Origin of the sequence: Nonomuraea sp. NPDC050643 (assembly GCF_040654715.1) — a bacterium.
In the GTDB taxonomy this organism is placed as follows: Bacteria; Actinomycetota; Actinomycetes; order Streptosporangiales; family Streptosporangiaceae; genus Nonomuraea.
In genome coordinates this window covers 56,755-167,346 of record NZ_JBFAIM010000012.1, presented here as the reverse complement: position 1 = coordinate 167,346, position 110,592 = coordinate 56,755, and the positions used below count along the sequence as shown (strand labels likewise).

The following is a 110,592-nucleotide window of genomic DNA, read 5'->3' as shown; positions in this document are numbered from 1 at the left end:
CCGGGGGCTGCCGACGGCCTCGATCAGCGCCTGGTGCAGCGCCATGTGCTCGGCCACGGTCTCCGACCAGGGCGCGTCGTCGGGCAGCGCGGACATCCGGTGCAGCGCGGCCTCGGCCCCCGGCACCGTCCGCCCGGCCACGGCCTGCGCCATGAGGTCTTCGAGGGGGCGGCGGACGTACATGAGGTCTTCGAGGTCCGAAAGCGTCACCTCCGGGACATAGGCACTGCGGTTGCGTTCGCGTCTCAGCAGTCCCTCGTGGACCAGGGTCGCCAGTGCCTCGCGCACGGTGGGCCTGGCGACGCCGTACGATGCGGCGATCTCCTGCTCGGGGAGCGAGGTGCCGGGCGCGATCTCGCCGGAGAGCACCCTGCTGCGCAGGGAGTCGGCGAGCGCGCCGACGGTGGAGACGGGTCTGAGCGGCAACGTCACGGCTGCGACTCTAGCTCCCTTTCCGGGGTTCGTTCCGGTACGGCCACCGCCACGAGGCTGAGCGCGAGCAGGACCAGCCCGGCGATCGAGATCGGGGTCAGCCGTTCGTCCAGCACGACCAGGCCGAGCAGCGCGGCGACGGCCGGCTCGGCCAGGGCCAGCGTGGCGGCGGTGGCCACGGGGGTGGTGCGCAGGCCCCGGCCGTACAGGAAGTAGGACAGGGCGGTGGAGCCGAGCCCGAGGTAGAGGACGGCGATCAGCCCGCGCGGCTCGGCCAGCCAGCCGATCCCGCCGATGAGGAGCACCGGCAGCATGATCAGGGCCGCCCCGCCGAACATCACCCCCATGACCGCGTTCGACTCGGCCCCCTGGCCGATCGCCCTGGCCGCCATGACGGCGTAGAAGGCGTACAGCAGGCCGCCCAGCAGCGCGAGCAGGATGCCCGGCAGCACCTCCGCCCCGGCGTCGGCGCCCCCGCCGACGATCAGGGCCGCGCAGCCGCAGATGGCCGCCGTGGTGGCCATCGCCCAGCGGCTGGTCGGGCGGCGGCCGTGCAGCGCCCAGGAGAGCAGCCCGGTGAAGACGGGCCCGCTGCCGATCGCGACGACGGTCCCGATGGCGACACCGGTGCGGCCCACGGCGGCGAAGAAGCAGAGCTGGTACGCGGCCACCGCGACGGCCCCCAGCAGCAGGCCCGGCCGGACGGCCCGCCTGACGCCGGCGCCGGCGACGAGTGCCAGGGCGGCGCCCCCGATGACCAGCCGGGCGGCGGCCAGGGCGACGGAGTCGGCGGAGACGAGCAGCCCGGCCGTTCCCGCGGTGCCCCAGAGCACGGAAGCGCCGACAACGGCGAGCGGTCCATTCCTCATGGCACCATTGTCAGACAACCAGACACCATCTGTCTAGTTGTCAGACAATCTCTGCCAAAAGCTGGTCGATCAGCCGCGCCGCCGGAGCCGCCACCTCCCCCGCGTAGTCGTCCAGCACGGCGAGCCCGTCGTGAATGCCCGCCACGCTCTTGCGCGGCAGCTCGAGCAGGGACTCCTCCTCCGCCGTGACCGAGCCCTTCACGTGGAAGGCGCCGCCAGAAGCGCTGATGGACACTTCGAACCGGACCTCGCGGCCGTCGGGCAGGATGAACGCCGCACCCACGCGGGCCCCCGCGGGCGGCAGGAAATAGGAGAAGCGCTCACTTCTCACGAAGGGATGATGTAATTCCGCGAGAATCTCCGACGCCCGGCTGAGGGCCGCCAGCAGCCCGGCCGCGGCCAGACTCTCGCTGTCCACCTCAGCAGGGTAGATCAGCGGCCGGTGCGCTGACCAGCCGAGCTCGTCAGTCGGTGGCCAGCCGGGCATGCCGCTCCACGTCATAACGGACGCCCTCGTAGCAGAGCCGCCCCCGCTCGATGCCCTCGGGCAGGAATCCGGCCTTGGTGGCGACCCGGCACGACGCGGGATTGTTCGTACGGTGCCCCAGCTCGAGCCGGTAGAGCCCGCGCTCGTCGAACGCCCACCGCGCCAGCAGATCGGTCGCCGCCGCCGCGACCCCCTTCCCCCTGGCCTCGGGCACCACCCAGTAGGACACCCAGCCGTTGCCGTGGTCGTCGATCCTGGTCACCGCCACGTTCCCGACGACCCGCTCCCCGCCGTCGCCGTTTCCGCCGATCGTCACGGCGAAGGCGTGACCCACTCCCGACCAGGCGGCGATCCAGCCCATGGCGTCCTTCAGCGTGACGACGGGCCAGGGTGCCTGCAGGCGCAGATCGGGCGCCTGGAAGGCGCTGAGCACGGCTGGGGCGTCGTCGTCGCGCCACTCGCGCAGCCTGACGTTCACGGGGGTCACGATGCCCGAGATTACCCGGGACGCACCTCCTGGCCGATTCCGAGGACCGCCTCGAAGTCGGCCGCCATCTGCTGGGGCGCGGTCAGGCACCACGCCTCGGCCATCAGCTCGAACAGCTCATCGGCGGCGATCCGGTCGAGATGCACCACCACCCACCCGAACCGCCCCGCCGTGAACTGCACCTCGAACACCTCGGGCCGCTCGTTGACGAGCGCGAGCTGCTCTTCGATCGTGGCCTTGAGCCCGACGGTCTCGGTCGCCTCCCACAGATAGCCGAACCCCTTGCCGCGCACCTTGAGCGCGACCCATTCGGCGCTGTGGTGCATGCTGACCTCGGGCAGCTCGTCCAGCAGCTTGAGGAACTCATCGACGCTCACACCCATGCCGCCCTGTGTACCAGACCGCGCCGACACTCTCGAGACCCCCTGAGGGATCCGCGGCGGAGCACCGCGTGCGCAAACGCGGCTAGCGTGACCTCGTGGCCGACACACGTACCAAGCTGCTCGAGGCGGCGCTCGAGACGCTGAAGTCGCAGGGGATGGCGGGCGTCTCCGCCCGGACGATCGCCGCCGCGGCCGGCGTCAACCAGGCCCTCGTCTTCTACCATTTCGGCAGCGTCGACCAGCTCCTGGCCGCGGCCTGCGAGCAGGGCTCCCGGCAGCGCATCGCCCTCTACCGCGACCGCTTCGCCACCGTGACCACCCTGCGCGAGCTGCTCGACCTCGGCCGCGCGCTGCACGCCGAGGAGCGCGCCGAGGGCAGCGTCGCGGCGCTGGCGCAGCTCCTGGCCGGCAGCCAGACCGACGACAAGCTCATCCCGGCCACCACCACCGGGCTCAACCTGTGGATCGCGGAGGTGGAGCAGGCCCTCGGGAGGGTGCTGGCGAACTCGCCGCTGGCCGAGTTCGTGGACGTGTCCGGCCTGGCCAAGGCCACGGCGGCGGCGTTCGTGGGGCTGGAGCTCTACGAGGGCGTGGACAGCGAGGGGGCGAACCAGGCGCTGGACGCGCTGGAAGAGCTCGCGACGCTGGTGGCGGCGCTGGAGGACATGGGCCCGGTGGTCCGCCGGGCCGTACGCGCCCGCCTGCGCCGCCGCGCTCACTCGTAGTAGCGGACCTCCAGCACGTTGCCATCGGGGTCGGGGAAGTACATCGTCTCGGGGGCGATCCCCTGAGCCCCGAAGGAGTTGGTGCCGGTCCCGGTGATCTCCACACCGTGCTGCTTCAACCTGGTCTTCAGCGCGTCGAAGTCCTCTCCGCTCACCGCCAGGCAGAAATGATTGATGGGATGTCCGGCGCTGCCTCCCACTCCGGTGCCCTCGTCCACACCTCGCGTCGCCTCATAGGCCATCAGGTCGAGAATGGTCTCGCGTGAGACCCGCACACTGGGAAATGACGCCTTCCCCTCACGGAACTCCTTGGCCCGCACCCCGGGCAATCCGACGACCTCCTCATAGAAACGTAATGAGGCGAGCTGATCGGAAACCCAGCAGACGAGATGGTCAAGGCGTGCCTGCATGAAACACCTCCGCTTCCCTTCCAATATCTTCGGTACGAATCGCGCTGTCCACCTGCCGCCGGAAGACGCCGCCTTTTGGAAAGAGCCGGTTCACGCGAAGTTGGCCGGAAAAGGTCCGCCAGAATGGGGAGGTGACGGATCTCGCGAAAACCGACCGCATGCCGGGCAACGTCAGGGCGGCCCAATTCATCTTGACGGTCCAGGTGGCATTGGCCCTCGTGGCGCCGGCTGCGCTGGTCGGCCTCCTTGCTTCCAGCCGGGAGCCCTTGATACTCCTGCTCCTCGCCGCCCGCTGGTTCAACCGGCCCTCACGCGCTCAGTAGCCGTCACTCCCCCGATACCCGTGCCCTGGACGTGCTCGAACACCGAGGCCGCCGCATCGCGATCATAAGCGTCATTATCCTGACGAAAGCCCCGGCCAGGGCGTCTGGAGGTCGCGAATGGTTCTTGAAGGTCACCCGCGTGTCAGGTTCAGCGTGCTCGGACCGGTGGAGTGCCGGTCCGAGTCCGGACGTCTCGTCCTCACCGGCAAGCAGGGAGCGTTGCTGACGATCCTGCTCCTGAACGCCAACCGGGTCGTATCGACCCAGCGCCTGGCGGAGGCGCTGTGGGGCGAGCCGTTACCCAGCTCCCCCGCCTCCCGCGTCAGAACGCTGATCTCCGACCTCAGGAAGACGTGCGCGACGGCGGAGATCCACACCCAACGCCCCGGGTACGTCATCCGCCTGCCCTCCGACCGGCTCGACCTGACGGCGTTCCTCGACCACGTGACCCGGGCCCGCGAGGCGGGCGACCCCGAGACCGCCTTGGCCCACTACGACCGGGCGCTGAGCCTGTGGCGCGGGACACCGCTGACCGGCGTCGACGGCTCCTTCGTCCAGGCCGAGGCGGCCCGGCTCGAGGAGCTGCGCCTGGGAGCGGTGGAGGAACGAAGCTCCGCGATGCTCGCACTGGGCAGGTACGCCGAGGCCATCACCGACCTCACCGCGATCATCACCGATCATCCCCTGCGCGAACCGGCCCACGAGCGGCTCATGCTGGCCCTGTACCGCGGCGGGCGACGTACCGAAGCGCTGGCGATCTACCGGGGGCTGCGCGAGCGTACGATCGAGGAGCTCGGGCTGGAGCCCGAAGGCGAGCTACAGCGCCTCCACCAGCGCATCCTCACCGCGGACAACACCCTGAAGCCGGCCACCACCCCTCTGGACCCCGCCCGCACCGCCGCTCCGAACCCCACCCGCGCCACCCCGCCGAATTCCGCCCCCGGCCCCCTCGACCCGACGGCCTCCACCGCTCTGGAGCCGTCGGCCGGCGCCACCGCCGTCCCCCCTCTCAGGCCCGCCCACACGGCCCTCACCCTCGGGGAAGGTGCCCGCGCGCCCCACCCCGTCCCGATCCCCCGGCAGCTCCCGGCCCCGCCACCGCGCTTCGCCGGCCGGGGCCCCGAACGCGCCCGGCTGGACCACCTGCGCACCACCGCCGGCATGCCCATCGCCGCCGTCGGCGGTGCCGGCGGGATGGGGAAGACCTGGCTGGCGCTGTACTGGGCGCACGACAACATCGACCTCTTCCCCGACGGCCAGCTCTACGTCAACCTCCACGGCTTCGACCCGAACACCGGCCCCCTGCCGGCCCACGTGGCGCTGCGTCATTTCCTCGGTTCCCTCGGCGTCCCCGCCGCGGCGATCCCGGCCGGGCAGGAGGCCCAGGCCGGGCTCTTCCGGTCCCTGGTGGCGGACCTGCGCCTGCTCGTCGTCCTGGACAACGCCCGCGACGTGGCCCAGATCGAGCCGCTGCTGCCGGGCTCCGCCGGCTGCACGGTCCTGGTCACCAGCCGCAACAGCCTCGCCGGCCTGAACGCCACCCATGGCGCGACCCTGATCACCCTGGCCCCCCTCACCCCGGCGGAGACCCGCCACCTGCTGCGCAGCCATCTCGGCCCCGCCAGGCTCGACGAGGACCCCGGGAGCGTGGCCGTCCTCGTCGAGCACAGTGGTGGGCTGCCGCTCGCGATCGGCGTACTGACGGCCCGCGCCGCCATGCACCCCGACTTCCCCCTGTCGGTGCTGGCCGAGCAGCTACGCAGCCCTTCGACCCGCCTCGACGCCCTGACGACCGGCGGCGACCTGAACACGGACCTGCGGGCCGCGTTCACCTCCTCGTACGAGGCCCTCGACGCCCCCACCGCCCGGCTGTTCGCGCTCCTCGGCCTGGCCCCGTGGCCGGACTGCGGCCTGAGCTCGGCCGCCGCGCTCGCCGGTCTGCCGACCTCCCGTGCCCGGGTGCTGCTCCACGACCTCGAGACCGCCAACCTGGTCGGCCAGCACCGGCCGGGCCGCTACCGTACCCACGACCTGGTCCGCCTGTACGCGGCCGAACGCGCCCACGCCGACCTGCCCGTCCACGACCGCTCGGAGGCGCTCGCCCGGCTGTTCGACGCGTACGCGCGCACCGCCCGCGCCGGTGACCGCCTGCTGTTCCCGAGCCGCCCGTTCGCCGGCCGCATGTCCCCCGAGTCCGCGCGGAAGGAGTTCGAGGACGTCGAAGCGGTCTGGGCCTGGTTCGAGGCCGAGCAGCCCGCCCTCATCGCCGCCCAGCGGCTGGCCGTACAGCTCCACATGGACGCGGCCGCCTGGCGCCTGGCCTGGGCCATGGACACGTTCCACATGCGGCGCTGCCTGCACGCGCAGCGCCTGGAGATCTGGCGGACGGCGCTGGCCGCCGCCGAGCGCATGGGCGACCTGAACGCCCGCGCCTTCGCCCACTGGTACCTCGGCTACGCCCACGCGCAGGCCACCGGGCCCTGCGAGGACGACGAGGACCTCGAGCACCTGCACCGCGCCGCCGAGCTGTTCGAGCAGGACGGGGACCGCGCCGGTCAGGCGCACACCAGCCACACCCTCGGCTACGCCTGGCTCATGAGAGGCGCCGCCGACCGCGCGCTCCCCCACGTGGAGCACGCCCTGCGCCTCCAGCGCGAGCTGGGCGACGCCGCCTGGGAGGCCAACGCCCTCGGCGCGGCCGGCTGGTGCCACGTCCAGCTCGGCCACCACGCGAAGGCGCGACGATACTGCGAGCAGGCGCTGGCCCTGTTCCGTACGCACGAGGACGAGAACGGCGAATCCGCCACCCTCGACAGCCTCGGCTACATCGCCCACCTGGCCGGCCGCCACGACGAAGCCCTCCGCTACTACGCCCGCTGCCTCACTATCCGGGAGAAACTGGGCAACGTCTACCAGGGAGCCGACACCCTGACCCGCATCGGCGACGTGCACCACGACACGGGCGACAGCACGGCGGCCCGCGCCACCTGGCGGCAGGCCCGAGAGCTCTACCAGCGGCAACACCGCACCGCCGAGGCCGACGCCCTGTGGCGGAAGATCACGCGCTCTGCCGGACCACCTTCCGGCGCAACCGGACCCGCAGATCCCTCGGCACCAGCAGCCCGCTGAAATCGGGATCCGCCGCCCCGCCGGACGGGACGATCTCCATCGTCCGCACCAGCCAGAACGTGGCCAGCGTCAACTGCATCATGCCGAGCTGGGTCCCCACGCACACCCGCGGCCCCGCCCCGAAAGGCAGGTAGGTATGCCTGACGGGCGCCGCATGAGGCTCCAGCCACCGTTCCGGCACCAGCCGATCGGGTTCGGACCACCAGCGGGCGTCCCGGTGCAGCCGGTAGAGGCTGAACAGCACCTGGTCGCCCGCCTTGAGCCGCCACCCGTCCAGCTCGGTCTCCCGCCGTACGGTCCTGCCGATCAGCCAGGTCGGCGGCCACAGCCGCAGCACCTCCTTGACGAACGCCTCGGTGTACGGCAGGTCTCCGACGGCCGGCACTCCGTCGTCCTCACCCACCGAACCGGCCTCGTCCGCCAGCCGGCCCAGCACGTCGGGCCGGGCGCTGAGCTCGTACACGATCCAGGTGAGGGCGCTGGCCGGCACACCCAGCGCCGCCAACATGATCCCCCGCAGGAACCGCTCGATCTGCACGTCGGACAACTCGGCAGACGAGGCCAGCAGCACCCCGAGCAGATCCTGAACCGGCTCCCCGTCGCCCAGGAGCCGCCGCCGTCCTCGCACGATCTGCGACATGAGCCCCAGCAGCCGCTTACGCGACCTGGCGAACCGCCACACCTTGCGCGACGGCCACCACGGCGGCAACTGCAGCGAGTCACGCGACAGCGGATCGATCGCCGCCACGTTCTCGGCCAGCACCTCCGGCACACCGGCCGCATCCGCGCTGAGGCAGAAGTCGGCGGTCGCCCGGCCGAAGAACCTGGTCATGGTGGCGAGGACGTCCATCTCCCCGTCGGCCACGGTCTCCTCGAAGACCGCCCGCAACCGCCCGGCATGCGCCTCCGCCACCCGCCGGTGCAACCCCTGCCACCCGGCCCGCCGGGTCGTGGTCCACAACTCGGCGTCGGCCGCCATGCGCTCGGTGTCCATGGGCCCGGCCAACGGCGAGTTCTCGGCCAGAAAATCCTTGTTGGTCCTGGTGAGCAGCGCATGCACCTGCTCCGGCGACGACACCACGATCGTCCTGGCATCGAAGGAGAAGACGTCCCCGTATTCGCGGTGACACCGTTCCAGGAACCCGTTCCTGTCCCGGTCGTACTCCTCGGTGTTCCCGAACAGCCAGTGCCCTCGGGGCCCCGGAGGCCGCTCCGAACCAGATGCATGCGTCACTCGTCGGCCCTTCTTAGTTGAAGAAGTTCCAGTACGTGTACATACCTCCCATGCGGATCCGGCCCAAGACCCGTACGGCTGCGTGTCGGACGTGCTTCATGCGTTACCTCCGTGGCGTCTGAAGACACTGACCACTGACAACACTGTCCACGATCGATCACGGGCCGCATGATCCGCGCATGAAAACCGCATGCCCTGGCCGGGAGGCGGCTCCTAGGGTGGGGCGATGACTGCTCAGGTGATCGTGCTGAACGGCGGCTCAAGCTCGGGGAAGTCGGGAATCGCCCGCTGTCTGCAGGCCGTCCTGCCGGATCCATGGCTGACCGCCGCCGTCGACTCGCTGATCGACATGATGCCCGCGTCCATGGAGGGATCGGCGGCGGGGATCGAGGTCGCCCCCGACGGCGGGGTGCTCATCGGCCCGGAGTTCAGGAGGCTGGAGAGGGCCTGGATGGAGGGCGTCGCCGCGATGGCCCGCGCGGGCGCTCCGGTGATCGTGGACGACGTCTTCCTCGGTGGCGCGGCGTCCCAGCGGCGCTGGCGGCAGGTTCTCGACGGGCTGGACGTGCTGTGGGTCGGCGTACGCTGCGAGGGCTCGGTGGCGGCCGCCCGTGAGATCGCCCGGGGGGACCGGGCCGGCGGGATGGCCGGGTCGCAGGCGGAGGTGGCCCACCAGGGCGTGGTCTACGACCTGGAAGTGGACACCACCCATACCGAGGCCCTGGTGTGCGCGCGGACCATCGCGGCTCGCCTGGGCGCGACAGCCGAAACGTGATCACCTCCGCCCGATGACGTACGCGGCCGCCACAACCTGCCCCGGAGAACGTCATCCGCATTCCCGTTCACCTCGACCGAGACCTCGCTCCCACGCGCGGCGGCGTAGAGGTAGTGGTACTTGAGAAGGTCGACCAGCAGGCCGTCTCCGGATACGACCTCCACACTCCCGCAGTCGATCTCGAAGCCGCTTCCCGACGCTCAAGCACTCAACCGCGTGGCACCAGCGTTCTGCCAGAAGATTGACAGCAGGCCCAGGCAGGTTGGCCGTACGCGCCGGCGGTCGGGCCGGCGCGTACGGCCTCGGAGGGTTGAGTCTTGGGTGAACGCGACCGGTTCGTTTCCGCAGACGGCACGGTGATCACGTACGAGGTGCACGGAAGCGGCGGCCCCGCGCTCGTGGTGGTCCCCGGCGGCACCCGCGCCGCGCACCACTACACCGCCATGGCAACGAGCCTCGGCGGCAAGCTCACCGTCTATGCCCTCAACAGGCGCGGCCGGTGCGGCAGCGGTCCGCAGCGCGACGGGCACACCGTCGAGGACGACTGCGCCGACGTGGCCGCGCTCATGAAGCTCTCCGGAGCCCGCTTTCTGTTCGGTCACAGCTACGGCGGCCTGGTCGCCCTGGAGACCGTGCTGCGCCATCACGGCGCCGCCGCCAAGCTCGCCCTGTACGAACCGGCGATCGCGGCTCGCGAGCCACTGCCTCTGGAGTGGGTCCCGGACTACGAACGGGCGCTCTCCCGAGGGCGGCATGGCGAGGCGATGATCCGGATGATCAAGGGTTTGCGCGTGGGCGGCCCGCTGAACCACGTACCGACGCCGCTGCTGACGCCCCTGATCGGGCTGATGATGCGGGGCGAGGACGGCCGCGAATGGCGCGAGCTCGCCGGCACCCTCCCCGCTGAGATCCGAGCCGTCCAGCGCCTCGACGCCACCGTGGCCCGTTACCGCGAAACGGAGACCGAGACGCTGCTCATGAAGGGCGACCGAAGCCCCGGCTACCTCCGCGAGGCGGTGGACGCCCTCGCCGTCACCCTGCCGCACGCACGTGCCGAGACACTGACCGGCGTGGGCCACAACGCCCCCGACCAGGACGCCCCCGCCAAGGTGGCCGACCTCTTGGCCACGTTCTTCTGAACAGGTGCCGAACCGGACACGCGACTTGACGAGAGCGAGAACCAAGCCGTTCCCCCCGGCATCCAAGTCTCTATGATCACCGTGACGCTCTCCTTGGTGCTGGCCCTCTCCCCGGCGGCCGTGACCGAGATTCCGAAGAACTTCCTGCTCACCGAACACGACGCGCGCAAGGTCCTGAGCTCGCACGAGGCCGAGGAACAGGGCTACGAGATCAGCGACAGGCGCACCGAGCCGTTGCAACTGAACCCGTGCAACCTCAAGCGCGCCGCCGACCGCGACCGGGTGGCGGCCCGTACGATCACGCGCTGGACCAGCGCCCCCAGCGGCTCCTCCGAACAGCTCGTCATCTACAAGAGCCCCCGCGCCGCCCACGCCGCGCTCGCCGGCCTGCGTACCGAGGTCAAGCGCTGCGCCCGCAGGAGCGACCCGTCGGCCCCCGAGCTCAGGATCCAGTGGCGTACGAGCAAGGCCACTGCGGGAGACGAGTCGCTGGGCATGGGCTACCAGACCCGGCAGGACGGCAGCGTGAACCAGACGGTCACCGGCATCGTCGCGCGCAAGGGCAGCGCACTGATGATCTACACGACCGACGAGGGAGCCTACGGCCCCGGCCTCCTGACCAAGAGCGCCAGGAAGATGGCCGCCAAGGTGTGCGAGCTGCCCGGCGTCTGCTGATCGGCCCGTCCTGTGCCGAGAACGGCTCTGGCCCATGACCGATACGGGGCCGAGCCGGGCGTTCGAGGACCAGGGTCCGGCGATCTACGCCTCGCCGCCGGTTCGCCGGCCCTCAGATCGGGCGCTGTAGCCGCTGACGGACACGTCGGATGCGCGCCGCCCCCTGCGCCGCACCCTCGATCCCCAGACGCATTCGACGCTCAAGGCGATACTGGACGCTCTCTCCAAGAGGAGCGTCGCGCCACTTCCGCCACGACTTGGGACGCCTGACAAGGAGGCGTTCCTCGGCGGCCTCCTCAGCGACCCGGTCAACCGCGCCCACAGCCGCTTCGAGCACCTGGTGGGCGCGCCTGCGGTTGGCACGATGCGGCGCCCTCTTGCTCCGGGGGATGTTCTTCCGGGAGCTCTTGTCGTTCTCGCCATAGTCGTTGCGGCGATCCTTGGCGTAGCTCAGCCACTTCTTCTCCTGTGGACTCCTACGCTTCACGAGCTCACCCTCCACGAACCTGCTCACTTGCCCCCAAAATAGCCAGCTCGGGACCGTAGAGCGAGCGAGATTTCGGGCCACGCCATCGAAGGCCCCGCCACCCCGGCCCAGGTCAGCGAGAGATCACTACTGCTGCCCGCCGCTCCGGGCGGCCACACCCTGCTCCCACTGCTCCATGACCTGCCGGAAGGCCTCACTCACGAGGCGAAGAAGCTCGGCGGAGGACGCGAAGCGGGCGCCCGCCGGGGTCCTGCCCCCGAGAATCTCGGCTCCGCGCCGCGATGCGGCCGCCAGGGCCTCGTTCATCTGCACAGCCGCACGCATGGACGAGAGCCAGATCTCATCGTCGATGACATAGCGTTCGCGCCGCGCACCGGGGACCCGTTCCCGGTGGAGCATTCCCTGCTGTTCGAGGAAGGCGATGGCGTGCGAGATCGACGCCGGGCTGACGCGAAGCCGCTGGACCAGGTCGGCGGCGGTGAGAGTGCCGGAGTCGGTGATGTACAGGCAGGCCAGCACCCTGGCCTCCATGCGGGGCAACCCCTGCTGGACGAGGAGATCGGTGAAGGACTCGGTGAAGTCCTGCACCGCGCGGGGATCACGCCCGTGGCCGCCGTCGGTGATCGGCGGGGCCGGAGTCTGGGCCTGCTTGTGCCGGCGCGCACGATGGCGGGTGGCCTCCTGCGCCTGCTCCGCCCCGTAGTCGTCGGGTCCGCCGTTCCGCGTGACCTCGCGCATGACGGTCGAGGCGGGGCGCCCCAGACGCCGGCCGATCTCGGCGTATCCGAGCCCCTCGGCCAGCCACGCGGCGATGTGCTGACGGTCCTCGTTGGTGAGTCTGCCTCCGGGCATCGGTGCTCGGCCCCCCTCTGTCGACATGCGCGAAGCTCGGCGCCCCGGCACACTCCGCTGCAAGTATGCGTTCACCGGCAGCCCATTGCAATTCTCATCGTGATCTCCCATTGCGTTCAGCATCACAGTCATTGCAAAGCAGGTCCTGTAGGCCGAATTTAGCAGGCCAGATGCACCAAAGTCTCTGTTGACGAATATCTGAACGCAATGTACTGTCGCAGACGTTCAGCGATTCCCGAACACATACCGGCGCCACTGGCACCGCTGGGGGTCCTGTGACCGAGCTCCGACTCGCCGAGGCCACGAGCGCCACGCCGGGACAGGGCTCGCTGGAATCGACCACTGTGCGCAAGGAGATTGATCATGGAACACGGCAATCGCGGCTTCTCCGAAGCCGGACTGCGCAGACTGCACGACGTGCTGGCCCGGCACGTCGAATCCGGGAAGATCCCCGGACTGGTCGCCCTGGTCGGCCGGGACGGCCACACCCACGTCGAGGCGATCGGGACGATGCGCCACGACGGCGGCGCGCCGATGCGCCGGGACACCATCTTCCGGATGGCCTCCACCACCAAGCCGGTGGCGATGGCGGCGGCGATGGTGCTGCTGGACGAATGCCGGCTACGCCTGGACGACCCGGTCCAGCAGTGGCTGCCGGAACTGGCCGACCGGCAGGTGCTGCGGCGGCTCGACGGCCCGCTGGACGACACCGTGCCGGCCCGCCGCCCGATCACCGTACGCGACCTGCTGACCTCCACCTTCGGACTCGGCATGGACATGACCGCACTCGGCACCCCGATCATGGCCGCGATCTTCGAACAGGGCCTCACCCCCGACCTGCCGACCCCGATGCCCGGACCGGACGAATGGATACGCCGCCTGGGCACCCTCCCCCTCATGCACCAGCCCGGCGCACGCTGGCAGTACCAGATCAGCCACGACGTCCTCAGCGTGCTCATCGCCCGCGTCACCGACCGGCCCTTCGAGGACTTCCTGCGCGACCGCATCCTCGACCCCCTCGGCATGAAGGACACCGGCTTCCACGTCCCCGCCGACCAGATCGACCGCCTGCCCACCCTCTACGCCCCCGACCCCCAGACCGGCGAATTCCACATCTGGGACGAAGCCGCGGACGGCCGCTGGAGCCGGCCCCCCGCCTTCCCCGGCAGCGGCGGCGGCCTGGTCTCCACCGCCGACGACTACCACACCTACTTCCAGATGCTGCTCAACGGCGGCGAACACGGCGACCACCGCATCCTGTCCCGCCCCGCCGTCGACCTGATGACCACCAACCGCCTCACCCCCGACCAGCAAGCCGCCCGCCACACCATGGCCACCGACAACGTCCACCTCTCCTTCGGCCAAGGCCAGCACGGCGGCTGGGGCTACGGCATGGCGGTGCGCACCCACCGCGGCGACTACGCCCCCCTCGGCCAATTCGGCTGGGACGGCGGCAGCGGCACCTCCACCTACGCCGACCCCGCCAACCGCCTCACCGGCATCCTGCTCACCCAGGTCGGCATGTCCGTCCCCAACTCCGCCCACCTCATCCACGACTTCTGGACCACCCTCTACCAGGCCCTCGACAACTGACGCACCACGTCCCCAACAGCTTGTGAAGGAGCACCACACCATGTCTCTCACCCTCACCGACCAGGACAAGGCCACCCTGCGCACCGCCGCCTACGGCGCCGTCTCCCTGCTGGCCGCCGCCGACGCCACCGGCAAGCCCCACAAGGTCGCCACCAACGGCAGCATCGCCCTGGCCTCCGCCACCGGCCCGATCGGACACGTCCTCGCCGCCAAGACCAAGGACATCGACCTGAACGGCAAGTCCGTCGCCGAACTCGCCGACCACGTCCTGCCCGCCCTCACCGCAGCCATGACCCTGCTCAAGCAGCAGGACCCGGCCGAGGCCGACAACTTCCGCAACACCGTCATCATCGCCATCGAAGCAGCGACCCAGACCCACGAGGGCCGGCCCAGCCCCACCCTCGCCGACATGACCCGCAAGATCACCGAAGCCCTGGACGCCGCCTGACCGCCGGAGAACCGCTGCAGCAGATTCAGCAGAGCCGTCGGGCAAGACGCACGCCACTCACCGATCCATATCCGTGGATGCGCCCGCGTCTTGCCACAGCCCCTTGAGATCCGAGCACGGGCCATAGACCGGGCAAGCCACTCCAGTCCAGCAGTATCCATTGGGCACTTTATGAAAAGGTTGACGGCTACGTACTAACGACTACCAGCCCGGGGGTAGATCGTTCGGCCTTCGAGTCCACCACCATCGGGTCTCTTTCCCCTCTGCGAGGGGCCGCCAGTACCGTGCAAGCTCAGCGCCGCCGTCCTCGTGCGTCACGGCGCGATAGCGCTCGTCGAGGCGACTCAGCGTGCTGGTGAGCTTCGTGCGGGCCGTCCCTTGCAGAGCCTCGCAGTACTCCTCCAGACCATCCCGAATGGTCAGCTCATTGAGGTACTCGTAGACCGGGTAAAAGTCCTGGCCAGGCCACTCCTCCATGTCGTGGATCAAGTCCGCCCACCACTTGAGTGAGGAAAGAAGGCCATAGATCGGTTCCTCGTACTGCGCCGCACGTTCGGGCGGCATGCTCTCCTTCTCCAGGGCGAGGCGCTGACGGTCGAGAACACGAATCGGCTGACGTTCGTCGGAAGTGAGGCTTCCGGCAAACGCCTCCGTCTCACTCCCACGCCGCGTACCGATAATCATCTGAGCTTCCCCTGATCACACGCTCGGGAGAGCAGCCAGATGGTGCCGTGAACTTCCAGGCCATGCGCCCGCCCCACGGCCACGGCTTCTCGATCATCCGTGATAGCGACTCCGGGTGTCAGTTCGGCCGCGGAGAATACACTGGCCTCGCCCAGATTCCGCTCGGAAGAGCCGATGCGCCGGGTCCACTTGACGAAACACTTGATCTCATCCATCGGGTACAGCCTCGCCACGCCAAGCCACTCCGCCTCCAGAACCGCTGCAAGAGCGGAATGCATCCGAGCGCTGGTCCTCACCTCCTCCCTCACTACATGAGTGGTGAGGCATGTGTCATCCACAAGGAGGTCCCGCAGCACATCCAAGCGTTCCGCTCGAGCGAAATGATTGAGGCACATCGCATCGAAGACGAGGACATGGCCGGGTCCCGAGTCGCTCAAGGCTCCAGCTCCGCTTCATCCCGCACGGGCAGATCGGCTGCCACAAGTTGCCCCCGCATGAGCTCGACAGCGCGCGACGTCGTTATGAGCGCCTTCTTGTACGCCTCCACCACCGCATGTGCATAGCTTGGCGGTACCCGAACGCGTTCGAGGTCGGGCTGGGGTGCCCAGCCGACCGCTTCCATCAACTCCGCCTTCGTGGGATTGCGCTGTCGCATCTCTCTGGCAGTGGCCTTGTCAACGGCACCCGCCGCGACCGCTTGGCGGATCGTCAAAGTCCAGGAAGTCCGATACCGGGCGGCGAGAACGACCAGATCCTCTCTTCGCAGCGCCGCTCCATCCGCTGCCGCAATCGCTCGTATCGGAAGGAGAAGCTCTGCCGCGAAGGCATCAACAATCGCTTCTCTTCCATCACGGGAAACATGGACTCCCATGTCAGTCGAGTACTCGTCACCGATGATCAGATGTCCGAGCTCATGAGCAGCGGTTGCCCGGCGGCGCCCGGGTTCGCCCCGCTTGCTGACGACGGCGACGGCGAGGTCGTCTTCGATCAGCGATGCTCCCTCGCCTGGCACATCCACAACCGCGATCAGTTGTCCCAAACGCTCACACACCCTCATGAGCGAGTCGATCGGCTCGTTGTTCAAATCAACTTGCGCTCTCACCCACCAGGCCGCACGGCGGGCGCCCAGCACGTCCTGAATCGGTTCCTCGTAGCGTTGGGTGGCAGGCGCGGAGAGTGTCCCGATCTCAATGAGTTGCCTGACGTCGTTCAGCCATGCGGCCAGAGCCACTTCCAACGAGTAGGACTGCCGAGCTGCTTCGGTATCCCCATCGTCCACCATTTCGGTACGCCTCGACACGACAAGAGGCGGTGGACTGAGGAAATAGGCCAGCGGAACATCCAGCGCTGCCGAGAGTTTCGAGAGTTCCAGCGCGTCTATCCGGCGACTGCCTCGCTCGATCTTCGCGATCATCGTCCGATCGAGATTCAGGACCGCAGCAAGCTGCTCTTGCGACATATCGGCCGCGATGCGACACTCACGCACACGCTCGCCGACGTCTGCCCACTCCGTACGGTCGCCCATGTTGCGATAATCGCACACCTCGCCAGTCAACGCGAGGCGGTACGGCCAGCCTCAGGCAATTGTTACCCCATTAGCCTTTTGCGGGTTATGCACCTCGGGCTATGCGATGCGACGATGGCGCGACCAGCAAATACTTACACCAGTTCGGATCGGTTCACTCTCTTCGACACCGTGAACGCGCGCCACCCCGACAGCCCGGCGCAGGCGATCGTGCGGCCTCACCGAAGAAGAACGCTCCCAGCCTGCACACCCGCCTGCGGGCGGCTTGGCCGCACGCGTGGCGGGGAGAGCGGTCGTTCTGTCCGGCGGCGCACAGCGCCGACGCCTTGAACCTGTAATGAAGGTTGCCGCCGAAACGGCTCTGGCCCATGATCGACGCCGAACGGGCCAGGCGGCCATAAGCCAGGATCTAGCCATCTCCGCAGGTCTAAGCCTCGCCGGAGGTCAGGCCGACCGGGCAGGCCACGCCGGCCCCGCCGATGCCGCAGTACCCATTTGGGCACTTTGTACAGATACTGCTCGTGGTAGCGCTTCGCCTCGCGCAATAGTTCCGGAGACTCCCACTCGCCCTCAAGCAGTCTCAGACAGGGACCACCTGCACTGCCTTCCCGCACAGTTTGCCCATGTCGTCCTCATCGGACGTCAGAACGATGGCAGGGCGCACCGAACGCAGTGCGGTGGCCGCGACCACAGCGTCGATGGCGTACTTGTGACCGTGCAGGCAGGCATCTCGAAGAAGCTCGACCGCTCGCGACGAGATGTCCTCGGTCACCGGCTCGATCTTCAGCCGGGACAGATACCACCTGAGACGATCGCCTTTGACGCGGACGTCTTGCGCCTCGATCGGTGTCATGGCGCTGACCACAACCCGGAAGTCGTTGTCCTGCGCCTCCCGTACGAACGCTGTCACCCTCTGGTCGGCCTCGCACCACTTCACGAGCCCTTCGCAATCAAGCACGAGAGTGCCCGCGCTCAACCGGCTTCGTGCCCGCGCCATCCGTCCTCCTCTTGGAGTTCGGGCGCGGACTTGACGCGGCGGAAGAGCTCCGCCGCCTCATCCCGCAAAGACTGTGGGATCGGCGCAGAAGCGGCCTCATTCGCCTGCAGGGCCTCCTCCAAGAGATCCCGTTCGATCTGGCGCTCCACAGCGGCATCAACGTAGGCGGAAAACCCGCGGGCTCCGACTCGCTCTCGGACAGCGCGGATGTTGCCCGTTCTCAGAGACACACTGACTTTGGCGGCCGGGCCGTCTCCCGGGGCGAAGTCTCGCTCTGGCATGCTCATAGGCTCAGTTTACTACTCGAAGTAGCAAAATGCCGATCCTCGCTCTGCGCAAGGACCGGCCGCTACGTGCGCCTACGCGTCGCCGGATGTCAGGCCGACCGGACAGGTTACGCCTGTCCCGCCGATGCCGCAGTACCCATTTGGGCACTTTGTACAGATGCTGCTCGTGGTAGAACTTAACTCTCCGCAACAATTCATGCGAGGAGGGTTACATGAGCAATGTCCCAGTCGTCTCTTACGCTCGCATTTCCGCCGACATCAGGCGAGACGAGCACGGGGTGCAAGACCAGCACCGCCTCAACCGGGAGACGGCGGAACGGCACGGATGGACGGTGGTCCACGAGTACACGGACAACGACAAGTCAGCCGCAAAGGCCGACGTCGTACGCGATGAGTTCGAGGCCATGCTACGGGTTCTCCGGGCCGGCGAACTGCCCGACGGTACGGCTGTGCAAGGCGTCGTGATCGTCGCCGAAGACCGCCTCGCCCGACGTCCCGGCGACTACGAACGCTTCGTCGAGGCGATCACGTACCAGGACGGCCGCGTGTTCGCCGACGCTCGCGGTACGAAGGACCTCTACAGCGAAGACACCGAGAGCATGGGCCTCTTCGGTGCGGTGATCTCCAAGATGGAGGTCCGCAAGATGCAACGCCGCATGCGCCGCTCGCACCGCATGCGCGCCGAGCAAGGTCTTCCAGTCGGCGGTACGCGCCCCTTCGGCTGGAAACCTGACCGTCTCACCCTCGACCCCGAGGAGGCATCTCTCGTACGAAAGGCGGTCCTGGATCTCATCGCTGGCCGCTCGCTCCACTCCATCACGAACCAGTGGCGTCGGGAGGGCGCGAAGACCTCGCTGGGCAACGAGTGGACGACCCCCTCGCTCAAGCTCAACGTGCAGAACCCCCGCATCTGCGGCTGGCGGGAGATCAACGGCGAACTCGTCCGAGACTCTGCGGGCAACCCCGTGGTCGGCCAATGGGAGCCGATCGTGACGCCCGAACAGTGGATGGCGGTCAAGAACATCTTCGACGCCCGCAGGGGCCACTTCGTCTACAGGGACGGACGCGTCGGCCACATCCTCACACCGGACTTCCGCGAGCCGAACTACCTACTCACTGGCTTCCTCCGCTGCGGTCGCGCCAAGCCGGACAGTTCTCTCTGCAACACCTCACTGCGTGTCACCCACAGCAAGGACTGTGTCCAGCACATCTACATCTGCCCCGGCAAGACCGTCGGGGGCTGCGGCGGTCTCGGGCGGCGCGGAGACATGGTCGATCTCTTCATCTCGGAGGCGGTCCTCGCCAAGCTGGAGCAGGTCCAACTCGCCGCGTCCGCTGCTTCTGCCGAGTGGGCGGGCCAGGCGGAGTACGAGGGCGCGAAGACCCGCCTGGAAGAGCTGCGCATGCAATGGACGGCGGGCAACATCACGAACGAGCTGTTCTTCTCGACCGCTCCGGATCTTGAGAAGCGGATCGCTCGACTTCGTACCGAGGCCCAGGGCTTCACTGCTGCCGCACAGCGCCGCCAAAGCCGCTCCGATACCGACGTCACGGAGATCCGACGGCGCTGGTACCTGCCGGAGGAGGACAACGGATTGCCCCTCACCATCAAGCGGTCCTACATTCGCGAGGCCCTCCTGGCAGTGATCATTTATCCCTCCGGCAAGGGACGCAGGAAGTTCAACCCCGACCTGCTTGAGCCGATCTGGCGAGAAGGCTGAGCTGTCAGACGTCCAAGACGTCCCGAGAAGGCTGTCCCCTTACCCGAGGGCGACAGCCTTCTTACTTTGTCCCCGAACTACCGGTGACGGCCGGACTTCCACGGACGCAACCGGACACACACGGTACTGGCCGGACGTCTGCGCACTGGCGGCCAAAGGAACTCTGACCTGCATGAACACGTTGATCAGGTGGTACAACGTACTCACGTCCAAGAGCCCACCGTCCCCTCACAGCACGACCGCAGCGATCATCTCGGCGAATCACCTCGCGGCGCATACACGAATCCGGGCAAACACTTCCCACGACCACCGATGACCTGTCGGATAGACCCGGCCCGACGGCAGGTGTCCACATAGAGCGCGCCATCCACCTTCTCGCCGCACTCCATTCCTGTTCTCTCGCTGCTGGCACCACCGCCGTAGGCCGTCTTCCGGCTGCTCTGGCGCTGGTGCCTGGTCGTACTCGTCAGGTACGGCGGTGGCTCCCGCTCCCGAGCTGAGGAGGCCACCTGAACCAACCGAATGAGCTGTCTGCCCAGGAGTGGGGCAAGCAGCAAGCCGCCCGATCCCCCCGCTGGTCAGAAGAGAAATGGCAGCGCATCGCGACCGTCCTCGGCGTATGCGTCGCCCGCGAGACCCCGCCCGATGGCACCTCCGGGAAGGGTGCCGCGTGAACGAGGTTCGCCACCTGTCGCCCGAAATGCTGGCCGTGATGCAGCGAGCGGCCATGCCCGACTTCGCCCGCTGGCACCAGATGGTGTACGCCACGGGCGGCTGTGCCCAACCGGTCCGGCTGCACGGTGAGAGGTACACGCTGGACAGCCGGACGGGCGAAGTCCTCGACGTGTATCGGACCGCCGACGAGCCGACCGGCTTCCTGCTCACAGCGTGCGGCAACCGGCGCGCGTCCAGGTGCCCGGCCTGCTCGGCGGTCTACAAGGACGACACGTATCACCTGATCATCACTGGCCTACGCGGTGGCAAGGGCGTCCCAGAAGAGGTCAGCCAGCATCCCCGCGCATTCGTCACTTTCACCGCCCCATCCTTCGGTGCCGTTCACGCCCACCGCGAGCAGACAGGCAAGACACTCCCATGCCGTCCAGGCCGGGACCGTCCCGTCTGCGAGCATGGCCGGCCGAAGGGGTGCGGCTTGCATCATGAGCGCGATGACGTCCGGGTCGGACACCCCTTGTGCGTGGACTGCTACGACTACATCGGAGCTGTCCTCTGGAACGCTCACGCTGGCATGCTCTGGCGGGAGTTCACCAAGACCATGCCGAGCGTTCTGGCCCGCCTGCTCGGGATCACGCGAGTGGAGCTACGCCGGACGGTCCGCCTTTCGTATGCCAAGGTCGCCGAATATCAGGCTCGCGGCCTGGTCCACTTCCATGCCGTCGTCAGACTGGACGGTCCGGAGGGACCGACCGACCGGCCGCCGGGCCACATCACAATCGCAGTGCTCGACCGGGCCCTACGCCGGACCGCCGGTCAGGTCGCGGTCCGAATAGAGGACGGACCGCCCTCGCCCGTCCGGTGGGGCGACCAACTCGACGTACGACCGGTCTACGTGTCAGCCGAGTTGGGTGAACTAAGCGATCAGCGAGTCGCCGCGTACGTGGCCAAGTACGCCACCAAGGGGCGCTGAGTCAGCAGGCACCGTTGAGCGTCCGATCCGCCATGCCGGGGAGATCGCCAGTCTGAAGGTCTCCGAGCACGCCCGCCGCATGATCTACACCTGTTTCAGCCTCGCCGAACTCCAGCCCTACCGAACGCTGCTCCTGCGGCAGTGGGCGCACATGCTCGGCTACTGCGGGCACTTCTCCACCAAGTCCCGCCACTACTCGATCAGGCTCGGAGACCTGCGACAGGCCCGCGCCGACTTCCGTGCCGAGCAAGCCCGGCTGATCACTGATACTCCGCCTCCCGATCCGGAGAGGACCGTGACGGTGGGCGAATGGCACTATGCCGGAAGCGGCCATCGCCACGGAGAGGCTTTCTGGGCCGAGGTAGCTCGGCAACGGATCGCCACCGCCCGCAAGATCGCACGAGAACAAGCAGGCGAGGACCGGTAGAGCCACTGCCTCTAGACCTAGAGAGACCGACTCTAGGTCTAGAGGCTTGACTAGAGCGTCATTAGCCGCCCGACCAGGCATCTTGCGCCTAGAGGCCCCTAATCTCGCCGGGCTCCTTCGGGCCAGATCACCCGGACGGGGACCTCCCGCCGTCGGGCCTCGGCCACCACATCAGCAGTACCGCCATAGCCTCGGGCGGGCTGCCCGTCCCACACGGCGAACAACACATCAGCGTCGTCCAGCATCCGTGCACTGGCCGTCATGTGCGACTCCGAGGTCGACTCCACAAACTCCAGCCGGTGAGTCCGGACCGCCCGGCCCAGCAACTCGTCATACGCAGCATGGCATTCACTCGGCAACCCGTCTCGGTACTCCTTGGCCGGTATGACTGCCTCCAGCACCCCACCGACATTCAGCACTCCACGCGCGAAGATTTGATCGGCTCCGTCTGCCAGACAGGACAACCCGCAGACGTCAGGTAGGTAGTCCGAGAGCGCCTTACGTACTGCCCGATCGATCAGTACGGCAGTCTCTTCCGGAAGACCCCGGTGGCCGGAGACAGCGATGCGGACCATGATCTCCCTACAGCAGAGTGGCGTAAAGACGTTCGTCGAACGAGCGCAGGGCGCCGGACGACGGCCCGGAATACGCTCGGCGGAAGCTCTTGACCCGGTACAGGACGCGCTCAGAGCCATACGTCGTCCCCACAGTGAGCGCGTTGGACGCCAGATACAGCGCCTCGTCGTAGTGCCCCGACATGGCCTCAGCAGCCGCTACCTCAGTCATGAGCACGCCCCGCTGCTTCGCGCCGGGCTGAGCCGACGAGAGCGACTCGTTGAAGGCGGCAACGGCTTCGGCCGGCCGCCTGAGCCGTACCATCACCAGCGCGCGATAGCCCGCCAGCTTCGCTTGATCGAAGGGAAACACCCAGGGCCAAGGCGGCGCAACGGCCCGCTCACCAGCCCGTACCGCTGACTCAGCCGCCTTCAGCGCCTGAAGCGCTGCCGCCTCGTCTCGTGCGGTCGCATGACCAAGCGCTTCAAGACTCGATAGCCAAGCATGGGCGATGGCCGGTGGCCGATCGCCGATCTCTCGCCGCGCCCTCGCCAAAAGATTCAGTCCGATCAGCGGATCGTCGGCGTCGATCTCGAACGCGGCCAGACTGCCGATCATGTATGCCGCCAGCAACACGTTGTCGGCCTGCCGCGCACTGTCGATTGCCCGACGGTAGTAGAAGCGCGCCGTACCGGTGTCCTGCATGTCGGCATGCACCCAGGCCGCGAAGCCCGCCGCCTCGCTCAGACCGGCCCGGATCTCGTCAGCATGCGGAGACCGCGACGCGCGGCCGAGAACGCGGCTCGCGAGATCGACCTGCGCCACCGCCGGACGAGCAAGCTCACGCGCAGGCGTGACAGCCTCCAACCGACGCTGGGCACCGGTGATACTGGTCAGCGTGGCGGCCGTCGTCTCGTCCACATCCGGACGCTTGGGCAGGGCCACCCCCGCCAGCGCGGTCAACGCCACCGCCTTGCCGAACTCTCTGCGCTTCGTCGGATCGTCATCCCCTCGGGCTCCGAATCGGAGCAAGTGAAGCGGCACCCCGATCTGGATGGATATCTCCCGAACCTGGTCCACAGTGAGCGGCTGACGGCCACGCAGCACCTTGGACACCCAGCTCTGGGAGTAGCCGACCGCCTCAGCAAGCTGGCCCTGCGTCCAACCGTGCACCCGCCGCACCTCTTCGAGGATGGTTGGTAGATCGCACTCGGCGAGAGCGGCGGCCACGACTGGCCCGGACCAGAACTGCGGCGGTATCTGGGTCACAACGCTAGGTTAAGCCGCCGACCTCGGCCGTACCGATATTCGTGACGGGAATAGCCGTACCGCCAGCAGTGCTAGGCCGTTCACCTGTGGTTTCATGACGGCGACGCTCAGTACATGGACGCGCTAACGCCTCCCCTTGCCGCCGCACAACGTCTGGCCGCTGCACTTGCGCAGATGGGAATCACTACCGACGTCCACCACGACTACGGCACGCCCATGGTGTCGGTCTGGGTCGGCCTGATCGTATGGTGCGAGAACGGAACGTACTGGTGGCGCACAGGCTGGAACCCACGCAGACGTCGAGCGATCTACGCAGGGCACCCCTTCGCTCAGCCGACCCGCGCCGCCCACCGAGTCGCCCTTCGCTACGCGGAATTGCGCATGACACACCCGCTCTCGTCGCTGATCGCCGGAGCACAGCCGTGCCTCTGACCGTGCAGCAACTGCTCAGCAGATTCCCCGGCTGGCAGATCACCGACATGTCTGGAGGCTGGGTGGCCATGCGAGTCAACTACGTGCCCAAGAGCAGCGGCCTGTCCAACGTGCGTTGCGGGGAGACCTTGGAGGAGTTGGCCGGGAATCTACACGCCGAGATCAGGCACCAGTAGTCATGGCAACCCTGCGGCAGGCAGGCAATTCGATGGCAACCCGACCCGGAGCGCAGGGCCTCCAGGCCCGAGCACCGGAAGCGGGGCGGCAGGCTTCTTGTCGGCGATTCCTACGCGTCGCGCGATTGCACCAAAAGCCCGTATGGCAAACTTGTCACTTATTCTGCCAAGCCATGCCTAATCAGGCTAATCGTTCGTCCAGCCCATACAGCGCGCATAATTACGAAGTTTGTTCAAGATATACGTAGCAATGTCGGACCGATTAGTCGCCCGCAGATGATCTCCAGCCCTCCAGGCAAACTCTAGACAGTGGGCGATGCCGTCGTCTTCAAAGGTCACGTCAGGGATGAGTTCTGCGAAAGTCAGCTTCTTTTCTGCTTGCATCTCCATACCCAAAGAGCGCTCAGCGAACAGTTGATGAAGACCTTCAGCGACAGCCTTATTAAGCGCCTTATCCTTGCCGTTGTGAATATAACCCTGACCTACAATCAGATTATAGGCGATGCGAGAGTTCTCGCCAGGATTCCCTCGCGTCTCGTAAGCCGATCGCCGCTCTCCGAGAAGATGACGCCCCACGTCACTACGCGCCATAATTGCGACCAGCTCGTTAGGAGACTTCTTGGAGGTTCCTAGACTAAGCAGATCGCTTACGACAGCCTCTGAGCCATGGGAGCGCAGAATGGGAATGAAGAGCGCAGGCGGTGCTACAAAAGCATGCGCATCCAGCTGCACAATCGCTTGTGTTAGAAGCCCTCGCCTGGATGACCACCACCGCCCTAGCTCACTATTTTGCGTAACATGCACAAGCGCACTTGCATCCAGAAGCCCAAACCTCGCGCTCGATGTCAGTTGTGAAAGAACCCCAGGCTCAGCCGATTCGCAAGCGAAGAGTACTGTCAACTTCAGAGGCTTCTTGGTGCTCCGCAGTAGGGCTAGGCGCCTGGTACGGAAGTCCGTAGATATCTGACGAAGAAATTCTCCGATCGAGACAAATTCTGCCGGATCATAATCCGACGGGTTCGCCAATAGTTCGATAGAGTCGACGCGATTGACTAGTGTCACTGTATTTTTGGCTATATCGACCCACGAGTCACGAAGCGGACCCTCCACCACGAGCGGCAAAGCTATCGACTGCTTTCCTGCGATAGCCTCATATGCAGATACCATCTCTGAGGCGATTATCTGATCCGTTGTGGGCCAGAAAACGAGAGCCCGACTGCCATTATTTGTGCGCAGAAAGCGCTTTATTTCCGCCATTTCTCGAGTGGAGGCGGGCGCTGCCTCACGACTATCGATGTTGATCGGTATAACCTTGGAGTCGTTAGCCGCATTATGCTGGGCGGCATGACGCTCTACGGCTTTACTCAGCGCGTCTGATGTTAGCTCGCTATCATAGGTCAAGGTATGACCATACAGATCTCGATGGAAAGTCGCGACGTTAGATGCCAACGTAGTCTTTCCTGTGCCAGACGGAGCGTAAAGAGGACAGAACAGACCAGTATCGCTGTACCGAATAGAGTAAGCAATCTCCTCTAGGACGTCCGTGGTACTAGTCGCAGGGGCCACAAGGATCCGTACAACTTCCTCGCCAAGATGGTCCACGAGGCGTTCATAACGGTCAGGGAAGACCAACTCGGCAAGAAGGTGGTCCGACAAAAGTCCCCCCGCGTTCGAGATCCGCTCTACCAGAGCACTTCATGTGTGCGACGAAGCCCATCCTGGATTTTACTCCGCCTGGCCTGTCCTCTGACCCCCATTCCAGCGACGGGCCTGCTCGTCTTGCCGTACTTCACACGCCCGCCTGGCGCGCGTGGCGGTGCTGGCCGCGACCGGCCCCCAGGCCGCAGCGCGGTCCAGCGACCGCCCGACGCGCGGCGGGCCGCCGCAGGCGGCATGCCCTTGAACCTGTAGTGAAGGTTGTCGCCGAAAACAGCTCCGGCCCAAGATCGACACCGGACAAGGCCGGGCGATCAAGGGCCAGGATCTGGCTATCTCCGCAGGTCTACGCCTCGCCGGACGCCAGCCCGACCGGACAGGCGACGCCCGTCCCGCCGATTCCGCAGTAGCCGTTTTTGTTGCGGTGGAGATATTGCTGGTGATAGTCCTCGGCGAAGTGGAAAGGCCCGGCGGGGGCGATCTCTGTGGTGATCTCGCCGTACCCGGCCTGCTTCAGCACCTGCTGGTACGCCTCCCGCGCCCCCTCGGCAGCCTTCTGCTGCTCGGGCGAGTGGTAGTAGATCGCCGACCGGTACTGGGTGCCGACGTCGTTGCCCTGGCGCATGCCCTGGGTAGGGTCGTGGGCCTCCCAGAAGACCCTCAGGAGCTGCTCGTACGACACCTTCGCCGGGTCGAACACCACCCGTACGGCCTCCGTGTGCCCCGTCTGCCCGCTGCAGACCTCCTCGTACGTCGGGTTGGCCGTGTAGCCGCCCTGATACCCGACCGCGGTCGTGTAGACCCCGGGGGTCTGCCAGAACTTGCGCTCCGCCCCCCAGAAGCAGCCGAGGCCGAAGTCCGCGACCTCCAGGCCCTCCGGGTACGGCGGCGCGAGCGGGGCGTCCAGGACCGCGTGGCGGGCCGGGACGGGGATGGTCTCCTCCCGGCCCGGGAGCGCGTCCTCGGGTCGGACCATCGAAGTCTTGTTACCGCCGAACAGCCAGCCCATCGCTACCTCCGTAGGTCACCTCTCCAGATTACATAGGCAGCAACACTTAAGGAGGTCTACACATTTCCGGACAGCCACCGAAATTTGTGTTTAAAGGTGGTAATGCCCGAAACTGGGCTTCATGCCTGACCTTCGGCGCGGTGTGCTCTACGGGATCGCCGCCTACACCATGTGGGGCCTGTTCCCCCTCTACTGGCCCCTGCTCAAGCCCTCCGGCGCCGTCGAGATCCTCGCCCACCGGATGGTCTGGTCCCTCGTCGCCGTCGCCGTCGCGCTCGCCGTGCGCCGGCACTGGTCCTGGTTCCGCACGCTGGCGAAGCAGCCCGCCAAGCTCGGCCTCCTGACCCTCGCCGCCATCATCGTCACGCTCAACTGGGGCGTCTACATCTACGCGGTCAACACCGGCCACATCGTCGAAAGCGCCCTCGGCTACTTCATCAACCCGCTGGTCAGCGTGCTGTTCGGCGTCGTGCTGCTGCGTGAGCGGCTGCGGCCGCTGCAGTGGGCCGCCGTCGGGTTCGGGGCGCTGGCGGTGCTCGTGCTGACGCTCGACTACGGCCGCCTGCCCTGGATCGCGCTCACGCTGGCCGTCAGCTTCGGCCTGTACGGGCTGATCAAGAAGCACGCCAACGTCGCGGCCACCGAGGGCCTGGCCATCGAGACGCTGGTCCTGCTGCTGCCCGCCCTCGGCTACCTGGTCTTTCTGCAGGCGACGGGCGCCGCCACGTTCGCGCAGGAGGGCGCCTGGCACGCGGTGCTGCTGGTGGGCGCGGGGCTCATCACGGCCGTCCCGCTCATCTGCTTCGGGGCGGCGGCCATCCGGGTGCCGCTGAGCACCATGGGGCTGCTGCAGTACATCGCGCCGATCCTGCAGTTCGCCTGCGGGGTGCTGGTCGCCAAGGAGGTCATGCCGTCCAGCCGCTGGATCGGGTTCTCGATCGTCTGGCTGGCGCTGGCGTTGTTCACCTACGACAGCATCCGGGCGGCCCGTGCGGCCGCCCGGAGCAGGAGGTCAGCCCGAGCGCTCGACCACGTAGTCACATAGCGCCAGGAACGCCTCCTTGGCCGGGATGTCCGGGAGGCCGGAGATGTCAGCGCGGGCGCGGTCGACCCAGGCCGTCAGCTCCGCGCGCGCCCGGGCCATGCCGGGGTGGGCGCGGAGCAGGGTCAGGGTCTCCTCTACGTCCTCCTCGGCCACCGGGCCCGACAGCAGCGCCGTCAGGCGCGGGGAGTCGCCGGCGGCGAGCGCGTACAGGACCGGGAGGGTCTTGACGCCCTCCCGCAGGTCCGTGCCCTGGGTCTTGCCCGACTGGGCGCCCGTGGAGGCCACGTCCAGCAGGTCGTCCCCGAGCTGCCAGGCCACGCCGATGGCCTCGCACGCGCGGCTGAGGCGCTCCTCTACGTCCGCCGGAGAGCCCGACAGCAGCGCGCCGAAGCGGCCGGAGGCGGCGATCAGGGAGCCCGTCTTGTCCGACAGGACGCTCAGGTAGTGCGCGACCAGGTCCTCGTCCTCGCGGGGGCCGATGGTCTCGCGGATCTGACCCTGTACGAGGCGCGAGAACGTCTGCGCCTGGATGCGGATCAGCTCGGGACCGAGGTCGGCCAGGATGTCCGAGGCCTGGGCGAACAGGTAGTCGCCGGTGAGGATCGCCACGGTGTTGTCCCACCGGGCGTTCGCGGACGGCGAGCCCCGGCGCACCGGGGCCTCGTCCATGACGTCGTCGTGGTAGAGCGAGCCGAGATGGGTCAGTTCGATGACCACGGCGCCGGGCACCACACCCGGCGCCGACGGGTCGCCGAACTGGGCGGCGAGCAGGACCATCAGCGTACGGAACCGCTTGCCGCCGGCCTCGATGAGGTGCTTGGACGCCTCCGTGACGAAGGCGTCCTCGCTCTCCACGGACGAGCGCAGGAGCTTCTCGACCGCGGCCAGTCCGTTGGCCACGTCCTGCGCCAACCGCTCGTCCTCAATGGGAAGGTCAACCACGGGAGGCGCAGACATACGAGATCCCCTTATCTGATGAACAGGCTGCTAGCAGCGTCGTTGGCAACACCGAGCACGGACTCCGGATAGAGCCCCACTCCTACGGTAACCAGCAGCGAAACGGCGATGACGGCCACGGTCCCCATACTGGGCACCGCGATCGCCGGGCCGTCGGCCGCGGGCTCGCTGAAGAACATCAGCACGATCACGCGGACGTAGAAGAACGCCGCGATGGCGGAGGCGACCACACCCACGACGACCAGGCCGGCCATCCAGCCGCCCATCGAGTCGCCGGGCTGCGTGCCGCTGTTCAGGGCGGCGGCGAAGACGGCGTACTTGCCGAAGAAGCCGCTCGTCAGCGGGATGCCGGCGAAGGCCAGCAGGAAGAAGGCGAACACGCCCGCCAGCACCGGAGCACGCTTGCCGAGCCCGGCCCAGCGCGACAGGTGTCCCGCCTCGCCGCCCGGGTCGCGGATGAGCGTGACGATCGCGAACGCGCCGACCGTGGTGATGCCGTAGACCGCCAGGTAGAACAGGATCGCCTTGAGCGAGACGACGTTCTGCTCGGCGCTGCCGAACGTGGCCATCACACCCACCAGCAGGAAGCCGGCGTGCGCGATGGACGAGTAGGCCAGCATCCGCTTGATCTCGGTCTGGGTGATCGCCAGGATCGAGCCGACGATCATCGTCAGGGCGGCGACGCCCCAGATGATCGGCCGCCAGTTCCAGTCGAGGTTGCCCAGCCCCACCCAGAACACCCGCAGCACGGCGCCCACGGCCGCGACCAGCGTCCCGGAGGCCATCAGAGCGGTGATCGGGGTCGGAGCGCCCTGGTAGACGTCCGGCTTCCAGGCCTGGAACGGCGCCGCGCCGATCTTGAACAGCAGGCCCACGCCGAGCAGCGCGAACCCGATCAGCAGCAGCGGGTCGAGCGCGCCGCTCCCGGCCAGGGCCTGGTTGATCCCCGGCAGCGAGACGGTGCCCGCGAAGCCGTAGATCATCGCGGTGCCGTACAGGAAGAACGCCGAGGAGAACGCGCCCAGCAGGAAGTACTTCATCGACGCCTCCTGCGACAGCAGGCGGCGACGGCGGGCCAGGCCGCACAGGAGGTAGAGCGGCAGCGACATGACCTCGAGGGCCACGAACATCATCAGCAGGTCGTGCGCGGCCGGGAACAGCAGCATGCCGCCCACGGCGAACAGGACCAGCGGGTAGACCTCGGTGTGGCCGGTGCCGTTGTCCTCGGCCTCGGCCTCCTCCTCGTCGGCGCTGCCCGGCACGGCCGCGGCGGAGGCCACGAAGTGACCCTCGTCGTTGATCAGCAGCACACAGACGAACGACAAGATGAGGATGACGCCCCAGATGAACAGCGAGGGCCCGTCCACCGCGACCGCGCCCATGGCGGAGGCCGTGGTGGACACCTGGCCGCGCAGCACCTGCACGAGGACCAGCGCGAACGCGCCGGCCAGGCTCAGCAGGGTGAGCGGCACATGGATGGACTTGCGCAGGTAGCGCGGCGCGAACGCCTCGACGAGCACGCCGATGATGGCGGCGCCGAAGACGACCAGCAACGGCGCCAGCGTGCCGTACTCGATCGTCGGCGCTTCGATGGCGGGGTTCACTGGCCTGTCCCCTTCTCAGCGATGGTGGAGGTGGGTACCTTCACGTTGGTCAGCGTCTGCTGCACAGACGGGTTGATCACATCGAGCAGCGGCTTGGGGAAGAAGCCGAAGCCGATGATCAGGGCGACCAGCGGGGCCAGCACCCAGATCTCGCGGGCGTTCAGGTCCTTGAAGGCCTTGACCGGCTCGGCCGTCGGCCCGTTCAGCGCCCGCTGGACCATCCACAGGATGTAGACGGCCGCGAGGATCACGGCCACCGCGGAGATGATCGCGGCCACCGTCAGCGCGCCGGAGCCGTGAGCCTGGCTCGAGTACGTGCCGATCATGACCATGAACTCGCTGACGAACGACGACAGGCCCGGCAGCGACAGCCCGGCCAGGCCGGCGATCAGGAAGAAGCCCGCCAGCATCGGGGCGACGCTCTGCACGCCTCCGTAGTCGCCGATGAACGGCGAGCCGCGGCGGGCGATCAGGAACCCGGCGGCCAGGAACAGCGCACCGGTGGCGAAGCCGTGGTTGACCATGTAGAGGGCCGCGCCGGACGACGCGATGTCCGACATGGCGAACACGCCGAGCACGATGAAACCGAAGTGCGAGATCGACGTGTACGCGATGAGCCGCTTCATGTCGGTCTGCCCGATGGCCACGATGGCGCCGTAGACGATGCTGATGACCGCCAGCACGACGATCGGCATCGTGAACGCCTTGGCCGCGTCGGGGAAGAGCTCCAGGCAGAAGCGCAGCATCCCGAACGTGCCGACCTTGTCCAGCACACCCACCAGCAGCACCGCGGCGCCGGCCGGAGCCTGCGCGGCCGCGTCGGGCAGCCAGGTGTGCACCGGCCACAGCGGCGCCTTGATGGCGAAGGCGATGAAGAAGCCGCCGAACAGCCACTTCTGCATCGTCGGGTCCTGGATGACCCCGACCAGCTCGGGGAACATGAACGTCTTGCTACCGGCGACCACGTAGAGCCCGATGACCGCGACCAGCATGAGCAGGCCGCCGAACAGCGAGTACAGCAGGAACTTGACGGCCGCGTAGGACCGCTGGGCGCCGCCGTACGACCCGATCATGAAGTACATCGGGATCAGCATGGCCTCGAAGAACACGTAGAACAGGAAGATGTCGGTCGCCGCGAAGACGCCGATCATCATCGTCTCGAGCACCAGCAGCAGCGAGAAGTACGTCTTCACCGAGCGCTTGGGCGCGATCACCGTGCCGTCGGCGGTCTTGACGCCGTCGGCGTCGTGCCAGGAGGCCAGCACCACGATCGGCACCAGCACCACCGACAGGGCGATCAGCACGAGCGCCACGCCGTCCACGCCGACCCCGAACTTCACGCCGAAGCTCGGGATCCAGTCGTACTCGGCCTTGAACTGGAAGCGCTCGCCGTTCGGCTTGAACCCGGCGGCCATGACGCCCGTCAGGACCAGCACCAGCAGCGAGACCAGCAGGGTGGCCTGCTTGGCCAGCTTGTCACTGCCCTTGGGAAGCAGGGCCACCACGATGGCGCCCACCACGGGCACCGCCATGAGTATCGGAAGCCAGGGTGACATCAGATGTTCCCAACGAGGAGCAGGGCGCCGGTCAGCAGGGCGGCACCGATCAGGATGGACAGCGCGTACGTTCTGGCGAAGCCCGTCTGGATCCGCCGAAGGCGCCCGGAGCTGCCGCCGATACCCGCCGCCAGACCGTTGACCAGCCCGTCGATGCCGCGGTTGTCGAAGAACACCGCGATGCGGGTCAGCCACTGGCCGGGACGCATGAAGAGCGACTCGTTGAGCGCGTCACCGTACAGGTCGCGCCGGGCGAACGTGGTGATGAAGGAGCCGCGCGGCTGCACCGCCGGCACCTCGGCCCGCCCGTACCTCACCCAGGCGAAGGCCGCGCCCACCGCGACGAGCGCCAGGGTGGCGAGACCGGGGGCGCTGACGAAGTGGAAGGCGGGCGGGGTCGGCTCGCCGCCCACGGCCGGGCGCAGGAACGTGTACAGCGTCCCGCCCAGGACCAGGTAGGCGCCCAGGCCGAGCGCTCCGAGCGAGAGGATCATCAGCGGCACCGTCATGACGGCCAGCGACTCGTGCGGGTGCGCGTCCTCGGCCCAGCGCGGCTTGCCGAAGAAGGTCAGGAAGACCATCCGCGACATGTAGAAGCCGGTGAGACCCGCGCCCAGCACCGCCAGCCAGCCGAGCACCTGGTTGTGCTCCATGGCGGTCTCGATGATGCCGTCCTTGGTGAAGTAGCCGGACAGCAGCGGGAACCCGATGATCGCCAGGTAGCCGATGAAGAACGTGATGAAGGTGACCGGCATGTGCTTGCGGAGGCCGCCGTACTTGCGCATGTCCACTTCGTCGTTCATGCCGTGCATCACGGAGCCGGCGCCGAGGAACATGTCGGCCTTGAAGAAGCCGTGCGTGATCAGGTGGCCGATCGCGAAGACGTAGCCCACGGGGCCGAGGCCCGCGCCGAGCATCATGTAGCCGATCTGCGACATCGTCGAGCCGGCCAGGCCCTTCTTGATGTCGTCCTTCGCGCAACCGATGATCGCACCGGCGAGCAGCGTGGCCGCACCGACGATGGACACGGCGAGCGCCGCGGTCGAGCCCTCCTGGAAGAAGAACGCGCCGGAGCGGACCACCAGGTAGACACCGGCGGTGACCATCGTCGCGGCGTGGATCAGGGCCGAGACCGGGGTCGGGCCCTCCATCGCGTCGAGCAACCAGGACTGCAGCGGGAGCTGGGCCGACTTGCCGCAGGCGCCGAGGAGCAGCAGCAGGCCGATGGCGAGCATCGTGCCGTTCGCCTGACCCGGCGTGATCTGCGTGCCCAGCTCCTTGAAGGTGAGCGTGCCGAACGTGGTCCAGATGATGAACATGCCGACCAGCAGGCCGAGATCGCCGACGCGGTTGACGACGAACGCCTTCTTCGCCGCGACCGCCGCCGACGGCTTGAACTGCCAGAACCCGATCAGCAGGTACGAGGCCAGGCCCACGCCCTCCCAGCCGATGAACAGGCCCACGTAGTTGTCGGCCAGCACCAGCAGGAGCATCGCGGCCACGAACAGGTTCAGGTAGGCGAAGAACCTGCGCCGGTGGTCGTCGTGCGACATGTAGCCGACCGAGTAGATGTGGATCAGCGAGCCCACACCGGTGATCAGCAACGCGAAGCTGATCGACAAGGGGTCGATGAGGAGCCCCATGTCGACCATCTTGGGAATGAACTCATAGAGATGGACGGCCCGCCGGCGCTCCTCCTCTCCGAACCCGATCAGCTCGAAGAACGCCAGCACCGCCACGACGAACGAGGCGAGCGACATGGCCACGCCCAGCAGATGGCCCCAGCGGTTCGTGATCCGGCCGAACGCCAGCAGGACGAACGCCCCCACCAAGGGGAAAGCGATCATCAGCCAGGCGTTGCCGATCATTCCGCCGCTGGTGTGCTGGAAGATCTCAACAGGAGATTCCACCAGTCACCTCTTAGTACTTCAGCAGGTTGGCGTCGTCTACCGACGCGGACCTGCGGGTTCGGAAGATCGTCACGATGATGGCCAGGCCGACGACGACCTCGGCCGCGGCCACCACCATCACGAAGAACGCGATGATCTGGCCCTCCAGGTTGCCGACCTGCCTGGAGAAGGTGACGAACGCGAGGTTGCAGGCGTTGAGCATGAGCTCCACGCACATGAACACCACGATCGCGTTACGTCTGATGAGCACTCCGATCGCGCCGATGGCGAACAGCAGGCCCGACAGTACGAGGTAGTGCGTGGTCATTTCGTCACCTCGTTGGGGGTGCTCTCTTCGTCCGCCTCAGCCCTGTGCTTGATGGCGTCGGCGAGCTTGGGGTCCTCGGGCAGGTGGCCGTGCTCGACGTCGTAGCGCGCGATGTAGCGGTTGACCGAGGACTCCGCGACCGACCCGTCGGGCAGCAGCGCCGGCATGTCGATGGCGTTGCTCCTGGCGTACGTGCCGGGGCCCGGCAGCGGCGACGGGTGGTCGCCGAGGAACCGGGCGCGGGACAGGTCCTTCTGCGTGACCTTGTCGGTGAGCTTCTCGCGGTGCGCCAGCACCATCGCGCCCAGCGCGGCGGTGATCAGCAGCGCCGAGGTGATCTCGAACGCGAACACGTACTTGGTGAACAGCAGGAGCGCGATCGAGCGGATGTAGCCGCCCTGCGCCGTGGCCTGCGCGAGCCCTGTCTGGCTCCCGAAGACCGCGTTGCCGACGGCCAGGACGATCAGCGCCAGGAAGCCGAGACCCGCGATGATGGCCCAGAAGCGCTGGCCCTTGAGCGTCTCGACGAAGGAGTCGGAGGAGTCGACGCCGACGAGCATGAGCACGAACAGGAACAGCATCATGATCGCGCCGGTGTAGACGATGATCTGCACCGCGGCCAGGAAGGGCGCGTCCTGCACGGCGTACAGGACGGCCAGGCAGAGCATCACGGTGCCGAGCATCAGCGCGGAGTACACGGCCTTGCGGTTGAAGACCATGCCGAGCGCCGCGCCGACGGAGACGACGGCGAGCACCCAGAACGTGATGGTCTCACCCATTGGTCCGCCCCAGCCGGTAGTAGTCCTCTTCGGTCTCACCGAGCCGCATGGGGTGCGGCGGCTGCTCCATGCCCTGGGTCAGGGGGGCGAGGAGCATCTCCTTGGTGTAGATCAGGCTCTCGCGGTTGGTGTCGGCGAGCTCGTACTCGTTCGTCATGGTGAGCGCCCGGGTCGGGCAGGCCTCGATGCACAGGCCGCACAGGATGCACCGCAGATAGTTGATCTGGTACGTGCGCCCGTAACGCTCGCCCGGCGAGAAACGCCCCTCGTCGGTGTTGTCCGCGCCCTCGACGTAGATCGCGTCGGCCGGACACGCCCAGGCGCACAGCTCGCACCCGACGCACTTCTCCAGCCCGTCAGGCCAGCGGTTGAGCTGGTGACGCCCGTGGAAGCGAGGAGCCGTCGGCTTCTTCTCCTCCGGGTAGTTCGTCGTGACGGGCTTCTTGAACATCGTGTGGAAGGTGACCCCGAAGCCCTTGACGGGGTTCAGCCAATCAGTTAGTCCCACTGGGAATCTCCTTGTGCTGCACCCCGTGGTAGTGCGGCAGGTCGAGCGGCGGCACAGGGAACCCGCCGGCCGTCGGCTCTTCGGACAGTTCCTCGAACTCGGCCTCCACCTGTGCCTTCCTGGCCTCCTTGCGGCGCTGGTTGACAGTGTCGAACCGCATCCAGATGGCCAGCGCGCCGATCACGATGAGCACGCCGAGCCCGATACCGAGCGTCCTGTTGCCCTCGTTGACCACGATGTTGCGCACGGCGGCGACGAGCAGGATCCAGGCCAGGTTGACCGGGATGAGCACCTTCCAGCCGAGCGACATGAGCTGGTCGTAGCGCACGCGCGGCAGTGAGGCCCGCACCCAGATGATGAAGGCGAAGCACAGGACGAACTTGATGAAGAACCACAGCACCGGCATCCAGCCGACGTTGGCGCCGTCCCACTCCGAGATCGGCCATGGAGCCCGCCAGCCGCCGAGGAACAGCGTCACGGCGATGCCCGTAGCGGTGAAGGTGTGCAGGTATTCGCCCATCATGATCAGGGCGAACTTCAGCGACGAGGAGTATTCGGTCTGGAAGCCGCCGACCAGCTCGCCCTCGCCCTCGGGCAGGTCGAACGGGATGCGGGCGGCCTCGCCGAACATGCAGATCACGTAGATCAGGAACGACGGGATCAGCAGCACGGCGAACCAGGTCTGCTCCTGCGCCTTGACGATCTCCGAGGTGGACAGCGTCCCGGCGAACAGGAAGATGGCCACGAACGACAGACCCATGGCGATCTCGTACGAGACCACCTGCGCCGCCGACCGCAGACCACCGAGCAGCGCGTACGGCGAGCGCGACGACCATCCGGCCAGCACCACGCCGTAGACCGACACGGCGCCCATGGCCAGCATGAACAGCACCGCCACCGGCAGGTCCACGAGCTGCAGCGGCGTCTGCACGCCGAAAAGGTTGACCATCGGCGCGAACGGCACGATCGAGAAGGCCAGGAACGCGGGCACGACCATGATCACGGGCGCCAGCAGGTAGAGCACCTTGTCCACGGTCCGCGGGAAGAGGTCCTCCTTCAGGCCCATCTTGATGCCGTCGGCCACGGACTGCAGCAGACCGAACTTGCCGGCCCGGTTGGGGCCGTAGCGGTGCTGCATCCGCGAGATCAGCTTGCGCTCGAACCAGACGCCGAACAGGATGCCCAGCATCAGGAAGGCGAAGAGCATCACGGCCTTGATGATGGTGATCCACAGCGGGTCCTTGCCGAAGTCGGCGAGGGTGGGATCGGCCGCGAGAACGAGGGTCATGAAGCGCTCCCGATGGTGACGATGTCGCCGGCCACCGCGCGCAGGTCACGCGTGACCGAGCAGCCGCCGGAGTTCGCCGGCAGCCAGACCACGCGGTCGGGCAGGTCGGCGACACGCACCGGCAGCGTGACGGCGTCACCGACGACGAGCTTGTCGCCGTCGGCCACGCCCAGCTCGGCCGCGGTGCTCTCGGAGACCAGGGCTTCGGCGGCGCGGGCGGTGCCCGCGAGGTACGGCTCGCCGTCCTGCAGCCTGCCCTCGTCGAGCAGCAGGTGCCAGGTGGCCAGCAGCGCCTGGCCCGGCTCCGGCACCTCCTGGGTGCGGGTCAGGGCGTTCGGCGCGTTGACGCGGCTGCCGCGCCAGGAGCCCAGGCTGGACAGCTCGCGCCGGGCGGCCTTGGCGTCCGGCAGGCCCAGGTGGACGTCCATGCGGTCGGCCAGGTTGCCGATCACCGCCAGGTCCGGGAGCAGGCCGGGCACCTTGAGCGGCGCCTCGAAGGAGCGGCCCCGGCCCTCCCAGTTGACGAACGTGCCGCCCTTCTCCTGGACGGAGGCGACGGGCAGGACCACGTCGGCGCGGTCGGTGACGGCGCTGGCGCGGATCTCCAGGCTGACGATGAACGGCGTGTGCTCGAGCGCGTCGAGCGCCGCCGCCGGGTCGAGCAGGTCGTAGGGGTCAACGCCGGCCACGACCAGCGCTTCCAGCTCGCCGTCGCGGGCGGCGGCGAGGATGCCGGCGGTGTCGCGGCCCGGGGCGGCGGGCAGCGAGCCCACGTTCCAGACCCTGGCGACCTCGGCCCTGGCGCTCTCGTCGTCGACCGGGCGGCCGATCGGCAGCAGGTTGGGCAGCGCGCCGGCCTCGACGGCGCCCCGCTCACCGGCCCGGCGCGGGATCCAGGCGATCCGGGCGTCGGAGGCGGCGGCCAGGCGTACGAGGGCGGACAGCGCACCGGGCACGGTGGCCAGCCGCTCGCCGGCCAGCACGATCGTGCCCGCGGCCAGCGTGCCGACCAGGTCGCCGATCGCGTCGGCCTCGGCTCCGGGGGCGGTGCGGATGAGCGTGCCGCCCATCTTGGCCAGCCCGGCGGAGGCGAGCGGCGCGATCGCGCTGACCTTGAGGCCCTTCTTCATCCACGCCTTGCGCAGGCGCAGGAAGACGATCGGCGACTCCTCCTCGGGCTCGAACCCGACGAGCAGCACGTGCGGGGCGTTCTCGAGGTCGGTGTAGCTGATGTCGATGCCCTTGCCGGCCACCGAGTGGGCCAGGAACTGCGCCTCCTCGGCGGAGTGCGGCCTGGCGCGGAAGTCGACGTCGTTGGTGCCGAGCGCGATCCGGGCGAACTTGGCGTAGGCGTAGGCGTCCTCGACCGTGACCCGGCCGCCGACCAGCACGCCGGCCTTGCCGCGGGCCCTGGCCAGGCCCTCGGCGGCCACCATCAGCGCCTCCGGCCACGAGGCGGGCACGAGCACGCCCTCCTCGTTGCGGACCAGCGGCTGCTTGAGGCGGTCGGGCTGCGTGGCGTAGGCGAACGCCCAGCGGCCCTTGTCGCAGTTCCACTCCTCGTTCACCTGCGGGTCGTTGCCCGCCAGGCGGCGGGTGACCCGGCCGCGCCGGTGGTCGGTGCGCAGGGCGCAGCCGCCCGCGCAGTGCTCGCACGAGCTCGGCGTGGAGACCAGGTCGAACGGGCGGGCCCGGAACCGGTAGGCGGCGCCGGTGAGCGCGCCGACCGGGCAGATCTGCACCGTGTTGCCGGAGAAGTAGGAGTTGAACGGCTTGCCCTCGGCCGTACGCACCTGCTCCTTGGCCCCGCGCTCGAAGAACTCGATGAGCGGGTCGCCGGCGATCTGGTCGGAGAAGCGGATGCAGCGCGCGCACTGGACGCAGCGCTCACGGTCGAGCAGCACCTGCGTGGACAGCGGCAGCGGCTTGGGGAAGGTCCGCTTCTGCTCCTGGAACCTGGACTCACCCTGCCCGTTGGACATGGCCTGGTTCTGCAGGGGGCACTCGCCGCCCTTGTCGCAGACCGGGCAGTCCAGCGGGTGGTTCATCAGCAGCAGCTCCATGGCCCCGCGCTGCGCCTTCTCGGCGACCGGCGAGGTGAGCTGGGTCTGCACGACCATGCCCTCGGCGACCTCGATCGCGCACGACGGCTGCGGCTTGGGGAAGCCGCGGCCGTTGCCCGCGTCGGGGATGTCGACCAGGCACTGGCGGCAGTTGGCCGCCGGGTCGAGCAGCGGGTGGTCGCAGAACCTGGGGATCTGGATGCCCAGCAGCTCGGCGGCCCTGATGATCAGCGTGCCCTTGGGGACACTGACCTGGAACCCGTCGATCGACAGGGTCACCAGGTTCACTTCTGTCTCTACGACTGTCACTGCTCACCCCAGAGAGTGGACTTCTTCGGGTCGAACGGACAGCCGCCGATCTCGAAGTGCTTGAGGTACTCCTCCCGGAAGTACTTCACCGAGGAGTGGATGGGGCTCGTCGCGCCGTCGCCCAGGGCGCAGAACGAACGGCCCAGGATGTTGTCCGCGATGTCGGTGATCGTGGACAGGTCCTCTTCCGTCCCCTGGCCCTTCTCCAGGCGCTTGAGCACCTGCTTGAGCCAGTACGTGCCCTCGCGGCAGGGCGTGCACTTGCCGCAGGACTCGTGGGCGTAGAACTCCGTCCACCGCAGCACCGTGCGGACCACGCAGGTGGTCTCGTCGAAGATCTGCAGTGCCCGGGTGCCGAGCATGGACCCCTTGGCGCCGACCGCCTCGAAGTCGAGCGGCACGTCGAGGTGCTCGTCGGTGAAGATCGGCGTGGAGGAGCCGCCCGGGGTCCAGAACTTGATCCGGTGCCCCTCGCGGATGCCGCCCGCCATGTCGAGCAGCTCGCGCAGCGTGATGCCGAGCGGGGCCTCGTACTGGCCGGGCCTGGTGACGTGGCCGCTCAGGGAGAAGATGCCGAAGCCCTTGGACTTCTCGGTGCCCATCCCGGCGAACCACTCGGCGCCGTTCGCGATGATCGAGGGAACACTCGCGATCGACTCCACGTTGTTCACGACAGTAGGCGAGGCGTAGAGACCCGCCACGGCCGGGAACGGGGGCTTGAGCCGCGGTTGACCTCTGAAGCCTTCCAGCGAGTCCAGCAGCGCCGTCTCCTCGCCGCAGATGTACGCGCCGGCGCCGCTGTGCACGACCAGTTCGAGGTCGTAGCCGGAGCCGAAGACGTCGGTGCCGAGGTAACCCTTCTCGTACGCCTCCCGCACGGCCGCGTGCAGCCGCCGGATGACGTGCAGCACCTCGCCGCGCACGTAGATGAAGGCGTGGTTGGCCCGGATCGCATAGGCCGTGATGATGACGCCCTCGACCAGCGAGTGCGGGTTGGCCATCATCAGCGGGATGTCCTTGCAGGTCCCCGGCTCCGACTCGTCGGCGTTGACGACGAGATAGTGCGGCTTGCCGTCGCCCTGCGGGATGAAGCCCCACTTCATGCCGGTCGGGAAGCCGGCGCCGCCGCGGCCGCGCAGGCCCGAGTCCTTGACGGCCTGGATGACGGCGTCGGGGTCCATGCCCAGCGCCTTCTTGGCCGCCTCATACTCGCCGTACACGTCGAGCGTGAAGGAGTTGGGCTGGTCCCAGTTCGCGGTCAGGACCGGTGTCAAAGTCGTGCTCATGCCTCCGGTGCCTTCCATCCCTTGGCCTTGGCGACCTTCAGGCCCTCCAGCGAGGGGCCGGCGGCCGACGGGCCGTCGCCCGCGAGGTCGTCGGGCAGGCCGGCGAGCACGCGCGAGGCCTCCTTGAAGGTGCACAGCTTCTTCGGGCCGCGCGTGGGCCGCACGTCCTTGCCGTCACGCAGGTCGTCGACGAGCTGCTTGGCCGACTCGGGGGTCTGGTTGTCGAAGAACTCCCAGTTGACCATCATCACGGGGGCGAAGTCGCAGGCCGCGTTGCACTCCAGGCGCTCCAGCGAGATCTTGCCGTCCGGGGTCGCCTCCTCGTGACCGACGCCGACGTGCTCCGACAGCTCGTCCCAGATCTCGTCGCCGCCCATGACCGCGCACAGCGCGTTGATGCACACGCCGACGTGGAAGTCGCCCGCGGGCCTGCGCTTGTACATGGTGTAGAAGGTGGCCACGCCCGTGACCTCGGCCTTGCTGAGGCCGAGCAGCTCCGCGCAGAGCTCCTGCCCGTCGTCGGAGACGTAGCCGTCTTCGGACTGCACGAGGTGGAGCAGCGGCAGCAGCGCCGACCGCGTCTTCGGATAACGCCCGATGATCTCCTTGGCGTCCCGCTCGAGACGCTCACGGATTTCCGGTGAGTATGTCACCGGTCCACACCTCCCATGACGGGGTCGATAGAAGCCACCGCGGCGATCACGTCGGCGACCTGGCCGCCCTCCGCCATCGCGGGGAAGCTCTGCAGGTTGCAGAAGGACGGCTCGCGGAAGTGCACGCGGTAGGGCCGGGTGCCGCCGTCGCTGACCACGTGGGCGCCGAGCTCGCCCTTGGGCGACTCGATGCTCGCGTACGCCTGCCCGGCCGGCACCCTGAAGCCCTCGGTCACCAGCTTGAAATGGTGGATGAGGGCCTCCATCGAGGAGCCCATGATGTGGGCGATGTGGTCGGGCGAGTTGCCGAACCCGTCGGGGCCGAGCGCGAGCTGCGCGGGCCAGCCGATCTTCTTGTCCTCGATCATCACCGGGTCGCCCTTGAGCGGGCCGGCGATGCGGTCGAGCGCCTGCTCGACGATCTTGAGGGACTCCTCCATCTCCTTCATGCGGACGAGGTAGCGCGAGTAGACGTCGCAGCCGCGCTCGGTGGCGACGTCGAACTCGTAGGTCTCGTAACCGCAGTAGGGCTGCGACTTGCGCAGGTCCCACGGGAGGCCGGCGGCGCGCAGGAGCGGCCCGGTGACACCGAGCGCCATGCAGCCGGTCAGGTCGAGGTAGGCCACGTCCTTCGTGCGGCGCACATAGACGGGGTTCTCGTCGAGGAGCTTGCGGATGTCCTTGATCCGCTTGGGCATCTCCTTGAGGAACTCGCCGACCTTGTCGACCGCGCCCGCGGGCAGGTCGACGCTCACGCCGCCCGGCCTGATGTAGGCGTGGTTCATGCGCAGGCCGGTGATGTACTCGAACAGGTCCATGATCATTTCACGATCGCGGTACCCGAAGAGGAACGGCGTGGTCGCGCCCAGCTCCATGCCGAACGTGCCCATCGCGACCAGGTGCGAGGCGATGCGGTTGAGCTCCATCATCATCACGCGGATGGCCTGGGCCCGGTCGGGGATGCGGTCCTCGACGCCGAGCAGCTTCTCCACACCGAGGCAGTAGGCCGTCTCGTTGAAGATCGGCGAGAGATAGTCCATGCGGGTCACGAACGTGGTCCCCTGGGTCCACGTCCGATATTCCATGTTCTTCTCGATGCCGGTGTGCAGATAGCCGATGACGCCGCGCGCCTCGGTCACCGTCTCACCGTCGAGGGTCAGGACCAGCCGGAGCACGCCGTGGGTGGACGGGTGCTGCGGGCCCATGTTGACGACCAGGCGCTCGTCCTCGGAGTCGCGTACGCCGGTGACGACCTCGTCCCAGTCGGCGCCGGAGACCGAGTAGACCTTGCCTTCGGTCGCCTCGTCATAGGCGGTGCTCATGAGTAGCTCCTCCTCTGGTCCGGCGCGGGGATGGTGGCGCCGCGATATTCGACCGGGATGCCGCCAAGGGGGTAGTCCTTGCGCTGCGGGTGACCGTCCCAGTCGTCCGGCATCATGATCCGCGTGAGGCCGGGGTGGCCGTCGAAGATGATGCCGAAGAAGTCGTACGTCTCCCGCTCATGCCAGTCGTGACCAGGGTAAACGCCCACGGTTGATGGAATGTGCGGGTCGGCGTCGGGTGCGCTGGCCTCGACGCGCACACGCCGGTTGTGGGTGATCGAGCACAGGTGGATGACCGCGTGCAGCTCCTCACCCGCCAGGTGCGGATAGTGCACGCCGGACACGCCGAGCGAGAGCTCGAAGCGCAGGGCGGGGTCGTCGCGCAGCTTCTGGCAGACCTCGACCAGGCGCTCGCGCCTGACGTGCAGGGTCAGCTCGCCGCGGTCCACGACCACGCGCTCGACGGCGTCGTCGAGGCCGAGGGCGTCGACGAGCTCGTCGAAGTAGCCGCCGTACGGGCGGGGCGTCGAGAGCTGCGGCGCCCGGCGTACGACGAGGCCGCCGTAGCCGGAGGTGTCACCGGAGTCCTGGGCCCCGAACATGCCGCGCCGGGCGACGGGCGCCTCGGGCACCGCGGGGACCGCGGCCTCGGGGGCCGCTCCGCTGTCCGGGCTCCCGGGGAGGTTGTCGGGCGAGGTCACTTCGCGGCCCCCTGGTCGATCAGCGGCAGCGTGCGCAGCGCCTGCAGTTCGAGCTCCTCGATCTGCTTGGCACGGTGAGCGCCGAACTTCATGTTCTGGATCTTGTCGTGCAGCTTCACGATCGCGTCGATCAGCATCTCGGGCCGCGGCGGGCAGCCGGGCAGGTAGATGTCGACGGGTACGACGTGGTCGACGCCCTGCACGATCGCGTAGTTGTTGAACATGCCGCCGCTGGAGGCGCACACGCCCATGGAGATGACCCACTTGGGCTCGGCCATCTGGTCGTAGATCTGCCGCAGGACGGGAGCCATCTTCTGCGACACGCGGCCGGCCACGATCATCAGGTCGGCCTGGCGAGGAGACGCCGAAGCGCGCTCCATACCGAAGCGCGCCAGGTCGTAGTGGGGGCCACCGGTGGCCATCAGCTCGATGGCGCAACACGCGAGGCCGAACGTGGCCGGCCATACGGAGTTCTTACGCGCCCATCCGGCGGCCGCTTCGACCGTGCTGAGGATGAACCCGCTGGGGAGTTTCTCTTCAAGTCCCATTTTCAGTCCCAGTCCAGACCCTTGCGGCGCCACACGTACGCGTAGGCGACGAGCACGGTGACGATGAACAGCAGCATCTCGACGAGCGCGAACAGGCCGAGGCCCGAGGAGAGCACGCGGCCGAGGTCGTCCGTCTGCGGCGCGAACGAGACGGCCCACGGGTAAAGGAAGATGATCTCGATGTCGAAGACGATGAAGAGCATCGCCGTGATCATGTATTTGAGCGGGAACCGTCCACCACCGACAGGCTGGGGCGTCGGCTCGATGCCGCATTCGTAGGCGTCAAGCTTCGCGCGGTTCCAGCGCTTGGGACCGGTGAAGGGAGCGATGGCGACCGAGAAGATCGCGAAGCCCCCCGCGAGAACGGCGAGCACCAGGATGGGCACGTAAAGGTCCATCGCTACGCCTCCTCTGGAGTCGCCGCGCGCGCGGGCGCGCAGCCGGATCTGTGAGTTCTGAGATTCATGCTGGTGGGGCGACCTTTGAGAGTGCGTTGATGATCATGTCTGACGCATCGCCTCGCCGGTCGGTGAGATTACCAAGGAGTTTGAGCGCGAAGCGCATCAGCCTAGGGTGAGGCAGCCCGTGCCTGGTCCCGAAGCTCATCACTCCCGGCTTCCCGATCGCCTCGACGAACAGTCTCCCGAGCGTGAAGTATCCGCCGTAGGCGTCCTTCAGTACTTGAGGATAGGTCCGCAGGATCCGCTCGCGCTGCGCGGGAGTGGTGTCCTTGAGGGCCTTGGCGATGATCTCGGCGGCGATTTCGCCGGTTTCCATGGCGTAGGCGATGCCCTCGCCGTTGAAGGGGTTGATCGAGCCGCCGGAGTCGCCCACGAGCATCAGGCCCCGCGTGTAGTGCGGCTGCCTGTTGAAGGCCATGGGGAGCGCGGCGCCACGGATCGGGCCCGTCATGTTCTCCTCGGTGAAGCCCCACTCGGGCGGCATCGCGCGGCACCAGCGGCGCAGCAGGTCGCGGTAGTCGATGTTGCCGAACTGGGCGCTGGTGTTGAGCAGCCCGAGGCCCACGTTGGAGGTCCCGTCGCCGACGCCGAACACCCAGCCGTAGCCGGGCAGCAGCGTGTCGCCGTCCCAGAGCTCCAGCCAGGTCTCGAGGTAGTCGTCGTCGTGGCGGGGGCTTTCGAAGTATGTCCGCACGGCCACACCCATCGGGCGGTCTTCGCGCTTGTGCAGGCCCATGCCCAGGGCCAGGCGGGTGCTGTTGCCGTCGGCGGCCACGACCAGGCGGCCGCGGTATTCGTCGCCGCCCTTGGTCGTCACGCCGACGATGTGCCCGCTGCGGTCGTCGAGGACGGGACCGGTGACGGTGACGCCCTCCATGAGGCGTACGCCGTTCTTGACGGCGTTGGCGGCGAGGATCTGGTCGAAGTCCTGGCGGGTGCGTACGAGCCCGAAGTCGGGAAAGCGCTCGAGCTGCGGCCAGTCGAGCTCGAACCGCAGGCCGCCACCGACGACGCGCAGACCCTTGTTCCTGATCCAGCCCGGGGCGTCGATGTCGACGCTCATGTTCTGGAGCTGCTTGACCGCACGCGGGGTCAGGCCGTCGCCGCAGACCTTCTCGCGGGGGAACCTGGTCTTCTCCAGGAGCAGCACGTCGAGCCCGGACTGGGCGAGGTACCAGGCGGTCGCGGAACCGGCGGGACCGGCGCCGACGACGATGACGTCGGCGTCATGTGTGCTCATGGTCGCGCCCGCTTCGCCACTCGTCGGCACCTACGTCGCTTTCTCGCGTCGAGCTCCTGCGCTTGGCGGGCGGCTGTTGGCACGGTCACTGGACTCGTCCTGTCCTACACGCTCGAAGGCCTCGGGGTGTCGCGCCTTCGTTCCTTTGTGAACCCCTTCACAAACTTGTCGGCCCGCAGTCTACTGCTTTTCCTGTACATAGTGGCAGTCGGGGTGCTGTTCTGTGATCGAAGAGGACGGTGTGTCGCCTGTGGCCGCAGCGTCATGATCGTCACGCTAGCAGCAGGGCCCCAGGCGCTCAGAGTCCTGCCAGCGAGGCGATGCGATCTCGAGATGCTTCTTCGTCGAGCGCGGCCTCCCGCAGGAGATCGAATAACACCGAATATCGATAGACCCGATCTTCGGCCTCGATCAACTCCAGCGCCGGATAATCCTCCGTGTAGACCACGTCACCGGAAATCGGGCCGAGCAGCGGCATCGCGGGAAACTGCAGATGCACGAAACTCGATAAGTCGATCGGATGCGCCTGCTCCAGCAGCATGACGTGAATGGTGATATTCGGCAGGTCCGAAAGTTTCAGCAGATGGCGTAACTGCTCGCGCATCATCGCCGTGTCGGCCTCACCGAACCGGCGGCGCAGGGCCGCCTCCTCCACCACCGCGGTGTAGGTCAGCCGGTCGCCCGTCAGCAGTTGCTGGCGGCGCATGCGGGCCCGGGTCCTGCGTTCGATCGTCCTGGGTGTGGCCAGCTCCACCGCGCGGTAGAGCCGGGCCAGCTCGTTGGCGTACGCGCGGGTCTGCAGCAGCCCCGGCAGCACGTTGTTGTTCCAGGCCTTGACCGCCCGGGCGCCGTCCTCGAGGCCGATGTACTCCAGCGAGACCTCGGTCAGGACGTCGGAGTAGGACTCCCACCAGCCCTTGGCGACGTGGTTGGCGGCCAGCTCCAGCAGCAGGCCGGCCTCGTCGTCGGCGGCGGCGTAATGCTTGAGCAGCCGGGCCACGTCCTTGGCGGAGGGGGCGACCTGTCCGGTCTCGAGGCGGGAGAGCTTCGACGTCGACCAGTGCAGCGCCTGCGACACCTGCACGCCGTTGAGCCCTCGGTCTTCGCGAAGCCGCCGCAGCTCAGTGGCGAGTTTCCGGCGGCGGAGTATCGGATTGATCTCCCCGATCACTCAGGCTCCTCTCGGACATTCCGCCTTATATGCCCGTGGTGGCGCGCACGCAATCGTCGCCGGGAAGGATGATTTGTGTTTCACAAGGAGTCCCCGGCGTATTCTCGGCGGGAATTGCACGGGGCCGCCCTGCGGCACACCCTGAGGGTAGCCCGCAGGCAGGAAAGCGGGCCAGATGGAAACGAGGTTTTCGCCAGACGCGTGCGGGCGGATGGTGGGACCCCATCCGCCCATACCGCGTAGCACCCCGACTCTGACCGAAGAGCGGAATTTGGAGCCGCGGACATGACCGACGCTACAGGTGACAGCGGAGATCGCAGGGGCGGATGGTCGCGATTGACCATCGCCGCCAATCGCTGGTTCTGGCGCAGGCCCAACGACTACGCGAGGGAGCAAGGCTGGGAGATCGACAGGTCCGGCTGGGGCGGGCGACGCTACCACGACCCCAGGTTCGAGGCGCGCAAGAAGGAGATCCTGGAGTCGCCGCCCCAGGACGAGCCGGTCAGCGAACCGCCTCCGCGCAAGTTCAGCCCCGGGGACGGATTCCCCAGGAAGCACCCGAAGATAGCCAGGGCACACGACCTCGTCGCCACCACGGGCCTGGTCTGGCGATGGAGGACCGAGATCGCCCTGGCCGTCGCCGTTCCGATGGTCGCCGTCCCGCTGTTCCAGTGGCTCGGGCCGGTGGCGGCGGCACTGCTCGCGGGGGCGGTGCTCGCCGGCGGCACGATCCCACCCGTACGCAGGGCGGCCGGACGCGTGGCGCTACGCCACCGCTTCCAGGGGCTCTGCCTGCGTACGTCGATGCGCACCCCCGAGGGACGCCTGCCCCTCATCGTCCGCATGCGGTCGACGCCGGACGGCACGGCGCTGCTGATCTGGTGCAGGTCGGGCATGAGCCCGGAACTGTTCGAGGACTACATCCCCGAGATCCGGGTGGCCTGCTTCACCAAGGAGGTGACCTTCTCCCGCCACCCCCGCTGGGCCCATCTGCTCACGATCGAGCTGAAGCGGGCTTGAACCCTCGGTGCATGGCGACGATCCCCATCGTGAGATTGCGCCAGGCCACCCGTTCCCAGCCGGCGCCCTGGATCGTCCGGGCCAGCGTCGGCTGGTCGGGCCAGTCTCTGATCGACTCGGCCAGGTATTCGTAGGAGTCGTCGTTGGACCCGAACACCCTGGCCATCTTCGGCAGCAGCCGCATCAGGTATTCGCGGTAGACCCGGTCGAACGCGCCGACCGTCACGTGCGAGAACTCCAGGACCACCAGACGCCCGCCCGGCTTGGTGACCCGCAGCATCTCCCGCAGCGCCTGAGAGGTGTCGTGCACGTTGCGCAGCGCGACCGAGATCGTCACCGCGTCGAACACCCCGTCGGCGAACGGCAGCCGCAGCGCGTCACCCGCGATGAACGGCACCCCCGGCCCCGACAGCGCGTTGCCACCGTGGCGCCGTACGCCGGTGCTCAGCATGCCGAACGAGAAGTCGGAGGCGATGGCCCGCGCGCCCAGCGTGGTGAACGCGTCGGTGGACGTGCCGGTGCCGGCTCCCAGATCGAGGACGATCTCACCGGGCCCCGCGTCGACGGCGGCGGCCACCGCCTTGCGCCACAGCCTGACCTGCCCGAGGGAGATCACGTCATTGACCAGGTCGTAGCGCCGGGCCGTGCGATCGAACATCGCGGCGACCTCGCCCGGCTGTTTGTCCAATTGAGCGCGCGTCATACGCACAGCCTATGGGGACGACGCCCCAATCTCTCTGAGAGGGGCTATCGGGACAATCAACGGAAAGTAGCCGCGAGACTACCGAACGTCTGCTAGAACTTGGCGAATGCTTGCCCGTGTCGCCCTTGCGGCGATCATCGCCTCGGCTCCCGTCGCGCATTCGAGCGTCGTGTCGGCCGACCCGATCGACAGCACCCCTCATGTGCTCGACGGCATCGTCAACGCCATCGCCGTCGTCGGCGGCACCGTCATCGTCGGCGGCTCGTTCAGTGAGGTGAGCGACGCCGCCCGCGCCACCACCTACCCGCGCGACAACCTCTTCGCCTACGACCTGGCCACCGGCCGCGTGCTGCCGCACTTCGCGCCGAGCGTCTCGGGCCCGGTGTACGGCCTGGCCGCGGGCGAGGGCGGCACCGTCTACGTGGGAGGCGAGTTCCACGGTGTCGACCACGGGCGCTCCAGGGCGCTGGCCCGGCTCAGCCTGGCCGACGGCTCGCTCGTGCCCGGCTTCGCGCCGCGCATCGGCGGCGGGATGGTGACCTCGCTGGTCAGGCAGGGCGCCAAGCTCTATGTGGGGGGCGACTTCAGCAGCCCGCGCACCGCGCTGGCCAGGCTCGACGCGGCCACGGGCGCGCCCGACCCGGCGTTCGCCATCATCCCGGACGGGCCGCTGACCTCACAGGTGAAGGTCTACGCGCTGGCCGTCTCGGGCGGCCGGCTGGCGGTGGACGGCTCGTTCACCACGCTCGACGGCCATTCCCGGCCCCAGCTCGGGCTGATCGACGTCAGCGGCGCCACGGCGAAAGTCGCCCCCTGGCGCACCGAGGCGTACGCGCGCCGCTGCGCGAGCGCGTTCCCCTCATACGTCCGCGGCCTCGATTTCTCACCGGACGGAAAGTATTTCGTGGTCGTCACCACCGGCGGCCCCAAGGGCGGGATGTGCGACACCGCCGCCCGGTACGAGACCTACGCGCGAGGCTCCGCCATCAGGCCGACCTGGGTCAACGCCACAGGGGGCGATTCGCTCTACGCGGTGGCGGTGACCGGCTCGGCGGTGTACGTCGGCGGGCATCAGCGCTGGCTGGACAATCCGCAGGGGCGGGACTCGCGGGGCCCGGGAGCGGTGTCACGGCCGGGGATCGGCGCCATTCATCCGCGTACCGGAAAGGCGCTGAGTTGGAATCCCGGGCGGGAGCGCGGCATCGGCGTGAAGGCGTTTTACACGCATAGCAGAGGACTACTTGTCGGTAGCGACACAACGAGACTCGGACGGGAGTACCATGCCCGGATTGGCATGTTCCCCCTGCCCTAGTCGCCTTGCGGCTTCGGCCGGTCGACCCTGTCGCTGATACGCGTGCTCAACGCGTCGCGCTGCCTGGACAGCAGGACGTAGCTCGCAATGCCGCTGATCAAGAAAGAAACCAGGATCAGCGCCAGCGGGTTTGTCAGGCCGAGCAGGGGGCCGATCAGGTACAGCACACCCAGGGTCACAACAAACAGGCCGATCCGCGACGCGGTGTAAACGAGAACGGTACGCACAGGTCGAGGTTACTCGGACCTGCCCTGCGGTCGCTCTTCGCATCGGACGCGGGCGCTGCTACTGTTCCAGTTAGGGAGTTTCGTAAAGAAACACCCACGAGAGCCCCAAAGAGGCTCTATCATATAACAATCGGGCAGTCAGCTGATAACAACCCGTGATCTTTGTCGAAAACCACGGATAAATCAGGCTTCGCTCGACACACTTGTTACCTGTCCGCCCGCTGGCAGGAAGCGGGATGCGAGGGGGAGAGATTGGTGGAGAGTAGCAGCGAGCGTCTGCTGACCCCAGGAGAGGTTGCCGCCCTCTTCCGGGTAGACCCAAAGACGGTTACGCGCTGGGCTGCGGCAGGCCGCATCAGCAGTATCCGCACCCCCGGAGGGCACCGGCGCTTCCGCGAGTCGGAAGTTCACGCCCTTCTCCGAGGCGAGGACGTTCTTACGGCCGACAGGCCAGCAGGTGAGTCCCCGCGCGTCTGACGTTCCGTCTAGCCGGTGATCCGGCACGGTGGGCCGAGTAACAGCGGTCCGCCGCAGGTGGCACCCTCTGCACCTATGCCAGGATCACCGTCGGGCGGAACCCACTGTTCGCGTGCTTCCGGCCACACTTCCGTACGGCAAGCACAGGGCGGCGCCATCCGCCGACCGTGGCTGGCGCCTGTCCGTTCGCCTGATCAGGCGTCCTCCTGCTCCGCCTTGAAGGCCAGGAACTCGCGTTCGAGATCGTCGTTCTCCTCTTCCCAGCGCCGGCGGCGCGAGTCCGCCTCCTCTTCGGTCAGCGACTCCGGCAGCCACTGGTCGTAGTCGGGGTCACCGGGCTGTACCTCCACGTACGCGTTGCCGATCAGGTGCCCGTCCGCGCTGGTCAGGCTCTGCGGTACGCGCAACGTCCCGTCCGCGAGCCGGATGACGTACATGGCCGATCACCTAGATTCCGTAGCGCCTGTTGAAGAACAGCATGATGTCGAGCGCCATCCTCGTGTCACCCCCGAGCATGTCGACGAGGGCGGGGCGCTGACGAGAGGCGATGGCGGCGAAGGCGTCGGCGAAGAACTCCTTGCGGCCGAGCCCTCCTCCCTGACGGTGGAAGGTCGAGGCCAGCAGCGGCAGGGCCGTGTCATAGAGCCGGACGAACTCGGGCGAATCCGAGACCCAGTCGCCGTACGCCGAGTCGACGTCGTCGATCGCGTGACCGACCTCGTGCATCATCACGTCCGGCGTGGGAGAGGGACGGTCGCCCACCACGATCTTGCGGTCGCCGTACGCGCCGGCGCAGATGTCCCAGGTCGCGCGCCCCGACGGCAACGGGGCGCCGCGTAAGTAACTCATGTCGTCGAGGTCGGGGACGCCGCCGGGGCCGACGTAGATGCCTTCGAGGCCGGTCGCGAGCTTCTCCTTCAGCCGCTCGGGCAGCCGGGCCAGGCTCTCCACGGCGCGTACGACGTCGATGGGCGGCGGGCCCAGTCTGACGTCCCACTGGCGGTGCAGGATGCGCTCCAGCCTTCCGCAGTGGCGCAGGCCGTCGCCCAGCGAGGGCGCCTCGGGGCGGTTGGGCTGGGCCCTGGGGGGCTGGTCGTCAAGCTCGAAGTCGTACCAGGTGTAGCGGGGGCGCTCTTCGACGACGGCGGCGGGCAGGCGTTCGCCGCGTTCGCGTAGGGCGAAGCCGTCCCAGCTCGCCTCCCGGCGTTCGGTGTCCTGGACCGGCCACACCACGCGCTCGGGTTGCCCACCGCCCGGCCAGGAGATGCGTTCCCGGCCGCCGCCACCGCCACCGCTGCCGCCCCCTCCGCCTGCGCCGCTCAGCTCGCCGGTGCCCATCCGATTGCGCCGATCGGCCCCGTTGCGTCCCCTTGCGGCCAAGCGGGCCTCCTGATGCTTCTCGCGAGCGTAGGACCAGAACGAGCGGTCGGCGTTGGGAGGCGCCTCCCTACGGCGCGAGAAGAGGTAGGAACCGCGCCGCCACCAGCGGCCGCGCCTATGACGGCCCTTGTCACCGGTGAAGGCCATCGCACCTCTCAACGCCCGAGGAGCCCCGTGGACACCGCCCCATCGGGTTCCACCGTACGACGCGGATCTTCCCCTAGTCACCCGAAATGGGACATCGGGAAGCACGATCACGTCGCGGATGGCTTACAGTTCGGGCATGGCAGGTGTTCTGATCGGCCTGGCGCTGCTGGCCTTCTGGTTCTTCTCACTGTTCGACGTGGTCACTTCGCCCGAAGATGAGGTTAGGAACGTACCAAAAGCCCTCTGGATCCTGATCGTCGTATTGATCCCGATTCTTGGCGGCTTGGTGTGGATGGCGCGCGGCCGTCCACGGGCGCCGCGCACGCCGTGGCCCGTTCCCCCGGGTCCGGGCATGCCGAAGGGGCCGGACGACGACCCCGACTTCCTTCGTGACCTCGATCGCCGCATGCGCGGCGACGACTGACCTGACCCCGAGGTCCCCTTGAGAAAGGGGACCACCGGTTCTCCTGCGACTCCTGCGGCGAGAACGCGCTGTGCGCGGCTAGTCGACGTCGGCGTAGCTGTGCAGGCCGTCGATGAAGATGTTGACGCCGATCAGGTTGAACAGCAGGCAGCCGAACGCGACGAGCTGCACGATCGTCGCGTTCCTGCCCCGCCAGCCCGCCGTCGCCTTGGCGTGCAGGTAGGCGGCGTAGGCCACCCAGGTGATGAACGACCAGACCTCCTTGGGGTCCCAGCCCCAGTAGCGGCCCCAGGCGCGGTCCGCCCAGAGCGCGCCGGCGATGACGGCGAACGTCCACAGCGGGAAGGCGAAGACGATCGCCCGGTGGGCCACCCGCTCAAGGTCGGCGCGCGCCGGCAGGCGGGACACCCCGTCGCCGCGCAGCAGGTAGAGGACGCCCGCGACCCCCGCCAGCGTCAGCAGGCCGCTGGCGACGATGGCGGCGCTGACGTGGATGGCGATCCAGTAGGAGTCGAGCGCGGGCACGACCGGCCCGGCGGCCGTGTAGAACACCTTGACGGCCAGGCCGAGGCCGAGCGCGGCGGTGACCATGACGAAGGCGCCGAGGAAGCGGACGTTGTGGCGGAGCTGGGTGGCGAGGAACGCGGTCACGGCGGCGAAGCAGATCGCCACCACGAACTCGTACATGTTGCCCCAGGGCCACCGGTCCACGGACAGGCCGCGCGTGAGGATGGCGCCGAAGTTGGCGGCCCAGCCGAGCCAGGCCAGCACGAGAGCCGCCGTCCCCGCCCGGACGGCTCCGCGCGACGGCCCCTTCCCCGCAGGGGCATCGGTCACCGGCGCGTCGGCCGCCGGTTCGCCGGCTTCCGTCGCGGCGCCGGACGCGCCGACCGTGACCGGCTGTTTGGCGCCGACCGCCGCGGCGGCCTTGTCGGAACGGGCCCTGCCGAAGGCGAGTTCGATCGCGAACCCGACCATGGCGACGACATAGAGCAGGACGGCGGCGACGACGAACAGGTCGCTTAGCTCGGCGAGTTGCTCAGCGGACATCCTTTGCTCCTGCTGATAGAACCTTCACGATGTCGGCGAACTCCTCGGTGAAGCCCGCCGCGGAGCCCTCTGTACGGGTCAGACCGCCCACCTCGGCCCTGCCCTCGGTGATCCGCACGAACACCCGGCGACGGCGGATCATGAGCGAGGCCGCGATGGCGACGACCGCCAGGCCCCCGGCGATCAGGGCGGGAACGCGCCCAGGGTCGTAGGCCGTCTGGAGCGTGATCCACTCCTTGACCCCGGTGAACTCGAGCTTGCCCACTCCCCCGGGCAGGTCCACCGACTGCCCCACGGCCAGCGGCTTGGGCACCGCGGAGCCCATCACCAGCGGCTTGAGCTTCTTCATGACCTCCGGCTCGGCCAGCTCGTAGACCGACTGGGGTTTGCCGGAGCGTACGCCCAGGTCGCCGGAGAAGGCGCCCAGGAGTTGCACCTCGGGGTTGAGCTCGCCGGGGAAGGCGGAGGCGTGGGTGCCGTCGGTCAGCGGCACGCTGGTGGGCAGGAACCGCAGCAGGAACCCGAGCTGCTCCGGCTGCGCGTCGGGCGCCTTGAGCACGCACCCGGAGGTCATCGTGCCCTTCTCCTCGATCAGGCAGGGCACGGCCCCCTCGAAGGCGACCTGCCCCTTGCCGTCGGTGACCCGGAACACGGGCGCGTAGCCGTTGCCGATCAGGTAGGTCTGCGTGCCGTCGATCTCGAGTGGCTCGTTGACCTTGAGCACGTAGTCGCGGGCGGGCGCCTGCGGCGAGTCGTTGACCTTGAGGTAGGCCGAGTAGTCGAGCGCCTGCCCCCGCTTGTCGCCGGCGACCTGGTAGGCGACCTTGAACTCGGAGAGCTGGAAGGAGAACGGCTCCAGCGACTCGGCCGACACCTGGTTGCCCGGCATGAACCGGTCGTAGGCGGCCACGGTGTTGGCGAACCCGTCGCCCTCGACCACCAGGACGTTGCCCCGGTAGCCGAACAGGGAGCCGGCGCCGATCGCGAGCAGGATGCCGATCAGCGCGACGTGGAAGACCAGGTTGCCGGTCTCGCGCAGATAGCCCTTCTCCGCAGCCACCCAGCCGTCGCCGGTCACGACGCGGAAGCGCCGCCCGCGCAGCCGCCGGGCGGCCTCCTCGACGTCGAGGTCGCCCTCGACCGAGGCGTGGTGGGGCAGGCGGGACAGGTTCTTCGGCGCGGCGGGCGGCTTGCGGCGCAGCTCACGCAGGTAGACCGAGGTGCGCGGGATGATGCAGCCGATCAGCGAGGTGAACAGCAGCAGGTAGACGGCCGCGAACCAGGCCGAGGTGAACACCTCGAAGAGCTGGAACCTGTCGTACCACTCGGCCAGCGCCGGGTTCTGCTCGTAGAGCCGCGCGACCTTGTCGGGATCGACGCCGCGTTGCGGCACCAGCGAGCCGGGCACCGAGCCGAGCGCGAGCAGGAACAGCAGGATCAGCGCCGTCTTCATCGAGGTGAGCGTGCGCCAGCCCCAGCGCAGCCAGCCCACCAGCCCGAACGAGGCCCGGTTGGGGGACTGCTCCTTCTCCAACTCCTGGACGCTCATCAGATCACCGGCTCGAAGGAGCCGATCATTCCCTGCATGGCCGCGATCATTTGTCCCCAGAGTCCGCTCACCAGCAGCACGCCGACGGCCACCATCATGCCGCCGCCGATCCTGGTGATCAGGCGCGAGTGCTTACGGATGGCCCTGAACGTCCGCAGGGCCCTGCTGTACGCCAGCGCCGCCACCACGAAGGGCAGGCCGAGACCCAGGGCGTACGCGACGGCGAGGAGGGCGCCGCGGGTGGCGCTGCCCTCGTTGAGCCCGAGCGTCAGCACGACGGCCAGCGTGGGCCCGATGCACGGCGTCCACCCCAGCCCGAACACCACCCCGAGCAGCGGCGCGCCGGCCAGGCCCGCCGCCGGGAGCCGGTGGATGCGCACGTCGCGCATCAGCCCGGGCAGCAGGCCCAGGAAGGCCAGCCCGAGCAGGATGGTCAGCACGCCGAGCACCCGCGTGATGATCTCGGCGTTGCCCAGCATGGCCGCGCCGAGCCCGCCGAACAGCGCCCCGCTGAGCACGAACACGACCGCGAACCCGGCCACGAACAGCAGCGCCCCGAGCACCAGCCGCCCCCGTTTGGGGTCGGCGCTCATGCCGGTGACGTAGGACAGGTAGCCGGGCACCAGCGGCAGCACGCACGGCGACAGGAACGACACCACCCCGGCGAGCACCGCGATCGGCACCGCGAGCAGCAGCGAGCCCGAGGCGACGACGTCACTCATCGCGCACCTTGGTCACCGCGTTCATCAGGTCGGTGTATTTGACCGCGCCGAGCGCCCTGGCCGCGATCCTGCCCTGCGCGTCGATGATCAGCGTGGACGGGATGGCCGCGGGCGGCACCGTGCCCTGGAAGGCCAGCGCCACCTTGCCCGGCTGGTCGAAGATGTGGGGGTAACCGGTCTGCTCGGTCCGCTCGAACGCCTTCGCGTCGGCCTGGCGGTCCTTGAAGTCGACGCCGAGGAACTCCACGCCGCTGGCCTTGGTCTTGGCCGCGACCTCCTTGAGCACCGGCGCCTCGGCCCGGCACGGGCCGCACCACGAGGCCCAGAAGTTGAGCACGACGACCTTGCCCTTGTGCGCGGCCAGCGAGGCGGTGGCGCCGTCGAGGGTCGGCCCTTCGATCGCGGGGGCGGGCTTGCGCTCGCTCGCGGCGAACACCTGCAACTTCCCGTCACCCGCGACGAAGCGGGTGTCACCCGCCTGCGGCTGACCGCCCTGGTTGCCGGCGCAGCCCGCGGCCAGCACGGCCAGGAGAATGAGGGAGAGGGACTTGGCGCGCACGGAGGAAGATCTCCTTGTACTACAACCGGTAGAGCTTGCAACTCTACCGGGGTGCCCCCATGGCCCGGACATCAGGCCCCGGGGATGGACGGTCCCGTGTCCAGTGAGCCCGCCGGCTCGCTGTAGCCGATGCTGATCAGGCGATCGCCGTCGAACGTCAGCGTGGTGAGGCTGGCCAGCGCGCACTGCCTGCGCCGCGGGTCGTGCCAGAGCCTGCGGCCCTCGGCGGCCGACCTGATCGCCCAGATCGGGAGCTGGTGACTGACGAGGACCGTCTCGTGCCCCCGGGCCGCCGCCCTGGCCTCGTCGATCATCGACTTCATGCGCGCCACGATTGCCGGGTAGGCCTCGCCCCAGGACGGGCGCAGCGGGTTCCAGAAATAGCGGTAGTTGCGCGGGTTGCGCAGCACCGCCATGCCCTGGCCCAGCCTGCGGCCCTCAAGGAGGTTGCCCGCCTCGATCAGGCGCTCGTCCTGGACGATCTCGAGGCCGAGCTTGTCGGCCAGCGGTGTGGCCGTCTCGACCGCGCGCTCCATCGGCGAGCTGTAGAGCACGGCGATGTCACGGCCGCCGATCGCCTTGGCGACCGTCTCGGCCATGAGCTGACCGGTCTCCGACAGGTGGAAACCGGGCAGCCTGCCGTAGAGGATGCCCCCGGGGTTGTGCACCTCACCGTGGCGCAAAAGGTGAACGACGGTGGTTTCAGCCATGGTGCGCACAGCCTATCCGGTCGGCCGGGCCACACGGCCGTGCCGGATCCGGCGAAGGTAAAGTCGGGGCTTCGGAAGGAGCCGCCGAGTGAGTCCATGGGCACTCGCCCTCATCCTCGTCGCCGCGGTCGCCCACGCCGGCTGGAACCTGCTGAGCAAGCGGGCCTCGCAGGCCGACGGACTCGTCTTCGTCTGGCTGGCCGCCGTCGCCTCGACCGTGCTCTGGAGCCCGCTGTTCGCCGGGTTCCTCCTGGTCACGGGCACTGCCGTCACGTGGCGGGACCTCGCCGTGATCGGCGGCAGCACGGCCCTGCACCTCGGCTACTTCGTGCTGCTCCAGCGCGGCTACGGCAAGGGCGACCTGTCCGTCGTCTACCCCGTGGCGCGCGGCACGGGGCCGGTGCTGGCCAGCCTGGTGGCGGTGCTGTTCCTGGACGAGCGCCCGTCGCCCGCGGGTGTCGCGGGGATCGCGCTGGTCGGGATCGGGGTGTTCCTGATGGGCAGCGGAGGGCTTCGGGGGGTGGGCCCCGGGCTGGTGGTGGGGCTGTTCATCGCCGGCTACACGGTCTGGGACTCGCAGGTGGTGAGCGCGTTCGCCGTGGCGCCCGTGGTGCTCAACTACCTGACGGACACCGGCCGCGCCCTCGTGCTCACGCCCTTCGTGCTGGGGACGCGGCGGCGCCTGGTGGCGCCGGTCTGGCGGGAGCATCGGTACCGGGTGGTGGGGGCGGCCGTCCTGATCTTCCTGTCGTACCTGCTGGTGCTGGTCGCGTTCACGATGGCACCGGTCAGCGTGGTGGCGCCGGCGCGCGAGATCAGCGTGCTGATCGCGGTGGTGCTCGGCGGGCGCCTGCTGGCGGAGGGCGACCTGCGGCGCCGCCTCCTGGCGGCGGCCGTGATCCTGGGCGGCGTCGTGGCGATCGCCCTGAGCTGACGGGCTGAGCGGACGGGGCCCTTAGGTGACCGCCCAGGCGTTCTCCTGTTTCCTGCTCGATTCGGCCAGTGCCTCCACCGCGGCCCTGATCGCGGGGCGGCGGGCCGCGTCCGTGCGCCAGACCGCGTAGATGCGCCGCGTCTGGCGCGGCCGGATCGGTACGAGGCTCACCCCGTCGGGCACGCAGTCCCGGCCGAGCCGCGGCACGATCGCGCAGCCCAGCCCGGCCGCCACCAGGGCGAGCTGGGTCGGGTATTCGTCGGCCATGCAGGCGATCACCGGCTCCAGCGAGGCGCTGCGCAGCGTGAAGACCAGCCAGTCGTGGCAGACCGTGCCGGGCGTGGAGCTGATCCACCGCTCGCCGTGCAGCGCGGCCAGCTCCAGTTCCTTGCCGCCGGCCAGCGGATGACCGGCGGGCACGGCCACGTCGGCGATGTCGTCGAGCAGCGTGGCCTTGGACAGGCCGTCGGGCAGCGCCATCGGCCGGTTCAGCCAGTCCTGGATCACGCCGAGGTCCAGCTCTCCCCTGGCCACCTCGCGCACCACGCGCTCGGGCTCGCGCTCGTTGAGCTGCACCCACAGGTCGGGGTGACGCTCCTTGAGCGCGGCGAGGGCCCCCGGCATGAGGCCGCGGACGGCGGTGGGGAAGGCGGCGACGTTCAGCCGGCCGACGACCTCGCCGCGCAGCGCCTCGAAGTCCGCCTCGGCGGTCTCGACCAGGGCGAGGATGCGTTCGGCGTGATCGGCGAGCAGGCCGGCCGCGTCCGTCAGGCGCACGCCGCGCCCGTTGCGCTCCATGAGCCGGGCGCCGGTCTCGCGCTCCAGCTTGGCGATCTGCTGGGAGACGGCCGACGGGGTGACCATGAGCGCGTCGGCCGCCGCACCGACCGACCCGTAGACGTGCACGGCGTGAAGAGCCTTGAGCCGGTTCAAGTCCAACATGTAAGCCAGCCTAAACGGTTTAGCGTAGAAAGTCTCGCTTGTCATTGAATGTGTAGCAGATGAAAATAGATGCATGAGAATCCTGAAGACGAACAAGCAGCGCTCCGGCTCCGTGTCGTACCTCAAGGTGCTTGCCGAGCAGGCCCGCGACCAGCGCATCCGCTACCAGAAGCCCGCTCGCTGAGTGAGCCCCCGTCACCTCGCCCTCGCCGTCGGCCTCGCGGCCGTCTGGGGCTTCAACTTCGTGGTCATGCAGGTGGGCCTGCGCCACTTCCCGCCCCTGCTGTACGCGGGAGTCAGGTTCGCCATGGCCGCGTTCCCCGCCCTGCTCTTCGCGGGCCGGCCGGGAGTCCCATGGCGCTGGGTCGCGGGGGTGGCGGCCACCATCGGAGTGGGCCAGTTCGGTCTGCTGCTCGTCGGTATGCGAGCGGGCATGCCGGCCGGGCTGACCTCTCTCGTCCTGCAGATGCAGGCACTGTTCACCGTGCTCTTCGCGGTGACGCTGCTCGGGGAGCGGCTCACCGCCCGGCGTGTGCTCGGACTGACCGTCGCGTTCGGCGGCCTGGCCCTGGTCGCGTTCGACTTCGGCGTGTCGGGCCCGCTGGGGGCCTTCGCCCTGTGCGTGGCCGCCGCGGCCGCCTGGGGCCTGGGCAACGTCGTCCAGCGCCGCGCCGCCCCGCCCGACTCCCTGCGTTTCATGGTCTGGGTCAGCGCCTTCTCGGCGCCCCCACTCCTGCTCATGTCGCTGGTGCTGGAGGGCCCCCCCGTGCTGAGCTCGCCGCCTGAGGGCTGGCTGTCGCTCGTGTACGTGGCCTTCATCTCCACGCTCGGCGGCTTCGGCGTCTGGGGCTGGCTGCTGCGCCGCTACGACGCCTCGACCGTGGCGCCGTACACGCTGCTCGTGCCGGTCTTCGGCATGTCGTCGGCCGCCCTCGTCACCGGCGAGCCGCTGTCCTGGCCGAAACTTCTGGCGGCGGCGCTCATCGTCTCCGGCGTTCTCTACGCCGGCACCAAGCCCCGCCGCGCGCTCGTCGCGACCGGTTAGAGGACCGCCGCGGCCGCCTTCGCCGCGGCCGGAAGGGCGTCGGCGACACGGCCGAGAGCCTCGTCGTCGTGCGAGGCCGACAGGAACCACGCCTCGTAGGCCGACGGCGGCAGATAGACGCCCTGGTCGAGCATCGCGTGGAAGAACGCGGTGAACGCGGCCGTGTTCTGGGTCTTGGCCGTCTCGAAGTTCGTCACCTCGGCGTCGGTGAAGAAGATCGAGAACAGGCTGCCCGCCCGCTGCAGCCGATGCGGCACCCCCGCCGCCGCCAGCGCCTCGGAGGCGGCCCGGCCGACCGTCAGAGCGGCGGCGTCGACCCGCGCGTAGGCCCCGGCGTCGAGCGCCCGCAGCGTGGCCAGCCCGGCCGCGCACGCGAGCGGGTTACCCGACAGCGTGCCCGCCTGGTAGACCGGCCCCTCCGGCGCCAGGCAGGCCATCACGTCGGCCCGGCCGCCGAACGCCGCCGCCGGCAGGCCGCCGCCCATGACCTTGCCGAACGTCATCAGGTCGGCCCGCACGGGGTCGAGGCCGTACCAGCCGGAGGGCGAGACGCGGAAGCCCGTCAGCACCTCGTCGACGATCAGCAGCGCCCCGTTGGCCGTGCACAGCTCGCGCAGGCGCGCGTTGAAGCCGTCGCCGGGCGGGACGACGCCCATGTTGGCCGGGCACGCCTCGGTGATCACGCACGCGATGTCGGCCGTCGTGAAGGCCTGCTCGACGGCCTCGATCGCGTTGTACGGCAGCACGATCGTGTCCGCCGCCGACGCCCCCGTCACACCGGGCGTGTCGGGCAGCCCGAACGTCACCACCCCGGACCCCGCCGCGGCCAGCAGCGCGTCGACGTGCCCGTGGTAGCACCCGGCGAACTTGATCACCTTGGACCGCCCGGTGAACCCGCGGGCCAGCCGCACCGCGCTCATCGTCGCCTCGGTGCCCGAGCTGACCAGGCGCACCTTCTCGACGGGGGCGACCCTGGCGACGATCTCCTCGGCCAGCTCGACCTCGCCCTGGGTGGCGGTGCCGTAGGAGAACCCGCCGGCCACGGCCTCGGAGACGGCCTCGACGACGGCGGGGTGGCGGTGCCCGAGGATCATCGGGCCCCAGGAGCAGACCAGGTCGACGTAGCGGTTGCCGTCGACGTCGGTGATGTAGGGGCCCTGCCCGGCGGCCATGAAGCGCGGCGTGCCGCCCACCGCGCCGAACGCGCGCACCGGAGAGTTGACGCCTCCGGGCACGATCTCGCGGGCACGGGCGAACAGGGCGTCGGAGTTCTGTGTACGGCTCACGCGCTCCAGGTTATCCGCGCACCACGCCGGTCTCGTACGGCACCTGGAGCGGGACGCTCAGTCCGCCAGCCACTCCAGGACGCGCAGCGGGTCGGGCAGCGGACGCCCGTCCGGAGGGCGGAGCCAGGTGACGGGCTGACCCGTCGGGAGGGCCGAGGGCGGCGCGAGGACGTAGCTGTCGCGGCAGTGCCAGCGCAGCCCCGGTGTGTCGTCGATCGTGGCCGGGTCGCAGTCGAGCTGGCACGACCACCACTCGTCCTCGTCCTCCGGATTGCCCCGCGTGGCCACATAAAACAGAACCCGGTCGCCGTTGGCGGCGACCGGGCCTGAGTGGGCTTCGGCCCTGTCGATCCGGGTGAGGGCCGACAGGCCGGTGGCGAGCGGTACGTCGAAGACGTCGAACACGCGCCCCGTGGGCAGGATGACGTTGGCCTCGGGCTCTGCCTGCCACCAGCGCGTGAGCAGGGCGGCGTCCGTCGTGGCCTGCACGTGCCAGGCGGGCGAGAGCGGATGCGCGCCCGGGTCCGGACAGCCGAGGCGGTCACAGGAGCAGGCGCGCGACCCGTGACGAAGTGGATAGGCACCCGGCACCACGGGCCAGCCCAAGGCGGCGTATTCGAGCACAGTGCCGATCCGAGTCGGCCGCGACCGTTTTTTGGTACGCCGAACCAGTGGTACCCCCACCATTGGTGTCTCCCGTCGAGTCCAAGTGCCTGAGGTGGTCCCGGCTCCGGGCGTCAGCGGAATCTGCGCCTACGCACCCGCGGGACACACCAGCACTTGTTATGGCACTCTAACGCACAGGCCCCAGGACTTGACGGGAAACCCCTTGGTTACAGCCCGCGTGCCACTTCCGTGGCCCAGTACGTCAAGATCAGATCCGCTCCGGCCCGCTTGATCGCGACCAGGGACTCCATGATCATCCGGTCTCGGTCGACCCAGCCGTTGGCCGCGGCGGCCTCGATCATGGCGTATTCGCCGCTGACCTGGTAGGCGGCCACCGGCACGTCCACCTCATCGCGGACGCGCGTGATCACGTCGAGATAGGCCAGCGCGGGCTTGACCATGACCGCGTCGGCGCCCTCCGCCAGGTCGAGCCGCACCTCGCGCAGCGCCTCCCCCAGCGGCCCGGCGGGGTCCTGCTGGTGGGAGCCGCGGTCGCCGAACTGCGGCGCGCACTCGGCGGCCTCGCGGAACGGGCCGTAGAAGGCCGAGGCGTATTTGACGGAGTAGGCGAGGATCGGCACGTTCGCGTGACCGGCGGCGTCGAGTGCCGCGCGGATCGCGCCCACCTGGCCGTCCATCATCCCGCTCGGTGCCACCATCTGCGACCCGGCCTCGGCCTGGGCCACCGCGACCGAGGCGTACCGCTCCAGCGTGGCGTCGTTGTCGACGTCACCGGACGGGGTCAGGATCCCGCAGTGCCCGTTGTCGGTGAACTCGTCGAGGCAGGTGTCGGCCATCACCACGATGGCGTCGCCGACCTCGGCGTTCACGTCGCGCAGGGCCTTCTGCAGGATGCCGTCGGGGTCGTCGGCGGCCGAGCCGCGCGCGTCCTTCACCTGGGGGATGCCGAACAGGATGAGCCCGCCCACGCCGGCCTCCGCGGCCTCGTGGGCGGCCTTGCGCAGGGAGTCGCGGGTGTGCTGCACCACGCCGGGCATCGAGGCCACGGGCTGCGGCTCGGTGATGCCCTCCTTGACGAACATGGGCAGGATCAGGTCGGCCGGGTGCAGCCGGGTGCCCGACACCATGCGACGCAGGGCCGGGCTGCGCCGCAGCCGCCGGGGGCGGGCGACGGGGTATTGGGCGCTCACTTGGCTCTCCTCCTGGCGCCACGGCGGTTCTGCGAGGGCCTGCGCGGGGTGTCACCCGCGGCCACGGCCGCCTGGCGCTGCTTGGCTCCGTACTCGGCCACCGCGGCGGCCAGGGCGGAGGCTGACGGTTTGTCGGCCATGACGTCGACCCGGAGCCCGAACTCCTCGGCCGTCTTGGCCGTCTGCGGCCCGATGACCGCGATCACGGTGACGTTGTGCGGCTTGCCCGCGATGCCCACGAGGTTGCGCACGGTGGACGAGGACGTGAAGAGCACGGCGTCGAAGCCGCCGCCCTTGATGGCCTCGCGGATGGGCGCGGGCGGCGGGGCGGCCCGCACGGTCCGGTACGCGGTGACGTCGTCGCACTCCCAACCCAGCTCGGTGAGCCCGGCGACGAGCGTGTCGGTGGAGATGTCGGCTCTGGGCAGCAGCACCCGGTTGATCGGGTCGAGCATCGAGTCGTAGGGCGGCCACTCGGCCACCAGCCCCTCGGACGACTGCTCGCCGGAGGGCAGCAGGTCGGGCTTGACCCCGAACTCCACCAGAGCCCGCGCGGTGGCGTCGCCCACGGCGGCCACCTTGAGCCCGGCGAAGGCACGGGCGTCGAGGCCGTATTCCTCGAACTTCTCGCGTACGGCCTTGACCGCGTTGGAGCTGGTGAAGGCCACCCACTCGTAGCGGCCCGTGACCAGGCCCTTGATCGCGCGGTCCATCTGCTGCGGGGTGCGGGGCGGCTCGACCGAGATGGTCGGCACCTCCTCGGGCACCGCGCCGTAGGCGACGAGCTGGTCGGACAGGCTGCGCGACTGCTCTTTCGTACGGGGCACCAGCACCCGCCACCCGAACAGCGGCTTGGTCTCGAACCACGACAGCTTGTCGCGCAGCCCCACGGCCTCGCCGACCACGATCAGCGCCGGCTCGGTGATCCCGGCGTGCTTGAGGTCGGCCTGGAGACGGCCGAGCGAGGACACGACGGTGTACTGCTCGGTGGTGGTGCCGGCGCTGCTGACCGCGACGGGCGTGGTGTCGGGTTTGCCGCCGGCGACGAGGGCCTTGCCGATGGCCACGGCGTCGCCGATGCCGTTGTAGACGACCAGCGTGCCGCGGCTGGCGGCGTGGGAGGCCCAGTCTTGCTCCTGGGCGGCGTCGACGACCCTGAACTCGGGCACGGCCGTGGCCGCCGGGATGCCGGCGTAGGTCAGCACCGCGGTCGCGGGCGGCACGCCGGGCACGATCTCGAAGTCCACCTCCGCCGCGACGCAGGCCGCGACCTCCTCGGTGATCGAGGAGAACAGCATCGGGTCGCCCTCGCACAGGCGGACCACGAGCTGCCCCCGGGCGGCGCGCCGGACGAAGTCGCCCTCGACGACCTCGACGCCTTCACGGCAGTGGCGCAGCAACGGGGCTTGTGTTTCGGCGTCGAGCACCACCGCGTCGGCTTTGGCGAGCAGTTCGGCGGCGCGGAGCGTGAGCAGGTTGGGATCGCCGGGACCCGCGCCCACGAACGCGACGAAACCGGAGGTCGGACTATCGGAGCTCAATGGGAATGCTCCCCCATCAATCTGTCGGCCCCTTCGGCGATCATCTCGGCCGCGAGGAGGCGGCCCAGGTTAGCTGCCTCCGAAGGAGAGCCGGCGGCGGACTTGCGGACCGATTCGCGGCCGTCGATGGAGACGACCACGGCGGTCAGGTTCAGAGTTTGCCCGTCATCGGCCGCGAAAGCACCCACCGGAGCGGAGCACCCGGCCTCGAGGGCGTTCAGTACGGCACGCTCGGCGATCACCGCGGAGCGCGTGGACGGGTCGTCGAGCACGCTCAGGAACTCGATCAGGTCGGTGCGCTCGGAGAGGCACTCGACGGCCAGCGCGCCCTGGCCGGGGGCCGGCAGCAGCTCCTCGACCTCGAAGATCTGGGAGATCTCGCCGCTGCGGCCGATGCGGGTCAGGCCGGCCGCGGCCAGCACGACCGCGTCGAGCTCGCCCGAGGTGACCTTGCCGATGCGCGTGTCGGCGTTGCCGCGGATCGGCACGTATTCCAGGTCGGGGCGCAGCGCGTTGAGCATGGCGACCCGGCGCGGCGAGCCGGTGCCGACCCTGGCGCCGGTCGCGAGGTCGGCGAACTTGTGCGCGCCGACCAGCGCGTCGCGGTGGTCGTGCCGGGCGGGGATCGCGGCCAGCGTGAAGCGCGGGTCCTGCTTGGTCGGCAGGTCCTTGAGCGAGTGGACGGCGAAGTCGATCTCGTCCTCGATCAGCTTGTCGCGCAGCGCGCTGACGAACACGCCGGTGCCGCCGAGCTGCGCCAGGTGCGCCTTGGTCACGTCGCCGAACGTCGTGACGCCGACCAGCTCCACCCCGCGCCCGGTGCGCTCGGTGTAGGCGTCGGCCACCATTCCGGACTGCGTGGTCGCCATGAGACTGCGGCGGGTGCCCAGACGTAGAGTGCCGGACATCACAGCTCCACCTCCCTCACGGCCTCGGGCATCTTCGGATCCAGGTTGAACAACTCACGCAGGGCTTCCGCATAATGATCGCCTCCTGGGCAGGTGGCGAGCTGCTTGACACGCACAGTCGGCTCGTGCAGCAGTTTGTCAACGACCCGCCGCACGGTCATCGCGACCTCGTCCTTCGCGCGTTCGTCAAGGTCGGGCACGCGCATCAGCAGGCGCCCCAGCTCCGACTCGACCACGCTCGCCGCCTTGCTGCGCAGCGCGACCACGGTCGGGGTGACCTTGGCCGCCCGCTCGGCGTCGAGGAAGGCCCGCAGCTCTTCCTTGACGAGGGTGCGTACGGACTGGACGGCGTCGCCCTCGCGCGAGCCGATGCCTGATTCCTGGATCGTCTCCAGGTCGACCAGCGTGACGCCGGGGACGGCGCGCACGGCGGGGTCGATGTCGTGCGGCAGCGCCAGGTCCAGCAGGAACGCCGGCCCGGTCAGCATGCCGGGCGTGACGATGTGGCGGCCCGCGCCGGTGCAGGTGATGACGATGTCGGCCGCGGCCAGCTCGGCGGCCACGTCGGAGAACTCCACCGCCCGCCCGCCGACGGACTCGGCCAGCCGGGCGCCCCGCTCGTAGGTGCGGTTGGCCACGACGATGTCGGTGACCCCGGAGCGCGCCAGCGTGACGGCGGCCAGCGAGCTCATGGAGCCCGCGCCGATCACCAGGGCGCGCCGCCCGGCCAGGTCGCCCGCGAGGCCGAGGCCGGCGGAGACGAGGGAGGCGCCGGCCTGGTCGATGCCGGTGTCGTGGTGCGCCCGCTTGCCGACCCGCAGCGCCTGCTGGACCAGCTCGTTGAGGGTGGCGCCCACGGTGCCCTGGCGCTGCGCCAGCTTGAGGGCCTGGCGGACCTGGCCGAGGATCTGGCCCTCGCCGACGACCATGGAGTCGAGGCCGCACACCACGGAGAACAGGTGCTCGACCGCGCGCTCCTCGTAGTGCACGTAGAAGTGCGGCGCCAGCTCCTCGACCGGGACGCCCGAGTGGACGCCCAGCAGGCCGCTGATCGCCGTGACGGCGGCGTGGAAACGGTCGACCGTGACGTAGACCTCGACCCGGTTGCAGGTCGAGACCACCATGGCCTCCGCGACGCAGGGGTCGTCCTGCACGTCGTGCAGGAGCTTGACGAGCGCGTCACCCGTCATCGAGACGCGCTCGAGCAGCGCCACCGGTGCGGTCCGGTGGCTGAGTCCGATAGCCAGAACACTCATTGACTGTCCACCGCCATGAGTGGCCCCCCAGCCTTGCGTTGCTCGTGGAACGCGAGAATCTGCAGTTCGATTGATAGGTCGACTTTACGGACATCGACACTGTCCGGCACGGAAAGCACGACTGGGGCGAAGTTCAGGATGCTGGTTACGCCCACGGCGACCACACGATCGCACACTTCCTGCGCCGCTGCCGCCGGTGTCGCCAGAACCACGATCGAAACTCCACGCCGCGTGATCACGGCTTCCAGCCCGTCGATGTGCTCCACATTCAACCCCGCGATGCTGTCGCCCACGACTTCGGGGTCCGCGTCCACGAGCGCCGCGACCCGGAAGCCCCGGGAGACGAAACCGCCGTAGTTGGCGAGCGCGCGGCCGAGGTTGCCGACTCCGACGATCGCGACCGCCCAGTCCTGAGTCAGCCCGAGTTCGCGGGAGATCTGGTAGACGAGGTACTCGACGTCATAGCCTACGCCGCGAGTGCCATAAGAGCCCAGATGCGACAGATCTTTGCGCAGTTTGGCCGAGTTCACTCCGGCGGCCACGGCCAGATCCTCAGAGCTGACGGTCGCGATGCCCCGCTCGGCCATCCCGTGCAGCGCCCGAAGGTACAACGGAAGCCTGGCGACCGTCGCCTCGGGTATACCGCGGTCACGGGGCTGGGACGGGCTCTTCACGTGCCGGTGCTCCAGGGAACGGGCGGCTTGGGGACCGCGTGACGGAATCGAACCGTCTTTCAGGTTAATCCCTTTGTGAACCGATGCACAAAGTCAGCGGGGTACGGTTGCGTCATGCATCGCATCACCTTGCTCGGCAAGCCCGGCTGTCACTTGTGTGACGACGCCCGCGAGGTCATCTCCAGGGTCGCGGGCGAGCTCGGCGTGCCGTGGGAGGAGGTCAGCATCGAGACCTCCGACGAGCTCAGGGAGAAATACTGGGAGATGATCCCGGTCACGCTGATCGACGGCGTGCAGCACGACTTCTGGCGGGTGGACGAGAGCAGGCTGAGGGCCGCGCTCAGTAGTTGACCGTCGGCAGCGGCACCACCTTCGCCGCGTTGACGTTGAGCTCGATGACGTTGGTGGCCAGCACCATCGACTGCCGCTCGTTGACGAACCGCTCCACGTGCGGCTGGCGCTGGTGGTCGCGGTAGGCGACCTCGTCGCGGTAGAGCTCGTAGACGATGCGCTGCAGCGGTGCCGACTTCACCGCGTGGCAGGCGTAGACGAGCGTGTCGGGCTCGCCCCGGCGCACGGCCTCGACGGTCGCCTCGGCCAGCCGGTCGAACGCGTCGCCGGCGCCGTCCATGATCGTGAAGACCGTGAGCAGGCCGTAGATGGTGGGCAGGGGCTTGCCGCCCCCGGGCTGCGGCTGCGCGGGGGCGAACAGCTCCGCGCCGGGGAAGATCGCGCCGGTGCCCGGCGCGGCGAAGTCGGGGCGCTGCTGGGCCGGGGCGCCGTTCATGATGTAGCCGGTCGAGGGGCCCGCGTCGGGCGGTGGCGACATGCGCGCGGCGTAGTCGATCTCCTGGTCGCCCGCCCGGTATTCGGCCACCAGGTCGCCCAGCCCCGGGGACCGGCGCGGCGGCGCGGGCGGCAGGTCGGCGGCCGGCACCGGCTCGGGCATGCCCCTGCGGCCCGGCTGAGGCACCTCGTCGCGGAACATCGGCCGCTCCCCCTGGGGCATGCCCGGAGGCATGCCGTGCGGCCCCCCTGGAGGCATCTGACGCTCGTCGAGGGCCATCGGCCGCTCCTCGCGGTGCTGCGCACGCTCGTCGCGGCGCTGAGAGCGCTCGTCACGCCTTGAGGAGCGCTCGTCGCGGTCCGGCTCGAAGTCGTCCTCGTCGTCGTCCTCGTACGGCGCCAGCGGCCGCAGCACGGTGTACCAGACCGCGGCCCCCGCCACCGCCAGCAGCGCCGTGGTGAACAACGGCGCCACCGCGAACCTCATCGCGCCCACGAGCGCGATCCCCGAGGGGACGATGACCGCGGTCGCGTGCAGGTTGTCGGTGTCGTACTCGTCGCCGTTGCGCCACTTGAGCCCGGCCACCACCAGCATCGCCAGCATGATCACCACGTCGATGGCGTGCACGCCGACCAGCAGCTTGTCGGGGACGAGGTTCCAGTGCTTCGCCGCGGTGGGCAGCACCTTGGCCATGTCGTCGGTCTTCAGCGGATCCCAGACCATGATCACGAGGGCCACGATGGTCAGCGCGATGCCGAACAGCCACGCCAGGAACCTGGGCGGCGCCTTCTCCGACAGCAGTTGCACCAGCCCGACGGCCAGCCAGAGCGGCGCCAGCAACGATCCTGTCACCTGGTAGATCCGGAACGTGACGGAGCCGAACCCCATGAGGTAGCCGACGCCGATCACACCCAGTGAGACGCACACTGCCGCCACTGCAACGGTCCAGGCGACCAGCCACCCCTCGGGGTCGTCGCGCAGGCGTTGGATCAGGGCACCGGCGGCGACTGCGGCCAGGACCGCACCGGCGAATGCGAGGACAGCAACGAGGATCTCCATGGTGACTCCAATGCTGCCGGACTATGCCTCCCAGCCGGTAGCCGAAGAGGGAACAGGTCGGTCCAAACGGTATCTGCCGATTACGCCAAGTCATGCCAGCAAGCTGTGGATTGTGGAATTTCCGGTTGATTTCTAGAGTGTTCGAGCACGCCGCACCCCTTACCCCTAGGGATACCGGATGCCTGACTCGTCACCGTTCGCCGGGCTACTTGCTCCAGCGGTCGCTGGACCTGCCCGGACGGGCGAGCTTGCCGTGCGCGAAGAAGTCCCCGACGACGTCCGTGCGCTGGTGCTGCATGCCAAGAACGGCTGCACGGAATCCTTTGGCACGCTCTATGACCGCTACGTGGACCTGGTCTACCGCTACATCTATTTCCGGGTGGGCTCCCACCCGCTCGCCGAGGACCTCACGAGCGAGACCTTCCTGCGCGCCCTGCGCCGGATCGGTGACTTCACCTGGCAGGGCCGCGACTTCGGGGCCTGGCTCGTGACCATCGCCAGAAACCTCGTGACCGACCACTTCAAGTCCGGCCGCTACCGCCTGGAGATCCCGACGGGAGAGGTGATCGACGTACCTCTCGACGGCTCCCACATCCCTGAGAACGCGGTGGTCACGGCCATCATCAACGACCGGGTGCTGCGGGCCGTCCGAGATCTCAATCCCGAACAGCAGGAATGCGTGGTCCTGCGCTTCCTGCACGGCCTCTCGCTCGCGGAAACCGCGCTGATCATGGGGAAGAAGAGTGGAGCGATCAAAGCGCTGCAGTTCCGTGCCATCAGAGCGCTGGCCAGGGCGCTCAAGCACGATCTGGCGTAACCTCCACCATCCGCCCCTCGTTAGGACAGGTGTCACGGCCGAACGTGTCAGGGAGCTCCCATGAGTAGCGCGCGCCAGCGGCGGGACCGCGTGCTCGAGCAGCTCACGGAGCTCCAGAGCCTGCCTCTCGGCGGCACCCCCGAACAGGCCTTCAAGGACCGGCTGCGCGCCGAGCTCCTCTCCGGCGCGCTCGTCGAGGAGCCGGAGCCGACCCCCTCCAGGCGCGTCCACCGGCGCCGGCCGCTGCTGTCCCAGCTCGCCGCCGTGGGGCTGGCGGGCGCGATGATGGTCTCGTCCTTCGCCACCTACCAGGCCGTGCCCGGCGACTCCCTCTACCCGCTCAAGCGCGCCGCCGAGACCACGCTCGTCCGCCTCAGCACGGACGACGCCGAACGCGGCCGGCGCGAGCTCGACTCGGCCAAGGCCAGGGCCAAGGAGGTCGCCAGCCTGCTCGGCTCCTCCATCGACGGCCCGCTGATCGACAGGACGCTGAAGGACATGGAGGAATCGACCCGGGCCGGCATCAGCCGGCTCGAACGCACCGAGCCCCGCTCGCCGAAGATCAAGAAGTTCGCCAAAGATCAGAAAGAGGCCGTCAAGCCGATGCTCCAGCAGCTCGACGAGGCCCAACTGGCCCAGGCCGAGGGCTACCTCGACTACATCGAGGGTCTGGTTGAGCCCAAGTAAGCTGAAGCCCATGTGGCGGCTTATGCGACGACGACAGGAAATGCAGCCCCAGGCCGCCGGCGAGGCCGCGGCGCAGGCGGCGGTCACCGTCGCGCCGATCGAACCGGTCAAACCGGATGCGCAGGCCGCGGCCTTCTTCGACGTGGACAACACGATGATGCGCGGCGCCTCGATCTACCACTTCGCCAGGGGGCTGGCCACGCGCGGCCTGTTCACGACGTCCGACCTGTTCAAGTTCGCCGTGGGGCAGGCGGTGTTCAGGCTGCGCGGCAACGAGAACCCCGAGCACATCGCGGTGGCCAGGGAGACGGCGCTGGCGTTCGTGGCGGGGGCCAAGGTCGACGACGTCGTACGCCTCGGCGAGGAGATCTACGACGAGGTCATGGCCGACCGCATCTGGAGCGGCACCCGGGCGCTCGCGCAGAGCCACCTGGACGCCGGCCAGCGGGTCTGGCTGGTCACCGCCACGCCCGTCGAGCTGGCCCGGGTCATCGCGCAGCGGCTCGGCCTGACCGGCGCGCTCGGCACGGTCTCCGAGACCAGCAACGGCATCTACACCGGGCGGCTGGTCGGCGACCTGCTCCACGGCCCGGCCAAGGCCGAGGCGGTGCGCGCGCTCGCGCGAAGAGAGGGCCTCGACCTCAGCCGGTGCACCGCCTACAGCGACTCGGCCAACGACCTGCCCATGTTGTCGCTGGTGGGGCAGGCCGTGGCCATCAACCCGGACAGCGAGCTGCGCGAGCACGCCAAGAAGCTCGAGTGGCCGATCAAGGACTTCCGCACGGGGCGCAAGGCCACGATGACGGCGCTGCCCATCGCGGCCGGCGTGGGCGCGGTGGCGGGCGGGGTGGCCGCCGGCATCGCCCTGCGCAGGCACTACCGCGGCCGGACCTGACGTCCGGCCGCGGCGCCCTGACCGGCCGGCCCGCTCGACGCTCTATCGCAGCGCCTTGAAGAGCCGGCCGGCCTCCGGCTGTTTCCACTGGATCCGGTTGTTGTCCTCCGCGTACGGCACCCACGGGACCGCGACGAAGTTCAGCTTGGTGTCCGACAACTGGTTGGCCAGTTCGTACATGGACTCGAGGTCGAGATCCGTCTTCACCGACTCGCTCACCTCGCCGAGGAAGGACTTGAGCCTGCCGGGATCGCCGGCCAGCCCCCGTGACTTCTTCACCAGCGCCATCACGACCTGCTGCTGGCGCTTCATGCGGGCGATGTCCGAGCCGTCACCGTAGCGGCGCAGGCGGGCGTAGCCGAGCGCCGCCTCCCCGCCGAGCACGTTCTTGCCCGCGGGCAGCTTCAGCTTCGAGGCCCGGTCGTCCACCGGCTCCGGCAGGTCGACCTCGACGCCCCCGACCGCGTCCACCAGATCCTTGAACCCGGCGAAGTCCACCTCGACCGTGTGGTGCAGGGTCAGCCCGGTGAGCTTCTCCAGCGTCCTGCGCAGGCACGCGGCCCCGCCGTCCTGGTAGGCCGCGTTGACCATGTCCGTCCTGGCCGGACGGGACCCGCAGCTCACGATCCGCACCATCGTGTCGCGCGACACACTGACCGCGGTGGCCTTGGCCCGGTCCGCGGGCATGTGGACGATGATGATGGTGTCGGACCGCGCACCGGCGTTCCGCCTGGCCGATTCCGGCCCATACTGGGCGTTGCCCTCGCCCTGGCGCGTGTCCGAGCCGATCACCAGCACGTTCCTGGTGCCACTGACGTCCACGGACTCGCCCCCGGCCGCGGGCCCGGCCGCGTTGCGCCCACCGATGATCACGGTGGGCACCGCGACGGCGACGGCGGTGGCCGCGGCCACGAGGCCGGCCGTCCACCAGGCCGTCCACCGGCGTCTCGGACGGCTTCTGAGCAGGCGTTCCCGCTGGCGTACGAGCGTCAGGGGCGGTTCGTGCTCGAGCTCCCCGCCAAGGTCCCGGAGCAGCCTCAGGTCGTCCATCGTCACTCCTCCTCCATCGGGTTGCTGTCGCCGAGAGCGGCACGTACCTTCCGCCTGCCCCTGTTGAGGCGGGAGCGCACGGTGCCGACGGGGATGCCGAGCGCCCGCGCGACCTCCTCGTACGTGAGATCGCCCCAGGCGATCAGCAGCAGGACGTCACGGTCCTTGGCCGGCAGCGCGGCCAGGGCGCCGGCCAGCTCCGCGCGGGCGGCCTGGGCGGTCACCCCGGCCGCCACCCGGTCGGCGGGCGACTCCACCTCGAAGTCGACAGGGGCGCGCAGGAGGGCCCGGTAGCGGGCCGCCTCCTTGCGGTGGTGCCGGGAGATGAGCTTGGTGAGGATGCCGAAGAGCCACGGCCGGGCGTCGGGGTAGGCCAGGTCGTAGCTCCGCCTGCGGGAAAAGGCGACCAGGAACGTCTCTCCGACGAGGTCCTCGGCGGGCTCTGGGCCGAGGCGTTTGGAGACGTACCGGTAGAGCATGGCGGAGTAGCGGTCGAACAGCTCCGCGAACGCCTCTGGTTCCGTCCAGGAGGCGCTCACGAGCTCCGAGTCCGCGCCCCTGATGGCGGGTTGCGTGATCATCTCCGCCCTTCATGTGGGAGATCGGTCACGGATGTCTTGCCACAACCCGCCGTTCGGGTTCAGATCTCCTTGAGCTGGCCGCCGTCGATCACGAACTCGGCGCCGGTCGTGCTGCCCGAACGCGGCGAGGCGAGCAGGACGATCGCGTCGGCGACCTCCTGCGGACGCACGAGCCGCCCGGTGGCGAGCTTCATCATCGCAGGGGCGACCTCGGAGATCACGCTGTCCCGATCGGATCCCGCCAAGGTCGCGAAGACCTCGGCGGCGCCGCCCGGCTTGGTCCACCAGTCGGTGAGCGTCGCGCCGGGCGTGACCGTGTTGACCCTGATGCCCTGCGGGCCGTACTCCTCGGACAGGGACTTGCCGAGGGCGAGCAGGGCCGTCTTGGCGGCGCCGTAGTCCACGTTGATGGCGCCGGGCTGCTTGGCCAGGGTCGAGGAGACGTTCACGATCGCGCCGCCGCCCCGCTCGAGCAGGAGGGGAACGGCGGCGCGGATCATGCGCACGGGCGAGAACAGGTTGAACTCGAACATCGCGCGCCAGTCCGCGTCGCCGGGCGTCATGAACCCGGCCCGCGGCAGCGTCGCCCCGGGCGGCGGGCCGCCGGCGTTGTTGACCAGGACGTCCACCCCGCCGAACTCCTCCACGGCCCGCGCCATCACGCGCGCGGGCGCCTCGGGGTCCATCAGGTCGGCGGCCACGTGCACGACCTTGTCGGGCAGATCGCCCGTACGGCTCCGTGACACGGCCACGACATGGGCGCCCTCCTCGGCCAGCGTGTGGGTGACGGCCAGGCCGATGCCCTTCGTCGCGCCGGTGACGACGGCGACGCGGCCGGAAAGCTGCAGATCCATGGGGTTCCCTTCGGTGTTCGATCGAATCACCGGATGAACACCGCGGGCCCTCTGCCGGTTGCACCCGTCAGAGGAACGGCGGGAAGGCGTGCCCCCTGCGCAGCCGCAGCTCGTTGAGGAGCTGCTGGATGACCTCGCGCACGTGGTCGGTGAGGTTGAAGACCAGCATGGGGTCGTCGGCCGCCGACGGGTCGTAGTCGTCGGTGCGGATCGGCTCGCCGAACTCGATCATCCACTTCGACGGCAGCGGCACCAGGCCGAGCGGCCCGAGCAGCGGGAAGAACGGCGTGATCGGCAGGTAGGGCAGGCCCAGCAGCCTGGCCAGGGACTTCAGGTCGCCGATCTTGGGGTAGATCTCCTCGGCGCCGACGATCGCGGTGGGCACGATCGGCACCCCGGCGCGGATGGCCGAGGCCACGAACCCGCCGCGGCCGAAGCGCTGCAGCTTGTAGCGCTCGGAGAACGGCTTGCCCACGCCCTTGAAGCCCTCGGGGAACACCCCGACGAGCTCGCCCTTGCGCAGCAGCCGGTCGGCGTCCTCGCGGCAGGCCAGGGTGTGGCCGGTCTTGCGGGACAGGTGGCTGAGCAGCGGAAGCTGGTAGACCAGGTCGGCGCCGAGCAGCCGCAGCGGCCGGCCCACCTCGTCGTGCGTGGCCACCTGGAGCATCAGCGCGTCCATCGGCAGCGTGCCCGAGTGGTTGGCGACGATCAGCGCGCCGCTGTCGCCGGGGACGTTCTTCAGCTCGAGCGCCTCCACCCGGAACCAGTGGGTGTAGAGGGGCCGGATCAGCTCGAGCACGACCTTGTCGGTCAGCTCGGCGTCGTAGCCGAACTCGTCGACCTCGTAGTCGCCGGTGACGCGACGGCGGACGAAGGCCAGCAGCCGGGCGACGGGGTCGGGCTCCGGCTCCTCGAACGACGGCGCCGCGCTGATCGGGATCACCCGCGCGTCGTCGTCCTCGTGGGGAGCGGTCACGTTCGCATACCTCCGAGCGGCCGCAGGCCGTGAGAGCGCAGGAAGTCGTCGAAGGCCGCGCCGGTGGTGAACTTGGGCTTCCAGCCGAGCGTGGCCTCCAGCCTGGAGGTGTCGACCGCACGGCCATGGCTCATCAGCCTGAGCTGCTCGGGCGAGTATTCGACCAGCCCCACCCTGCGTACGGCGTTGCCCAGCACCTTGAAGGCGGGCGAGAGCAGCGGCAGCGACGGCCGCCCCGCCCTCCTGGCGCACTGCGACAGCAGCAACACGCCTGCCCCGGCCACGTTGAACGTGCCGGGGTGATCTTCGGTCGCCATCCGGCGCAGCACCTCGACCGCGTCGTCCTCATGGACGAACTGCAGCCGCGGGTCGAAGCCGAGCACGCTCGGCAGCACCGGCTGGGTGAAGTAACGAGTCAGCGGCGAGTCGACGCCCGGACCCATGAAGTTGGCGAAGCGCAGCAGCGACACCGTCACGTCGGGACGACGCCGGGCGAAACCCCGCACGTAGCCCTCGACCTCGGCCGCGTCTTTGGCGTAGCCGTGGCTGGGGCCCTCGTGCGGCTCCAGATCCTCGGTGAACACCGCGGGATCCCGCGGCGAGGAGCCGTAGACGGCGGTGGTGGAGCGCACCACCACGCGCCGCACGGTCGCCGACCGTTGGCAGGCGCCGAGCAGCTGCATGGTGCCGATGACGTTGTGCTCTTTCATGGCGACCCTGCCCCCGCTCCTTGAGGGAGCGCTGACGAGGCTCATGTGCACAACGGTGTCGATGTCCGCGGCCGCGATCACCTGGGCGATGTCGGGGCTGCGCAGATCCACCCGGACGAACTCCGTCCGGCCGAGAGAGATGCCGCCGTCCCGCATGAGCGAGGGGGGCGGCACGGTGTCCACTCCGATGACACGGCTGATGTCCGGGTCTTGCGCCAGAACGCTCGCCACCCGGGCGCCTATGTGGCGCGAGACCCCGGTGACGAGCACGGTGTGGGTCATCAGCGCCTCGCAGCTGCGTCGTCTACTTCTTGTTACGCCGCTGGATGCGCGTCTTCTTGAGCAGCTTGCGGTGCTTCTTCTTAGCCATCCGCTTGCGGCGCTTTTTGATCACAGAGCCCACGGGACCCCCAGGTAACTGATAGCAAGTCTGAACCGGAGTGCGAGCGCACACCGGCTCACAGACTACCGGCGATCTGCGGTAGATCGCCCCTCGGGGGGTGAGAGCCCGGTCGCAAACATCGGCGACCAGGCTTCTCCCGCGACAGCACTCACGACACGATCTGGCGTGTCGCTACGTCAACCTGCCTCGATGTAGGCCTCCCGAAGATAATCGTGTACCGCCTGCTCAGGCACCCTGAACGATCGGCCGACTCGGATCGCCGGCAACTCGCCAGAGTGGACGAGCCGGTACACGGTCATCTTGGACACCCTCATGACCGTCGCCACTTCAGCCACGGTCAGGAACTTCACCTCGCTGAGAGGTCTTTCGCCTGCACCCATCGGACGCCTCTTCCGCACGTGTTTCCGGGTTATCCCCACTGGTGCCATTGCTCACGCACGTGTACTGCCGTCAGCGTAAGTCGGGACTCCGGGTGCGCAAACCCCCTATTTTCTCAGTCGCCGGAGCCGCCTGTCAGCCGAACCAACGAAATCGCTGGCCAGCAGCCGGGCCGAGCACCTCACCTGGACGTTGGAACTGTCCAAGTTGCCATACATAAGAGTCGCTGGAGCCGCATCACAAGTTGGCAAAGGGGCGGCGAGCCTCTTGGAATGCAGGCGCGAAAAGACGGTATGGGGATGACCGAATTAAACTCAAAGGGCGCGTGAGACTTCTGTGACTAGTCTCTCGGTCAGCGGAGCGTAATAGCGCGGTAGCACATTGTCATCAAGTGGCACGACCACCTCAATTTTGCCTTCCGCCTCCCCGAGGAAGAGCCCGGGGTCGTTGCTGTCGGCGAACGCCACCGTCGGCACTCCGGCCTCACCCGCCGCTCCCGCCCACCCGTGGTCGGCGATCACGAGGTCGGGAAGGCCGCCGGCGAGCTCGCCGAGCATGTGCCGCATCGGGGCCGCGTCGTGGGTGTGCACGAAGCCGCCGCGGTCGTCGAGCATGGCGATGTCCTGGAGGTAGCGGATTCTTCTGGGGCGGCCGAAACCCGTCCCCGCGTAGGTCCAGCCCTCGGCGGGCGTCAGCAGCCGCGCGCCGCGGGCGACGCACAGGGCGGCCAGCGGCAGGTGGATGGCCAGCAGGCCGGTGGGGTGCCCGGTGGCGAACAGGACGCGGGGCTCCGGCCGCGACAGCACCCCGGCGACGCGCTCGGCCATGGCGTCGATGGCGTCGATCGTCAGGTCGGGGTCGATGGTGTCCTGGCCCCAGCGGTGGCCGGGGTCGGAGACCACGCCGGCCGACTTGGCCATCAGCGCCAGGATGTCGCGGTAGGGCCACGGCTGCTCGAACGTCAGGCCCAGCGCGTAGTACGGGTCACCGTTGGCCAGCGAACTGTAGTGGTCAAGGTTGTTCTCGCGGGGGGTCGCGACGTCGCCGGCGATGCGGCTGTGGACTAGGTGCTCTCGGAGTTGGTCGCGGCTCAGCACAGCTTCTTTCCTCGTTAGGGCATCGGATCGAGGCCGTGCAGGGGGAACACCGCGTGCCGGGTCGCCATGACCGCACGGTCAATGGGGTCCGCTGGGTCATAACCACCGGACAAGTCCTGAAATTCCGGATTGCGGCCGTCCGTCATGGTGAGCGGCGGGGTCTCGCCCGTGCGCTCCATCACGAAATGCCGCCAGCCCTCGGGCGTCGGCGTGGCGGGATCGACGGGGTGGCCCGCCGCCTCGGCGATGAGGTGGGTCCACGCCCGCGGCACCACCTGGACCAGCTCGTAGCCGCCCCCGCCGGTCGCGATCCACCGGCCGCCGGCCGTCTGGTGGGCCAGGCGGTGCAGGGCGGCGTAGGCGGCCCGCTGGCCGTCGAGGCTGAGCATCAGGTTGGCCAGGGGGTCGAGCGCGTGGCTGTCGCAGCCGTGCTGGGTCACCAGGATCTCCGGCCCGAACTCGCGCAGCAGCGGCGGCACGACCGCGTGGAAGGCCCGCAGCCAGCCCGCGTCGCCGCAGCCGGCCGGGAGGGCGACGTTGACGGCCGAGCCGTCGGCGCCGGTCTCCTCGGGGAAGCCCGTGCCCGGGAACAGCGTGCGCGGGCTCTCGTGCAGGCTGATCGTCAGGACCCTGGGGTCGTCGTAGAACATCGCCTGCACGCCGTCGCCGTGGTGGACGTCCACGTCCACGTACGCGACGCGCCCCACGCCCTGCTCGAGCAGCCACGCGATGGCCAGCGCCGGATCGTTGTAGACGCAGAACCCGCTGGCCGTGGCGGGCATCGCGTGGTGCAGCCCGCCCGCGACGTTGAGCGCGTGCTCGGCCGAGCCCTCCCACACCGAGCGGGCGGCGGCCAGCGAGGCGCCGGCGATGAGCGCGGAGGCCTCGTGGACGCCGCTGAACGCGGGGTTGTCCACCGTGCCGAGCCCCGCGCCGAGATCGGGCCGCCCGCTGGCCGACACGCGTTTGACGGCCTCGATGTAGTCGCGCTTGTGGACCATGGCCAGCTCGTCGTCGGTCGCGGGCGCGCAGGCCGCGATCTCCACCTTGTCGAGGACGCCGAGCTCGCGGGCGAGCGCCATCGTGAGCTCCACACGCACGGGCGCCAGTGGATGGCTCGGGCCGAAATTGTAGGAGGTGAGAGCGTCGTCCCAGATCACCCGTGCCGACCGGCTCATGCCAACCCCTTCACTGCCTCGCCTGCGCCGACGTTACCGCAGCGCGGACCCCTCGTTGTAGCCCGGGTTCAGGGAGGCAAGCAAGACGGAAAACCTACCGGCAATACCGACATTTCTTGACTTAGGGTTTCAGCGTGCGCCCGGGGCCAGCCCTTCTCAGACTCGCGCGATTCTTCCGGCGTCCCAAGGTCTTCGACCGGACGCTGCTGATCGTGCTCGCCTTCCCCGCACTCGTCGGCGGGATCGCCGTGTACCTCTCGGGCCACCCGGAGACGACGGTCGGCGCGGCACACTACCTGGCGGGCCTCGTGTGCCTGCTGACGCGGCGCACCCGCCCGGTCCTTACGGTCGCGCTGGTGACGGCCCTCGACGTCTTGGGCCTGGCGACGGGGCTCGTCCAGTCCACCAACGTGCCCATGGTGATCGCCCTCTACAGCGTGGGCCGCTACACCGCCGGCCGCACGACCGCGATCACCACGGCGGCCGTCGCCGTCGTCTACGCCACCACCATGCGGCTGACCATGGAGGGCCCGTTCGCCTGGGTCTCGGGCCTGATCTTCATCGGTGTCACGGTCGGCGTGGGCCAGCTCTTCCGCCTCAGGAGCGAGCTGGCCGAGCGCAGCAGGCGCGACGCCACCGACGCCGCGGTCCGCGCCGAGCGGCGGCGCATCGCGCGGGAGCTGCACGACGTGGTGGCGCACCACATCACCGTGATCAACGCGCTGGTCGGCGGCGCTCGGGCCACCCTCCAGCCGGAGCAGGACGTCACGAGGAGCGCGCTGGAGAGCGCCGAGCAGACCGCCAGGCAGGCCATGTCGGAGATGCGCCGCCTGCTCGACGTGCTCAGGGCCGACGGCAACGAGGGGCCCGACGCCGCGACCGGCGTGGGCGCGGAGCGGCTGCCCGCGCTCATCAAGGAGGCCAGGTCCGCGGGGCTGCCCACCAGCCTGACGGTGACGGGTGAGCCCGTCGAGCTGCCCACCGCCGTGAACCACGCCGTCTACCGCATCGTGCAGGAGGCGCTCACCAACACGCGCAAACACGCGGCCAGCGCCAGGGCCAGCGTGCGGCTGGCCTACGAACCGGCCGCCGTGGAGGTCGAGGTGATCGACAATGGCCTGACGAAACAGACGGGGACGCCCGGATTCGGGCTCGGCGGGATGGCCGAGCGGGTCGCGCTGTGCGGCGGCCGGCTCTCCACCGGCCCGCGCCCGGAAGGCGGCTTCCGCGTCCACGCCCGCATCCCCCTGGAGAAGGCATGATCAGGATTCTCCTCGCCGACGACCACAAGCTGGTGCGCACGGGCTTCAAGCTGATGCTCGACGTGCAGCCCGACATGAAGGTGGTCGGCGAGGCGGCCGACGGCGACGAGGCGGTGGACCTGAGCCGGCGGCTGCGGCCCGACGTGGTGCTGATGGACCTGCACATGCCGGGCCTCGACGGGGTGGGCGCGACCGAGCGGATCACCGCCGAGCTGCCGGAGGTGCGGGTGCTCGCGCTGAGCACGTTCGACCTGGACGAGAACGTGGTGGCGGCGCTGCGGGCGGGCGCGGACGGGTTCCTGCCCAAGGACGTCTCCCCCGAGGAGCTGATCGAGGGCGTACGCGTGGTGCACCGCGGCGACGCGGCCGTCGCGCCGCGCCTGCTGACCCGCCTGATCGGCACGTTCGTACGAGCCGGGACCCGCCCGCGCCAGGCGCCCGCCGCGCTGACCGGGCTCACGGACCGGGAGCGGGAGATCCTCGTGCTGATCGCCCGCGGCAGGTCCAACCCGGAGATCGCCACCGAGCTGTCGGTCTCCCCCTCCACCGTGAAGAACCACGTGACGAGCCTGTTCGCCAAGATCGGCGCCAGGGACCGGGCGCAGGCCGTGATCGTCGCCTACGAGGCGGCCCTGATCCACCCAGGAGAGTAGGACCAGGGTCCTACCGCCCCTCGCCGGAAACGGTTCCCCAGCAGGAAGAAACCGCGGGCCGGCGACGCCACGCTGGGATCATGACCGCGATCCGAGCTGCGAACCTGAGCAAGCGCTACGGCGGCACCGTCGCCGTGGCGGACCTGTCGTTCGATGTCGAACCCGGTCAGGTGACCGGGTTCCTGGGCCCGAACGGCGCCGGCAAGTCGACCACCATGCGCATGATCCTCGGGCTCGACCGGCCGTCGGGGGGCTCGGTGCTCGTGGACGGGCGGCCGTACGAGGAGTTGCGGCATCCGCTGCGCAAGGTGGGCGCGTTGCTGGACGCCAAGGCCGTGCACGGGGGCCGCAACGCGCGCAACCACCTGCTGGCCATCGCGCAGAGCAACGGCATCCCCGCCGCCCGCGTGGGCGAGGTGCTGGAGCTGGTGGGCCTGCGGGAGGTGGCCGGGCGGCGGGTCGGCGGGTTCTCGCTGGGCATGTCGCAGCGGCTGGGCATCGCCGCCGCGCTGCTGGGCGACCCGGAGATCCTGCTGTTCGACGAGCCGGTCAACGGGCTCGACCCCGACGGCATCCTGTGGATCCGCACGCTCATGCGCAAGCTGGCGGCCGAAGGGCGCACGGTGTTCGTCTCCAGCCACCTGATGAGCGAGATGGCGCAGACCGCCGACCATCTGATCGTGATCGGCAAGGGCCGGCTCATCGCCGACACGAGCGTGCAGGAGTTCATCGGGCGCAGCTCGCAGGGCTACGTACGCGTCCGCTCGCCCCGGCTGGCCGAGGTCGCCGACCTGGTCAAGGTGGGCGAGCTGCACCCCGACCACCTGCGCGTGACCGCGATGAACACCCTCGAGATCGGCACCATCACCGCGCGGGCCGGGATCCCGCTGGAGGAGCTGACGTTCGTGCGGCCCTCGCTCGAAGCGGCCTACATGGAGCTCACCAAGGACAGCCTGGAGTTCTCATCATGATCGACATTTTCCGGTCCGAATGGACCAAGCTGCGCTCGGTCCGCTCGACACTGTGGACCCTGGGCGTCACCGCGCTGCTCATGATCGGCATCAGCGCGCTCCTGACGGCCTCGGCCACGAACTCGGCCGACGGGCCCGTCCCCGCGGACCAGGGCATCATGCTGAGCCTGATGGGGGTCAAGTTCGCGTCCCTGTCCATGGCCACGCTGGGCGTGCTGGTGATCTCCAGCGAATACCGCACGGGCGGCATCCGCACGTCGCTGATGGCCGTGCCCAGGCGGATCAACCTGCTGACCGGCAAGGCCGTGGTGTTCACGGGGGTGTCCCTGGTCGTCTCCACGCTCGCGGCGGCGGCCTCGGTCGCGACCGGCCTGATGATCATGAAGCCCACGTCGATCGGGTGGGCCGAGACCGCGCAGGTGGTGGCCGGGGCCGGGCTCTACCTGACCGTCTGCGGCCTGTTCGGGCTGGGCCTGGGCACGCTGATCCGGCACACGCCCGGCGCGATCGTCACCGCCATCGCCCTGATGATGGTGCTGCCCCAGCTCACGAGCGCGCTGCCGGGTCAGTGGGGCAAGACCGTCTCCGACTACTTCACCACCAACGCGGGAGAGCTGGTGGTGATCCCCAGAGACTCCAGTTCCCTGGGGCCCTGGGACGGGCTGGCCGTCTACTTCGCCTGGGTCGCCGTCGCCCTCATCGCGGGGGCGGTGCTCCTGAAACGGCGCGACGCCTGACAGCGGGGCCGCGCCTTCGAAGCGGCGCGACGTCTGACAGCAGGGGCCGCGCCGCTGAGGCGGGCGCGGGCGCGCTCACTCGGCGCGGAGGGCGATCACGGGGTCCAGCCGGCCCGCCCTCCGCGCCGGCGCCACGCCGAAGAACACCCCGACCGCCGCCGACACCCCGAAGGCCAGCGCGATCGACCACCAGGTGATCGACGCGGGCACCTCGGTGAGCGCCTCGATGGCCAGCGAGCCGCCGACGCCGAGCACGATCCCGATGAGCCCGCCGATCGTGGTCAGCAGCACCGCCTCGATGAGGAACTGCGCCAGGATGTCGCGCTGCCTGGCCCCCAGCGCCTTGCGCAGCCCGATCTCGCGGGTGCGCTCGCGCACGCTGACCAGCATGATGTTCGACACGCCCACGCCGCCGACCAGCAGCGAGATGCCGGCGATGGCCGCCAGTACGCCGGTCAGCATGCCCAGCACGCTGCCGATCGTGCCGAGCAGCGCGGTCTGCGTGACGGCCGAGAACTGCTCGCCCGGATATCTGGCCCGCAGCGCCGCCGTCACCCTGTCCGACAGCGGCTCGATCTCGTCGGGTCCCGAGGCGCCGACCGCCAGCCCGTTGACCCGCTCGATCCCGAACAGCCGCTGCGCCGTCGTCACCGGGATGTGGATCTCCTGGTCGCGGGAGAGCCCGAACGTCTGCCCGACGGTGGCGTACTCGCCCACCACCCGGAACCGCGCCCCCGACACCGTCACCTGCCGCCCGATCGGGTCCACGTCGCCGAACAGCCGGTCGGCCACCTCGGAGCCCAGCACGGCCACCCTGCGCCGGGTGTCCACGTCGGTCTCGCTCAGCGGGCGGCCCTTGGCGACGGGCCGCTCGAAGATGTTGACCAGGTTCTGGTCGGTGCCGATCACGGTGACGAACGCCTCGGTCCTGCCCACGCGTACGGTCTCCCCCGACTGCAGCGAGACCGTCACCTTCGCCGGGTCGCCGACCACGCGCCGCACGTACGCCACGTCGGCCAGGCCGAGCTTGCTCTGCGTGGGGGCCGCGCCCAGGCTGATGCGGCCGGGCACGACGAGGATGATGTTCGTGCCGAGGCCGGAGATCTGCTTCTCGATCTCGTCCTTGGCCCCCGTGCCGATCGCCACCAGGATCACCACGGCCAGCACGCCGATGATGACGCCCAGCATGGTGAGCACGCTGCGCAGCCGGTTGACGCGCAGCGCTTCCAGCGCCATGAGCAGCGCCTCGTTGCCTCTCACGACGAGTCCCGCTCGATCAGGCCGTCGCGTACGTGGATCTGCCGCCGGGCGTGGGCGGCGACCTCGGCCTCGTGCGTGACGAGCACCACCGCCACGCCGCCGTCGCCGTTGAGCCGGTCGAGGATGGCCATGACCTCGGCCCCGTTGCTGGTGTCGAGGTTGCCGGTGGGCTCGTCGGCCAGCAGCACCTTCGGCTCGCCGACCAGCGCCCTGGCGATCGCCACCCGCTGCTGCTCGCCGCCGGACATCTGGGAGGGCCGGTGCTCCATGCGGTGCCCGAGCCCCACGGACTCCAGCGCCGCGCGGGCCCTGGCGCGCCGCTCGCCGCGGCCGAGCCCCCGGTAGACCAGCGGCAGCGCCACGTTGTCCAGCGCCGTCGTCCTGGCCAGCAGGTGGAAGGACTGGAAGACGAACCCGATCGTCTTGTTCCGCAGCTCGGCCAGGTCCGTGTCGGTCAGCCGGGTGATGTCGACCCCGCCCACCCGCAGCACGCCGGACGTCGGGCGGTCGAGACAGCCGAGCAGGTGCATGAGCGTGGACTTGCCCGACCCGGACGGGCCCACGATGGCGGCGAACTCGCCCTGGTCGATCCGCAGGGACACGCCGCGCAGCGCCTCGACGGCCACGCCGTCGAGCTGGTAGCGGCGGGTGAGGTCCACCGCCTCGATGGCGGGGTTCATGGGAGTCGCTGCCCTTCCCGTACGGAGTCCGCGCCCTTGACCACGATCCGGTCGCCCACGGACAGCCCGCTCAGCACCTCCACCACCGCATCGCCTTGGGCGCCGAGCTTGACCACCCGGCGCTCGGCGACGCCGTTCCTGATCGCCCAGACGACGCTCTCGCGCCCGCTGGAGACGATGGCCGAGGCGGGGGTGGAGACGGCCGACGGGGACTCGCGCACGGTCAGGCGCGTCACGGCGCTCATGCCGGGCTTGGGAGTGGGCGCCTTGGAGCCGTCGTCGAAGGTGCCGGGGCCGAGCGTGAGCCGTACCGGGTAGCTGACGCCGCCCGTGGTGCCCTCCATGGGGGTGACGCCGATGCCGGTGACCGCGGCCGTGTACGTGGCGCCGGGGACCGCGTCCAGCTCGACGGCGGCCTTGACGCCCTTCCGCACCAGCAGCACGTCCGTCTCGTCCACGTCGGCGTCCAGGGTGAGCTTGGAGACGTCGGTGACGGTGACGATCGAGTCGCCGGCCGACACGGGCACGCCGGTGGCCACGGGAGCACCCGACGAGGAGCCGCCCGAGGGCATGGACGGAAGTTGCGCACCGGCGCCGCCCGGGAGCCGGCCGAGCAGGCCCTCGACGCCGCCGGACGCGCCGCCGCCGGACACGCGGCCCAGCGTGACGACGCCGGAGAACGGCGCCTTGATCGTCAGTGACCTCACCGTGCTCTCGGCGGCCTTGACCGCGGCCCTGGCCTGCGACTTCGAGGCGGCCTGCAGCGAGGCCATCGAGGCGGACAGGCCGCTGGTCACGCCGGACAGCACCCCGCTGATCGAGCGGTTGAGCTGGGCGGTGATCGAGGCCAGGGCCCTGGTCTGCGCCCTGTGCTGGGTCTGGGCCAGGTCGATGGCGTTCAGGAGCTGCTTTTGGACCTTGCGGTCGTCGACCTTCCTGGCCTCCCTGCGGGCCTTGGCGAAGTGCGCGGCGACCCTGCGGTCGAACCCGCTGGTGTCGAGCGCCGGGAGCCGCACGTTCGGGCTGGAGACGGCGGGGGTGGTCATCTTGGAGGCCTGGCGGGCCTGGCGGAGCTGGTCCTGGGCCTGGGGGGAGCGGATCTTGACGAGGAGTTCGCCCTTGCGCACCTGGTCGCCCTCGCGAACGTATAGCTTGGCGATCGTGCCCTGGGCGGGAGAGCGCAGTGTCGCGGAGGCGCGCGCGCCGATCGTGGCGGGGGCCTCGACGACCTCGGTGACCGGTGCGCGGCGGACCTCGGCGAGCTGGACGGTCGCCGGTTCGTCGGACGTGCAGCCGGTCAGTGTTAACAGGACGAGCAGCGGGGCGACCCCGCGACGGACCGTCACCCGACCCATCGTAGGAGCACCACCACCCGCCCCTCCAAGCAACCGCCGAGCCCCTGCCGGGGGTCAGCCGGAGGCGAGCTCGCGGCCGCGGTCGCGAGCGGCCTCGATGGCGGCCAGGAAGGCGGCGCGTACGCTGTGCCGCTCCAGCTCGGCGATCGCGGCGATCGTGGTGCCGCCCGGCGAGGTGACGGCCTCGCGCAGGATCACCGGATGCTCGCCCGAATCGCGCAGCATCACGGCGGCCCCCACGATCGACTGGGTGACCATGTCGAGCGCGGCCGCCCGCGGCATGCCGAGCAGGATGCCCGCGTCGACCATGGCCTCGACCAGGTAGAAGAAGTAGGCGGGACCGCTGCCGGACAGCGCGGTGGCGGCGTCTTGCTGCGACTCGGGGATGCGCAGCACCTTGCCGACCGGCTTGAGCAGGCCCTCGGTGAGCTTGAGGTGCTCCTCGCCCGCGTGCGCGCCCGCCGAGATCACGCTCATCGCCTCGTCGAACCTGATCGGCGTGTTGGACATCACCCTGACCACGGGCACCTCGACGCCGAGCCGCTGCTCGACGAACGCCGTCGTGATGCCGGCCGCGGCGCTGATGACCAGGCGGTCGGCGGGCACGTAGGGGGCGATCTCGGCCAGCAGCGTGGCCATGTCCTGCGGCTTGACGGCCAGGATCAGGGTGTCGGCCGCCTTGGCCGCCTCGGCGTTGGACACCGTGCGCACGCCGTAGGTCTCGCGCAGCGCCTGCGCCCGTTCGGCCCGGCGGGTGGTCGCCATGATGTCGCCCGGCTTGAACCCGGCGCGCAGCAGCCCGGACAGCAGGGCCTCGCCCATCTTGCCCGTGCCCAAAATCGCGATCATTTCGGCCCCTCAAGGAAAGTAGACGCTGGTCTGGCAGCCTATCGGCTAGCGTCTCGACGCCAGTGACCGCAGGAAGAAGGCCAGGTTCCTGGGGCGTTCGGCCAGGCGGCGCATGAGGTAGGCGTACCAGTCGGAGCCGTAGGGGACGTAGACGCGCACGCGGGCGCCCAGGCCGGCCAGGCGGGTCTGCTCTTCGGGGCGCACGCCGTAGAGCATCTGGTATTCGAAGCCGGTCAGGTCGCGGCCGTCGAGCACGGCGAGCGTGGAGGCGATGCGCACGAGCCTGGGGTCGTGGGTGGCGACCATGGGGTAGCCGGTGCCCGCCATCAGGACCTTCAGGCAGCGTACGTACGAGCGGTCGATGTCGGCCTGCCGCGTGTACGCGCCGGGCGCGGTGTAGGCCCCCTTGCACAGCCGCACCCGTACCCCGCCGAGCTTCTCGCAGCGGTCGAGCGAGTCCGGCAGGTAGGCCTGCACCACCACGCCCACGTCGGGATGGTCCCGGCGCAGGGCGGCGTGCACGGCGTGCAGGCCGGGGATCGTGTCGTGCTCCTCGGCGTCGAGCGTCACCGTGATGCCCCGGCTCTCGGCGGCGGCGCAGATCGCGGCGGCGTGGTCGAGCGCGAGCCCCCGCGACAGCCGCAGCCCCAGCGCGGTGAGCTTGACCGACACGTCGGCGCCGGTCGGCAGCAGGTTGAGCAGCGAGAGCTGGTCTCCGACTGCGGCCTCGGCCTGCGCCCGGTCCGTGACCTCCTCGCCGAGATGGTCGGCGGTGACGAGCAGGCCCTTGCGGGTCAGCTCGCCGACCACGGCGCCGATGTCGTCGGCGACGTAACGCCTGACCACGTCGGAGGTCAGCGGCGAGGTGGTGACGAGCCGCTCGGCGCGTCGGCTCTTGGAAATGGCGAGCATGGCCTGACGGAGCACGTCCACCACACTATTGACTGAACCGCGGGCCCGCGTGATCCGTCGTATGGATATGCGGACAATGACAGCGACTCTTCTGGCCGGATGTCTGGTGCTCGCCACGAGTTGCGGCGCGGCACCGCCCGCCGAACGCGCGGCGCCGTCGACTCCGGCGAAGCCACCGGTCGTGTCGAACCCGGTCACCACCACCCCCACGAAGGGCCCCAAGCCGGTCAAACCGACGAAAGACGCGATCAACGTCCACAAGATCCAATGGACCAAGGCCAAGTCGGTCTCGAAGGGCAAGAAGATCCAGCTCACCTGGTGGTCCGGCGTCGAGCCGTGCACGGTGCTGCAGCGGGTCAAGGTCAAGGAGAGCGCCAAGAAGGTCACGATCACCCTGTACGAGGGCACGGCCCCCAAGGCCAAGAACGTGTCGTGCATCATGATCGCGGTGGAGAAGACCACCACGGTCAAACTCAAGAAGGCCCTCGGCAAGCGGAAGATCGTCGACGGGGCCAGAACCTGACCTGTCCAACAGCGGACAGCCCTGGTGACAACTGATCGATTTGTTGCGATACATCGATCAGGCACCGAAGGCGCGGGGGCGTCGATGGTGACGCTGCGCTTCACTGGGGGTCCCGTGAGACGGCTCGGCCGCGCCCTGTCCTCGATGCTGCTCTTATCCGTCAGCCTGGTCGCGCTGACCGCCTCACCGGCACGGGCGCTGCCGGCGGCGTTCCAGAAGCAGACGGTGTTCAGCGGGCTGAACCGCCCTTCGAACGTCGAGTTCGCCTCCGACGGCCGGGTGTTCGTGGCGGAGAAGAACGGCCTGGTCAAGGTCTCGACTCGCTCAGCGACACGACGCCCACCGTGTACGCGGACCTGCGCACCCGGGTGCACAACTTCTGGGACCGCGGCCTGCTCGGCATGGCCCTGCACCCGGACTTCCCCGCCGACCCGCGCCCCTACGTCCTGTACGCGTACGACGCCGTCCCCGGCGGACTCATCGACGACGTCCGCGTCTACAACCGCGCCCTCACCCCCACCGAGATCCAGAACGACATGAACACGCCCGTGAACTGAAGCCATCCCCCATGCGGACCCCCGGCACGTGCCCACCGTCTCGGGGGTCCGCCCTTGTGCCGGGGAAGATCGGGCGGAACCCGCGGGCGTTCGCCCCCGTTACGCGTGGTGTGCGCTGTCACGACCGTTCTTCCCCGGGATCCGGGGGAATGGTTTCGCGCTCATGAGGGTTGAGTCGGATAGGCTCAAGTCGTTTGACAAAGACGACACGCATCCATAGGTTGAGTCCAATCGACTCAACTTTGACTACAAGGACGTACTCATGGCACGTGCGGTAGGTATCGACCTTGGGACGACCAACTCCGTCGTCTCGATCCTCGAGGGCGGTGAGCCCACCGTCATCGCTAATGCGCAGGGCTCGCGGACCACGCCGTCCGTGGTCGCCTTCGCGAAGAACGGCGAGGTTCTGGTCGGTGAGGTCGCCAAGCGGCAGGCCGTCACCAACGTGGACCGGACGATCCGCTCGGTCAAGCGGGAGATGGGCACCAACTGGTCCCAGGAGATCGACGGCAAGAAGTTCTCGCCGCAGCAGATCAGCGCGTTCGTGCTGCAGAAGCTGAAGCAGGACGCCGAGGCCTACCTGGGCGAGAAGATCACCGACGCGGTGGTCACCGTCCCCGCCTACTTCAACGACGCCCAGCGCCAGGCCACCAAGGAGGCCGGCACGGTCGCGGGCCTCAACGTGCTCCGCATCATCAACGAGCCGACCGCGGCGGCCCTCGCCTACGGGCTCGACAAGGAGCAGGACCAGACGATCCTGGTCTTCGACCTCGGTGGCGGCACCTTCGACGTGTCGCTGCTCGACGTCGGCCAGGAGGACGGCCACGGCTTCGTCGAGGTCAAGGCCACCTCCGGTGACAACCACCTCGGTGGTGACGACTGGGACCAGCGCGTCGTCGACGAGCTCGTCAAGCGCTTCCAGAACGCCCACGGCGTCGACCTGGCCAAGGACAAGATGGCGCTCCAGCGCCTGCGCGAGGCGGCCGAGAAGGCCAAGATCGAGCTGTCCAGCCAGTCCGAGACCAACATCAACCTGCCCTACATCACGGCGTCGTCCGAGGGCCCGCTGCACCTCGACGAGAAGCTCACGCGCAGTGAGTTCCAGCGGCTGACGGCCGACCTGCTCGAGCGGACCAAGGGCCCGTTCCACCAGGTCATCAAGGACGCCGGCATCAAGGTCGCGGACATCGCGCACGTGGTGCTCGTCGGCGGCTCGACCCGCATGCCCGCCGTCTCCGAGCTCGTCAAGGAGCTGACCGGCGGCAAGGAGCCCAACAAGGGCGTCAACCCGGACGAGGTCGTCGCCATCGGCGCCGCCCTGCAGGCCGGTGTGCTCAAGGGTGAGGTCAAGGACGTCCTGCTGCTCGACGTGACCCCGCTGTCGCTGGGCATCGAGACCAAGGGCGGCATCTTCACCAAGATCATCGAGCGCAACACGACGATCCCGACCAAGCGCTCCGAGGTCTTCACCACGGCCGAGGACAACCAGCCGTCGGTGCAGATCCAGGTCTACCAGGGCGAGCGCGAGATCGCCTCCTACAACAAGAAGCTGGCCACCTTCGAGCTGACCGGCATCGCGCCGGCGCCGCGCGGCATCCCGCAGATCGAGGTCACCTTCGACATCGACGCCAACGGCATCGTCAACGTCTCCGCCAAGGACCTGGGCACGGGCAAGGAGCAGACGATGACGATCACCGGCGGCTCCGCGCTGCCGAAGGACGACATCGAGCGCATGATGCGCGAGGCGGAGTCGTACGCCGAGGAGGACAAGAAGCGCCGCGAGGAGGCCGAGGTCCGCAACAACGCGGACGGTCTGGCCTACCAGACGGAGAAGTTCCTCCGCGAGAACGACGACAAGGTCCCCGGCGACATCAAGACCGAGGTCAACGACGCCCTGGCCGAGCTGAAGAAGGCTCTTGAGGGCACCGACACCGACGTCATCCGCACCTCCGCGGAGAAACTCGCCACGGTCAGCCAGAAGATGGGCTCGGCGATCTACGCTCAGAGTCAGGGCCAGCAGGCCGGCCCCGAGGGCGCCCCGCAGGACGCCGCTCCCGGCCAGGAGGACCAGAAGGCCGATGACGACGTGGTCGAGGCCGAGATCGTCGACGACGACCAGCCGAAGAAGGACAAGTGATGCTGCCGCGTGAAAACGGGCATGAGGAGCCGGTGATCCGCGACAACCGCAAGATCGACCCGGAGACGGGCCAGGCCAGGGAGACGGCGACCGTGCCGCAGGAGGTGCCGGGCGACGTGCTCGACCCGCAGGACGGCGAGCTGGCGGCCCAGCTCGCCGAGCGGACCGCTGACTTGCAGCGCGTCCAGGCGGAATACACCAACTACCGCAGGCGGGTCGAGCGCGACCGGGTGGCGGTCCGCGAGCAGGCCGTCGCCGGCGTGCTCGGGGAGCTCCTGCCCGTGCTCGACGACATCGGCAGGGCCCGCGACCACGGCGAGCTCACCGGCGGCTTCGCGAAGGTGGCGGAGTCGCTGGAGTCGGCGCTCACCAAGCTGGGCCTCAGCTCCTTCGGCCAGAAGGGCGACCCGTTCGACCCGACGGTCCACGAGGCGCTGATGCACAGCTATTCGCCCGACGTCACCGAGCCGACGGCGGTCGAGGTGTTGCAGCCTGGATACCGGATGGGTGACAGGGTGCTGCGCCCGGCGCGGGTGGCCGTCGCCGAGCCGGAGGACGCCCCAGCCGCGTCCAATGACGACGAAAACTGATCACAAGGACGAAGGGCCGTAGATGAGCACCAAGGACTACCTGGAAAAGGACTACTACGCCGTCCTTGGTGTGCCCAAGACCGCCACCGCCGACGAGATCAAGAAGGCCTACCGGAAGCTGGCCAGGCAATACCACCCCGACACCAACCAGGGCGACTCGGCCAAGGAGACCAAGTTCAAGGAGGTCTCCGAGGCCTACGACGTCCTGTCGGACAACAAGCGCCGCAAGGAGTACGACGAGGCGCGCACACTGTTCGGGTCCGGGGTGGGCGGCCAGCGGCCCGGCGGTGGCGGTTTCCCGTTCGACTTCGGTGACCTGTTCGGCGGCACCGCCCAGCAGGGCGGCCAGAGCGGGGGCGCGGGTGAGCGGCTCGGCGACCTGTTCGGCGGGCTGTTCAACCGGGGCGGCGGCGCCCGCACCACCAGCGCGACGAGGCCGCGGCGGGGCCAGGACATCGAGTCCGAGGTCACGCTGACGTTCACCGAAGCGGTCGAGGGCACCACCGTGTCATTGAGGCTGACCAGCTCGGCCGCCTGCGCGGCGTGCACGGGCACCGGGGCCAAGGCGGGCACGACCCCCAGGGTCTGCCCCACCTGTGAGGGCACCGGCGCGGCCAGCCGCAACCTGGGCAACTTCGCCTTCTCCGAGCCCTGCCGCGACTGCAAGGGCCGCGGGCTGATCGTGGACGACCCCTGCCCCGTGTGCGAGGGCAGCGGCCGGGCCAAGAGCACCCGCACCATCCAGGCGCGCATCCCGGCGGGGGTGGCCGACGGCCAGCGGGTCAAGCTCAAGGCCAAGGGCGCGCCGGGCGAGAACGGCGGGCCCGCCGGCGACCTCTACATCCAGACGCACGTCAAGTCGCACGCCGTGTTCGGCCGGGCGGGCGACAACCTGACGATCACCGTGCCGGTGACGTTCACGGAGGCCGCGCTGGGTGCGGAGATCAAGGTGCCGATCCTCAAGGGCATGCCGGTCACGCTGCGCATTCCCGCGGGCACGCCCAACGGGCGTACGTTCCGCGTACGCGGCAGGGGTGTCACCCGGAAAGACGGCACCAAGGGTGACCTGCTCGCCAGTGTCGAGGTGACCGTGCCGAAGACGCTCGACGACAAGTCACGCGAGCTTCTCAACGAGTTCAACACCGCGACCGCGGGTGACGACCCGCGCACTGAGCTCATTCAGCGAGCCAGAAGCGAGTAAGCCGATGGACGCCAACTATTTCGACCTGTCAGACGACACCCCTGTCTATGTGATTTCGGTGGCCGCGCAGCTCTCGGGGCTCCACCCGCAGACGCTGCGCCAGTACGACCGGCTCGGGCTGGTCAGTCCTGGGCGCACGGCGGGGCGCGGCCGCCTCTACTCCACGAGAGACATCATCCAGCTTCGCGAGGTGCAGCGGCTCTCCCAGGAAGAGGGCATCAACCTCGCGGGCATCAAGCGGATTCTCGAGCTCGAGAACGAAGCTCTGCGGCTGCGTGAAGAGGTTCACCGCCTGCGTGCCGAGATGCGGATGGTCAGAGCGCTGATCCGCTACGAGCTGCCACCGGGGGCCTAGAAAGACATGGACTACAAGCTCACCCAGAAGAGCCAGGAAGCGCTCTCGGGTGCCATGCGGCGCGCCGCCGCGGAGGGCAACCCGGAGATCTCCCCGGCCCACCTGCTGACCACGCTGCTCTCCCAGACGGGCGGCACCGCCGTGCCTCTGCTCGAGGCCGTCGGCGCCGACTGGCGCACGCTGCGGGCCCGGGTGGAGGAGCAGCTCGCCGCGTTGCCGAAGGCGCAGGGCGCGACGGTGGGGGCGCCGTCCAGCTCGCGCCAGTTGCTGACGGTGCTCAACACCGCCGCCCAGCACGCCAACCGCCTCGAAGACCTCTACGTCTCGACCGAGCACCTGCTGGTCGGCCTGGCCGCCGACGGCGGGCAGACGGCCGAGCTGCTCAAGTCCCAGGGCGCGGCGCCGCAGGCGCTGCTCGACGCGTTCGAGAAAGTACGCGGCAACGCCCGCGTCACCAGCGAGACCCCCGAGGACACCTACCAGGCGCTGGAGAAATACGGCGTAGACCTGACCGAGCGCGCCCGGGGCGGCAAGCTCGACCCGGTCATCGGCCGTGACTCCGAGATCCGCCGCGTGGTCCAGGTCCTCAGCCGCCGCACCAAGAACAACCCGGTGCTCATCGGCGAGCCCGGGGTCGGCAAGACCGCGGTCGTCGAGGGCCTGGCCCAGCGCATCGTGGCCGGCGACGTGCCCGAATCGCTGCGCAACAAGCGGCTGATCTCGCTCGACCTGGGCTCGATGGTGGCCGGCGCGAAATACCGAGGCGAGTTCGAGGAGCGGCTCAAGGCGGTGCTCTCCGAGATCAAGGAGAGCGACGGGCAGATCGTGACGTTCATCGACGAACTGCACACCGTCGTCGGCGCGGGAGCCGCCGAGGGCGCGATGGACGCCGGCAACATGCTCAAGCCGATGCTGGCCCGCGGCGAGCTGCGCATGATCGGCGCGACCACGCTCGACGAATACCGCGAGCGCATCGAGAAGGACCCCGCGCTCGAACGGCGCTTCCAGCAGGTCTACGTGGGCGAGCCCACGGTCGAGGACACGATCGCGATCCTGCGCGGGCTCAAGGGCCGCTACGAGGGCCACCACCAGGTGCAGATCGCCGACAGCGCGCTGGTGGCCGCCGCCGCCCTGTCCGACCGCTACATCACCAACCGCTTCCTCCCCGACAAGGCCATCGACCTGGTCGACGAGGCCGCCTCGCGGCTGCGCATGGAGATCGACTCCCGTCCCGTGGAGATCGACCAGCTCCAGCGCAACGTCGACCGGATGAAGATGGAGGAGCTGGCCCTGTCGAAGGAGACCGACGAGGCCTCCGTGCAGCGGCTCGAACGGCTGCGCCAGGAGCTGGCCGACCGCCAGGAGGAGCTCAACGCCCTCGTCGGCCGCTGGGAGCAGGAGAAGGCCGGGCTCAACAAGGTCGGCGAGCTGAAGAAGCAGCTCGACGAGGCGCGGGGCGCCGCCGAGCGGGCCCAGCGCGACGGCGACTTCGAGGCCGCCTCGCGGCTGATGTACGCCGAGGTGCCCCGGCTCGAGCAGGCCCTCAAGGCCGCCTCCGACGCCGCGCCGCCCGACCACGCCATGGTCAAGGAGGAGGTCGGCCCCGACGACATCGCCGAGGTGATCTCGTCGTGGACCGGCATCCCGGCCGGGCGCCTGCTGGAGGCTGAGACGGCCAAACTGATGCGGATGGAGCAGGAGCTGGGCCGGCGCCTCATCGGGCAGCAGCAGGCCGTACAGGCCGTCTCCGATGCCGTACGCCGCAGCCGGGCGGGCATCGCCGACCCCGACAGGCCGACGGGCTCGTTCCTGTTCCTCGGCCCGACGGGCGTGGGCAAGACCGAGCTGGCCAAGGCGCTGGCGGAGTTCCTGTTCGACGACGAGCGGGCGATGACCCGCATCGACATGAGCGAATACTCCGAGAAACACAGCGTGGCCAGGCTCGTCGGCGCGCCTCCCGGCTATGTCGGCTACGAGGAGGGCGGCCAGCTCACCGAGACCGTCAGGCGGCGCCCCTACACCGTGGTGCTGCTCGACGAGGTGGAGAAGGCCCATCCCGAGGTGTTCGACATCCTGCTGCAGGTGCTCGACGACGGGCGGCTGACCGACGGGCAGGGCCGCACGGTCGACTTCCGCAACACGATCCTCATCCTGACCTCCAACATCGGCTCACAGTTCCTCGTCGATCCCAAGCTGGAGAACGGCGCGAAGCGGGAGGCGGTCATGGGGGCGGTGCGGAGCTCGTTCAAGCCCGAGTTCCTCAACCGGCTCGACGACGTGATCCTCTTCGACGCGCTCGGCACCGAGGAGCTGGCGCAGATCGTCGACCTGCAGGTCGAGCGCCTGGCACGGCGCCTGGCCGACCGCAGGCTGACGCTGGAGGTCACGCCGGCGGCCCGCGAGTGGCTGGCGATGACGGGCTACGACCCGATGTACGGCGCCCGCCCGCTGCGCCGCCTGGTCCAGTCCGCCATCGGCGACAAGCTGGCCAAGTCCGTGCTGTCGGGCGAGGTCGTGGACGGCGACAAGGTGCTGGTCGAGCTGGGTGACGACGCGCTGCTCGTCCAGCGCGGCTGAGACGCGCGAGGAGCCCGGAGACCCGGACGGTCTCCGGGCTCCGGCGTGTCATGCCACGGTCATCGGGCCATCCGCTTGGTAAGGTTCGGCCCACTCTTCGGACAAGCCCCGCTCGGGTGGGCGGAGGCGCGACTACGTTCAGCGTTCGTCAGATCACCGAAATTGATCAGGGGGACGTGCGATGTCATTCCAGAAGATCCGAAGCATCATTGCGGTGGCCTCTCTGACCGCGGGCGTTTCCTGGCTTGTCGCGGGACCGGCCGCGGCCGCGGTTTCGTGCACCGACTCCGAGCCGGCCCTGCTGTCACCCACCTCCATCGCCGCGTACTGCGACGAGCACGCCAGGCTGCGCGTGAACGACGGCGGCCCCAGCAGCAGCAGCCGGATGGTCGCCACGGAGAGCAACAGGCTGGCCATGGCGGCCGGCGACATGGCCCGGCGGCTCGGGCTGACCGGCCTGGCGAGCGGTAAGTCGGCGCTGGGCGTGGCGGACCTCGGCGGGATGGCGGCGACCTGGGGCATGCCCTCGCTGGCCTCGGCCTCTCCCTCGCTGTTCCCCATGGTGCCGGGGCCGATCGGCATGAAGGACCTGTCGACCATGGCGGGCATGCCCGCCATGCCGTCGCTGCCCGAGCTGCCCAACACGCCGCTCACGGCCAAGCTGCCGGCCGAGATGACGCTCGGCCAGGCTCCCTACAACAACCGCATCGCGGGCTCCGGCGTCCAGTCGCCGATGGACGTGGAGAAGCCGGTGCGTGAGGTCGGGGAGGACGTCGTCGGCGTGCTGCTGCCGAAGGCGGTGGAGAGCGTCGAGGGCACCTCGATGCTGCCGGGCGGCGAGGCGGTGACCGGCTTCACCGGCCTGGTGCAGGGTCTCGGGCTGCGTTGAGCCACCTCGTCCGGGCGCGGGTCGTGCCTGCCGTGCCCGGCTTCCCATGACCGCGGGGGCCGCGGCCCACCCGGTCGCGGCCTCCCGGGCATGACTGTAGGGGCCCCGCCGTTACCGGCAGGGCCCGCCGGGGGCCGACGAACTCAGGAGACGAGCTCGTCCAGCTCGTCTTCGGGAAGCCCGAGGTCGACCCTGATCCGGTAGCGGGTGCGCAGCAGCGCCACCTGCTCCGGATCGTTCTCCTCACACTGCAGAACGGCCTGGGTGGCCCATTCGAGCCCCCCTTGGAGGTCGCCATAGGCGACCAGCGTCTCGGCGATCGTGTGCGCGGTCGCCGTGGAGACGTCTCCCTCCGCGCGTATCGTCTCGATGACCTCCCTAGCCTCATCCGGCCTGTCGAGTTCGAAGAGCGTGTCGGCGATGCCGGCACGTGGATCGAAACCGGCGTCGCCACCGTCTTCCACGGCGCGCTGGAAACACTCCATCGCGCGCGCGGGCTGGCCCGCCGCCCGCCATTCCTCGGCGGCGAGGACCAGGATGGACGCCCTGGAGACGTCGCCGGACGAGTAGTCGAGGGCGACGTCATATAGCCGACTGGCCAGGGAACTGTGGTCGTCGGCCAGCAGGGCCTGCTCAAGCAGACGATCAAGGTGCTCACGGGTCACATACGCCACACCGCGAGACTACCGAGCCCCATGGCCCTTTGCCCGGTCAATCCACATCGCCGGTCCCGCACATATTCGGTAACGACTCGCCCATTCCTGGGCACAGCACGCGTGTTCGCGCAGGTCACAGGGCATATACGAGTCGCTTTGCCGTCGCGCGAGCGAAGGGGGCTGTGATGGGCTTGTCCAAGCAGATGACCTTCACGCTGGCCTGTGCCGTCGTGCTGTCGGCCCTCGTGCCCGGTGTCGCCGGCTATCTGTCGGCCCGCCTGGAGGCCATCGAAGCCGCCGAACGCAACCTGCACGCCCTGGAGGTCAGGCTCAACGTACGCGAGGCCAGGGACGCGCGCCCGGCCTCGTTCCCCGCGCCGTGCCTGCGTACGCCGGCCACGCCGCGGATCCAGCAGGTGCCGGCGACGGCGCTGGCCGAGGAGCGCGAACGCCTCCAGCCCGACGCGCCGAGCCTGTTGAGGGAGCGCGAGGAGCTCGGCGAGAACTGATCCGCCCAGGCAACCTTCCCGGGATCCGGCGGCGTCGAACGGGTGACTGTCGCCGGAGGAAGGCTCGCACATGGCGGATCGATCGGAGTATGACGCGTTCGTCACGGCGGCGTGGCATCGATTGCTCCGTACCGCGTACCTGCTCACCAGGGATTGGGCGGTGGCCGAGGACCTGGTCCAGACGGCGCTGATGAAGGCGTGGCAGGCGTGGCCGCGGATCAGGGACGAGCACGAGGCGTACGTACGCAAGATCATCGTCAACGTGCACTCGTCGTGGTGGCGGCGGCGCTGGAGACGGGCGGAGCTGACGACCGGCTCGCCGCCCGACCGCGCCCAGGAGTCCGACCACATGGGCCAGGCCGACGAGCGCGAGTTCGTCTGGCAGGCGCTCGGCCGGCTACCGGCCCGGCAGCGGGCCGTGGTGGTGCTGCGCTTCTTCGAGGACATGACCGAGGCCCAGGCCGCCGAGACGCTGGGCTGCAGCGTGGGCACGGTCAAGAGCCAGACCAGCAGGGCGCTGGCCAAGCTGCGCATCGACGACTCGTTCGCGGCGGCGGCCGCGAGAAAGGGGTGAGGGCGTGCCCATCGGCCGTCGAGACCTTCATGACCTGCTGGACGAGCGCAGCCTGCCGGCGCTGGAGCGGTCGATCCCCTGGGAGTCGCTGCGCTCCCGGACCCGGGCCGCCCGGCGCCGCCGCCGTACGATGATCGCGGTCGCCGGCGTCGCCACCGCCGCGTCGGTCGCGGTGGCCGGGACCCTCGTCGCCCGCCCTGAACCCCCCAAGGACGAGGAGATCACCGCGTCGTCCCCCCACCAGCTCCCCTCTTCGTACGAGGAGAAGGACGGCACGGTCTACCGCCGCCTCGCCACCGCCGTCTTCGACCCCGAGGGGGGCAGGCCGGTGTCGTTCGACGTGCCGGTCACGGGCCGGCCGCTGGCCGTCATGGCGGACTGCCCGACGGCCTCGATGTCCTCGCTCCAGGTCACCGCACGGGTGCCGGGTACGAGCAAGCAGTTCGGGCTCACTCCCGTGCCGTTCCTGATGCACGTGTGCGACGACCACCGGCCGACGGACGTCGAGCCACTGCCCACGGGCACGCGGCGGGCCACCTTCACGATCCGGCGACCGAAGGTGGCGGGGCGCCCGGCCGAGCCGGCGCGCACGTGGCGCTTCGCCGTCTACGAGTGGACGCCGCCCGCCACCATGAGGCCCGCGCCGCCGCCGGTCGCCCCGCCGGCGGGCATCGGCGATCCGCCCGAGCACACGTTGCTCACCACCAGGAGCGTCACCTGGCCCGCCACACGCGAGGTCACCGTCGCCGTCCCCCACACGGGCCGGACCCTGGCCATGATGACCTACTGCGGCGGCGGCATCGGCGGGCGCCTGACCGAGGAGGTCTGGGTCAACGGCCGGCGGACGAAGATCGGCATCCGCTGCGACAACCCGCCCTCAGAACGCGGCGGCTCCTACGTCGTGCTGGGCGCGGTACGCCCGGACGCCGACGGCAACGTGAGCATCCGGGTCAAGGTATCGTCCGTCATCTCCGACTACGAGCGGCGTCCGGGCGTGCTGACCGTCGCCGTCTACGACACGAGGTCACAGCGGTGACCAGGATTTGAGCTGGCGGGACAGGAACCCCCTGATCAGGTGTTTGGCCGCGTCGACGATCTCGGGGTCGCCCTCGGGATCGTGCCGGAAGGCCAGCTTGAGCACGGCGTCGCCCGCCTCGACCGCCACCAGCACGGCCAGGTCGAGCGCGGGGCTGTCGGCCAGCCCGAACTCCTTCAGGAACAGCCCGCGCAGTCGCCCCGCGATGACCGTGTTGTTGTCGGAGTCGGAGTCGAGCAGGTTGAGGTCGACGGCGTCGCCGAAGTGCAGGCTCTTGAAGCCGGCGACCGTGCGGTGCATGTCGACGTATTCGTCGATGATCGCGTCGACCGCCTCCCACCAGCCGCGATAGTCCTCGTCGAGGAACCTGCGGTCGACCCGGCGCACGAACTCCTCGACGTTGCGCCGGGTGAGCTCCTGGGTGATGGCCCGCTTGTCGGGGAAGAACTGGTAGACGGATCCGATGGCCACGCCCGCCCGCTCGGCTATGCGGGTGGTGGACAGGGCCTCGTAGCCGGTCTCGTCGAGGAGCTCGGCGCACGCGTCGAGCATGCGCTCGACCCGCCGGGCGCTGCGGCGCTGTGCGGGCTGCCGCCTGAGAGCTTTGGGGGGGACGCAATCGTCATCCATTTGCGGCGAAGACACGGATTCATCTTCTCCCGTACGCGCGATCGTTACCTGTCAATTTGCGGATTTCTCACGGCTCCGCTGAGCCGGGCCAGCCCACGCATCGCCCGCGGCGAAATCCGTGAGAGGGCATAACCGATTTTCCCCTCCAGATTGACCGGTACGACCGCCTGATTTCGGTGCACGGCCCGCAGAATGTGGGCGGCCACGCGCTCGGGCGGATAGCCGCGCCGCGCCAGCCCCCGCACGGCCTCCTGCCGCATCCCGGCGTCCGTGTACGTGGCGTTGCGCGCGATGCCCGTCGACACGAAACCGGGGCAGATGGCGCTGACCCCGATCCCCTGACCCGCCAGCTCGGCCCTGAGACAGTCGCTGAGCATCTTCACGGCCGCCTTCGAGGCTGAGTACGCGGGTAGCACCCGCGACGGCGCGAACGCGGCCAGGGACGCGACGTTGACGATGTGGCCGCCCTGGCCGCGTTCGACCATGGCGGCGGCGAACAGGCGGCATCCATGGACGACGCCCCACAGGTTGACGTCGATGGTCCTGTGCCAGTCGTCGACGGTGTGGTCGAGGAATGATCCGGCCACCGCGATCCCGGCATTGTTCACCACAATGTCCGGCACACCATATTCCGTGATGATTTTTCGCGAAAAATCCTCCATCTGATCGATATTCGCGACATCGACCTGCACCGCGTAAGCCGTACCCCCGAGATCTTTGCCAATCGCGTCCGCGGCCCGTCGCGCCGCTTCCGCATCGATATCCGCGCACACCACTTCGGCCCCATGGGCCGCGAACGCCCGCGCGGTCGCCAGCCCGATCCCGGACCCCGCCCCGGTGACCACCGCCAGCCGGCCGCCGAACGCCCCGCCGGTCCGTTCACGTGCCCGGCGCAGCCCGGCGGCGGGCGCGGCGCCCTCCACGTGCTCCACGAACTCGGCGACCATCCCGGCGACGATCCCGGGACGGCTGCGATGGGCCCAGTGGCCGGCCGCGATCTTCCTGCGCCAGAGCCTGGGCGCCCACTGCCCGACGGCGTCCAGCAGCGCCGGCGTCACGTAGGCGTCCCGCGTGGCCTCGATGAGCTGCACGGGAATGTCGGGAAGGCTCGGATCGCGGTCACCGGCCGGCATGTTGCGCCGGTAGAGCCAGAGCCCGTTGCGACCGTCCTGGGCCAGCGTCTCGGCCGGATGCCCGGGGCGCGGCGCGATCCCCTCCCTCAGCCGCAGCGTGCGCTTGATCAGCCACGGCATGACCGAGCGCCACGCCAGCTCCGGCACCACCGGGAGCCGGAACGCGCCGATGTACCAGGAGGTGATCCGCTGGGCCGCCACGTCGCGCCGGCGCGCGTGGCGCATGAAGTGTTCCACCTGCCGCAGCCCCGGCCCGCCCAGGCTGGTGAACGACGCCACCCGCTCCAGCCCGAGCGCCTCCCAGCCCTGCAGCGAACCCCAGTCGTGCCCGACGAGGTGGACCCGGTCCGCCCCGACGGCCTCGATCACCGCGTCGAGGTCGGCGACCAGACGGTCGAAGCCGTAGTCGCGCGGGTCGCGGGGGGCCGTGGAGCACCCCGCACCGCGTACGTCGTAGCGCACCACGTGGAAGCGGTCGCGCAGGAGCGCGGCCACCTCGTCCCAGACGCGATGCGTGTCGGGATACCCGTGCAGGAGCAGCACGGTCGGGTGGGCGGGAGCACCCTCCTCGAAGACCGCCAGCCGCACGTCACCGGACTCGACCCACCGCATGGCGACCTCCTATTGGACGAACTGTCCAGCAGAATAGATCGATCAGGGTCGTGCGGCCAGCCCCGAGCAGCCCCGCAGGGCCTTCCAGTCCGCCACGGCCCTGGTCTTGGCCGACCCCGTCATCGGTATCGGGATACCCCCCTGGATGGTGGCCGGAGTCCAGGAGTCCTTCAAAATCTTCCGCCCGTCGATGGTCAGCGTCAGCACGCCGGTCCTGCCGGTGGTGGCCGGGTTGGAGTTGTAGAAGACGAAGTTCCCCATGCCGTAGCTGACGTAGGCGTCGTCGAGGTAGCCGGAGCCGAGCAGGATGTGCGCGTGCCCGCCGACCACGACGTCGGCCCCCGCCTTGACCAGCTTGGGAGCCAGCGAGAGCTGGGCCTCGTTGGGGCACTTCTGCAGCTCGGTGCCCCAGTGCAGGTGGACGATGACGGTGTCGGAGTTCTTGCGCGCCTGGCGTACGGCCTTGAGCAGGGCGGGCTCGTTCTTGGCCGAGGCCAGCCCGCCCTTGGCGGAGGTGGCCGTCCACGCCTGGATGAACTCCGCGTCCATCACCTGCGTGGCCCCGATGATCGCCACCCGGTTGCCGTTCACGGTCTTGCGCCACGGCCGGTACGCCTCCGTGGCGTTCTTCCCGATCCCCACCACGGGGAACTTGCTGCGCTTGACCGCCGCCAGCGAGTCGGCCAGCCCGGTGTCCATGTAGTCCATGCCGTGGTTGTTCGCCATGGACGCCACGTCCACCCCGGCGGCCTTGAGCGCGGTGAGCGCGCTCGCCGGCGCCCTGAACGTGAACTGCTTGCCCGGCGCCGGCGTCCCACCCGTGGTGATGGCCGTCTCCAGGTTGATCATTGATAAGTCGGCCTTGCGCAGCACGTTCGCGATCGGCCCGAGCGCCGTGCGCGGGTCGGCCAGCCGGCCGCGCAGGATCCCCTCGAAGTGCACGTCTCCGCCGAACGCGATCGTGTACGGCTCACGCTCCGGCGTCTGCTCCTCCGCCGGTTCCTCGGACGGGTCGGCCGCCCGCTGCTCCACCTGCTTGCTCAGCGGCTCCCTCTCGGGCGTCGCCGCGCACGCGGCCAGCGATACGACGACAGCGAACATCGGGAGGGCACGGGGGAATCTCATCTGCCGCCACTTCCGCTCGAATCCTGTCTTTCAGGGATCGAGCATGCCATGCAGGGCTGATTACCGCGCAGCACCCCCAGCGCCCACCAAAATGGACATGGCTCGGCGGGTCTCGTCGTCCATCGGCGTGTAGACGATCAGCCGCAGCTCCGGCACGGCCGTGAGGCTGGTCGTGCTGAAGTGCAGCACCCCCGCCTCCACGTGCTGGAACGCCTTCACCCGCGGCCCCGGCTCCGCCACGTCCTGCCTGGCCCACAGCCGTGCGAACTCGGCGCTCTCCGAGCTGAGCCGGCGCACGAAGTCCTGCCAGCACGGATCGTCCGCGTGCCGCGTGTAGGCGCCCCTGAAGACGGCGACGGCCCGCGCCAGCTCGTGATCGCGGTCGAGCAGCAGCGTCCGGGGGGAGAGGCTGAGGCAGGTGTGCCAAAGCGAGTTGCGCTCCCCCTCGGGCGCGCCGACCAGCTCGGGGAACAGCTCCGCGTAGGCGGCGTTCCAGGCCAGGACGTCGCACCGGCTGTTGGACACGCAGGCGGGCATGTCGCCGAGCCGACCGAGTATCTCCCGCATCTCGGGCGTGACCTGCCCCGAGTCCACCGGGATCGGATCGTCGGCCTGCCCCGCCAGCCGGTAGAGGTGGTGCCGCTCCGCGCTGTCGAGCCGCAGCGTACGCGCGATCGCGTCGAGCACCTGGGCGCTGGCGTTGATGGGCCGCCCCTGCTCCAGCCACGTGTACCAGGTCACGCCCACCCCGGCGAGCTGGGCCACCTCCTCGCGGCGCAGCCCTGGTGTCCTCCTGCGCGGCCCCGGCGCGAGATCGACCATCTCCGGCGTGATCCGCTCACGACGCGTACGCAGGAACGCCGACAGATCGGTACGCCTCAGCTCTGTCACGCTCATCTCTCCACTATGGGGCGAAACAGCGGTCGTTAACCAGTTACCGCCAATACCAGTATAAATGGGCTCTCGTTACTGGTACCAGGTTCGCGGCAGACTCGGCAGCATGTCGCAAACTGCCGTCATCTCCCCTTCCGTGGACACAAAACCACAGGAGGCCTCCAAGGCCAGCGGCCTGCTCCTGGCGATCATCCTCGTGGGACAGTTCCTGGCCATCCTGAACGTCAACATCGTGAACGTGGCGACCCCCACCATCGAGGCGGACCTGCGCTCGTCGGGGGCCGGGCTGCAGATGATCGTCGCCGGTTACACCATTGTCTACGCCGTCCTGTTGATCACTGGAGCCAGGGTCGGTGACCTGTTCGGCTATCGCAACGCGTTTCTGGGCGGCCTGGCCGTCTTCACCCTCACCACGCTGGCCGCGGGCCTCGCGCCCTCGACGGGCTGGCTGGTGGGCTCCCGGCTGCTGCAGGGCGCCGGGGCCGCGTTGATGATGCCGCAGGTGCTCACCTTGATCCAGCGCAACTACCAGGGCGCGGCCCGGGGCCGGGCGATCGGCCTGTGGTCGCTGGTGATCAGCGGTGGCATCGTGGTCGGCCAGGCGCTCGGCGGCATCCTGCTGGGGCTCGGCCTGGGCTGGCGCGTGGTGTTCCTGCTGCTGGTCCCGATCGGGGCGCTGCTGCTCGTGGCGGGCATGCGGGTGCTGCCCGCCGACCAGGGCGGGCACGGCACCGGGCTCGACCCGTGGGGCCTGGCGAGCCTGTCGGCGGCCGTGCTGCTGTTCGTGGTGCCGCTGGTGCTCGGCCGCGACCTCGGCTGGCCGGTGTGGGGCTGGATCTCGATGGGGCTGAGCGTGGTGATGTTCGTCACGTTCGTGCGCGTCGAGCGGTGGGTGACCGCGCGCGGCGGGCGTCCCCTCGTGGACGCGAGCGTGCTGCGCGCGCCCGGCATGCGGCCCGGACTGGCGATCCTGCTGTTCGGCCCGGCGACCTGGGGCGCGTTCCTGTTCACCTCCGCCCTGCACCTGCAGGGCGACCTGCACCTGACGCCGCTGGCCTCCGGCATGATGCTGGTGCCCTGCGCGCTGGCCTTCGGCCTGGTCGGGCTCGTCTGGCCGCGCCTGCCCCTGCGCCTGCAGCGTCCGCTCGTGCCGTTCGGCTACGTGGTGGCCGCGCCGGCCTACCTCGGGCTGGGCCTGGCCGCCGGCGGCGGTCCCCTGTACGCCGTCATGAGCGCCCTGGTCGGTGCCGGTCTCGGCGTTCAGGTCGCGGTGACCAACATGGCGACCGAGCAGGTGGACGGCGCGTACGCGGCCGACGCCAGCGGCGCGCTGCTCACCGTGATGCAGCTCGGCCAGGTCATCGGCGTCTCCACGGTGGGCACGCTGTTCATCACCCTGAGCCAGGGCTCCGGCGGCGCGTCGGCCTCGATGGTCTCCGCCGTCGCCATGGCCGCCCTGGCCGTGGTCGCGGGCCTGAGCAGTCTCTTCCTCGTACGGCGGCGCGTACCGGTCGCCGCCTAGAGTTGCATAATTCCTTTACTTGAATGATTCAGGTTTAGCGCATACGTTGGGAGGTATGAGGGACGACGACTGCGGCGTACGCGAACGCGTGGGACAGACGCCCCTCCAGGCCGTCCACAACGCACTGCACCTGCTCTGCGGGCGGTGCGGGACCGTGACCGACGTCGGCTGCGCGGCCGAGCCCTGCCTCGAGCCCGCCGACGCGGCCGGTCATGGCGTGGACGAAGCCGGCGTCACGTACTGGGACGTCTGCCCGAGCTGCCAAAGATGATCATTCGGAGGATAGACGCGATGACGACCAGGCCCATCACCACGGACGACGCGGGCATCCCCGCCCCGAGCGACGAGCACTCGCTGTCCGTCGGCCCGAACGGCCCCCTGCTCCTGGAGGACCACTACCTGATCCAGAAGATGGCGCACTTCAACCGGGAGCGCGTCCCTGAGCGGGTGGTGCACGCCAAGGGCGCCGGCGCCCACGGCATCCTGCGGATCACGGAGGACGTCAGCCAGTTCACCAAGGCGAAGCTGTTCCAGAAGGGCAAGGAGACACCGCTCTTCCTGCGCTTCTCGACCGTCGCCGGCGAGCTGGGCAGCGCCGACACCGCTCGCGACCCGCGCGGTTTCGCGATCAAGTTCTACACCGAAGACGGCAACTACGACATTGTCGGCAACAACACGCCGATCTTCTTCATCCGCGACCCGCAGAAGTTCTCCGACTTCATCCACAGCCAGAAGCGCCGCGCCGACAACCACCTGCGTGACAACAACATGCAGTGGGACTTCTGGACGCTGTCGCCGGAGTCGGCGCACCAGGTCTCGTTCCTGATGACCGACCGCGGCATCCCCGCCTCGTGGCGGCACATGCACGGCTTCGGCTCCCACACGTTCCTCTGGTACAACGCGGCCGGCGAGAAGTTCTGGATCAAATACCACTTCAAGACCGAGCAGGGCATCAGGAACTACACGGCCGACGAGGCCGCCGCACTGCTCGTGGACCCCGACCACCACACCCGCGACCTGCACACGGCCATCGCCAGGGGCGACCACCCGTCATGGACGGTCAACGTGCAGATCATGCCGTTCGAGGACGCCGCCGACTACCGGTTCAACCCGTTCGACCTGACCAAGGTGTGGCCGCACAGCGACTACCCCGAGATCACGATCGGCAGGTTCACCCTCAACAGGAACCCGGCGAACTACTTCGCCGAGGTCGAGCAGTCGGGCTTCGAGCCGTCGAACCTGGTGCCGGGCATCGGCGCCTCCCCCGACAAGATGCTCCAGGGCCGGCTGTTCTCCTACCCGGACGCGCACCGCTACCGCATCGGCCCCAACTACCTGCAACTCCCGATCAACCAGCCGCGCAACCCGGTCAACTCCTACAACTTCGACGGCCCGATGACCTTCAGCAACCCCCAGGACCCGGTGTACGCCCCCAACACCGCAGGCGGCCCCGTCGCCGACCCGTCGGTGTACGAGGGCGAGCACTACCACGTCACCGGCGAGGTCCTCCGCTCGGCGTACCGCAGGCACGCCGAGGACGACGACTACGCGCAGCCGCGCGCCTTCTGGGAGAACGTGCTCTCCGACGGCGACCGCGCCAACATGGTGGGCAACATCGTCGGCCACGCCTCGGCCCCCGAGGTCACGGACGACATGAGGAAGCGCGTCGTCGAATACTGGACCAACATCCACAAGGATCTCGGCTCCCGCGTCGCCCAGGGCCTGGGCCTGTCCTGAGCCACCCGCGACGACGGAACGGCCCGCGTCCCTGCCGGGGCGCGGGCCGTTCTCACGAGTATTTTCCGCCGAACCGGCGGAGCGCTTTCATCATTTCCCGCTCATACGGCAGCGGGTGGAAAATCTGCATTATCGAAAGTCGCAGGATGCCCAGGCCGGAGTCCTCCTGCCGCGCTTGCTACCGCTGCGGCGGCGGGATCACCTGGGGGTCGTCCGGCCGGAAAAAGGGCCGTGCCGGAGCTTGATCAAGACGGTGGTGAGTGTGCCATGATATGCGGGTCTTCTATGCTCGATCTTGCGCCAGAGCTGGAAACTCGCGGAGGTCGCTTGCGACGCCTCCATCCCGAACGGCCCTGTAGGTTGTGCCATCAACACGCCAGGGCCGTTCTTTATGCGCTGGCTACGAGAGCGGCCAGATCGAACTCGCCGCCACGGACACCGGCCGTGAACGCCGCCCACTCCGCCGGGGTGAAGACCAGGACGGGTCCGTCCTGTTCCTTGCTGTCCCTCAGCGCGACATTGCCGTCGGCCAGGGGGGCAACCTCGACGCACGTCGACGCACCGTTGCAGAAGGTGCTCTTCCGCCAGGCGGCCGCATTAGTGTGGTTGTACATTTTCTCCCCAAATGCGTAAAGGGGCACCATTGCCCCTTTCTGAGGTTTTGTCGCTAACGTCGCCACAACATGGCTTTCCGCTGGATAAGGACACGCGACTCGTCCTCGTCCAACGCTTCTGACCGAATATGGTCAAAAGCCGTTTCGTATCCAGCCACTCGTTCGAGATCTTCGACGAAGTGAGCAGTATACAGGTGCTCTAGGTACACAACATCATCAAAGGCGGAAAACTTCAGGTGAATAAACGCACCGGTGTTAACCGGATGAAGTGAGTCTAGGGTGAGAACTTGGACACTCACGTACGGCAACATCGAGATCTCCAGCAGATGCTCCATCTGCTCGCGCATCACCGACGGCTCACCGAAGCGGCGCATGAGCGCCGACTCGTCGAGCACCACGGTGTAAGCGCAGGGATCCGTCTTGTGCAGCACGCGCTGCTGTCTGTCGAGCCGAGCCTCGACCCGGCTCCTGACACCGCTGTGCGTGATGCGCGCGATGCCCCGCGTGGCCAGGATCACTTCCCTGGCGTAGTCCACGGTCTGCAGCAGGCCAGGCACCACCTGGGGTTCCCAGTTGCGCTGGAATGTCGCCTCGGCTTCGAGCCCGAGGAATCTTGTGTATTCCTCCGGCAGAGAGTCTTCGTAATCCTCCCACCACCCACGCTGCTCCGCATCCCGCAACAGGCCGAAGAGCTCGTCAATTTTGTCTCCGTCGACGCGGTAGAGCTTGGCCATGGCCTTGATGTCGTCGCCGCTGGGCATGGTCTTGGCCGCCTCGATGCGGCTGACCTTGCTGGGGGACCAGCCGAGCTCTTTGGCCGCCTTGGCCCCCGTGAGCTTCTTGCGCTCACGCAGGAAGCGCAACTCCTGCCCCAGCCGGAGCCGACGTACTGTTGGACTGCCCTGCTGCGTTGGCACCGTCCACTCTCCTTCTCGGGAATGAAGGTGTAGCCGGAAGGGACCGTTTGGGGCCCGGCTTCGTGGGCCGTTCGCCCAATCTTACACTGCAAGTTGCACGTGTAGTGCCGCATGCCCTTGCCAGAAGGCTTTCACGGGTAGAGCGTAGGGGCAAGACACGCTCTACGAAGCCGTCGAGGCCGGGTCTGGTTTTCTCCTCGCTCCCCTGGCCGTGGACCCTCGACACTTCTCGTGCAAGTTGCAGGGCAAGCTGAGCAGCAAGTCGCGAAGAAAGTTAAATCTTCCCTTGCTGGAGGTATTGCAGGGTCGACCCACGCGGGGGACGATCAGGAGCAGGAGGGTTCTCGAGAGTTGAGGAGGCCGGACATGACACCACGGCCGTACGCATCGAGCCTTCCCGTCACGATCGCGCGCCCGCTCAAGGGCCGTCTCACCGGCAACGTCGCCGTCCCGGAAATGAGAATCCGTCCCAGGGAGGCCGCTTGCCGGAAGGACCGCGTAAACGCCTGAACCACTCAGCGAGATTCCGCTCATTCGAGCGCGCGAAATGCCGGACCGAGGCTGACCACCAGGTCGCCGCAAATGGGCTGCCACCCTGCGGCGGGACCGGTCATCAGCCGTCGGACCGGCCAAGAAGCCACCTCTAAAATGCCGCGAAAGGGGTCTTCTATGTACTCACAAGGTACCAAGGGACTCAGCCGAATCAAGTCCCGGATCCGGGAACTCATCGCGTTGGCCGATCGCGAAATCTGCATGGAGCCCGACGAATTCGCACACCGCATCGGGTGGACTGTGAGCAGGACGGGCTTCGGCTCCCGCTGCTACCGCGACCCACGCTTCGACCAGCTCAAGCTGCCACACCGGGTGATCGAGGAGGTGTCCTGACATGTCGAGGAATCCACGCAACCAGATCTACCCGGCCTACGAGGACCTCCCGGCTCCCCGCGGCGGCGGGGTGCTGGTCCGACTCTGGCGGATCCGTACGGAGCTGCTGCTGCTCTCCGGGCTGGCCCTGTTCACGCTGACCCTCCTGGGCGCGACCCAGGAGGGCAGGTGGGTGCCCTTCATCCTGCTGACCAGCGCGATCTCGGTGCCGGCCGCCACCAGGACGGGCCGCAACTGGATCACCGCCCACTTCTGGTGCGTGGTGTCCAGGCACCGCCTGCAGCGGGTCTGCCTGGAGACCACCATGCACACCAGGGCCGGCCGGATCCCGCTCGTGCTCTGGATCACGCCGACGTCCACCGGGGAGAAGGCGCTGATCCTGACCAGGGCGGGCATCTGCGCCGAGGAGTTCGAGGCCTACAGCGAGGAGATCGCCGCGGCCTGCTGGGCGCGCAGCGCGAACGTCTACCGCCACCGCCGGCGCGCCCAGTTCGTCATCGTCGAGATCGTCAGGCGCGACGAGACGCCGGGGACGACCTCGCCCGGCCTCGACCGGCTGTACGGGCGCCGAGCCTGGCTCTCGCTCAGACCCGACCTCGAGGAGCCGCCTGATCTGCGCACCGAGGTCGTGCTGCAGCAGGTGGGCTGACGGCTCTCACCAGGACCTAGGGAATCCGGGAAATTCCCTAGGGTGCAAGCCCCGGAGACCGCGGGGGCTCCGGGGCTTCCCCATGCGTCCGGTACGAGCCAAGATGAGTTCAGCTGGCGAACTCAGGAGTCGTGATGACGTCGACCGTGCACCGGACCTGTCCCCTTTGCGAGGCCGTCTGCGGCCTGACCCTCACCCTCGACGAGGGCGGGCACGTGACCAGCGTCCGAGGCGACAAGGACGACCCGTTCAGCAAGGGGTTCATCTGCCCGAAGGGAGCCAGTCTCGGCCGGCTCGACGAGGACCCCGACCGCCTGCGCAAGCCGCTGATCAGGGAGGGCGACCTGTGGCGCGAGGTCGGCTGGGACGAGGCGTTCGCCGCCGTCAAGGCGGGGCTCGACCGGGTCGCCGACCGCCGCTCCGTCGCGATCTACCTGGGCAACCCGAACGCCCACAGCATGGCCGGCGCCCTGTACGGCGCGCCGCTCATCAAGGCGCTCGGCACCCGCAACGTCTTCTCCGCCAGCACCGCCGACCAGATGCCCAAGCACGTGGCCAGCGGGCTCATGTTCGGCCATCCGCTGGCCATCGCGGTGCCCGACCTGGACAGGACCGACTACCTGCTGATGCTGGGGGCCAACCCGCTGGAGTCCAACGGGTCCCTGTGCACCGCGCCCGACTTCCCCGGCCGGCTGAAGGCCCTGCGGGCGCGCGGCGGGCGGCTCGTCGTGGTGGATCCGCGCCGCACGCGCACCGCCGCGCTGGCCGACGAGCACGTGTTCGTCCGGCCGGGGACGGACGCGTACCTGCTGTTCGGCATCATGCACACGCTGTTCGCCGAGGACCTGGCCGCGCCCGCGCACCAGGTGAACGGGCTCGACCAGGTGCGCGAGGCGG

115 protein-coding genes and 1 pseudogene (2 of these 116 cut by a window edge) are annotated in these 110,592 nt (G+C 69.0%); 43 read left to right on the top strand and 73 right to left on the bottom strand.

The genetic code is table 11. From position 1 onward, the window contains the following. The 5 genes in view from AB0I15_RS18175 to AB0I15_RS18155 are tightly spaced (at most 46 nt apart) and all read right to left on the bottom strand, a layout consistent with a single transcriptional unit that may run on beyond the window. Positions 1–432, bottom strand: partial view of a GntR family transcriptional regulator gene (locus tag AB0I15_RS18175; protein ID WP_358096208.1) — the 5' portion only. The gene continues 201 nt to the left of window position 1, outside the view; only the first 432 of its 633 coding nucleotides appear in the window; it begins with the start codon at positions 430–432; its stop codon lies beyond the left edge, outside the window. Continuing rightward, on the bottom strand, positions 429–1,301 hold the full coding sequence (locus AB0I15_RS18170; protein WP_358096205.1) for an EamA family transporter: 873 nt from the start codon (positions 1,299–1,301) through the stop codon (positions 429–431). Before AB0I15_RS18170 ends, AB0I15_RS18175 begins: the two co-directional genes overlap by 4 nt. Positions 1,302–1,341: 40 nt before the next feature. After that, positions 1,342–1,719 carry a hypothetical protein gene (locus AB0I15_RS18165; protein WP_358096203.1) on the bottom strand — a complete coding sequence of 126 codons (378 nt, stop codon included), beginning with the start codon at positions 1,717–1,719 and terminating at the stop codon, positions 1,342–1,344. A gap of 46 nt (positions 1,720–1,765) precedes the next feature. After that, the gene (locus AB0I15_RS18160) at positions 1,766–2,275 is read right to left on the bottom strand and encodes a GNAT family protein (protein ID WP_358096200.1); all 510 of its coding nucleotides are present in this window, start codon (positions 2,273–2,275) and stop codon (positions 1,766–1,768) included. An 11-nt stretch (positions 2,276–2,286) separates the two neighbouring features. Continuing rightward, positions 2,287–2,658, bottom strand: a complete 372-nt coding sequence (locus tag AB0I15_RS18155) for an MmcQ/YjbR family DNA-binding protein (protein WP_358096197.1) — start codon at positions 2,656–2,658, stop codon at positions 2,287–2,289. A gap of 95 nt (positions 2,659–2,753) precedes the next feature. Here AB0I15_RS18155 and AB0I15_RS18150 point away from each other — a divergent pair, with 95 nt between their 5' ends. After that, positions 2,754–3,383: a TetR/AcrR family transcriptional regulator gene (locus tag AB0I15_RS18150; protein WP_358096195.1), complete on the top strand. Its 630-nt coding sequence runs from the start codon at positions 2,754–2,756 to the stop codon at positions 3,381–3,383. Here the strand turns inward: AB0I15_RS18150 and AB0I15_RS18145 are convergent. Then, positions 3,374–3,793, bottom strand: coding sequence for a VOC family protein (locus AB0I15_RS18145; RefSeq protein ID WP_358096192.1), 420 nt, complete (start codon positions 3,791–3,793; stop codon positions 3,374–3,376). The two genes, AB0I15_RS18150 and AB0I15_RS18145, sit on opposite strands and share 10 nt — an antisense overlap. Before the next feature lie 131 nt (positions 3,794–3,924). Here AB0I15_RS18145 and AB0I15_RS18140 point away from each other — a divergent pair, with 131 nt between their 5' ends. Both AB0I15_RS18140 and AB0I15_RS18135 read left to right on the top strand, forming a co-directional pair. Then, positions 3,925–4,116 (top strand): hypothetical protein, encoded by a 192-nt coding sequence (locus AB0I15_RS18140; protein WP_358096189.1) that lies wholly within the window; start codon positions 3,925–3,927, stop codon positions 4,114–4,116. Between the two features lie 117 nt (positions 4,117–4,233). Next, complete coding sequence (locus tag AB0I15_RS18135) at positions 4,234–7,245, top strand: BTAD domain-containing putative transcriptional regulator (protein ID WP_358096186.1); 3,012 nt, start codon at positions 4,234–4,236, stop codon at positions 7,243–7,245. Here the strand turns inward: AB0I15_RS18135 and AB0I15_RS18130 are convergent. Beyond that, a complete protein-coding gene (locus AB0I15_RS18130; protein ID WP_358096183.1) occupies positions 7,175–8,479 on the bottom strand; it encodes a cytochrome P450 in 1,305 nt (434 codons plus the stop codon). The two genes, AB0I15_RS18135 and AB0I15_RS18130, sit on opposite strands and share 71 nt — an antisense overlap. A gap of 226 nt (positions 8,480–8,705) precedes the next feature. Between AB0I15_RS18130 and cpt the strand changes: the two genes are divergently transcribed. From cpt to AB0I15_RS18115, 3 genes are all read left to right on the top strand, one after another. Continuing rightward, entirely contained in the window at positions 8,706–9,254 is a 549-nt protein-coding gene (gene cpt, locus AB0I15_RS18125) for a chloramphenicol phosphotransferase CPT (protein WP_358096180.1), read from the top strand. A gap of 317 nt (positions 9,255–9,571) precedes the next feature. Beyond that, the gene (locus AB0I15_RS18120; RefSeq protein ID WP_358096177.1) at positions 9,572–10,393 is read left to right on the top strand and encodes an alpha/beta hydrolase; all 822 of its coding nucleotides are present in this window, start codon (positions 9,572–9,574) and stop codon (positions 10,391–10,393) included. A gap of 81 nt (positions 10,394–10,474) precedes the next feature. Next, positions 10,475–11,068, top strand: a complete 594-nt coding sequence (locus tag AB0I15_RS18115) for a hypothetical protein (protein ID WP_358096174.1) — start codon at positions 10,475–10,477, stop codon at positions 11,066–11,068. A gap of 112 nt (positions 11,069–11,180) precedes the next feature. On the opposite strand, the gene AB0I15_RS18110 is transcribed toward AB0I15_RS18115, so the two are convergent. Continuing rightward, positions 11,181–11,582: a hypothetical protein gene (locus AB0I15_RS18110; protein WP_358096171.1), complete on the bottom strand. Its 402-nt coding sequence runs from the start codon at positions 11,580–11,582 to the stop codon at positions 11,181–11,183. A 99-nt stretch (positions 11,583–11,681) separates the two neighbouring features. Next, complete coding sequence (locus AB0I15_RS18105; RefSeq protein WP_358096168.1) at positions 11,682–12,407, bottom strand: helix-turn-helix domain-containing protein; 726 nt, start codon at positions 12,405–12,407, stop codon at positions 11,682–11,684. Positions 12,408–12,770: 363 nt separating this feature from the next. On the opposite strand from AB0I15_RS18105, the gene AB0I15_RS18100 reads away from it, so the two are divergent. Continuing rightward, positions 12,771–14,000 (top strand): serine hydrolase domain-containing protein, encoded by a 1,230-nt coding sequence (locus AB0I15_RS18100; RefSeq protein ID WP_358096165.1) that lies wholly within the window; start codon positions 12,771–12,773, stop codon positions 13,998–14,000. Between the two features lie 40 nt (positions 14,001–14,040). After that, complete coding sequence (locus AB0I15_RS18095) at positions 14,041–14,448, top strand: hypothetical protein (protein WP_358096162.1); 408 nt, start codon at positions 14,041–14,043, stop codon at positions 14,446–14,448. A gap of 201 nt (positions 14,449–14,649) precedes the next feature. On the opposite strand, the gene AB0I15_RS18090 is transcribed toward AB0I15_RS18095, so the two are convergent. From AB0I15_RS18090 to AB0I15_RS18075, 4 genes are all read right to left on the bottom strand, one after another. Next, the gene (locus tag AB0I15_RS18090) at positions 14,650–15,132 is read right to left on the bottom strand and encodes a hypothetical protein (protein ID WP_358096160.1); all 483 of its coding nucleotides are present in this window, start codon (positions 15,130–15,132) and stop codon (positions 14,650–14,652) included. Then, entirely contained in the window at positions 15,129–15,347 is a 219-nt protein-coding gene (locus tag AB0I15_RS18085) for a hypothetical protein (RefSeq protein WP_358096157.1), read from the bottom strand. Before AB0I15_RS18085 ends, AB0I15_RS18090 begins: the two co-directional genes overlap by 4 nt. Positions 15,348–15,565: 218 nt before the next feature. Next, positions 15,566–16,657 carry an XRE family transcriptional regulator gene (locus AB0I15_RS18080; RefSeq protein ID WP_358096156.1) on the bottom strand — a complete coding sequence of 364 codons (1,092 nt, stop codon included), beginning with the start codon at positions 16,655–16,657 and terminating at the stop codon, positions 15,566–15,568. Positions 16,658–17,237: 580 nt separating this feature from the next. Further along, positions 17,238–17,654: a PIN domain-containing protein gene (locus AB0I15_RS18075; protein ID WP_358096153.1), complete on the bottom strand. Its 417-nt coding sequence runs from the start codon at positions 17,652–17,654 to the stop codon at positions 17,238–17,240. A 499-nt stretch (positions 17,655–18,153) separates the two neighbouring features. On the opposite strand from AB0I15_RS18075, the gene AB0I15_RS18070 reads away from it, so the two are divergent. The 3 genes from AB0I15_RS18070 to AB0I15_RS18060 all read left to right on the top strand — a co-directional run bounded on the left by AB0I15_RS18070 (position 18,154) and on the right by AB0I15_RS18060 (position 21,734). Further along, entirely contained in the window at positions 18,154–19,662 is a 1,509-nt protein-coding gene (locus AB0I15_RS18070; RefSeq protein ID WP_358096150.1) for a recombinase family protein, read from the top strand. A 670-nt stretch (positions 19,663–20,332) separates the two neighbouring features. Continuing rightward, the gene (locus AB0I15_RS18065) at positions 20,333–21,307 is read left to right on the top strand and encodes a replication initiator (protein WP_358096147.1); all 975 of its coding nucleotides are present in this window, start codon (positions 20,333–20,335) and stop codon (positions 21,305–21,307) included. After that, positions 21,258–21,734: a replication initiator gene (locus tag AB0I15_RS18060; RefSeq protein WP_358096435.1), complete on the top strand. Its 477-nt coding sequence runs from the start codon at positions 21,258–21,260 to the stop codon at positions 21,732–21,734. The genes AB0I15_RS18065 and AB0I15_RS18060 overlap by 50 nt, the downstream gene beginning before the upstream one ends. A gap of 98 nt (positions 21,735–21,832) precedes the next feature. Here AB0I15_RS18060 and AB0I15_RS18055 read toward each other — a convergent pair whose 3' ends face one another. Both AB0I15_RS18055 and AB0I15_RS18050 read right to left on the bottom strand, forming a co-directional pair. After that, on the bottom strand, positions 21,833–22,309 hold the full coding sequence (locus AB0I15_RS18055) for a hypothetical protein (RefSeq protein WP_358096144.1): 477 nt from the start codon (positions 22,307–22,309) through the stop codon (positions 21,833–21,835). Between the two features lie 7 nt (positions 22,310–22,316). Next, positions 22,317–23,558 (bottom strand): helix-turn-helix transcriptional regulator, encoded by a 1,242-nt coding sequence (locus AB0I15_RS18050; RefSeq protein ID WP_358096141.1) that lies wholly within the window; start codon positions 23,556–23,558, stop codon positions 22,317–22,319. Between the two features lie 422 nt (positions 23,559–23,980). On the opposite strand from AB0I15_RS18050, the gene AB0I15_RS18045 reads away from it, so the two are divergent. Continuing rightward, a complete protein-coding gene (locus tag AB0I15_RS18045; protein WP_358096138.1) occupies positions 23,981–24,166 on the top strand; it encodes a hypothetical protein in 186 nt (61 codons plus the stop codon). Between the two features lie 186 nt (positions 24,167–24,352). Here AB0I15_RS18045 and AB0I15_RS18040 read toward each other — a convergent pair whose 3' ends face one another. Together AB0I15_RS18040 and msrA are read right to left on the bottom strand one after the other, a co-directional pair. Further along, positions 24,353–25,615, bottom strand: a complete 1,263-nt coding sequence (locus tag AB0I15_RS18040; protein WP_358096135.1) for a hypothetical protein — start codon at positions 25,613–25,615, stop codon at positions 24,353–24,355. A gap of 553 nt (positions 25,616–26,168) precedes the next feature. After that, positions 26,169–26,831 carry a peptide-methionine (S)-S-oxide reductase MsrA gene (msrA, locus tag AB0I15_RS18035; RefSeq protein WP_358096132.1) on the bottom strand — a complete coding sequence of 221 codons (663 nt, stop codon included), beginning with the start codon at positions 26,829–26,831 and terminating at the stop codon, positions 26,169–26,171. Between the two features lie 121 nt (positions 26,832–26,952). Here msrA and rarD point away from each other — a divergent pair, with 121 nt between their 5' ends. Continuing rightward, positions 26,953–27,876 (top strand): EamA family transporter RarD, encoded by a 924-nt coding sequence (rarD, locus tag AB0I15_RS18030; RefSeq protein ID WP_358096129.1) that lies wholly within the window; start codon positions 26,953–26,955, stop codon positions 27,874–27,876. Here the strand turns inward: rarD and AB0I15_RS18025 are convergent. The 17 genes from AB0I15_RS18025 to AB0I15_RS17945 all read right to left on the bottom strand — a co-directional run bounded on the left by AB0I15_RS18025 (position 27,844) and on the right by AB0I15_RS17945 (position 46,539). Continuing rightward, entirely contained in the window at positions 27,844–28,833 is a 990-nt protein-coding gene (locus tag AB0I15_RS18025) for a polyprenyl synthetase family protein (protein WP_358096126.1), read from the bottom strand. The genes rarD and AB0I15_RS18025 overlap by 33 nt on opposite strands. Before the next feature lie 11 nt (positions 28,834–28,844). Further along, positions 28,845–30,437 carry an NADH-quinone oxidoreductase subunit NuoN gene (nuoN, locus tag AB0I15_RS18020; protein WP_358096123.1) on the bottom strand — a complete coding sequence of 531 codons (1,593 nt, stop codon included), beginning with the start codon at positions 30,435–30,437 and terminating at the stop codon, positions 28,845–28,847. Then, entirely contained in the window at positions 30,434–31,993 is a 1,560-nt protein-coding gene (locus tag AB0I15_RS18015) for an NADH-quinone oxidoreductase subunit M (protein WP_358096120.1), read from the bottom strand. Before AB0I15_RS18015 ends, nuoN begins: the two co-directional genes overlap by 4 nt. Next, a complete protein-coding gene (nuoL, locus tag AB0I15_RS18010) occupies positions 31,993–33,861 on the bottom strand; it encodes an NADH-quinone oxidoreductase subunit L (RefSeq protein ID WP_358096432.1) in 1,869 nt (622 codons plus the stop codon). Before nuoL ends, AB0I15_RS18015 begins: the two co-directional genes overlap by 1 nt. Positions 33,862–33,913: 52 nt before the next feature. Next, a complete protein-coding gene (nuoK, locus tag AB0I15_RS18005) occupies positions 33,914–34,210 on the bottom strand; it encodes an NADH-quinone oxidoreductase subunit NuoK (protein ID WP_358096117.1) in 297 nt (98 codons plus the stop codon). Beyond that, on the bottom strand, positions 34,207–34,989 hold the full coding sequence (locus AB0I15_RS18000) for an NADH-quinone oxidoreductase subunit J (RefSeq protein WP_358096114.1): 783 nt from the start codon (positions 34,987–34,989) through the stop codon (positions 34,207–34,209). Before AB0I15_RS18000 ends, nuoK begins: the two co-directional genes overlap by 4 nt. Then, the gene (gene nuoI, locus AB0I15_RS17995; protein ID WP_358096111.1) at positions 34,982–35,497 is read right to left on the bottom strand and encodes an NADH-quinone oxidoreductase subunit NuoI; all 516 of its coding nucleotides are present in this window, start codon (positions 35,495–35,497) and stop codon (positions 34,982–34,984) included. Before nuoI ends, AB0I15_RS18000 begins: the two co-directional genes overlap by 8 nt. Continuing rightward, complete coding sequence (nuoH, locus tag AB0I15_RS17990) at positions 35,484–36,785, bottom strand: NADH-quinone oxidoreductase subunit NuoH (RefSeq protein WP_358096108.1); 1,302 nt, start codon at positions 36,783–36,785, stop codon at positions 35,484–35,486. The genes nuoI and nuoH overlap by 14 nt, the downstream gene beginning before the upstream one ends. Continuing rightward, positions 36,782–39,136, bottom strand: coding sequence for an NADH-quinone oxidoreductase subunit G (locus AB0I15_RS17985; protein ID WP_358096105.1), 2,355 nt, complete (start codon positions 39,134–39,136; stop codon positions 36,782–36,784). The genes nuoH and AB0I15_RS17985 overlap by 4 nt, the downstream gene beginning before the upstream one ends. Before the next feature lie 17 nt (positions 39,137–39,153). Further along, on the bottom strand, positions 39,154–40,443 hold the full coding sequence (gene nuoF / locus AB0I15_RS17980) for an NADH-quinone oxidoreductase subunit NuoF (protein WP_358096102.1): 1,290 nt from the start codon (positions 40,441–40,443) through the stop codon (positions 39,154–39,156). Continuing rightward, positions 40,440–41,096 carry an NADH-quinone oxidoreductase subunit NuoE gene (nuoE, locus tag AB0I15_RS17975; RefSeq protein ID WP_358096099.1) on the bottom strand — a complete coding sequence of 219 codons (657 nt, stop codon included), beginning with the start codon at positions 41,094–41,096 and terminating at the stop codon, positions 40,440–40,442. Before nuoE ends, nuoF begins: the two co-directional genes overlap by 4 nt. Next, on the bottom strand, positions 41,093–42,418 hold the full coding sequence (locus AB0I15_RS17970) for an NADH-quinone oxidoreductase subunit D (protein WP_358096096.1): 1,326 nt from the start codon (positions 42,416–42,418) through the stop codon (positions 41,093–41,095). The genes nuoE and AB0I15_RS17970 overlap by 4 nt, the downstream gene beginning before the upstream one ends. Then, the gene (locus AB0I15_RS17965) at positions 42,415–43,020 is read right to left on the bottom strand and encodes an NADH-quinone oxidoreductase subunit C (protein ID WP_358096429.1); all 606 of its coding nucleotides are present in this window, start codon (positions 43,018–43,020) and stop codon (positions 42,415–42,417) included. The genes AB0I15_RS17970 and AB0I15_RS17965 overlap by 4 nt, the downstream gene beginning before the upstream one ends. Positions 43,021–43,115: 95 nt before the next feature. Further along, the gene (locus AB0I15_RS17960) at positions 43,116–43,667 is read right to left on the bottom strand and encodes an NADH-quinone oxidoreductase subunit B (RefSeq protein ID WP_132608802.1); all 552 of its coding nucleotides are present in this window, start codon (positions 43,665–43,667) and stop codon (positions 43,116–43,118) included. A 2-nt stretch (positions 43,668–43,669) separates the two neighbouring features. Beyond that, entirely contained in the window at positions 43,670–44,065 is a 396-nt protein-coding gene (locus AB0I15_RS17955; protein ID WP_080043646.1) for an NADH-quinone oxidoreductase subunit A, read from the bottom strand. 64 nt (positions 44,066–44,129) lie between these two features. After that, positions 44,130–45,368, bottom strand: coding sequence for a geranylgeranyl reductase family protein (locus AB0I15_RS17950; RefSeq protein ID WP_358096093.1), 1,239 nt, complete (start codon positions 45,366–45,368; stop codon positions 44,130–44,132). A gap of 298 nt (positions 45,369–45,666) precedes the next feature. Beyond that, positions 45,667–46,539: a helix-turn-helix transcriptional regulator gene (locus AB0I15_RS17945; protein WP_358096090.1), complete on the bottom strand. Its 873-nt coding sequence runs from the start codon at positions 46,537–46,539 to the stop codon at positions 45,667–45,669. 285 nt (positions 46,540–46,824) lie between these two features. On the opposite strand from AB0I15_RS17945, the gene AB0I15_RS17940 reads away from it, so the two are divergent. Then, positions 46,825–47,559, top strand: coding sequence for a hypothetical protein (locus tag AB0I15_RS17940; protein WP_358096087.1), 735 nt, complete (start codon positions 46,825–46,827; stop codon positions 47,557–47,559). Here AB0I15_RS17940 and AB0I15_RS17935 read toward each other — a convergent pair. Further along, positions 47,534–48,262, bottom strand: a complete 729-nt coding sequence (locus AB0I15_RS17935) for a demethylmenaquinone methyltransferase (RefSeq protein WP_358096084.1) — start codon at positions 48,260–48,262, stop codon at positions 47,534–47,536. The genes AB0I15_RS17940 and AB0I15_RS17935 overlap by 26 nt on opposite strands. Before the next feature lie 106 nt (positions 48,263–48,368). Between AB0I15_RS17935 and AB0I15_RS17930 the strand changes: the two genes are divergently transcribed. Further along, complete coding sequence (locus AB0I15_RS17930; protein ID WP_358096081.1) at positions 48,369–49,574, top strand: hypothetical protein; 1,206 nt, start codon at positions 48,369–48,371, stop codon at positions 49,572–49,574. Here AB0I15_RS17930 and AB0I15_RS17925 read toward each other — a convergent pair. Continuing rightward, positions 49,571–49,801, bottom strand: a complete 231-nt coding sequence (locus AB0I15_RS17925; RefSeq protein ID WP_358096077.1) for a DUF4229 domain-containing protein — start codon at positions 49,799–49,801, stop codon at positions 49,571–49,573. The genes AB0I15_RS17930 and AB0I15_RS17925 overlap by 4 nt on opposite strands. Before the next feature lie 255 nt (positions 49,802–50,056). Here AB0I15_RS17925 and AB0I15_RS17920 point away from each other — a divergent pair, with 255 nt between their 5' ends. Next, the gene (locus AB0I15_RS17920) at positions 50,057–50,278 is read left to right on the top strand and encodes a BldC family transcriptional regulator (protein WP_026214226.1); all 222 of its coding nucleotides are present in this window, start codon (positions 50,057–50,059) and stop codon (positions 50,276–50,278) included. Between the two features lie 194 nt (positions 50,279–50,472). Here the strand turns inward: AB0I15_RS17920 and AB0I15_RS17915 are convergent, their stop codons facing one another. Both AB0I15_RS17915 and AB0I15_RS17910 read right to left on the bottom strand, forming a co-directional pair. Further along, positions 50,473–50,715: a hypothetical protein gene (locus AB0I15_RS17915; RefSeq protein WP_358096074.1), complete on the bottom strand. Its 243-nt coding sequence runs from the start codon at positions 50,713–50,715 to the stop codon at positions 50,473–50,475. Positions 50,716–50,725: 10 nt separating this feature from the next. Next, a complete protein-coding gene (locus AB0I15_RS17910; RefSeq protein WP_358096072.1) occupies positions 50,726–51,658 on the bottom strand; it encodes a hypothetical protein in 933 nt (310 codons plus the stop codon). A 283-nt stretch (positions 51,659–51,941) separates the two neighbouring features. On the opposite strand from AB0I15_RS17910, the gene AB0I15_RS17905 reads away from it, so the two are divergent. After that, entirely contained in the window at positions 51,942–52,229 is a 288-nt protein-coding gene (locus AB0I15_RS17905) for a PLD nuclease N-terminal domain-containing protein (RefSeq protein WP_358096069.1), read from the top strand. Between the two features lie 78 nt (positions 52,230–52,307). Here the strand turns inward: AB0I15_RS17905 and ccsA are convergent, their stop codons facing one another. The 5 genes from ccsA to AB0I15_RS17880 all read right to left on the bottom strand — a co-directional run bounded on the left by ccsA (position 52,308) and on the right by AB0I15_RS17880 (position 56,819). Beyond that, a complete protein-coding gene (gene ccsA, locus AB0I15_RS17900) occupies positions 52,308–53,279 on the bottom strand; it encodes a cytochrome c biogenesis protein CcsA (RefSeq protein ID WP_358096067.1) in 972 nt (323 codons plus the stop codon). Continuing rightward, positions 53,269–54,828: a cytochrome c biogenesis protein ResB gene (locus AB0I15_RS17895; protein WP_358096064.1), complete on the bottom strand. Its 1,560-nt coding sequence runs from the start codon at positions 54,826–54,828 to the stop codon at positions 53,269–53,271. Before AB0I15_RS17895 ends, ccsA begins: the two co-directional genes overlap by 11 nt. Then, on the bottom strand, positions 54,828–55,550 hold the full coding sequence (locus tag AB0I15_RS17890) for a cytochrome c biogenesis protein CcdA (protein WP_358096061.1): 723 nt from the start codon (positions 55,548–55,550) through the stop codon (positions 54,828–54,830). Before AB0I15_RS17890 ends, AB0I15_RS17895 begins: the two co-directional genes overlap by 1 nt. After that, entirely contained in the window at positions 55,543–56,109 is a 567-nt protein-coding gene (locus tag AB0I15_RS17885; protein WP_358096058.1) for a TlpA disulfide reductase family protein, read from the bottom strand. The genes AB0I15_RS17890 and AB0I15_RS17885 overlap by 8 nt, the downstream gene beginning before the upstream one ends. 71 nt (positions 56,110–56,180) lie before the next feature. Continuing rightward, entirely contained in the window at positions 56,181–56,819 is a 639-nt protein-coding gene (locus AB0I15_RS17880) for a histidine phosphatase family protein (protein ID WP_358096055.1), read from the bottom strand. An 88-nt stretch (positions 56,820–56,907) separates the two neighbouring features. Here AB0I15_RS17880 and AB0I15_RS17875 point away from each other — a divergent pair, with 88 nt between their 5' ends. Next, complete coding sequence (locus AB0I15_RS17875) at positions 56,908–57,753, top strand: EamA family transporter (RefSeq protein ID WP_358096052.1); 846 nt, start codon at positions 56,908–56,910, stop codon at positions 57,751–57,753. A gap of 21 nt (positions 57,754–57,774) precedes the next feature. On the opposite strand, the gene AB0I15_RS17870 is transcribed toward AB0I15_RS17875, so the two are convergent. After that, a complete protein-coding gene (locus tag AB0I15_RS17870) occupies positions 57,775–58,695 on the bottom strand; it encodes a LysR family transcriptional regulator (RefSeq protein WP_358096050.1) in 921 nt (306 codons plus the stop codon). 184 nt (positions 58,696–58,879) lie between these two features. Between AB0I15_RS17870 and AB0I15_RS17865 the strand changes: the two genes are divergently transcribed. Then, entirely contained in the window at positions 58,880–59,740 is an 861-nt protein-coding gene (locus AB0I15_RS17865) for an EamA family transporter (RefSeq protein ID WP_358096047.1), read from the top strand. Here the strand turns inward: AB0I15_RS17865 and hemL are convergent. The 7 genes from hemL to AB0I15_RS17830 form a co-directional block, all read right to left on the bottom strand. Next, on the bottom strand, positions 59,737–61,026 hold the full coding sequence (gene hemL / locus AB0I15_RS17860; protein ID WP_358096044.1) for a glutamate-1-semialdehyde 2,1-aminomutase: 1,290 nt from the start codon (positions 61,024–61,026) through the stop codon (positions 59,737–59,739). The two genes, AB0I15_RS17865 and hemL, sit on opposite strands and share 4 nt — an antisense overlap. Before the next feature lie 57 nt (positions 61,027–61,083). Next, positions 61,084–61,713, bottom strand: a complete 630-nt coding sequence (locus tag AB0I15_RS17855) for a bifunctional DNA primase/polymerase (RefSeq protein ID WP_358096041.1) — start codon at positions 61,711–61,713, stop codon at positions 61,084–61,086. Between the two features lie 146 nt (positions 61,714–61,859). Continuing rightward, on the bottom strand, positions 61,860–62,843 hold the full coding sequence (hemB, locus tag AB0I15_RS17850; RefSeq protein ID WP_358096038.1) for a porphobilinogen synthase: 984 nt from the start codon (positions 62,841–62,843) through the stop codon (positions 61,860–61,862). Next, positions 62,840–64,384 carry a bifunctional uroporphyrinogen-III C-methyltransferase/uroporphyrinogen-III synthase gene (locus AB0I15_RS17845; RefSeq protein WP_358096035.1) on the bottom strand — a complete coding sequence of 515 codons (1,545 nt, stop codon included), beginning with the start codon at positions 64,382–64,384 and terminating at the stop codon, positions 62,840–62,842. Before AB0I15_RS17845 ends, hemB begins: the two co-directional genes overlap by 4 nt. Further along, complete coding sequence (gene hemC / locus AB0I15_RS17840; protein WP_358096032.1) at positions 64,381–65,292, bottom strand: hydroxymethylbilane synthase; 912 nt, start codon at positions 65,290–65,292, stop codon at positions 64,381–64,383. The genes AB0I15_RS17845 and hemC overlap by 4 nt, the downstream gene beginning before the upstream one ends. Continuing rightward, the gene (locus tag AB0I15_RS17835; protein WP_358096029.1) at positions 65,292–66,548 is read right to left on the bottom strand and encodes a glutamyl-tRNA reductase; all 1,257 of its coding nucleotides are present in this window, start codon (positions 66,546–66,548) and stop codon (positions 65,292–65,294) included. Before AB0I15_RS17835 ends, hemC begins: the two co-directional genes overlap by 1 nt. Continuing rightward, positions 66,545–67,222, bottom strand: a complete 678-nt coding sequence (locus AB0I15_RS17830) for a redox-sensing transcriptional repressor Rex (RefSeq protein WP_358096026.1) — start codon at positions 67,220–67,222, stop codon at positions 66,545–66,547. Before AB0I15_RS17830 ends, AB0I15_RS17835 begins: the two co-directional genes overlap by 4 nt. A 114-nt stretch (positions 67,223–67,336) precedes the next feature. Between AB0I15_RS17830 and AB0I15_RS17825 the strand changes: the two genes are divergently transcribed. Next, the gene (locus tag AB0I15_RS17825; protein ID WP_358096023.1) at positions 67,337–67,573 is read left to right on the top strand and encodes a glutaredoxin family protein; all 237 of its coding nucleotides are present in this window, start codon (positions 67,337–67,339) and stop codon (positions 67,571–67,573) included. Here the strand turns inward: AB0I15_RS17825 and AB0I15_RS17820 are convergent. Further along, the gene (locus AB0I15_RS17820) at positions 67,563–69,068 is read right to left on the bottom strand and encodes an antibiotic biosynthesis monooxygenase (RefSeq protein WP_358096020.1); all 1,506 of its coding nucleotides are present in this window, start codon (positions 69,066–69,068) and stop codon (positions 67,563–67,565) included. The genes AB0I15_RS17825 and AB0I15_RS17820 overlap by 11 nt on opposite strands. A gap of 253 nt (positions 69,069–69,321) precedes the next feature. On the opposite strand from AB0I15_RS17820, the gene AB0I15_RS17815 reads away from it, so the two are divergent. The 3 genes from AB0I15_RS17815 to AB0I15_RS17805 are packed head-to-tail and all read left to right on the top strand — an operon-like array spanning position 69,322 to position 71,467. Beyond that, positions 69,322–69,885 (top strand): sigma-70 family RNA polymerase sigma factor, encoded by a 564-nt coding sequence (locus tag AB0I15_RS17815; RefSeq protein ID WP_358096017.1) that lies wholly within the window; start codon positions 69,322–69,324, stop codon positions 69,883–69,885. Positions 69,886–69,945: 60 nt separating this feature from the next. After that, positions 69,946–70,572 (top strand): DUF5667 domain-containing protein, encoded by a 627-nt coding sequence (locus AB0I15_RS17810; protein ID WP_358096014.1) that lies wholly within the window; start codon positions 69,946–69,948, stop codon positions 70,570–70,572. A 40-nt stretch (positions 70,573–70,612) separates the two neighbouring features. Next, positions 70,613–71,467: an HAD-IB family hydrolase gene (locus AB0I15_RS17805; RefSeq protein ID WP_358096011.1), complete on the top strand. Its 855-nt coding sequence runs from the start codon at positions 70,613–70,615 to the stop codon at positions 71,465–71,467. A gap of 42 nt (positions 71,468–71,509) precedes the next feature. On the opposite strand, the gene AB0I15_RS17800 is transcribed toward AB0I15_RS17805, so the two are convergent. The 9 genes from AB0I15_RS17800 to AB0I15_RS17760 all read right to left on the bottom strand — a co-directional run bounded on the left by AB0I15_RS17800 (position 71,510) and on the right by AB0I15_RS17760 (position 78,694). After that, positions 71,510–72,517, bottom strand: a complete 1,008-nt coding sequence (locus AB0I15_RS17800) for an LCP family protein (protein WP_358096009.1) — start codon at positions 72,515–72,517, stop codon at positions 71,510–71,512. Positions 72,518–72,519: 2 nt separating this feature from the next. Beyond that, the gene (locus tag AB0I15_RS17795; RefSeq protein ID WP_358096006.1) at positions 72,520–73,098 is read right to left on the bottom strand and encodes an RNA polymerase sigma factor; all 579 of its coding nucleotides are present in this window, start codon (positions 73,096–73,098) and stop codon (positions 72,520–72,522) included. A 59-nt stretch (positions 73,099–73,157) separates the two neighbouring features. Continuing rightward, positions 73,158–73,952: an SDR family oxidoreductase gene (locus tag AB0I15_RS17790; RefSeq protein WP_358096003.1), complete on the bottom strand. Its 795-nt coding sequence runs from the start codon at positions 73,950–73,952 to the stop codon at positions 73,158–73,160. Positions 73,953–74,019: 67 nt separating this feature from the next. Beyond that, positions 74,020–74,928: a lysophospholipid acyltransferase family protein gene (locus AB0I15_RS17785; RefSeq protein ID WP_358096000.1), complete on the bottom strand. Its 909-nt coding sequence runs from the start codon at positions 74,926–74,928 to the stop codon at positions 74,020–74,022. Next, on the bottom strand, positions 74,925–75,920 hold the full coding sequence (locus AB0I15_RS17780) for an NAD-dependent epimerase/dehydratase family protein (protein ID WP_358095997.1): 996 nt from the start codon (positions 75,918–75,920) through the stop codon (positions 74,925–74,927). Before AB0I15_RS17780 ends, AB0I15_RS17785 begins: the two co-directional genes overlap by 4 nt. Before the next feature lie 22 nt (positions 75,921–75,942). Continuing rightward, complete coding sequence (locus AB0I15_RS17775) at positions 75,943–76,041, bottom strand: AURKAIP1/COX24 domain-containing protein (RefSeq protein WP_018654693.1); 99 nt, start codon at positions 76,039–76,041, stop codon at positions 75,943–75,945. Positions 76,042–76,217: 176 nt separating this feature from the next. After that, entirely contained in the window at positions 76,218–76,421 is a 204-nt protein-coding gene (locus AB0I15_RS17770; protein ID WP_026214222.1) for a helix-turn-helix domain-containing protein, read from the bottom strand. A 312-nt stretch (positions 76,422–76,733) separates the two neighbouring features. After that, the gene (locus AB0I15_RS17765; protein ID WP_358095994.1) at positions 76,734–77,516 is read right to left on the bottom strand and encodes a phosphatase; all 783 of its coding nucleotides are present in this window, start codon (positions 77,514–77,516) and stop codon (positions 76,734–76,736) included. A gap of 14 nt (positions 77,517–77,530) precedes the next feature. Then, the gene (locus AB0I15_RS17760; RefSeq protein WP_358095992.1) at positions 77,531–78,694 is read right to left on the bottom strand and encodes an acetoin utilization protein AcuC; all 1,164 of its coding nucleotides are present in this window, start codon (positions 78,692–78,694) and stop codon (positions 77,531–77,533) included. 134 nt (positions 78,695–78,828) lie between these two features. Between AB0I15_RS17760 and AB0I15_RS17755 the strand changes: the two genes are divergently transcribed. The 4 genes from AB0I15_RS17755 (at position 78,829) to AB0I15_RS17740 (ending at position 82,317) form a co-directional block, all read left to right on the top strand. Continuing rightward, positions 78,829–79,956: a histidine kinase gene (locus AB0I15_RS17755; RefSeq protein ID WP_358095989.1), complete on the top strand. Its 1,128-nt coding sequence runs from the start codon at positions 78,829–78,831 to the stop codon at positions 79,954–79,956. After that, entirely contained in the window at positions 79,953–80,609 is a 657-nt protein-coding gene (locus AB0I15_RS17750; protein WP_358095986.1) for a response regulator transcription factor, read from the top strand. The genes AB0I15_RS17755 and AB0I15_RS17750 overlap by 4 nt, the downstream gene beginning before the upstream one ends. 80 nt (positions 80,610–80,689) lie before the next feature. Further along, on the top strand, positions 80,690–81,580 hold the full coding sequence (locus AB0I15_RS17745) for an ABC transporter ATP-binding protein (protein WP_358095983.1): 891 nt from the start codon (positions 80,690–80,692) through the stop codon (positions 81,578–81,580). Further along, positions 81,577–82,317 (top strand): ABC transporter permease, encoded by a 741-nt coding sequence (locus AB0I15_RS17740; RefSeq protein ID WP_358095980.1) that lies wholly within the window; start codon positions 81,577–81,579, stop codon positions 82,315–82,317. Before AB0I15_RS17745 ends, AB0I15_RS17740 begins: the two co-directional genes overlap by 4 nt. 75 nt (positions 82,318–82,392) lie before the next feature. On the opposite strand, the gene AB0I15_RS17735 is transcribed toward AB0I15_RS17740, so the two are convergent. Genes AB0I15_RS17735 through AB0I15_RS17715 form a run of 5 tightly spaced genes read right to left on the bottom strand, consistent with a single transcriptional unit; the run spans position 82,393 to position 87,388 of the window. Continuing rightward, positions 82,393–83,577, bottom strand: a complete 1,185-nt coding sequence (locus tag AB0I15_RS17735; protein ID WP_358095977.1) for an ABC transporter permease — start codon at positions 83,575–83,577, stop codon at positions 82,393–82,395. Next, positions 83,574–84,257 carry an ABC transporter ATP-binding protein gene (locus tag AB0I15_RS17730; RefSeq protein WP_358095974.1) on the bottom strand — a complete coding sequence of 228 codons (684 nt, stop codon included), beginning with the start codon at positions 84,255–84,257 and terminating at the stop codon, positions 83,574–83,576. Before AB0I15_RS17730 ends, AB0I15_RS17735 begins: the two co-directional genes overlap by 4 nt. Next, on the bottom strand, positions 84,254–85,612 hold the full coding sequence (locus tag AB0I15_RS17725) for an efflux RND transporter periplasmic adaptor subunit (RefSeq protein ID WP_358095971.1): 1,359 nt from the start codon (positions 85,610–85,612) through the stop codon (positions 84,254–84,256). Before AB0I15_RS17725 ends, AB0I15_RS17730 begins: the two co-directional genes overlap by 4 nt. Positions 85,613–85,666: 54 nt before the next feature. After that, on the bottom strand, positions 85,667–86,461 hold the full coding sequence (proC, locus tag AB0I15_RS17720; RefSeq protein WP_358095968.1) for a pyrroline-5-carboxylate reductase: 795 nt from the start codon (positions 86,459–86,461) through the stop codon (positions 85,667–85,669). A 45-nt stretch (positions 86,462–86,506) separates the two neighbouring features. Then, positions 86,507–87,388, bottom strand: a complete 882-nt coding sequence (locus tag AB0I15_RS17715; RefSeq protein ID WP_358095965.1) for a proline dehydrogenase family protein — start codon at positions 87,386–87,388, stop codon at positions 86,507–86,509. Positions 87,389–87,449: 61 nt separating this feature from the next. Between AB0I15_RS17715 and AB0I15_RS17710 the strand changes: the two genes are divergently transcribed. The 8 genes and pseudogenes from AB0I15_RS17710 (at position 87,450) to AB0I15_RS17675 (ending at position 96,202) form a co-directional block, all read left to right on the top strand. Then, a complete protein-coding gene (locus AB0I15_RS17710; protein ID WP_358095962.1) occupies positions 87,450–87,896 on the top strand; it encodes a hypothetical protein in 447 nt (148 codons plus the stop codon). A gap of 344 nt (positions 87,897–88,240) precedes the next feature. Continuing rightward, a complete protein-coding gene (locus tag AB0I15_RS17705; protein WP_358095960.1) occupies positions 88,241–88,453 on the top strand; it encodes a hypothetical protein in 213 nt (70 codons plus the stop codon). Between the two features lie 262 nt (positions 88,454–88,715). Continuing rightward, on the top strand, positions 88,716–90,590 hold the full coding sequence (gene dnaK, locus AB0I15_RS17700; protein ID WP_358095957.1) for a molecular chaperone DnaK: 1,875 nt from the start codon (positions 88,716–88,718) through the stop codon (positions 90,588–90,590). Continuing rightward, entirely contained in the window at positions 90,590–91,180 is a 591-nt protein-coding gene (gene grpE / locus AB0I15_RS17695; RefSeq protein WP_358095954.1) for a nucleotide exchange factor GrpE, read from the top strand. Before dnaK ends, grpE begins: the two co-directional genes overlap by 1 nt. Before the next feature lie 22 nt (positions 91,181–91,202). Beyond that, complete coding sequence (gene dnaJ, locus AB0I15_RS17690; RefSeq protein WP_358095951.1) at positions 91,203–92,381, top strand: molecular chaperone DnaJ; 1,179 nt, start codon at positions 91,203–91,205, stop codon at positions 92,379–92,381. 4 nt (positions 92,382–92,385) lie between these two features. Then, a pseudogene (locus tag AB0I15_RS17685) lies at positions 92,386–92,667 on the top strand (helix-turn-helix transcriptional regulator); the annotation flags it as partial. A gap of 75 nt (positions 92,668–92,742) precedes the next feature. Next, complete coding sequence (clpB, locus tag AB0I15_RS17680; protein WP_358095948.1) at positions 92,743–95,313, top strand: ATP-dependent chaperone ClpB; 2,571 nt, start codon at positions 92,743–92,745, stop codon at positions 95,311–95,313. Positions 95,314–95,527: 214 nt separating this feature from the next. After that, on the top strand, positions 95,528–96,202 hold the full coding sequence (locus tag AB0I15_RS17675) for a hypothetical protein (protein WP_358095945.1): 675 nt from the start codon (positions 95,528–95,530) through the stop codon (positions 96,200–96,202). Between the two features lie 143 nt (positions 96,203–96,345). Here AB0I15_RS17675 and AB0I15_RS17670 read toward each other — a convergent pair whose 3' ends face one another. Beyond that, on the bottom strand, positions 96,346–96,876 hold the full coding sequence (locus AB0I15_RS17670) for a tetratricopeptide repeat protein (RefSeq protein ID WP_358095943.1): 531 nt from the start codon (positions 96,874–96,876) through the stop codon (positions 96,346–96,348). Positions 96,877–97,043: 167 nt separating this feature from the next. Here AB0I15_RS17670 and AB0I15_RS17665 point away from each other — a divergent pair, with 167 nt between their 5' ends. The 3 genes from AB0I15_RS17665 (at position 97,044) to AB0I15_RS17655 (ending at position 98,977) form a co-directional block, all read left to right on the top strand. Continuing rightward, positions 97,044–97,367 (top strand): hypothetical protein, encoded by a 324-nt coding sequence (locus AB0I15_RS17665; RefSeq protein ID WP_358095940.1) that lies wholly within the window; start codon positions 97,044–97,046, stop codon positions 97,365–97,367. Positions 97,368–97,437: 70 nt separating this feature from the next. Then, positions 97,438–97,941, top strand: coding sequence for a SigE family RNA polymerase sigma factor (locus AB0I15_RS17660; RefSeq protein ID WP_358095937.1), 504 nt, complete (start codon positions 97,438–97,440; stop codon positions 97,939–97,941). A 4-nt stretch (positions 97,942–97,945) separates the two neighbouring features. Continuing rightward, positions 97,946–98,977, top strand: coding sequence for a hypothetical protein (locus tag AB0I15_RS17655; RefSeq protein WP_358095934.1), 1,032 nt, complete (start codon positions 97,946–97,948; stop codon positions 98,975–98,977). Here the strand turns inward: AB0I15_RS17655 and AB0I15_RS17650 are convergent. From AB0I15_RS17650 to AB0I15_RS17635, 4 genes are read right to left on the bottom strand one after another with little or no spacing between them, the layout of a single operon-like run. Then, positions 98,966–99,607: a TetR/AcrR family transcriptional regulator gene (locus AB0I15_RS17650; RefSeq protein WP_358095931.1), complete on the bottom strand. Its 642-nt coding sequence runs from the start codon at positions 99,605–99,607 to the stop codon at positions 98,966–98,968. The two genes, AB0I15_RS17655 and AB0I15_RS17650, sit on opposite strands and share 12 nt — an antisense overlap. A 44-nt stretch (positions 99,608–99,651) precedes the next feature. Next, on the bottom strand, positions 99,652–101,352 hold the full coding sequence (locus AB0I15_RS17645) for an SDR family oxidoreductase (RefSeq protein ID WP_358095928.1): 1,701 nt from the start codon (positions 101,350–101,352) through the stop codon (positions 99,652–99,654). 42 nt (positions 101,353–101,394) lie between these two features. Then, complete coding sequence (locus AB0I15_RS17640) at positions 101,395–102,477, bottom strand: CapA family protein (RefSeq protein WP_358095926.1); 1,083 nt, start codon at positions 102,475–102,477, stop codon at positions 101,395–101,397. Between the two features lie 60 nt (positions 102,478–102,537). Then, positions 102,538–103,374 (bottom strand): helix-turn-helix transcriptional regulator, encoded by an 837-nt coding sequence (locus AB0I15_RS17635; protein WP_358095924.1) that lies wholly within the window; start codon positions 103,372–103,374, stop codon positions 102,538–102,540. Positions 103,375–103,477: 103 nt separating this feature from the next. On the opposite strand from AB0I15_RS17635, the gene AB0I15_RS17630 reads away from it, so the two are divergent. From AB0I15_RS17630 to AB0I15_RS17620, 3 genes are read left to right on the top strand one after another with little or no spacing between them, the layout of a single operon-like run. After that, on the top strand, positions 103,478–104,893 hold the full coding sequence (locus tag AB0I15_RS17630) for an MFS transporter (RefSeq protein WP_358095921.1): 1,416 nt from the start codon (positions 103,478–103,480) through the stop codon (positions 104,891–104,893). Positions 104,894–104,948: 55 nt separating this feature from the next. Further along, entirely contained in the window at positions 104,949–105,164 is a 216-nt protein-coding gene (locus AB0I15_RS17625; RefSeq protein WP_358095918.1) for a hypothetical protein, read from the top strand. A gap of 20 nt (positions 105,165–105,184) precedes the next feature. Beyond that, on the top strand, positions 105,185–106,630 hold the full coding sequence (locus AB0I15_RS17620; RefSeq protein ID WP_358095915.1) for a catalase: 1,446 nt from the start codon (positions 105,185–105,187) through the stop codon (positions 106,628–106,630). Between the two features lie 389 nt (positions 106,631–107,019). Here AB0I15_RS17620 and AB0I15_RS17615 read toward each other — a convergent pair whose 3' ends face one another. Together AB0I15_RS17615 and AB0I15_RS17610 are read right to left on the bottom strand one after the other, a co-directional pair. Next, positions 107,020–107,244, bottom strand: coding sequence for a DUF397 domain-containing protein (locus tag AB0I15_RS17615; protein WP_358095913.1), 225 nt, complete (start codon positions 107,242–107,244; stop codon positions 107,020–107,022). A 53-nt stretch (positions 107,245–107,297) separates the two neighbouring features. Beyond that, a complete protein-coding gene (locus AB0I15_RS17610) occupies positions 107,298–108,161 on the bottom strand; it encodes a helix-turn-helix transcriptional regulator (protein ID WP_358095911.1) in 864 nt (287 codons plus the stop codon). 886 nt (positions 108,162–109,047) lie between these two features. On the opposite strand from AB0I15_RS17610, the gene AB0I15_RS17605 reads away from it, so the two are divergent. Both AB0I15_RS17605 and AB0I15_RS17600 read left to right on the top strand, forming a co-directional pair. Then, a complete protein-coding gene (locus AB0I15_RS17605) occupies positions 109,048–109,695 on the top strand; it encodes a hypothetical protein (RefSeq protein WP_358095909.1) in 648 nt (215 codons plus the stop codon). Between the two features lie 134 nt (positions 109,696–109,829). Continuing rightward, positions 109,830–110,592 carry the beginning of a molybdopterin-dependent oxidoreductase gene (locus tag AB0I15_RS17600; protein WP_358095906.1) on the top strand. It continues 1,418 nt past the right edge of the window, so the window shows 763 of its 2,181 coding nt (coding positions 1–763); it begins with the start codon at positions 109,830–109,832; its stop codon lies beyond the right edge, outside the window.

Bases quoted from the DNA above. Each gene is read 5' to 3' on its own strand.
- AB0I15_RS18170 (WP_358096205.1), bottom strand. From the start codon at position 1,301: ATGAGGAATGGACCGCTCGCCGTTGTCGGCGCTTCCGTGCTCTGGGGC.
- AB0I15_RS18155 (WP_358096197.1), bottom strand. From the start codon at position 2,658: ATGGGTGTGAGCGTCGATGAGTTCCTCAAGCTGCTGGACGAGCTGCCC.
- AB0I15_RS18145 (WP_358096192.1), bottom strand. From the start codon at position 3,793: ATGCAGGCACGCCTTGACCATCTCGTCTGCTGGGTTTCCGATCAGCTC.
- AB0I15_RS18135 (WP_358096186.1), top strand. From the start codon at position 4,234: ATGGTTCTTGAAGGTCACCCGCGTGTCAGGTTCAGCGTGCTCGGACCG.
- cpt (WP_358096180.1), top strand. From the start codon at position 8,706: ATGACTGCTCAGGTGATCGTGCTGAACGGCGGCTCAAGCTCGGGGAAG.
- AB0I15_RS18105 (WP_358096168.1), bottom strand. From the start codon at position 12,407: ATGCCCGGAGGCAGACTCACCAACGAGGACCGTCAGCACATCGCCGCG.
- AB0I15_RS18100 (WP_358096165.1), top strand. From the start codon at position 12,771: ATGGAACACGGCAATCGCGGCTTCTCCGAAGCCGGACTGCGCAGACTG.
- AB0I15_RS18095 (WP_358096162.1), top strand. From the start codon at position 14,041: ATGTCTCTCACCCTCACCGACCAGGACAAGGCCACCCTGCGCACCGCC.
- AB0I15_RS18090 (WP_358096160.1), bottom strand. From the start codon at position 15,132: ATGATTATCGGTACGCGGCGTGGGAGTGAGACGGAGGCGTTTGCCGGA.
- AB0I15_RS18085 (WP_358096157.1), bottom strand. From the start codon at position 15,347: ATGGATGAGATCAAGTGTTTCGTCAAGTGGACCCGGCGCATCGGCTCT.
- AB0I15_RS18080 (WP_358096156.1), bottom strand. From the start codon at position 16,657: ATGGGCGACCGTACGGAGTGGGCAGACGTCGGCGAGCGTGTGCGTGAG.
- AB0I15_RS18075 (WP_358096153.1), bottom strand. From the start codon at position 17,654: ATGGCGCGGGCACGAAGCCGGTTGAGCGCGGGCACTCTCGTGCTTGAT.
- AB0I15_RS18070 (WP_358096150.1), top strand. From the start codon at position 18,154: ATGAGCAATGTCCCAGTCGTCTCTTACGCTCGCATTTCCGCCGACATC.
- AB0I15_RS18055 (WP_358096144.1), bottom strand. From the start codon at position 22,309: ATGGTCCGCATCGCTGTCTCCGGCCACCGGGGTCTTCCGGAAGAGACT.
- msrA (WP_358096132.1), bottom strand. From the start codon at position 26,831: ATGGGCTGGCTGTTCGGCGGTAACAAGACTTCGATGGTCCGACCCGAG.
- rarD (WP_358096129.1), top strand. From the start codon at position 26,953: ATGCCTGACCTTCGGCGCGGTGTGCTCTACGGGATCGCCGCCTACACC.
- AB0I15_RS18025 (WP_358096126.1), bottom strand. From the start codon at position 28,833: ATGTCTGCGCCTCCCGTGGTTGACCTTCCCATTGAGGACGAGCGGTTG.
- AB0I15_RS18015 (WP_358096120.1), bottom strand. From the start codon at position 31,993: ATGTCACCCTGGCTTCCGATACTCATGGCGGTGCCCGTGGTGGGCGCC.
- nuoL (WP_358096432.1), bottom strand. From the start codon at position 33,861: ATGATCGGCAACGCCTGGCTGATGATCGCTTTCCCCTTGGTGGGGGCG.
- nuoK (WP_358096117.1), bottom strand. From the start codon at position 34,210: ATGACCACGCACTACCTCGTACTGTCGGGCCTGCTGTTCGCCATCGGC.
- AB0I15_RS18000 (WP_358096114.1), bottom strand. From the start codon at position 34,989: ATGGGTGAGACCATCACGTTCTGGGTGCTCGCCGTCGTCTCCGTCGGC.
- nuoH (WP_358096108.1), bottom strand. From the start codon at position 36,785: ATGACCCTCGTTCTCGCGGCCGATCCCACCCTCGCCGACTTCGGCAAG.
- nuoF (WP_358096102.1), bottom strand. From the start codon at position 40,443: ATGAGCACGACTTTGACACCGGTCCTGACCGCGAACTGGGACCAGCCC.
- AB0I15_RS17970 (WP_358096096.1), bottom strand. From the start codon at position 42,418: ATGAGCACCGCCTATGACGAGGCGACCGAAGGCAAGGTCTACTCGGTC.
- AB0I15_RS17965 (WP_358096429.1), bottom strand. From the start codon at position 43,020: ATGTTCGGGGCCCAGGACTCCGGTGACACCTCCGGCTACGGCGGCCTC.
- AB0I15_RS17960 (WP_132608802.1), bottom strand. From the start codon at position 43,667: ATGGGACTTGAAGAGAAACTCCCCAGCGGGTTCATCCTCAGCACGGTC.
- AB0I15_RS17955 (WP_080043646.1), bottom strand. From the start codon at position 44,065: ATGGACCTTTACGTGCCCATCCTGGTGCTCGCCGTTCTCGCGGGGGGC.
- AB0I15_RS17950 (WP_358096093.1), bottom strand. From the start codon at position 45,368: ATGAGCACACATGACGCCGACGTCATCGTCGTCGGCGCCGGTCCCGCC.
- AB0I15_RS17940 (WP_358096087.1), top strand. From the start codon at position 46,825: ATGACCGACGCTACAGGTGACAGCGGAGATCGCAGGGGCGGATGGTCG.
- AB0I15_RS17935 (WP_358096084.1), bottom strand. From the start codon at position 48,262: ATGACGCGCGCTCAATTGGACAAACAGCCGGGCGAGGTCGCCGCGATG.
- AB0I15_RS17930 (WP_358096081.1), top strand. From the start codon at position 48,369: ATGCTTGCCCGTGTCGCCCTTGCGGCGATCATCGCCTCGGCTCCCGTC.
- AB0I15_RS17915 (WP_358096074.1), bottom strand. From the start codon at position 50,715: ATGTACGTCATCCGGCTCGCGGACGGGACGTTGCGCGTACCGCAGAGC.
- AB0I15_RS17905 (WP_358096069.1), top strand. From the start codon at position 51,942: ATGGCAGGTGTTCTGATCGGCCTGGCGCTGCTGGCCTTCTGGTTCTTC.
- ccsA (WP_358096067.1), bottom strand. From the start codon at position 53,279: ATGTCCGCTGAGCAACTCGCCGAGCTAAGCGACCTGTTCGTCGTCGCC.
- AB0I15_RS17895 (WP_358096064.1), bottom strand. From the start codon at position 54,828: ATGAGCGTCCAGGAGTTGGAGAAGGAGCAGTCCCCCAACCGGGCCTCG.
- AB0I15_RS17890 (WP_358096061.1), bottom strand. From the start codon at position 55,550: ATGAGTGACGTCGTCGCCTCGGGCTCGCTGCTGCTCGCGGTGCCGATC.
- AB0I15_RS17880 (WP_358096055.1), bottom strand. From the start codon at position 56,819: ATGGCTGAAACCACCGTCGTTCACCTTTTGCGCCACGGTGAGGTGCAC.
- AB0I15_RS17870 (WP_358096050.1), bottom strand. From the start codon at position 58,695: ATGTTGGACTTGAACCGGCTCAAGGCTCTTCACGCCGTGCACGTCTAC.
- AB0I15_RS17855 (WP_358096041.1), bottom strand. From the start codon at position 61,713: ATGGTGGGGGTACCACTGGTTCGGCGTACCAAAAAACGGTCGCGGCCG.
- hemC (WP_358096032.1), bottom strand. From the start codon at position 65,292: ATGTCCGGCACTCTACGTCTGGGCACCCGCCGCAGTCTCATGGCGACC.
- AB0I15_RS17835 (WP_358096029.1), bottom strand. From the start codon at position 66,548: ATGAGTGTTCTGGCTATCGGACTCAGCCACCGGACCGCACCGGTGGCG.
- AB0I15_RS17825 (WP_358096023.1), top strand. From the start codon at position 67,337: ATGCATCGCATCACCTTGCTCGGCAAGCCCGGCTGTCACTTGTGTGAC.
- AB0I15_RS17820 (WP_358096020.1), bottom strand. From the start codon at position 69,068: ATGGAGATCCTCGTTGCTGTCCTCGCATTCGCCGGTGCGGTCCTGGCC.
- AB0I15_RS17810 (WP_358096014.1), top strand. From the start codon at position 69,946: ATGAGTAGCGCGCGCCAGCGGCGGGACCGCGTGCTCGAGCAGCTCACG.
- AB0I15_RS17805 (WP_358096011.1), top strand. From the start codon at position 70,613: ATGCAGCCCCAGGCCGCCGGCGAGGCCGCGGCGCAGGCGGCGGTCACC.
- AB0I15_RS17800 (WP_358096009.1), bottom strand. From the start codon at position 72,517: ATGGACGACCTGAGGCTGCTCCGGGACCTTGGCGGGGAGCTCGAGCAC.
- AB0I15_RS17795 (WP_358096006.1), bottom strand. From the start codon at position 73,098: ATGATCACGCAACCCGCCATCAGGGGCGCGGACTCGGAGCTCGTGAGC.
- AB0I15_RS17790 (WP_358096003.1), bottom strand. From the start codon at position 73,952: ATGGATCTGCAGCTTTCCGGCCGCGTCGCCGTCGTCACCGGCGCGACG.
- AB0I15_RS17780 (WP_358095997.1), bottom strand. From the start codon at position 75,920: ATGACCCACACCGTGCTCGTCACCGGGGTCTCGCGCCACATAGGCGCC.
- AB0I15_RS17770 (WP_026214222.1), bottom strand. From the start codon at position 76,421: ATGGGTGCAGGCGAAAGACCTCTCAGCGAGGTGAAGTTCCTGACCGTG.
- AB0I15_RS17760 (WP_358095992.1), bottom strand. From the start codon at position 78,694: ATGAGCCGGTCGGCACGGGTGATCTGGGACGACGCTCTCACCTCCTAC.
- AB0I15_RS17750 (WP_358095986.1), top strand. From the start codon at position 79,953: ATGATCAGGATTCTCCTCGCCGACGACCACAAGCTGGTGCGCACGGGC.
- AB0I15_RS17745 (WP_358095983.1), top strand. From the start codon at position 80,690: ATGACCGCGATCCGAGCTGCGAACCTGAGCAAGCGCTACGGCGGCACC.
- AB0I15_RS17740 (WP_358095980.1), top strand. From the start codon at position 81,577: ATGATCGACATTTTCCGGTCCGAATGGACCAAGCTGCGCTCGGTCCGC.
- AB0I15_RS17730 (WP_358095974.1), bottom strand. From the start codon at position 84,257: ATGAACCCCGCCATCGAGGCGGTGGACCTCACCCGCCGCTACCAGCTC.
- AB0I15_RS17725 (WP_358095971.1), bottom strand. From the start codon at position 85,612: ATGGGTCGGGTGACGGTCCGTCGCGGGGTCGCCCCGCTGCTCGTCCTG.
- proC (WP_358095968.1), bottom strand. From the start codon at position 86,461: ATGATCGCGATTTTGGGCACGGGCAAGATGGGCGAGGCCCTGCTGTCC.
- AB0I15_RS17710 (WP_358095962.1), top strand. From the start codon at position 87,450: ATGACAGCGACTCTTCTGGCCGGATGTCTGGTGCTCGCCACGAGTTGC.
- dnaK (WP_358095957.1), top strand. From the start codon at position 88,716: ATGGCACGTGCGGTAGGTATCGACCTTGGGACGACCAACTCCGTCGTC.
- grpE (WP_358095954.1), top strand. From the start codon at position 90,590: ATGCTGCCGCGTGAAAACGGGCATGAGGAGCCGGTGATCCGCGACAAC.
- dnaJ (WP_358095951.1), top strand. From the start codon at position 91,203: ATGAGCACCAAGGACTACCTGGAAAAGGACTACTACGCCGTCCTTGGT.
- clpB (WP_358095948.1), top strand. From the start codon at position 92,743: ATGGACTACAAGCTCACCCAGAAGAGCCAGGAAGCGCTCTCGGGTGCC.
- AB0I15_RS17665 (WP_358095940.1), top strand. From the start codon at position 97,044: ATGGGCTTGTCCAAGCAGATGACCTTCACGCTGGCCTGTGCCGTCGTG.
- AB0I15_RS17660 (WP_358095937.1), top strand. From the start codon at position 97,438: ATGGCGGATCGATCGGAGTATGACGCGTTCGTCACGGCGGCGTGGCAT.
- AB0I15_RS17650 (WP_358095931.1), bottom strand. From the start codon at position 99,607: ATGGATGACGATTGCGTCCCCCCCAAAGCTCTCAGGCGGCAGCCCGCA.
- AB0I15_RS17645 (WP_358095928.1), bottom strand. From the start codon at position 101,352: ATGCGGTGGGTCGAGTCCGGTGACGTGCGGCTGGCGGTCTTCGAGGAG.
- AB0I15_RS17640 (WP_358095926.1), bottom strand. From the start codon at position 102,477: ATGAGATTCCCCCGTGCCCTCCCGATGTTCGCTGTCGTCGTATCGCTG.
- AB0I15_RS17635 (WP_358095924.1), bottom strand. From the start codon at position 103,374: ATGAGCGTGACAGAGCTGAGGCGTACCGATCTGTCGGCGTTCCTGCGT.
- AB0I15_RS17630 (WP_358095921.1), top strand. From the start codon at position 103,478: ATGTCGCAAACTGCCGTCATCTCCCCTTCCGTGGACACAAAACCACAG.
- AB0I15_RS17625 (WP_358095918.1), top strand. From the start codon at position 104,949: ATGAGGGACGACGACTGCGGCGTACGCGAACGCGTGGGACAGACGCCC.
- AB0I15_RS17620 (WP_358095915.1), top strand. From the start codon at position 105,185: ATGACGACCAGGCCCATCACCACGGACGACGCGGGCATCCCCGCCCCG.
- AB0I15_RS17615 (WP_358095913.1), bottom strand. From the start codon at position 107,244: ATGTACAACCACACTAATGCGGCCGCCTGGCGGAAGAGCACCTTCTGC.
- AB0I15_RS17605 (WP_358095909.1), top strand. From the start codon at position 109,048: ATGTCGAGGAATCCACGCAACCAGATCTACCCGGCCTACGAGGACCTC.